The sequence below is a fragment of the Haladaptatus sp. DYF46 genome, from assembly GCF_021083305.1.
Taxonomy (GTDB): domain Archaea; phylum Halobacteriota; class Halobacteria; order Halobacteriales; family Haladaptataceae; genus Haladaptatus.
Genome location: NZ_JAJFAY010000002.1, coordinates 386,159 through 497,835 on the forward strand (window position 1 = coordinate 386,159; position 111,677 = coordinate 497,835).

Here is a 111,677-nt window from a genome sequence, read left to right on the forward strand (position 1 = left end):
TAGTTATCCAGAACAGTTATGTCGAAGAGCAAATACACCCGATAATCGTTCCACGCGTTCCGGGTTCGGGACGGTGATAGCAGTTCTTTTAGTAATCCCCGACACGGATACAACATGGCAATTCCCGAGCGGTACGCCCGCTACTATCTCGAAAACACGCCGAGTCTGGTCTGGCTGATAGTCGTCAACGCCGCGGCCATCCTCGTCGGTCTCGACTTCTACATTCGGACGATGCCGAACTTTCCGACGTTCCTTTGGCCCCTGTATGCGGACTCCCCGGCCGCGCTCGCGATCATGACCGCCTCGCTTTTCACGTTGCTGCCGAACCTCGGCAATCGGCTTTCGGATTCGCCCCAGAACCTCCCGCTCGCGTACCTCAACACGTTCGCCTTCGTCTGGCTGTTCAAGTTCGGTATCTGGACGTTCATCTCGCTCAACCTCGGATTTTCGCTCTACTTCGGCCTGCCGTGGGATCCACGGGCACTCTGGGACTACTGGGGAATCATCATCACCCACCTCGGGTTCGTCGCGGAGGCGTATCTCATCCCGAACTACGGCACGACGACGAGAGGAGCACTGATCGCCGCGCTCGTCGTGTCGCTCGCCAGTGACGTTCTCGACTACGGATTCGGCTACCACCCACCGCTTCGGTACGAAGTCGGCTTTGCCCTCCCATTAATAACTGTTGCACTCTCCTTCGTTTCGGTCTTTGCGGCGTCCCATTCGATGGGTCGATTTGCCGACTGAGCATTGCTTTTAAACGTTCTCCTCGTCTCTCGCTTCTTCGTTTCGATTCGTGAACAGAACGAACGAATTACCCCCTTTTTAAGGAGAGGATTAGTAATGGAGTAGTAGATGAACTCCGCTCGCGCCGTCCTCTTAATCGCGCTACTGCTCTCCGGGTTCGCTCTTGCCGTCCCGACCGCTGCGGCACCGACGCCGGACACGACACCGGATGCCCAGACGGACGTCGGAGCAACGTCGTTCCAGGCCAACCAGCAGACGAACAACACCACCAACAACAGCACGCTCGGTGCCGAAATCTCCTCGTTCATGCAGGTCAGCACCTCGCAGGCGAAGGGAACCGTCGACACCGGGATGTGGGTCGCTCGGTTCAACCAGACGAAGAACAAATCCGCACGACAGGCCCTCGTCAGCAACAACGTCGGCGACATGAAAAACCAGCTGGCTGACCTCCAAGAGAGGAAACAAAAGCTCGTGCAGGCCCGAAACAGCGGACGGATCAGCCGACTCAAATACCAGTCGGAGATGAGCCAGTTGATCGGCGAGATTCGGGCGATTCAGTACTCTATCAGCGCGACCAGACCGCGCGCCGTCACCGTGGGGACGCGAGTGGGCGACGTCGATAACCTCAGCGAGCGGGCCGACACCGCCGGCGGTCCGGAGATGATAGAAGTCGCCCGATCGATACACAGCGTCCACCTCAACGGGGAGGAGAACAACTCCACGATGGGGCCGGGGGGAAACGAGACGACAAATGAGAGCGGTGAAAACCCGGGAACGAGCATCGGTAGCGGGACCGTGGGCGTCGGAAACGACAGCAGCGACGGAACGGCGAGTGGTGGTTCGGGAAACGGAAATGGATCGGTTGATGCGGGCGTCGGTGTAGGCAACGAAACCGTCAGCGTCGGCATCGGGAGCTGAAACCGACGCCGGAAGCGAGAGAACGGCCAGTAGACCCCACATTTTAGGGCGATTTGACCCTTTGACGCCGAGAGACACCCTTTTCCGTTCGGGTTGCCAAGATGTGAGCGCGAATGGACTCTGCCGCGTTGCTCGATATACTCGGAAACGAAAACCGAAGGCGTATCCTGCGACTCCTCTCACACAAACCCTGTTACGTCACCGAAATAAGCGACTATCTCGGTGTCAGTCCGAAGGCGGTCATCGACCATCTTCGGAAACTGGAGGAGGCGGGATTAGTCGAGAGTCGGACCGACGACCAGCGCCGCAAATATTTCAACATCTCCCGGAACCTCCGTCTCGAAGTCGACGTCTCCCCGTACGAGTTCGGAATGAAGAGCGCCTATCCCGCGAGTCCGAACCTCGACGTTAGTTCGTGTCAGTACCTCTCGCTGAACGTCCAGTATCTCGACGAACGCGTCGAATCCGCGGACGACGGGGAGGAGGGCGTAGAGCAGATAAGCGACTCGGAGGCGAGCGAGGTCGCCGACCTCGCGGCCGAACTCAACTGTCTGGAGGATTTAAAGGGCGAGTTGTCGCTCGCACAGCGGTGGGTTCACGGGCGGATGACGAGCGTCCTCGACTCGCTCAGCGAGGCGGTGGACGGGAACGGCGAGAACAGGATTCGAGCCGAGATTTTGGCCGCGCTCGCGGCCGGTGCGGAGACGACGGCGGAGATAAGTCAGGAGGCGAAGGCCCCGGCACGAATCGTCGAAAGCCACCTCGAAAGAATGGCGGAACGGGGAATCGTGGAACTGGACCGCGAAAACGACACGTGGACGCTGGCCGGTTAGATTTCACGGGTCAGGCCGTCGCGCAGGTCGCCGCCGAAGTACGCGCCGAGGCCGGCGACGAGGAGCCCCGAGATGATACCGATTGCGGCGATGGGGAACCCGCCGACGGTGAGGGCGACGATGTGTTTGAGGGCGAACGTCAGACCGCCAGCGATTGCACCGGCGAGCGCGGTTTCGGCGACTTTCGAGTCGCTCGTCAACGCACCGAGAACGAACGACACGGCGAACATGGCGACCAGACCGGCCAGACTGCCGATGAACGGGATGACGCCGCCGAAGAACATCGCCACCGTCAGCACGACCGTCGCGAGGCCGAAGTAGCGAACCGAGAACAGGTTCCCGACGCGCTTCTTCGCGCGACTGCGACGGCTCTCGCTGCCCCCGGTTCGCTGCTCACCGTCACCGTCGATGTCGCTGAGGAGGTCCGAGATGTCGTCGTCGGCTTCGCGCGTCCGAGTGCGCTGAGTCATGTTCCTGAATTGATTCCCGTGGGTAATGTGCCTTTCCCCGAAACGAGTGGATTCAAGTCGAACGCCACGCTACCTCGTGGTATGAATCCAGGGGACCGCGTTCGCGTCGAGCGAGCGGACGAAACCTACGAGGGCGTACTGCTTCCCTCCACGACGCCGGACGACCTCGTCGTTAAACTCGACGGCGGGTACAACGTCGGCATCGACCGCAGGGCGGCGAACGTAGACGTACTCGAATCGGAAGTGTACGATATCGAAGAGGAGACGTCGGACGACTCCTCGGTCGTCGAATTCGACCCCGAGTTGCCGACGATCTCGCTCATCAGCACCGGCGGGACCATCGCCTCGACGGTCGATTACCGAACCGGCGCGGTGACGGCACAGTTCGACGCGAAGGACGTGCTTCGCGCGGTGCCGGACCTCGCGGGACGGGCGAACTACCGCGGTCGCGTCGTCGCGAACATCCTGTCGGAGAACATGACGCCCGACGTCTGGCGGGAGTTGGCACGGGCCGTGTACGACGAAATCGAAAACGGGGCCGACGGCGTCGTCGTCATGCACGGAACGGACACGATGCAGTTCACCGCCTCCGCCCTCTCGTTCATGCTCGACACGCCGGTCCCCATCGTGTTCACGGGAAGCCAGCGCTCCGCCGACCGACCGTCCTCCGACAACGTGATGAACGCGGTCTGTTCGGTCGAGGCCGCGAAGGCCGACTGCGCGGAAGTTCTCGTCTGCATGCACGCGACCGAGAGCGACGACGTCTGTGCGCTCCACCGCGGAACGCGCGTTCGGAAGAACCACACCTCCCGCCGCGACGCCTTCGAGACCATCGGCGCGGAACCGCTCGGCGAAGTGGATTACGATACCGAGGAAGTCACGTTCCGACGTGACTACGACGAGCGAGGGTCACGGGACCTCGCCCTCTACGACAGCCTCGAAAGCGAGGTCGAACTCCTGAAGTTCACGCCCGGAATGGGCGTCGAGGCGCTCGACTACGCCGACGGAAAGGCCGGACTCGTTCTCGAAGGAACTGGACTGGGCCACGTCCACTCCGACTGGGTGGACCGCATCGGCGAACTGGTGGACGACGGGACCACGGTCGTCATGACAAGCCAGTGTCTCGGCGGGCGCGTCTGCGACCGTGTGTACGACACGGGCCGCGACCTGCTCGATGCTGGTGTCGTCGAGGGCGAGGACATGCTCCCCGGAACGGCGAAGGTGAAGTTGATGTGGGCGCTGGCGAACAGCGACGACCCCGAAACGACGATGCAGAAGCCACTCGCGGGCGAGATTACCGAGCGCTCGGTGCCATGGGAGTAACCGAAATCGAACTCAGGGAAGCGACCCACGACGACTACGAGGCCGTCGCCGCGTTCACGGAGAACACGTGGGCCGACCGCGACGGAGGCGATTACATCCCGCGCATCTACCACGACTGGATAGACGGCGAGGACCGCTACACCGTCGTCGCCGACGCCGGGGACGACATCGCAGGAATCGTCCAGTGCGTGTTGCTCTCGGATTGGGAGGCGTGGGGTCAGGGAATGCGCGTTAATCCCGACTTTCGCGGACACGGCGTCGCGACCCGCATGACACACGAGTTGTTCGACTGGGCGCGCGAACGCGGAGCGACGACGCTCCGCAACATGGTCTTCTCGTGGAACGTCGCGGGACTCGGCCAATCGCGGGCGACCGGGTACGATCCGATCACGGAGTTTCGATGGGCGCATCCCGAACCCGATGCCGACGCCGACCCCGCCATGGAAGTCACCGACGACGTGAACGCCGCGTGGAGCTACTGGAGCAGGAGCGACGCGGGCACGTACCTCCGCGGCCTCGCACTCGACTTCGAGGAGACGTGGGCGCTGTCGGAACTGACCCGCGAGGACCTCCAGCGCAGTGCCGAAGACGGCGAACTCCTCGTCGTGCAGGAGGACGGAACACGCGGATTCGCCTGCGTCGCACGCGAGCAAGAACTGCCGGACGAGGACGGAGAGCGGACGGTGTTCATCGAATACGCCATCGGCGCGTGGACGGACGTGGACGCGGCCCGCTCGCTGTTCGCCGCGATTTCCCGCGACGCCGCGAACCGCGACGCGGACGAAACGAGGGTTCTCATCCCCGAAACCCCGCGGATCGTCTCCGACGCGGCCTACTGCCGAGTGGAAATCGCCGACGATCCGGATTTCGTCATGGGGATGGACCTGACCGAGGACTACCGCTGACGAATCAACGGCGATTTTCCGCGGCGCTAACGGCTACCGTCCGCGGAGCGCACCGAGGACGCCCGAAACCGTTTCTTCGTCCCGAACCTCGTGGTCGACGCCGAGCGGCGAGATGCTGATCTCCCCCTCGGCGAGCGCCCTGCGGTCGGTTCCGACGGGGTCGTCCATGGACTCCGGTCGGTCCGTCCGAAGCGGATCGTAAAACCGGTCGATGAGGGCGAGGGTCTCCCCGTCCTCCCCCGTCTCCTCGATTCGAACGTCGAAGTCGCGCGCCGGTCGAGTGAGGCGGACACGCGGCGTTCCGTCTCCGATGGGAGCGTTGACGTTCAGATACGTTCCCGGATCGACGGCGTTCGCGCGCTCGACGAGGGAGCGAGTGACCCGCGCCGCCTGAGCGAAATCCTCGCGCTCGAAGCGAGGGGGAACGCCGTCATCGGGGTCGTAGGCCGAAACCGCGATTCCCGGAACGCCGAGGAAGACGGCTTCCTTCGCGGCACCGACGGTCCCCGAGCGGTCGAGTTTGTGCGCGCCGAAGTTCGGCCCGTCGTTGCATCCCGCGACGACGATGTGGGGTTCCACGTCGAGCGTTCCGAGACCGACCGCGACGCAATCGGAGGGCGTTCCGTGAACGACGAGACCGCGCTCGTACTCGTCAACTTCGACGGTGTGGGAGTTCGAACGGCCGACGCCGCTCTGGTCCTCCGCCGGAGCGACGACGGTCACATCGGCCACCGACGTGAGTTCGTCGTACAGAGCGTCGATACCGGGCGCATCGACGCCGTCGTCGTTCGTCAGGAGAACGCGAAGGCTCACGCGCTATCCACCACTCACGGGGGGAAAGAGCGCCAACTCGTCGCCCGGTTCGAGAGCGGTATTCAACCCGTCTTCGGCGAAGACGTTAGTCCCGTTCCGGAGCACGTTGATGTGGTCGCGGAGGCGGCCATCGTCGTCCAGTACGCGGGATTCGAGTTCCGGCCGAGGAGCGAGGAGGTTGTCCAAAGCATCGCCGACGCTGTCTCCCGGTTCGGCGTCCACGGACACCTCCTTCCCCCCGGCGAGTTCGGCCAAGTCCGCGAAGAGTTTCCACTGCATAGGCAACGAAACGGTCGGCGACGGGAAGTGACTTTCTTTCCACGAGGTGTTCCGACGGTCGGTGCGCCGGAGAGCGAAGCGGCCACGGGAAGGGAGCGAGCGACGGGACGACCAGCGTCGCTACCGTCTCCGTCACCATCGCAACCACTGCTTCGCTCACCATCGGACCGGAATGGCCTCGGTATCCTATATAAGATCAGGGGTTATCCCCTCGACCGTGGCGTCCGCTGCGTGTTCGATTTCACGCAACCGAGTCGGTTGGACCACGGCGTACAGTGCGTCCCCGGGTTCGAGAACGCGACTCCGTGGGGGAAGCACCTCGACGGGGTCGCCGTCGGGGCGAACCGCGACGACGGTCATGTCGAGGCCGCCGACGGGGACGCCGACGAGGCCGCTCCGCGGGGAGACGGTGACGACGGCCATCGTCTCGTCCGCCGACCGAAGTCGCGTTGCAAACACCTGCTCGGGGCGCGATTCGACGGGAAACGTCACCAATCGGTAACGGTGTGTCGCGTCGAGTTTCGTCGCCTCGGCTTCGTCCACCGCGAGCGTCACGACGTCGCCGACGACGCCGCGGATTTCGCCGGTCGTCACCCGGGTCGGAGCACTGTCGTCCGTGTCGTCATCGTCAGCGTCGTGCCGCCATACGGCGACCGAATCGCCGATTCCGGCGCTGAACGCGGGGTCGGCACGAACTGCAACGGCGACGGTTCCCGGTGCGAGCAGCGGTCCGAGCCCCACGACACGCCCGCCGAGCGCGAGGTAGTCGATACGGCCGTCGTCGGTGAGGTCGATATCCACGTGTCCGACGCCGTAGTCGTCTTTCAGTCGGGAGACGATCCGGTCCCGGAGTTCCGTGACGGTGAGGCCGCGGGGAAACACGAACGACGACCCGGCGATTTCGGCTTTCCTCTCGCTCGAAACGGTATCGTGACCGTCCATGTCGTCGATGTGTTCGGGGAGCGTGACCGTGACGACGCGACCGACCGTTTGGACGAGTCGGCTCACGTCGTCGGTTCCAGTTCCACCCGTGAGGGCTACCATGTCCGTCGCCGCCCAGTCGCCAACGCGGACGCTTCCGAGGGCGGTCAGCCCCGCGACGAGAAACGAGACGACCGTAATCAGCGCGTTCGTGAATGTAAGCATGTCCTGACTCCCGTCGAGGATGAACGGCTGGAGCGTCCGCCACGTTCCGAGCCAGATACCCACGGCCCCGACGCCCGCGAGTACCGCGAGGCCGCTCGGTACCCGCTCGCGGGTGTACCACCGATGGAGGAACGCGACCGCACCGGCGGCCGCACCCGAGAGGAGTCCGAGACCGACGATATGGACGAACGCGTCCACGATGCTCGCCGCCAACAGGGGCATCAGGCGACCACCGCCGAAAACCGCCGAATCGACTCGTCGTCGCCGACAACGTACAGGTCGTCACCGGCCTCGAGGGCGGTCGTTCCGGGCGGTGCGACCGTCCAGTCACCGTCCCGTTCGAGCGCGAGTACCGCCACGCCGTACGTCGCCCGAACCGAGGCGGCACCGAGCGTCAGGCCGTCGAACTCGCTTCCCGCGCGAATCGAAACCCGCTCCCAGCGCTTACCCGCGCGTCGGAGGAGGCGGATGAGTTCGAACTCGTAGCGCGTGCCCCGCGACTCGACGCGGAGTTTGGTCGGCGTGTCGTCGAGAAGTCGGCGTGCCTCCCCGTTCGAGACGGCGACCGTGACGCGGCCGTCCCCACCATTGGTGGTCGGCGTGGGAGCGGATGGAGCATCCGTATCTTCGTTCGCGCCACCGCCACCGTTCGTTTTGGCGCTCAGTACGGTGCCGCCTATCTCCTCGTCTCCGAGCGAGAAGACGACGGTATCGCTGCGCGACAGCCCCGTCGGTACGAGGGTGTCCACGGAAACCGCACGTTTTCCGGGCGGGACGCGACGGGAAAGCGATCCTTCCGGCGGTGCCGCGTTCACCGTCGCCGTCGCCCGTGCGTCGATTTCGACGGCCACGTCCGCGAGGTCGTAGTCGGTTCGAAGGCGGTCCGCCAGTCGGGATTCCAGTTCCGGGATGGGCAAATCGCCGGGGAACGTCCATTCGTCCTCGGCGATGGCCGCTCGGAGGTCGTCGGGAAGCGGCGGATACCCCTCGATGTCGCCGACGTCACCCGTCGCTCGCACGCGGACCTGACCGAACCGTCCGACGCGTTCGATGACGTCGCTCGACAGGCGGTTTTCGCGCAACTGTCGAAAGCCGATTCGGCGGGGAAACGTCGACCCCATCGAATCCCCCTTGGCGTGGGCGTACTGGCTCGACAGCATCACGACGACGAGCGCGACGACGATGATAGGAGACTGGCCGATGGCCGGGTCGAGGAGGCCGAGTAGCCCGCCCTGCACGCCCGCGATGGCGACGCAAAGGACGACGACGCCGAATCCGGGAACGGAGACGCCAGTCACGTACCGGAAGACGAACCCGAGCGTCCACGCGACGAGGGCGGGAACGACGCCGGTCAGCGCCCCGAGATAGAGCCCGAAGAGGACCTGCACCGGCAGCGAATAGCTCATACCGTGGCACAAACGGTCGAATACCAAAGACGTACCGACGGGTTTCGTCATCGAAGGAGCAGGTTTCGGTTGCACCGTCGCCGCGTACCGACGATACGTACCTCCGGAAGGGTGACCGTTCGGCCACCCCATTTATCGCGGCGGCCGTCGCACGAACTGTCGTATGGAGGGGGGTCTCCGGCGGCGGTTCACGTCGGCACGCGTAGCGGTGTGGTTAGTCATCGGGGTCGCGCTGCTATCGATAGCGACCGGACTCGTCACGACTGCGGCGGGATCGACCGGCGGCGGACTGTTCGGCGGACTGGTTCCGCTGGCCATCCGTCAAACGACCACGTACACCGGCACCATCGTCGGTTTCCTGCTGCTCATCGCGGCGATGGGATTGGGTCGGGGATTCCGAGCCGCGTGGTACGCATGTGCGCTGTTGGTTCCGGTTACGGTCGTCCACGGGCTCCTCCAATCGACTCCGTACTCGCTCCCGCTCGTCGCCTTCGCGCTCGTGACGGTACCCGTACTGTTCGTCGTTCGGGGGCGGTTCCAGCGATCGATGGAACTCTCCACCGCCCAGATAGCCACGGCGGCCGCCGTTGTCGGCGCGCAGTTGTACGGCACCATCGGGGCCTACGCGCTGCAGGACCAGTTCAGGAACCTCGAAACGTGGTTCGACGCGTTCTACTTCACCCTGCTCACCGCCAGCACGGTCGGCTACGGAAGCGTGCAACCGACCACGACCGTCGCCCGTGCGTTCAGTATGACCGTCATCGTCTTCGGAACCGGCAGTTTCGCGGCGGCGCTGGGCATCCTCTTCGCGCCCATCGTGCAGAACAGCTTCGCCAGCGCGCTCGGCAAATCATCCACCTCGAACATCGACCTCATGGAAGACCACTTGCTCGTCCTCGGCTACGGACACCTGCTCACGGAATCGATACTCGACGAACTCGACGGTTCGACCGAATACGTCGTCGTCGCGGAGGATACGGACCTCGTCGACGAACTGCGCGAACGGAAGAAGACGGTCGTCCACGGCGACCCGAGCGACGAGGACGTCCTCGAACGTGTCGGCATCGACCGGGCGAAATCGGTACTCGTCGCCACGGAGGACGACGCCGCCGACTCGCTCGCCGTGCTGACCGCTCGACAGTTGAACGCGGACGTTCGAATCGTGGCCGCCGCCACCGACCGTGAGAACGTACAAAAGCTGCGTCGGGCGGGTGCGGATATCGTCGTCAGTCCGGCGCTCATCGGTCGCATGCTCGTTCGGGCGGCGCTCGATGGGGACCACGTCGAGGAGCTGGCCGACCAGTTGGCGGGTGAACCGTCGAACAAGACGCTGGACGACTTCTGATAGCGCTCGAAGAGCTCCTTCGGACGACGGGGGTCAGCCCCGATGGACGACGGCCACGTCGCAGTCGACGTCGTGAAGACGCTCGAACGTCGGCGGGGAGATGAACCGCGACGCGGCGCTTCGGTCGGTACTCGCCCCGATGATGACGAGGTCGTAATGGTCGTCGTTCGCGGTGAGGAAGTCGTCGATGTCCCGCCGCGAGATGCGCGTCTCGAACGACCCCGAGAACGCCTCCACGAGGTCCGCCAGGGTGGATTCGGCTCGCCGTCGTTTCGACTCGCTGTCGATGCAGGTACAGACGCTCACCGTCCCGGTCGCTCCGGCGAGCCGTCGGGCGAAGTCGATCATCGCGTGGGCGGTATCACCCGCCCGTCTGATGGGAACGAGAACCCGCTTCCACTGGTAGTCCCGAACGTCTACCGAGTCCGCGCCCGGGGCGGGACGATAGACGATGGCGTCGATGCGTCCGCGAAACAGTTTGCGAACGAACGGCGACAGGCCGCCGTGTTTCTCCTCGTAGGGTGCGACCACGAGGTCACAGTTCGTCTCGCGGGCGGTCCGCAGTATCGTCCGGGACTCGTTCGTCCCGTCCCCGGCGACGACGACTTCACAGGGAACTCCCATCCGGGTTCGAATCCGTTGGGCCCGTCGTTCGAGGTCGGTGGCCACGTCGTCCGCCGCGTGCGTTTCGGCCACCTCATCGGTTTCGAGGTCGGTGGCCTGTCCCCTGACGAGCGTCGGGTCTTCGTCCTGCACTTCGGCGGTTTCCCGCACCTCCTCGATGGCGTCCTCGTCCACGATATCCACCAGCACGACCTTCCCGGCGTCGTGTGCGGACGCCAGTTTCGCGCCGAACATCGCCGCGTCCTCGGCGTACTCCCCCCGCATCGGAACCAGGACGTGGTCGTCGCCCTTCGTGGACTGATACAGGTAGCGCGAGCGTTTCTGGTAGAACTCGGTGTGCCAGACGCTGAAGACGGAGACGACGATGAGACTCGAAAGAATGACGCTCGCCACGTAGCTCGGCTCGTGAACGCCGACGACGACGGCGAGGAGCGACGTCGAGAACGCCGCCGGGAGTTCGAGCGAGAGCGCCCATGTCGCCGCGATGGTCAGAAAGACGGCCAGCCCCGCAGTGATGGGATGAGCCTGCAACGGCTGGATTGTCGGCACGTGAAGGAACGTCTCGGAGAAGTAAACCGAAAACCAACCACAGACCGCGCCCGTCCCGAGGCCGCCGACGAAGTTCCGGGGTGAGGCATAGCGGCCGTCGGGGTCACTGAACAGGGTGTAGGTTCCCGAGGCGAGGGGTGGATAGAGGAGAAACGATAGCTCCGCGACGCGGTCTGAAAGCGCCGTAATTCCCGCTATCAGGACGGGAAGGGCGACCATGGCTGTCAGATGGCGGAGGTTCGCGCTCGTCTCCAACCAGCGGCGAAACTCCTCGGTTTCGCGGCGTCTAACGCGGCGAGCACGCGACACCGACCGTTCGAATACCGACCACAACCAGTTGCGCATCAACGAATGGTTTCCCAGCGTGAACTATATTCGTTCCTGCCGTCTCGCATCGAGTATCAGTCCTGTTTGCCGGCGCTGACGTTGGCGAGTTTCGATTCGGCGACGACCGGAATGTCGACATCGGTCCCGCGAGTCAATTCGGGGATGTTGTCGTAGGCGTCGAGGATGTCGCTCCGGGTGACGATACCGACGAGGTGGTCGTCCTCGCCGACGATGGGGATGCGGCCGACGTCCAACTTTTCCATGATGTCAACGACGGAGAGCAGGTTCGCGGACGGCGGAACCGTCAACACGTCGGTCGTCCCGATCTTCTCCACCGGGACGCGCTCCTCGTCGGGAAGGTCGATTTCCTCGTTACCCTCGATGGTGTGGATGATGGAGTTGGTGAGTTCGGATTCGAGGTCGGTCAGCGTCATGATGCCGGCTAAACCGCCGTCCTCGCCGACGATGGGGAGTCCGTGGTGTTTCGTCCGCTGGAACATGAGGAGGGCGTCCTCGCAACTGTCACCGGCGTTCAGCGTATCCACGTCGGTCGTCATCACGTCCTTCGCCGTCAGATCTTCCAGACTACCGATACGACGTTCCTGTACCGTGATTCCCTTATCGCGGAGTTTCTCGGTGTAAATCGTCCCGCGGTTGAGCAGTCGTTGGGTGACGACGCTCCCGATGACGGTGACGACGAGGAGCGGGAGGATGATGGTGTACTGGCCGGTCAACTCGAAGATGATGAGCGTCGCCGTCAGCGGCGCGCGGGCCGTCGCCGCGAACACGCCGCCCATGCCGACGAGCGCGTAGGCACCCGGTCCCGCGGTGCCGGGGAAGAGCATGCTCGCGATGATACCGAAACCGCCGCCGATCATCGCGCCGATGTAGAGGCCGGGCGAGAAGACCCCGCCGGAACTACCGCTTCCGACGGAGAACGAAAAGGCGAGCAACTTCAGAATCGCCAGCGCGAGGATGATTTTCAGCGTCAGGTCGCCCGCGATGGCCGAGTGGATGGTCGCGTATCCGACGCCGAACAGCCAATCCGCGGTCGTCAGCGCCGACTCGTGGAGCATGACGGTGCTGATGAGAACGGTGGTACCGAGGAGCAGACCGCCGATGGCGGGTTTCACGTACTCGGGCAGGTCGAGGCGTTCGAAGACGTGTTCGGTGCCGTACAGCATCTTGACGACGGCGGCACCGGACAGGCCGATGAGGAAGCCCAATCCGATGTAGAGGGGGAACTCGACGACTGGCGTGACCATGTGGTAATCGACGGGAACGAGGAACGCCCGGACGCCGGGATTCGGCGTGAATTCGAGGATGGTCCGCGCGACGGTCGTGGACATCACGGACGCGAGGACGACGACGATGACGTTTTGGAGGTAGTACTCGGCGAGCAGGATTTCCAACGAGAACATGACCCCCGCCAACGGCGCGTTGAACGTCCCGGCGATACCCGCCGCCGCCCCCGCCGCCACCAACGTCCGGGTGTACTTCTGGTCCATGAAGCGTCCGAAGAAAGACCCCGCCGCGCTCCCGATTTGGATGATCGGTCCTTCACGACCCAGCGACCCGCCGCTGCCGATGGCGAGCGAGGAGGCGACCGTCTTGTACACCGAAATCTTCGGGTCGATTTTCCCCCCGCGAACGAGCATCGATTCCATGACTTTCGGGACGCCGTGGCCCTTCACCTCGGGCGTCGTCAGGATGACGATGACCCCGACGAGAAGCCCGCCGATCGCGGGGAGCAAGAGAAACCGTCCGGGACCGAGAAACGACAGAATTCCGAACACGTTGGGAACGTCGATCAGTTCGAATTCGACGTTTCCCGGGTTGAGTGTTTTTCCGAAAAAGACCTCCTGTGCCGCCCAAATCGTGAAACGAAAAACGACCGCGCCGAGTCCGGCGATGATTCCGATGACGATCGCGATACAGTTCATCTGGATTTCTTCATCGCGGAGCGATAACCCACGTGAGCCATCACCCGCGCTTGATTTCGACCGGGAGAGGATAGGTAACGAACTCAATAACCCCATTTGTGTGTCTATTGCGAGCGAGGGGGGATTTCCCTTTCGATATGCAGACGAACGAAAAAGTACACATTCATAAACCTAATCCCGGGAAAGAGATATCGTTTTCAAACTTCACGCCACGCCCAACGATACCGACAGCGGAACTTCTCACGCCGACCCGCAATCGTCCAATACCGGGTATCGGGCCACCGACGAGGACGTCGATGAGTCGTCGGTGTGGACGGGACCCCTGCTTCACGCCAGTGAGACGACGGCGTCGAGCGTGATGCGAATCGCGCGTTCGACGTTGTTCTTCGCCTTCTCGGGGAGTTCGTCGTCCTCGGTATCGGTCCCCTTCTGCGTTCCCTTCACGAGGTTGCCGTCCACGGTGCAGATGGCTCCCGAACGCATGCCCTTGCGCCGCGCGACGGAGAAGACGGCGGCCGCCTCCATCTCGACGGAGAGGATGTTCGCCTCCTCCCACGACCGAACGTACTCGTCGGTTTCCGCGTAGAAGGCGTCGTCGGACGCGATGGGGCCGACGTGAACGTCCTCGTCGTTGCTTTCAGCGGAATCGACCAGCGCCGAGAGGACGTGATAGTCCGGGACGGCGGGGTAGGTGTCCTTCTCGTAGCGGCGGGTCGTCCCCTCGTCCTTCGCCGCGCCCGTGGCGACGACCATGTCGCCGATTTCGATGTCCTCCTGGAGCGCGCCGGTCGTCCCGACGCGGATGACGGTGTCGACGCCGACGGCGTGCATCTCCTCGATGGCGATGGTCGCGGACGGACAGCCGATTCCGGTCGAGCAGATGGTCAGCGGGGTGCCCTCGTACTCCGCGTTGACGACCTTGTACTCGCGGTTCTCGGAGACGACTTCCGAGGAGTCACACTGCGCCGCGATTCGGTCAACGCGCCCCGGGTCGCCCGGAATCAACGCGATGTCGTTCAGGTCGCCCTCGTCAACGAGCAGATGTGGTTGGGTTGCCATGGACGAGGGTTTTTGGGGTGAGGTAGAAAAGAGTAGCTGTAGCGGGTCAGGATGTCACTTTCTTCGCGGATGAGTTCGCCGATGCCGTGTTTCATCACCGTTTTCCCGAGCGAGGTGGCGACGTAGTATGAATAAGGGCTGTCAGCGCCGCGCTCCTTGCGGTTTTGAATATAGACTAATAGTATAATACATAATATATAATATATACTTACAGATAAGAATTAATAGTGACACGATAGTTTAATTAACAATAATTATATGAATGGGTGCAATATCGCTAGTATGTCCGCCCTATACAAACGGCGAAAAGTCCTCTATGGAGCATGCGCAGTCTTTTTTGCGGGTTGTCTCGGTGAAGATAGTGGAGACAAAAGCATTTGTACCTACTCGACGAAACGTGCGTTCAAGACGGATGCGATTACAGCGCTCAAGTATCAGGGGGATTCTGTCAAACGAGACACTGACGATGGAACGGTAACGGTGTTTCAAATTACAACTACTCTGGAAATCGAACCGAAGTCTGTAGGGAAGATTACGGTCTACTCAGAAAATGGTTCCAAAATCACCACATCAAAGGTGACAGAGAAGCAAACAGACGTTACTTGGGACGTGGGAAATCGACGTCCTACTGGAGAAACGTACGAAATGGTCGCCTACCAGAATGGCAAGAGAATCGATAGTAGTACGATTCGTGCCAAATGTGGCAACTGAGTAATTAGCACTTATCAAAGATATTAACCGCGAAACAATAAAACAGGTGTTGAGATGTTTTTCAGTAGAAGCAGTCGAGGGTAGTGTTCAGTAGCGTTCTCCAGTGCCAGCTTAGCTTACCCGATGAAATCGAAGAGTCACTGGTCGTGAGAAGTGAAAGGCCATTCATAATCTCCGTTCCGTTATCACCTTTGCTGCAACCGGTGAATTCCAGCTGGTATTTTGATCCGGACCCGGTCGCAGTTTGATTGGTCGTGCGAACCGTTCCACCGCCAACCGTCACGGTCGTACCGAGCGACATGCTCCCTGCACCGTATCCGGCACCGATTCCCACGTTGATGTCTTGACCTCCACCAGAGATCGAATCCTGTGGCTGATACGTGAACAAAGACCAGTCGGATGGGAGGTTAATGAAATTCTCCATCTTTTCAACTTTAGTATTCCAACTGGTAATCTCCGGTCCAAAGTCCGCCCTCGACATGTGCCACAAGATGTAGACATTGTCACCGCTTGAGGATTTGTAATCTCCTTTGTATACGGAAACCATATGACGGGTTTCGCCGATGATTTCGTCGTAAGTGTTTCCTTTGATCGTCCGAACGTTGGAGTCCCACGTATCCTCAAGAGTAACGTTGGTGGGGTCGCTAGGCGACGTTGAAAGAGCACTAATGGTCGACTCTTGTGGGGGAACAACCTTCGCTGCGACATCAGGATCCGATTCGAGATATTGTTTTTGAGTGTAGCTTTCCAGTTCTTGATCACTCATTGCGTTAGCAGAATCGAGCGTGATCGTCCCGCTGACTTCACCTAAGTCATCACGGTTGTCTACAGACTCGTCGCTTGCTGCACCGAGTCCCGGGACGATTCCTAGGCTTCCCACAATAGCCGATGTTTTCAGGACATTACGTCGATTGATGTTTTCAGGACATTACGTCGATTGATGTTTTCATTATTTGAATCGATCATCATGCCATTATAATTTTATATTTATAATTACATATTTAATATACGTTAGAATATTGCATTTCCAAATAAATAATATATTGCTAAATAGTATGATTTTTACATGAATTCATATAATTACTGATTGGATTCACATAAGATTGTTTCACTTTTATATACACGGTGAACATAATTCCTATGTTGCACCGAAATTCCAGTTTAGCTCACGCTGTATAAGACAACTGTAACCGAAGCTTCTGACTCGTCCGTCACGACAAGCGAACAAAATGGACGAACCTATGGCAAATACCGAACGCTCACCGTTCCGTCCTCCGACCGCACCTCCACGCGATTCACGCCGAGTCGGGCCGCACGCGAGAGCGTTCCCTCGTCGTCCAGCACGTCGGCCACGGCGTCTTCGGTTTCCTCCGACGGGACCGACAGGACGTGAATCTCGCCGATTCCGGCGCGTTCGGTGCGTTCCAAGTCGCCAACCCCCTGTTCGGCGGCGATGTCCCGCTCGTGGCTCGTCGGCGGTTCGTCGCTCTCGTGAACCGTGAGGGGTCGCCGGTCGTCGATTTCGACGACGGACCACGTCACCTCCATCGGGGGTTCGGGTTCGACCGTCGCCTCGACGGCGTCGTCCGCTTCGACGCCGGGGTTGCTCGACAGGGTGTGTACCTGTCCGTCGTGAACGTCCTTCAACACCGCCGAGTCGTCTTCGGCGTGTGTGACGAGGAACGTGCTCGTCTTTTCGGTCATGGCCGGGAGTATGTCGCGGTGCCTTTTCCGGGTTGCGCTCCGTCCGCTACCGCAAAAACCGATGGAGGGCGAAGATGAGCAACGCCGCGGCGAGGGGTGGGAGGAGACCCGACAACTGCGGGAGCGAGTAGAGGAAACGTCCGAGCGCACCGGCGTTCGCCGACTGGTACTGTGACGGAACGGAGATGACGACGCCGACGTACAGCGAAATCAGAAAGAGGACACCCGAAAGCGCGAGGCTGGAATCGTACTTCGCATCGTCCCCTTCGTCGCGTCGGTGCCGACGAGCCACGAACAGGACGGGCGCGAAGAGCGGGCCGAGGACGAAGAGCGCGATGACGCCGAGAAAGGCGTTCGACGTCGTCTCCAGCGCGGAGTGGCCGAGCGTGAGGTAGAACCAGCGCACCAGCGCGAGGACGAACGTGAACGCGAGGAGTATCCCGAGAACGAAGCTCAAGATGACGTACAACCGGAAAACGAGCGAGTCCGAGACGCGAAAGCTGTAACGGAACGCGCCAAACAACCCGGAGTAGTCCTCCTCTCCGGCGGTAGCGGCGTCGGTCATTGGGCGATACTCGAACTCGCGCGAAGGTAAATGGCGCGACTTCGGGTCGATAGGACACCGTCACGAATTCGGTCGTAACACGAGTTCGCCTCGAACGATTTCCGAAGAACGTTTGAAACGGATGGTTCTCTATTGCGGTATGAGCACTGACAACGCCGCCGACTCGACGGGTGGAACCGCGGAGAGCGCCGAGACTGAAGAGCGCCACAAGAACGCCCGCCAGAACGTCGTCGCCGTGGACGGCGACGACAACGAAGTGGACATCGTGAACCGACTCGACGCCCACATGGGCGACGGTATCCGCCACCGAGCGTTCACCGCCCTCATCTTCGACGAGGACGACAACATCCTCCTCGCACAGCGTTCGCCGACGAAGCGCCTCTGGGACACCTACTGGGACGGCACCGTCGCGTCCCACCCCGAACCCGGTCAGTCACAAGAGGCGGCCACGCGGCAGCGTCTCGAAGATGAACTCGGCGTCTCGCCCGACCAGTACGACGACCTACGTGTGACGGACGCGTTCGAGTACAAGCGATACTATCCGCAGGAAGGCGTCGAACACGAGGTCTGTTCCGTCCTCAAACTCACCCTGACGGACAAATCGCTCGACCCCGTCGAGGAGGAAGTCGGCGGCGTGATGTGGGTCCCCTACGAGCGCCTGTACGAGAACCCGCGCTGGTACCGCCAACTGCGTCTCTGCCCGTGGTTCGAAATCGCCATGCGGCGGGACTTCGAATAAACGTCCGACTCGTCCAGTTATCGGTTTTTCCGTGCCTCCTCTCGTCGTCGGCGACGCCACCGAGGAAGCCGCCGAGCAGCCGTGCTAACGGTCCCCAATGTATCAAAAGAGCATTGTTTCGGCGCGAAAAACCGGTGTGACGAATGGGTCGCGTTCGAAACCTCACGCCCGACGACGCCCGCGAACTGACCGAACTGTACGAGGAGTACGAGTGGTGGGAGGACCGGAGCGTGGAGGGGGTTCGAAACGCGCTCTCGGAAACCGAAGTCGCCGTCGGCGTCGAGTGCGAGACCCCCGAGTCCCGTGACGGCGACCTCGTGGCCGCCGCGCGGGTGTTGACCGACTACACGTACTACGCGAACGTGTTCGACGTCATCGTCACCGCCGACCGCCGCGGCGAAGGATTCGGCAATGAACTCATGGAAGCGGTCGTGGGCCATCCCGACCTCCAGAGCGTCGTCGGTCTCTCCCTGCTCTGCCGTCGCGGACTGGTGCCCTACTACGAATCGGTCGGTTTCGAACTGTTCGACCCCGAGATGGAGGTTCCGGAGGGCGGCGTGGAGACGCTGGTTCGAATGACCTACGCGCAAACCGACTGATACTCGGACAAACCGACCGACGCGGTCGTCATTCGTTCCGAATCGAAATCGGGAAAACGCGGGGAGAATGCAGGGAAAACGCAAGAAAGCGAGGAGAACACAGGGAAACGCGGCGAGAACGTGTCAGTGCGTCGCTCAGTTTCCGCGACCCTGCATCTTCTCTTCGTCGGGCAGGTCCACGTTGGCCTCGCCCTTCATGCCCGAGCCGATGTCCTTGCTGATGTCGGCGAGGCGCTCCGGGTCGTCCCAGTTGTTCGTCGCTTCCACGATGGCGTTGCCCATCAGCACGGGGTCCTCTGCACCGAAGATGCCCGACCCGACGAAGATGCCGTCACAGCCGTGGTGCATCATCAGCGCCGCGTCGGCGGGCGTCGCGATGCCGCCCGCCGCGAAGTTGACGACCGGCAGTCGGCCCGCTTCCGCGGTTTCGTGGACGAGTTCCGCGGGCGCTTCGAGGTCGCGGGCGAGCATCTCGCGCTCCTCGTGGGTCTTTCCCTGAAGCTCACGAATCGCACCCTTGATGGTTCGCTGGTGGTGGACGGCTTGGTTCACGTCGCCCGTCCCGGCCTCGCCCTTGGTTCGGATCATCGCCGCTCCCTCGTTGATGCGGCGGAGCGCCTCGCCGAGGTTGCGCGCGCCGCAGACGAACGGCGAGGTGAATTCGCGCTTGTCGATGTGGTACTTCTCGTCCGCCGGGGTGAGCACCTCGGACTCGTCGATCATGTCCACGCCGATGGATTCGAGGATTTGGGCCTCCGTCGTGTGGCCGATTCGCGCCTTGCCCATCACCGGAATCGACACTTCGTCGATGATCTCCTCGACGTCGGCGGGGTCGGCCATTCGCGCCACGCCGCCGCGTTTTCGGATGTCCGCCGGGACGGCTTCGAGCGCCATGACGGCGACCGCGCCCGCGTCCTCCGCGATGCGGGCCTGTTCGGGGTTGACGACGTCCATGATGACGCCGCCCTTCTGCATGCGGGCGAAGCCGCGCTTGACCAGTTCCGTGCCGCGCTTCAGTTCCTCGATGTCGGTTGGCTCTGCCATGCATGGCCGTAGCGAAGGGGAGGGTTAAGACGTATCGATTGCGGAACGGCAAATCCGGTGAAACACCAACCGAAGCCTCTTTGCCTCGACAATTCCTCGCCGTGGATATGACGACCCTCCCGCCGCGAGAACGCCTTCCGTGGTACGTCGCACCACTCCCGCAATGGCTGGAGGATTTCGGCTTGCGGATGGCGTGGCCAATCGTGATAATCAACCTCGTCGGCACCGCGTTCGGGTTTTGGTACTACGGCTTCCATCCGTACCCGTTCTCGGACCCCCTGATTACGTGGCAGTTCGCCGCCGAACCGACCTCGATGTGGCTTTTCGTCCCCGACAGTCCGATGGCGACGCTGTTCATCGCGCTCTCGCTCGCCCTGTGGAAACTCGGACGGAACAACGAGTGGGTGAACATGCTCGCCTTCTTCGGCTGTATCCAACTCGGTCTGTGGACGCCGTTCGTGCTGGCGACGTTCTTCTCCGGCTTCATCGGCGTCGGCTGGCCGATGTACGCCTTCCTGTTCTGTAGCCATCTCGCCATGGTCGTGGAGGCGTTCCTCATTCACCGCTACAGCGACTTTCCCGTGGGTGCCGTCTTCGTCGCCGTCGTCTGGTACGGCTTCAACGACCTCGTGGACTACTTCGTTCCCATCGTCGGCACGCCACACCACACGACGCTTCCGGCACAGCAGGAGTTGGTGAACGGTTTCACTCATCCCTCGCCCGTCCACGAAATCGCGGCCGCCGGAGCCGTCACAATCACCCTGCTGGCGACGTTTTTAGCGCTTACGACGCGAATCGAAAAGTTGGAGACGAATCCTTAAGCTTCTTCGGTGGGTATGGTGAGATGGGTGAATTCCAATGGGTGAAGTAGAGATGGACGGCCGGGGGCGTATCACGATACCAAAGGAAGTGCGGAAGCGACTGGGAATGCGACCCGGCGATACGTTCGAGTTCACGACCGACGATGGAGATATCCACCTGCATCCGAAGCGTGAGGGTATCGTAACGATTCGTCGCGGCGAAGACTGGGGCGACGAAGCCTTCCACGATGCCGGGGAGGCGACGTTCGGTGACGAATAGGCTTCTCCTCGACGTGAACGCGCTCGCCATCGCAGTGGTCGATGACCATCCCGGTCATCCGTACGTCGAAAAACGCCTTCGGCCGGGATTCGCTGGCGACGAGACGCTGCTCGTTTTCGACTACCTCCCGCTTCGAGTGCAATGGGTGTTGACCAGTCGGTGGGGAATCGAAACCGTTGCCGCGCGAAACGCGGTTTCGTCGCTTCTCGACCAACCGCTCGAAATCGTGTCGGCAAGCCGTGAGACGATGCTCGAAGCGTACGACATAAGCGCCGACAAGAATCACGACGTGTTCGACAGTCTGTACGTAGCACTGGCACGCGAACACGACGCCGATGAAATCGTCACGACCGATACGGACTTCGACCGGCTCTGTCGAAACGAGGAGTTCGACTATTGTAACCCGGTCCCCGACGATGTGCTCGCCGAGTTTCACGCGGTCAACGACTGACGGTTCCGTCGTTTCAGGAATCGGTGTGAAAAGCGTCCCAGAAGTCTCCTTGCGCGTGTCCCGGAAGTCCCCTTACGCGTCGCCGTTCGTGTGCGACCGCACCCACAGTTCCCCGATTCGTGAGAGGCGGGTGCGGTAGGATTTGCCCTCCTCTTCCTGTTCGATGTAGCCCTTTCCGCCCGGTCCGAGCCTATCGACATTGTAGATGACTTTCGACCGGAAGCTGTCGGTGTATTCCTCGTTCAGGTCGCGGGCCAAGGTCTGGGCGAGTTCGCTCACGCTCTCGAACTGGCCGTGTTCGCCGAGCGTGAACAGGATGAGTTCCTCGAACGGCTTGACGTTCGAGAACGAGGCGACGGGGAGTTCCACGATGTGCCCCGTTCCGACGCGTTTCGCGCCGATGGTCGTTCCGCGCTCGTCGAACTCCGAGAGCAGGTCGCGGGCGCGTTCGAGGTGCGTCTCGATTCTCCCCTCGTCCACCTCGCCGTTCAGCACGGATTCGAGGAGGTTCGTCTCCTCGCGCAGTTCCTCGGCGAGTTCCGTCTCCAAATACTTCTCCGGGGCGGTGTAGTAGGTGTGAATCTTCTCGCGGTCCTCCTGCCGTTCCACCATGATGGAGTGGGCCGCGGTAGCGAAGGCGAAACTCACCGTGCGGGGCATGGCGCTGACATTGACCCACACTTCCCCACCGGCGTCGAGTTCGGCGTTGATGCGGTCGTAAGCCTGTTCGAACGCGGTGTCGTAGTCGTACACGTCCTCAATGACGACGCGCTCGGTTTCCGCGCCGAGGAGGTTCTCGAAGTCCTTGCCCAGCTTTCGTGAGAGGTTGCGAGAGTACTCGACGTTTGCCTCGCTGCCGACCGCACCCTCCAACAGGATGACGCGGTCCACGTCGAGTTGGTCGCGCACGAGGGGCGCGATGAGCCGGTCGTAGTCGAAGCCGACCGGGACGATGTGCGTTTGCATGGGCGGGGATTCTCACGAAACGGGTTTAAAGCCGTCGTCAACGGATTTGGAGGGTGCGAAGGGACGACGCGATTACTTCAAAAACCGTAGACCAGTCGCTACAAGGGAGGTTCGGGGTCGACTCTCACTGCAGAGATGAGAAGTCTCGGAAAGCCCCCGCCCGCTCGCTACGAAAGAATACTGACTCTAGTGTGATTGTAATTACCGAGAAGATGTCTTCGAAAGCCCCCGCCCGGTCGCGGCCACTCGACAACATATCGGGGACCTCTCCACAACGCCCGGTCCCCGATAACGGTCGCCGAGATGACCACGTAAACGCGACCGGGCGGCCCCTTTCAGTCCACCCATACCACGCTTCCGCACAGCACAGCATTAGCCACACCCTCCCCAACCGATTGCGCTCCTCACTTCGTTGCGGTGCTCATCCCTCGCACGCTACAGCGAACCGACGCGGCCGAGAGTGGCCGCATCGTCCCGCCAGCACGCGCCATGGTGGAAGTTCAGATATGCGAAACTGGGCCAACCACTCCGGCGCGTGCGCCAGAAGGTCCGCGGCCAGCGGTCGGCCGCGGACCTGATAGCTATCACGCGAGGGATGAGTATCGCAGGCCGAAGGTCGAGAAACACAATCGGCTGGGGAGGACGTGGTTTGCGGTAGCTGTCGCGGTGCGAGGTGGGACTGAAAGGGGCCGTCCGGTCGCGCTTGCGTGGTTGCTGTGCGGGCCACTATTCTGGCCGTGTGTTGCGGAGCGGCCAGAATATCTCGCACCAGCAACCGCGAGCGGGCGGGGGCTTTCGAAGTCTGCTTCTCAATAGCTGCGACTCAGTCGTTTCCAAATAGAACTCGTAACGAGCGGTCGGGGGCTTTCTGGAAGTTCAAAACCCCGCTATCGTTGTCCGTGTGGAAATCAAAACGAGTGAAACGTTCAGAGACAGGTGAAACGAGACTGGCCGATTTACATCGACGAAAACCACCGGATGCTAGTCGGCGTGGAGGTCGAAGTAGAGGTCCCGCTCTTCGGTCGGTGCGGGCGAGGTCACGACGGACCCCGAAACTGTCAACACCAAACCGATGACCATCCCGACGACGGAGGCCAGCCACCCGCCGTAGGTGTCCGGCACGAACGGCAGGAACACGCTGGCGAGGTAGAACGCCTGACTCCCGATGATGCCGACGAACATGCCCGTTCGCGTCACGCGCTTCCAGTAGAGCGCGACGATGACGGGGAGCGCGAGTTGGGCGAACCCGCCGAAGGCCGTCGAACCGATGGTCGTGATGGTACCGGGGGTGTACAGGCTTGCGACGAACGCGGCGATTGCGAAGACGGCGACGCCGATTCGTCCGAGGGTGTCCTCCCAACCGTCGCTCGCATTCGGATCGACGAACGGGCGGTAGAGGTCGCGGGTGAAGTACGACGACCCGGAGAGGAGCATCGAATCGGACGAGGACATCATCGCGGCCATCGCACCGGCGATGACCAGCGCGGCGAACCACGCGGGGGCGTACTCGGAGAGCACGACGGGGAGGACGTTGCCGTTCTCCGGCACGTCGATGGGGAGGCCGCGCGCCCACGCGCCGAGCATGAACGCGGGGACGAACAGCAGGACGACGAGCAGGGGCCACAGCGAGAACGTGCGCTTCAGGACTGTCTTCGAGCGAGCGACGAAGAATCGCTGGTTGACCTGCGGGAACATCGCCACGCCGAAGGCGATGCCGATGGCCTGCGAGAGCATCCACTGCGGGGAGTACGGGACGCCGCCGAGCGAGAGGAATCCGGGGTTCGACTCGGCCATCCCCGCGGTTGCGGCGCTTATGCCGCCGAATTCGGTGAGTGCCCAGAACGTGGCGGCCCAGACCATAACGAGCATGAACGCGCCCTGTAGCGTGTCGGTCCACGCGATGCCACGCATCCCGGAGAGGACGACGTAGGCGATGATGAACACGGTGACGAGACCCGCGCCCACGGCGTAGGAGACGTCGCCGCCGGTCAGGGCTTCCAGCGCGGTTCCGGCCCCGACCTGTTGGAGCATCACGTAGGGGAACAGCCAGAAGAGGCTGATTCCGGCGACGAGGCCGCGGAGGACGGGCGACCCGAACCGGTCGCCCAGCATCTCGCCGAGCGTGACGTAGCCGTGTTCGCGCCCGAGGAGCCACTGCTTGTAGCCGACGACGTACCAGAGGACGGCGAACAGCACCCCGTCCATCAGCCCCATGACGAGAATCCACTCCGGGCCGGACCCGTAGGCGACGTTCGGCCCGCCGAAGAACGTGAACGCGGACAACAGGGTCGCGAACGTCGTGAACAGCAGGACGACGGTTCCGAAGGTCCGACTGGCGAGGTAGTAGTCCTCGGCGCTCCGGTCGGTCAGCCGATACGCGAGAAGGCCGACGAGCAGCGAGAGGACGAGATAACCGCCGATGACGCCCAACTGGAGCGCCGTATCGCTCATGCTCCCTCCTCGATGCCGATGCCCCACGCACGGTTCGCAAACGCCCTGAACACGAGTGACACGACGACCATCCAGCCGATGTGCCACCAGAGCCAAACCGGCAGGCCGTAGACGACCTGTCCGTCGCCCCAGAGGAACCATGGAATCGTGAAAACGATGAGTACCGCGAAAACGACGGTCCAGCCGATTCGTCCGATATCGGGAATCATTATCCGAACGTATGATCGAACGGTGATAAGAGTTACCAAAGTTTTTCGTACCACCATTTCGAAGAGAAATACTCTTCGAAAGGGACTATCGCACCGTTCCCGTCGATGGGTGAACGATGGGTGAGCGACGAGTGAACGATGGGTGAACGGACGGTCGAGGTCGGGTCGGAAAGGGAAAAGGATGAAAGGGGCGAAACGGGATGGCGAACGCGGCGCGGAGATACGGGAGAACAATCACTAAATCAGTTGCCGTTCCACGTAGGAACCATGACGCGAACCGCGATTCAACTGTACACGCTCCGCGAACTGAACGAACCGCTCCCCGACCTGCTCGCACGGGTCGGCGAGGCGGGATTCGACGGCGTGGAGTTCGCGGGACTGGGCGATGCCGACCCCGCGGACGTCAGCGACGCGCTCGACGATGCGGGGTTGGAGGTCGCCGCCGCCCACGTCCCCATCGGCGAATTGGAGGACGAACCCGGACTGGTCGCACGCGAGTACCACCGACTCGGATGCGACTGGGTCGTCGTCCCCTACCTCGACGCCTCCCACTTCGAGAGCACGGAAGCGGCGACCCGGACGGCCCGTCGATTGGACGAACTGGTGGCACGAGTGGAGGGCCACAGCACCTCGCTCGGCTATCACAACCACGACCACGAGTTCGCGTCCGTAAACGGAGAAACCGGCTTCGACGTCTTCTGCTCGGAGTCCGAGGTCGAAATCGAACTCGACGTCGGGTGGGCCGTCGCCGCGGGTCAGGACCCGACCGCTCTCCTGCGGTCGCTCGGGTCCCGCGTTCCGCTCGTCCACATGAAGGACACGCGCCACGGGAAACCGGTCGAACTCGGCGACGGAGACGTCGACCTGACGGCGTGTGCGAACACGGCGAAGGAAGTCGGGGCGGATTGGTTGATTTACGAACACGACGACCCCGAGGATCCGTTGGCGTCGCTCGCACACGGTGGCGAACATCTCCGAGAATTGAATCGGTAGGACGGAGAATTCACCGCGTACCGACGAGGATGGATTTATCGCAAAAATTGTCGTAAAATCGCCGGACTGAACCGCCGTGACGACAGGTATTTGGGCGTTGGAGCGCCAAATTGAGACGTATCCATGGCGACGTTCATGGACGCATCACAATCACGCCCTCTCCGAGGGCAGTTCATCACTCATGGACGATACAGCGAAATACCTCATTCACGCAGACATTACCGCCGACGGGGTGGTAGAACGCAGTGACGTCGTCGGGGCGATCTTCGGCCAAACCGAAGGTCTCCTCGGCGACGACCTCGATTTACGCGACCTCCAACAGTCATCCAAAGTCGGCCGTATCGACGTTCACATCGAAAGCCAACACGGCCAGTCGTTCGGCACCATCACCATCGCCAGCAGTCTCGACAAGGTCGAGACGGCGATTCTGGCGGCCTCGCTCGAAACCATCGAGCGCGTCGGTCCCTGTCGCGCCAGCGTCAGCATCGCCAGCATCGAAGACGTCCGCGCCGCGAAACGCCGCGAAGTCGTGGACCGAGCGAAGGACCTGCTCGCATCCTCGTTCGACGACAGCGTGATGACCAGCCAGGAGATTCTGGACGAAGTCCGCCAGAGCATCCGCGTCGAGGACATCACCGAATACGAAGGTTTCCCGGCGGGACCGAACGTCACCGACAGCGACGCCATCATCGTCGTGGAAGGCCGCTCGGACGTGCTGACACTGCTCCGATACGGCGTCAAAAACGCCATCGCGGTGGAAGGGACGAACGTCCCCGACACCGTCGCGGACCTCACGCAAGCACGGACCACAACCGCGTTTCTCGACGCCGACCGAGGCGGCGACCTGATTCTGAAGGAACTCGACCAGGTGGGCGACATCGACTACGTCGCCGTCGCCCCGCACGGGAAATCCGTCGAGGACCTCTCCCGGGACGAGGTGATGGCCTCGCTGCGGGGGAAACGGCGGTTCGACCGATTCGAAGCGGACGAGACGGTCATGGCCGCGACCGACGGCAGCACGTTCCCCGCACCCGAAACCGACGAGGCCACGGTACGACCGATGGAACCCTCCGTCGAGACGGAGAGCAACGAGGACGGCGGAAGCGAAGCCGCAGTCGAACGGGAAAACGAAACCGAAGACGGACACGAGGCCGGAACAATCGGCGAAGCCGAAACCGCCAACGAGACCGAAACCGATAGCGGGGCAGACGGCGACGAACCCGACGCGTCGGGCGACGAAAACGGCGACATCGACGCCGACCCGAAATCGGCCTCGGAAGCCGAAGCGGGATCGGAGACGGACCCCGAACCGATGACGCTCCGCGGCCACACGAAGGCGGTCATCGATGACGAATCGGACATCGTGCGACTGCTGGACGACGACTTCGGAATACTCGCCGACGCACCGGCCGCCGAGACGTTCGCGACCATCGCGGAAGCGGAACCCGTGCCGCACGCCGTCGTCATCGACGGCGTCCTGAATCAGCGAATCCTCGACGTGTCCGCCCAGCGCGGCGTCGAGCAAATCATCGCCCGCGAGGAGGGCGAGTTCGTCAAAAAGCCGACGACGGTTCGCATCATCACCGCGGACCAACTCCTGCGCCGGTAGTCACAGCCGTTTTTCGAACAGCAGTCCGTCCCCGCCGTCCGCGTAGTACTCCGGTTCTCGACCGCGACGTTCGAATCCCAACGACTCGTACAGCGACCGTGCGGCATCGTTTTCCTCGTGAACCGTCAACGACGCGCTGGAACACCCCTCGTCGCGGGCCGTATCGAGCGCCGCGCCGATGAGCCGTGTCGCCCGGCCCTCCTCCCGGTGGGTCGGTTCCACGACGAGTTCGGCGATGTAGGCGTCGTTCGCGACCATCGTGAGAACGTAGCCGACGGGAACGCCGTCCGCCGTCGAAACGAGGACCGACCCCTCCGAAATCGCCGTTTCGAGCAGCCCCGGCGTGGGCTCGGGGAGCCACGTTCGAATCCGTTGTAGGCGGCCGAGGTCGTCCGCCGTCGCGGGTCGAATCACGACGCCAGACCCACCAGCAACGCGAGCCCGGCACCGAGGAGCGCCCCCGAGAGGGTGGCGAGGAAGTTGACGCTCTGGTTGCCGAGTCCCTCGCCCTCCACCGTCGCGCCGAGGAGGCTATCGACCGTCATGCCGCCGATGCCCGCCAGTGCGATGACGGCACCGCCGAGCGCCCCGATGGAACCGAACAGCGTGACGGCGATGAGCGCGACGATGGTCGACCCGAGCGCACCGGCCACCTCGCCCTGCCACGTCACGCCGCCGTCGGTTCCGGGGGCCACCGGTTGCCACGTCGTGATGAGTCGCGGATTGTCGAAGACGCCGCCGATTTCGCTCGATAATGTATCGCTCATGGCGGCGGCGATGCTCCCCGCGAAGGCGAAGAGGAAGACGCTCTCGGCGACGGGGAGTCGGTCGCTGGCGGCGAAGGCGAGGACCGCGACCAGCGCCACCGCGGCGTTTCCGAGGACGTTCCCGCCGCCGCGTGCACCTTCGTTCGCTTCCGCGACGCCGTTCTTGCGTTTCTGTTCGTATCTGAACTTCGTGGAAAGTCCGCCCAGCGCGAAAAAGGAGATGAGGACGGCGAACCATGGATAGCCGCCGAGAACGATGGTGAGGAGCGCGAGGAGGATGCCGGTAAGCATCCCGGTCACGGACGCCGTGTCGAGCGCCCACGAGACGTAGCCGAACCCGACGGTGATGGTGATGGCGAGGACGATGTCGAGTTCCGTCACGGTCATCGTGAGGTCGGTGAAGAGCCACAACAGGAGGGCGACCGAAAACATGACGAGCGGGTCGTCGCGCTCGAAGAGGACGGACCGGAGGAGTCCCGCCAACAGCGCGCCGCTCGCGGCGAGGAAGACGATTTCGGGAATCACAGGCTCCACGGGGCTCCCTTGGACGCTTCGAACGACGATTTGAGCGAGAACGGCGGCGAAGAACCCGCCGACCGCGAACCCGGCCGTCGCGGTGATGGTCGCGTCGCTCCGGGTTCGGACGACCTGTTCGGTCAGGTTGCCGTAGGCGAGGAGGCAGACGGCGGCGGCGAAGACGCTCGTCGGTAAATCGACGAGCATGACGAGCATGGCGAGGGCTGCCGTCCCAAAGGAGAAGGCGGCGAGGCCGCGGAGTCGTCCTTCACTCCGGTCGCTCGGTCGTGCGAAGAGGTCGAACAGCGGGCCGTCGTCGATGACGAGCGCGACCGCACCCGCCGCGGCGAACAGCGCGGCCACACCCGCCACCAGCACCGAGGCGGCGAGGGACAGCGTCGCGACCGCCGCGAACGCCGCCGCCCGCCGAATGCTCGTAGTCACGAGTTTCGTTTTCGCGGACGGGCACTTAATCTTCCCGAACGTCGCAGGGCGTGACGTTTAAGCGTCGATAGCGGCAACCCCATCGCAGTGGGACTCTACGACCAGTACCTCACGGCCCGCGTCCGACGACACGACGCCGACCCGCCGAGTCACATCGCCGTCGTCATCACGGAACGCGATCTGTTGGAACAGGGAGCGTACGAGACGCTCGAATCGTTCTTCCAGTGGGCGTTCGACTACGGCGCGGAGCGAATCACCGTCTACGTGAGCGTACTGGATTCCGGCGCGGTGCCGACCCTCCAGCGCGAACTGGAGAACGTGCGTGCGCCTCGAACCATCGCCGTTCGCGGCCCCGACGACCTCACGCCCGCCGACGCGCCGATTCAGGTGAGCATCGGTCTCGGCGGCAAACACGAGTTCGCCGAGGCGGTGCGCGCGGTCGCGGAGGACGTCGAGGCGGGGTCCGTCGCCGCGGACGACATCGACGAGGCGGAAATCGAATCCCGACTCGTCTTCCCGACGGATCCGGACCTCGTCATCAAGACCGGCGCGGAACGCCTCTCGGACTTCATGATCTGGCAGTCCGTGTACTCCGAACTGTACTTCACCGACGTGAACTGGCGCGATTTCCGCAAGCGAGACTACCTCCGCGGGATTCTCGATTACAAGAACCGACAGCGCCGGTTCGGTCGGTAGGGTCGACCATCCGCCCAAACCCCTCCGGTTTCGGCGTGGAAAGGCTCGCTTATATTTTCGGCGCTCACTGTTGCATCCGTTATATCCCCCATTCTCAAATAGAAGACGACGCTCACTGTGAGTGGGATGGGGACGCCGAACGACGGGACCACGAGACGTGCGTATCTCCGAGCGGCCGGTGTCGCGCTGACGACGGCGATTGCCGGATGCGGCGGGAAATCCACGCCGAGCAAGGAGTCGGTCGTCGGTCCGTATCGCGACCGGTTCGAGAGAGTCGTCGACGTCAGCGAATTGAACGTGGACGACACGGGAACCGAAACGGTCGATTCGGCAGTGAACCGGTCGATACGCGACGGGACGCTTTGCTACTTCCCGCCGGGGACGTACCGACTCTCGAACCTCGACCTTTCGGGGCGTTCGAACTGCGGGTTCGTCGGCAACGACGCCACGCTGCTCGTTCCACCGGAAGAACAGGGGAACTGGATTTACGGGGAACCGGTGCGGAACCTCCTGTTCGACGGGTTCACGTTCGACTACACGCACCCCACGGCGACCCCCGTCGTGGCCTTCTCCGTCGCGGGGAAGAAAAACGTCCTCCGGGACGTCGAGTTCGAAGGGCACCACGGAACGACCCCGCGGAGTGGGCTAGAACTCGAAGTTCCCGAGCGGTCCGCGTCGCTCCTCGTCGAGCGCGTTCGCATGCGAGGGGGGTCGACAAAGGGGAACGGAATTTTCACCCACAGCGGCGAAGGTTCGCTGCAATTCGTCGATTGTCGGGTCGAACACTGGGCCGAGGGCCTCTATGCGTCCCCGCACTCCGGGCCGCTGCTGGTCCGCGGCGGCACGTACGCGAACAATGGCATCGACCAGATACGAATCGGCGGGGGGACGAGCGGTGCGCGCGTGGAAAACGCGACCGCACGGGTCGATAACCCGCGAAGCCCCGCGGCGAAGCCCAACATGCGGGGAATCTGGTTGGAGGAGGGAACGAACGCAGTGGTCGATAACTGTACCGTCGAGATAACGGATCTGACCGGGACGTACAGTTCCGGGGGTATCGTCGTCGAAAAGCAGTTCGGAACCGCTCGAATCGCGAACACGACGGTCCAGACCAACTGTAGCGTCCCGGCCATCAGCATTCGCGTTCCGACCACCGAATACCGCCCGTCCACGATGCCGAGCATGGACCACCTCCCGTCGAACCACGACGTCACCTGCGAGAACGTCTCGATTTACGGCACCGCCCCGGACGGAACCGCCGTCCTGCTCACGGGGCGGGACGGATGCCGATTTTCGAACATCAGCGTCCAACAGTACTTCGGCAACCGCGACGGTATCACCATCGAGGACGGTCCGCGGACGACGATACACGACGCTACCCTCCGAGTGAGCGGAACCCCGATCGTTACGTCCGGTCCGACGCCGGTGACGAGGAACGTCGAGACCGGCGGGATCGGATCGCTGTCACGACTGAGCGACTCGCTGTTGGATTCGATTTAGAAAACGTCACTTCGTCGTCTGTCGTTCGTCGCCGCCCTCTACCTCTTCCACCGGTGCGCCGTCGGGGACGTACTCCGCGAACTTTCTCAGGATGGAGCGCGCTTCGTCCAACTCCACGCCGCCGACGGCACGGACGAGCGCGAGCGCGCGCTGCACTTTCGCCTGCCGAAACGACTGTTCGCGGGATTCGTAGGTTCGAACGGCGCGCAGGAAGTCGATTTTGGAGAATTCGGGCCAGTACGGCGTACAGAAGAACACGGCGGCCTCGTTGCCGTTCGCGTGCCACGGGAGGAAGTTGCTCGTTCGTTCGTCGCCCCCGGTTCGGATGATGAGGTCCACGTCGCGGAGCGGGCGGGCGTACAACCGCGACTCGATGGTTTCGACGGAGACGTCCTCCGGGTCCAACTCGTCCGATTCGACTTCGCGGGCGACGTCGCGGGCCGCGCGAAGGAGTTCGTTCCGGCCGCCGTAGGCGAGTGCGATGTTGAGGACGAAGTTGTCGTAGTCGTTCGTTCGACTCTCCGCGTACTCGATGGCCTCCCTGATGCGGGAGGGAAGCCGTTGGACGTCGCCGATAGCACGGATGCAGACGCCGCTGTCGTGGACGCGCTCGGCGTCGGCGAACTCGTACAGTTTGTCTTCGAGCAGGTCGAACAGGGATTCGTTCTCGTGTTCGGGGCGCTCGAAGTTCTCCGTGGAGAAGGTGTACAGCGTCAGTTCCTCGACGCCGATTTCGTCGCACCAGTCGAGAACGCGCTCGGTCGTTTTCGCGCCTTCACGGTGGCCGTCGGAGGCCTTTTCGCCCTGTTTGCTGGCGTAGCGGCGGTTCCCGTCCTGAATCACCGCGACGTGGGTGGGCGCACCCGAAACGCTTCGCCGTAACTGCCGTTCGTAGGCCGTCTCCAGTTGCCGCCGAACCCACCTCAACATCGTCTTGTTCGTTTCCACTCACCCGACGGGTATCAGCCTTGTCCTCCGAGTATCGTGGCATTTGGTCACATCCCACATTGGCAGTTGCATAGCTTTTTAAGTATGGGATTACTTTGGTAGAACGCAATGGCGAAAGGTACGGTTGACTTCTTCAACGACACCGGCGGCTACGGATTTATAGAGACTGACGATGCAGACGAAGACGTGTTCTTCCACATGGAAGACGTCGGTGGCCCGGACCTCGAGGAAGGGCAGGAAGTCGAATTCGACATCGAACAGGCTGACAAAGGACCGCGCGCGACGAACGTCCAGCGCCTGTAAACGCATCAGTAGTAACTGATTCTCGCGGGAGTTCACGCTGCCGCGCGAAACTATCAATTTTCGAGCCGCGACGATAACCGTAGGTCGTATAACGGCAGCCACGCCTATCCGTAGGTATGGACAGCGTCATCGACGACGACCTCTACGAGCGCACGAAGCGACTGCTCGAACCGGGAGACATCGAACTCAACGGAGCCATCGTCCACACCGACCTCGGGAGCGACGAGGACATCGAGATGCACCAAGCGTCGGTGGACGTCGGCGACATCATCGCGGAACACGCGGGCCACGACCCGCGCGATACCTACGTCTACTCCGGAAGCGACGACACGAACTTCTCGTCGAATCAACATCAGGGGCTGACGCTCGCGGACGAGGAGTTCGTCTGGGAATGCCAACAGTTGCTTCGCGACGGGACGTTCGACGTCGTGTTCTACTACGAAGCCAGCGCCGACCACGGCGCGATACTGGACGACATCCGCGACCTCGGCTTCGACGTGACGGGCGTCGAGGGGTGACACGCACGAGGGAAGTTAGAAGGCTTTACGTACGCGCCTTCCCAAACACGGCATAAGAACGTCCGGAGTGTTTCGTATGAACTGTGTATCTTCTATTCACCGGAGGCAGGACCTGTGACGCCGAGTACCGGTGTCATCTCGGGGATTCGAATCACCCACGAGCGAGCCAGTCTCGACGACGTGGCGGCCGCCTGCCACACCGACGAACGAGAGACGGTCGCACGACTCGCCGGGGAGCCGGAAGTCTCGGAGTCGTTCGTGTTACAGACGTGTAACCGATTCGAGGCATACGTCGTCACGGACGCGCCGGCGACGGGACGGACGGTACTCGCCGATTTCGTCCCGGACGCGAACGACCCGGCGGTCGTCGAGATGAGCCACGAGGAGAGCCTTCGGCACCTCCTCCGCGTCGCCGCGGGGTTGGAGTCGCTCGTCCTCGGCGAGGACCAGATAATCGGGCAGGTACGCGACGCCTACACGTCGGCTCAAACCGTCGGTGCGGTCGGCCCGATGCTGGAGGAGGCGTTGACGAAGGCGATTCACGTCGGCGAGCGCGCGCGCGCCGAGACGGCCATCAACGAGGGCGTCGTCTCCGTCGGCAGCGCCGCTGTGACGCTCGCGGACGACCACTGGGAGTTGAACGGCGCGACGGCGCTCGTCATCGGTGCCGGGGAGATGGGGACCATCGCAGCCCACGCGTTCTCCGACGCGGGCGTCGAGACGCTCATCGTCGCCAACCGCTCCATCGAACGCGCGGAGACCGTCGCGGACGCCGTGAGCCTGCTCGACAGCCGCGCCGTCGGCTTGGACGCGCTCCCGGCCTGTCTACCGCGTGCGGACGTCGTCATCACCGCGACCGGAAGCGACGGGCACGTCCTCGACGCGACCCTTCTCGACGACTGCGGTGAGCTGTTGGTCGTGGACATCGCCCAACCGCGGGACGTCTCTCCGGCCGTGTCGGCGCTCGATGGAATCGTCGTTCACGACATGGGCGCGCTGGAATCGGTGACGGACGAGACCCGCGCGCGACGGCGCGCCGCCGCCGAATCGGTCGAGGCGATGGTGGACCGCGAGTTCGAGAACCTGCTCGAACAGTACAAGCGAAAGCGGGCCGACGAGGTCATCGCCGGGATGTACGCCGGAGCAGAACAGGTCAAAGAGCGCGAACTCCAAACGGCGCTGTCGCGCCTCGAATCGGAGGACTTCGACGAGGAACAGCGCGCCATCGTGGAGTCGATGGCCGACGCGCTGGTGTCCCAACTGCTGGCTCCGCCGACCGAGAGCCTCCGCGACGCCGCCGCGAACGACGACTGGACGACCATCAACACCGCGCTGCAACTGTTCGACCCCGAGTTCAGCGACGAACCGCCAGCGTTCGTCGCCGAACAACTCGAATCGACGGCGGACGACTGAGGAGTGGAACGCGAATTTTCACGACTACCGGAAACTGAATAGCGACTTCTCTCCGAATCAACAGGCGACACAACCACCAGAACCAGCTAACGACACAACCGCTGGTCGCTAGCATCTCACCGGAAAATCGGAGATTTTCCGGGCCAAGGAATCCCCTCGGGCGCGTCTTCGACGCGCCCGAGCGGGATGACGCCGTGCTTTTGGTCCAGCTTTTACAGGGAGACGGTTCGGCGCGGGTCGAATCGACCCGCGCCGAACGCTCGACCGTCGTAAAAGCTGGGCGAGTGGCTTTATTTACATCCTTCCCGTTCATGGGCGTATGGCGAATTTGCTCTCGGACGAGGAGATAGACAGTCAGAAACCGGACGACTGGGAGCGGGAGGGTGACGAAATCGTTCGCACGTACGAGTTCGACGACTACTTGGACGGCGTCTCGTTCGCCACGGACGTCGGCGAAGTCGCGGAAGAGGAGTTCCATCACCCCGAAATGGTTATCGGGTACAAGGAAGTCGAGGTTCGGTTGACGAGTCACGAGGAGGGCGGCATCACGGACGACGACGTGGAGATGGCGGAGCGGTTCGACGACCTGCGCTGATGGACGCCCGCTACGTCTTCGCTGTTCGGTTCCGCCTCGAACCGGACGTCCCGGGGGTCGGTCTCGACCCGCAGAAGTTCGAGACGCGGCTGTACCGCCGCGCCGACCCGCCGGGGGAGGACGGATGGCAGTTCTTCCGCGACAACCTCTGGCGGGGGAACATCGGCGACGAACGCTACTTTCGGACGTTGACGAGCGAAGCGTTGGGCGTGCCCGTGACGAGCGTCGAGTATCGTGCCTTCGAGACCGACGAGGAGTATTACGACGCGTTGAAGGCCGAAATCGCCGAGGATTTGGCGGCGTTCAAGGCGAATTCGGTGTCGGAAGTGATTTCGAAGTACCTCGGGAGTTCGGTCGAAGTCGAGCGTTAATCGACAGACCCTTTCCCGCGACGGACCGACCACCGACCATGAGCACGATTCGGGTCGTCTGGGGAACCGCGAGCGGACCGACGAGGATGTCGTCGTACGACGCCGCGCTGGCGGAGGCGAACGTTCACAACTACAACCTCGTTTCCGTTTCGTCGGTCATCCCCGCCGACACGCCGGTCGAAACGGTCGGGACCGCACCCGACCTCGGACCGGCCGGAAATCGGCTGACGGTGGTGGAGGCACGCGCGACGCGGGCCGGACCGGGGCACGTCTCGGCCGGATTGGGATGGACGGAGAGCGACGGCGCGGGACTGTTCTACGAGGCCGCCGGCGACACCGACGCGACGGAGATCGAAGACCGCGTCCGGGCGGGGTTGGACGCGGGCCGCGACCTGCGCGACTGGGATTTTTCGGGAGAAGAGACGAAAATCGTCACCACCGATGCCGAATCCGGAACGTACGTCACCGCCCTCGTCCTCGCGGTGTACGGCGAAAGCGAGCCGATTTGTTAGTTTCCGGGGACGACGGGTTTATACGGCACTCCCCCTTATCAAAGGGCAGTAGCCCGAATGAATGGAAATACTCCCTACGCTGGCACCCCCGACGTGACGCCGGCCGGCCAACAAGCGGCCGTCGATGTCGATGAACTTACTCCCGAGCAGCGGCGCCATCTACGGGACAGCGTTACGGATATCGCAACGCTGACTCGCAAGTACCTCCCCGAGGAGTACGTCATCGGTTCGCAGGTGACGAACAGCCTCACCGGTCCGCAGGCGTCCGTGTCGGTGCAACCTCCCGTCGGTCACATCGTCAGCGCCGGGTTCGAACCGGAAACGCACGAACTCGACGACGACGAACTCATCGACGCCGAAGAGCGCGACGAAGTCGCCCGCGGCCTCGCGGCCAGTGCCGCCCTGCAAGTCAAGCAAGCGATCGAGGACAAAATCACGCCGACCGCCCGCTAGGCGGCCGTTTCGACGGCGGTCGATTGAACATCGCGTCGGCGATGAAACTCGCCGAGACGATACTTGCGACGGTTATTCCGAGGTGAAACGGAATCGAGAGCGTCGCCGCCGCAACCAACCCGACGAGCAACACGGACGGCACGGCGAGCAGGACGAGGTCGTAGTACGAAACCGGCCAGCGGGCGATACGACTGTCGAATCGGCTTCTCACACGCACGATTCATCCCTCCGGGGGAAACTATTACCGCGAAAAACTAAAGCGTAACTCCCGCACCGTATCGCCCGCGTGGGTTTTACTTGCCCCAGAAGGGGTCGCGTTTGCGCTGTTTGTCGAGATACATCCGAAGCGCTTCGAGTTCGTCGCCGGGGATGTCGTCAGATAGCTCCTGTTCCAAAATTTTGGCGTGCTTTTCCGGGAGTTCGATCCACAACTCGTCGCCCTCGTCTATCTGCCGGCCGACCGTCGGGCCGTCGATGGCGACGCTGACGCGACTTCCCGCGCGTGCCTCGTCCACGTCCTCTCCCTGCTCCTGAATCCCTTTGATGGTGCCGACGCGCTTCGGTTCGTTCGCCTCGAACTTGGCGACGAAGGAGTTGTTCCGCACCGTGCCCGACATGACTTCGACGCCGACGACCGCCGGGTCGTTCTGTCGGAACACGTGGTCTTCGAGGATACGGAAACGGGCCGGTCGGGTGATGTTGTCGAGGACGGTCCGTTGCTGGGCGCGCTCCATCTCGTCCACGTACTCCTCGTACTCCTCGATGAGTTGGTAGATGACGTCGCTGTCGAACAGTCGAACGTCACGCTGTTCCGCCTCGTCCGCCGCGTCGGCGAGGACGTCCACGTTGAACGCCAGAATCGTCTCGTGCTTCCGTTCGTCCGCCGTGGTCGCAAAGCGGATGTCCCGCGGGGCCACGTCGCCGACCTCCGCACGCATGACCGGGATCTCTTCCTCTTCGAGCGTACTGACGATGGCTTCGAGGCTGCCGAGGGTGTCCGCCTTGACGACGATGCCCTCCTCTTGCGTACTGACCTCGACTTCCGCGAGTTCCGCTTGGACCTCCTCGACGACGTCCTCGATTTCGCGGTCGCGGACGACGCGGACGGGTGCCCCCGCCATGGCTTCGTCCAGATTCGGTGCCGCGATCTTCACCCCGGCCGCCGCCGCGATGGAATCGACCTTTTCGAACCGGTCCTCGGTCCGGATTTCGGCCAGCGGTCGCGGTTTCAACAGGGCGCGGACGTCCGTCACGATGGGTTCGTTCATGCCACCGACGACGATGGTCTCGTCGGTTCGGATGGTGCCGTCGTACAGCACCACGTCGAGGGTCGTCCCGAAGCCCTTCTCCTCCTTGACTTCGAGGACGGTTCCGGCACCCGGTCCGGCCACGTCTATCTCCATGTCCTCGCGCATGTAGCGCTGGGCCAATCCCATCAACACCGTGAGCACGTCGGGGACGCCTTCGCCCGTTTCCGCGCTGACGGGGACGACGCCGATGTTGTTCTGGAAGTTCTGCACACGCCAGTAGAGGTCCGCCGAAAAGCCCGCGTCGCTGAGTTCTCCGATGAGTTCGTACAGGCTGCTGTCGAGCGTCGAGCGCGCGCGGTCGCTTTGTGCGTCGTACGTTTGCTGGACCGGGGCGTCCATCTCGGGGTTCCATCCCGGCGTCGTGTCTATCTTGTTCGCGGCGACGATGAACGGCGTCTGTGACTGTTTGAGGATGTTGATGGCCTCCACCGTCTGCGGCTGAAAGCCGTCGTTTACGTCCACCACGAGGATGGCGATGTCCGCGAGCGCCCCGCCTCGTGAACGAAGGGTCGTAAACGAATGGTGACCCGGGGTATCGATGAAGAGTAGCCCCGGCAGGTCGAAGTCGTCCGGGTTGACCAGTTTCCCGGCGACTTTCGACACCACGTCGAGCGGCACGGCCGTCGCGCCGATGTGTTGTGTAATCGCTCCCGCCTCGCCCTCGATGACCGTCGAGCCGCGGATCTTGTCGAGCAGGCTGGTCTTGCCGTGGTCGACGTGACCGAGGACTGCGACGATGGGAGTCCTGAGGGATCGAGTTTCCGTTTCGTGTGTATCTGTGTCCGACATACCTACCACCCGGGAGAAGTTCTTATCACAGAACAGCCCCGCACGGCATTTAACTCCATCGCCACGCTCGTCCGGCCGTCCACCGATTCGCCGGACATTCCGTCGAAGCGGACGGCTACTCCCCGTGGAGTTTATGTAGTAGCGGTCGGTAATCACCTCGTATGCCGAGCATACTCGCGGAAAACCTCTCGGGAAAGGCCGTCATGGGTTCTGACGGTACGGAACTGGGAATGCTCTACAACATCACGATGAACCTGAAGACGGGGGGGCTATCGAGCCTCGTCGTCGAACCCGACGAACAGCTCGATACAGACACCGTCGACCTCGACACCAACGAAGACGGTCATTTCGAACTACCCGTAAACCGAGTGCAAGCGGTTAAAGACTACATCGTCGTTCAGCGGTAAATGTACGTTTTAGACTCCTCAGCCTTCATCAACGAGTATCACACCACCCAACAGACGGCGTCGATTCCGATGGTTCAGGACGAACTCGAAGGCGAACACGCCTTCCGATTCGACGCCATGGAGGGTTCGGGAATGCACATTCACATCCCCCGCGACGACGCCGTCGAGAAGGTGCAACGCGCGGCGGACCACACGGGCGATTTGGACGTGCTCTCGGATACTGACATCCGACTCGTCGCGTCCGCGTTCGAACTCGATGGAACCCTCGTCACGGACGATTACGCGATGCAGAACGTCGCCGACCGATTGGACGTGACCGTCGAGGTCATCGCGCAGGACGGTATCGAGGAACAGCTCGACTGGTCGTTCCAGTGTTCGGGCTGCGGTCGGGAGTTCGACGAGAACAAGGACCGGTGCCCCATCTGTGGCAGCCCGCTCTCGCGGAAGAACCCCAACTGACTGGACGAGCAGACAACGCGGTCCACGTTCGACAGAACTCAGCCGGCGAACTGGAGATACATCAACGCAAAGAGGATGGCGTCGAACGTCCCGTGAACGAGCGCTGACGCCGTGAGGTTCCCCGTCTTCAGGTACACCGTTCCGAGGACGAGCGAGAGGAAGAAGATGACGAGAAGCGTCCCCACCAGTTCGAGGAGCGTCGAACCCGTCGCGTAGGCGAGGACGTGGGCGAGCGCAAACACGATACTCGCGACGACGACGGCACCGTACTCCGAGAAAGAATCGTACAGCGACTTCTGAATGATGTTCCGATACAGCAGCTCCTCGCACGGCCCGATGACGAGCCACGAGAGCGGGATGAAAAGCAGTAGAATGGCCGGGTTGCCGTTTCGCGCCTGTTGCTCGACGCTGTGACTCGCCGTCCGGACGCCGAGTTGGGTCAGCAGGAACGACAGCAGAAACATCACGAGGAAGATTGCGACGATTCCCGCGGCGGTGTAGCCGAGGTCGCGTCGAGTCGGAATTTTGAAATCGAGGTAGGAGCGACCCAGTCCCCGCCCGGCAAGGAAAATGAGGGCGACGGTCCCCGTCCCGAGACCCAAGGAAACGACACTGAGACCGGATTGAACCATGGTTCCGACCTGATCACCGGCGAGAACGAGGAGGATCGACGCCCACACGGAGATGGCGAGGAGCCCCGAAAAACCGAGCGCGCCGCTTTGGAGCACTGCACGCACCATCTCGCCGAGCGATGTAGGGGCCGAAGACTCGCCGACGCCTGTCGCGGTACCGTCTTCCATGTCGAAACGATGCGCCCACGACGGTAAATGTTCTCCGACCGGTCAGTCGGTTCGACGGAAAAAGCCGAGACCCGACAGTCCGACGAGCGCGAGGAGGACGCCGAATCCCGGTTGCCCCTCGCTCTCGGTGCGTGCATCCGCCGCCTTTTCGAAGTCCGTGCTGGGGGTTCGAGTGGTGGTTTCGGTCGCTTTCGAAGTGCTCGCTTCGGACGTCTCCGACGCCACCGTCGTGGTCGCGGACGCCGTCGAATCGGTCGTCGTAGCTTCGGTCGTCGCGATATCGTTCGCCGACGTGTTCGACCGGGTTCGGAGAATCCCATCGACGGTGGCCAAGGCGTCGAGGTCCGTCGAATTGTTTCGTGGTAACCCGACGATCACGCCGAACTCCGTCCCCGGTTCGAAATCGGAGAAGTTGAACGCCGCGGCGAACTCGCCGTCGGAGGAAACCGCCACCGATTGGGACATGAAGAACTGATTCGTGGCGTGAATCTGCACTTCGAATTTCGTACCCGGGTCGAGCGTCGTGTTCCCGCGGATCGACTGGTCGCCCGCGGTTTCGAGAACGATGGGGGTCTCCTCGTGATAAATCGACACCGAGCTGTTGTTCGCGGTGGTCTCCTCGTGGTTGAGCGGGGTAGTACGCATCGCGCCGGATTCGTGTGATACCCACGCGGATGTCACGCCAGCAACGGCTGAGAGGAGAACGGCTATCACAACGACCATGCGAATCAAATGTCGCCTGTACATACTGAAAATGCGCCGTTCAGCGTCCGACGCAGTGGACATACGAGCGAAGTTCGTCGGTCGGTATATGCTTTGTGAACGGCGGTTATTCTACCGTAAGCGTCGATTTTTCTGCAACTTCGTCCGCTTCCTCGAAGTCGCCGCCACCGAGAAGGCCGCGAGCGGCACGTTTCCCCCACTCGACCGCCGGTTGGTCGAACGTCTCGACGCTGTACAGTTCGCCCGCGAGAACGCACGCGGCTTCGAAACAGTAACAGAGTTCGCCGAGTCCGTACTCGTCCACGCGCTCGATTTCGAGGCGGACGTTGGGCTGTCCCGACGCCGCGAGACTCGCTTCGGTCGCTTCGAACTCGGCCGAGAGGAGTTCCCCGAGACTACCGCCGCCGAGGTATTCGAGGCCGGAGAGGTCGGTTTCGGGAATCGAGCGGTCCTCCCGGTCGGTCGGCCGAACGAACGTCACCATCTTGTCGCTGGGACCGGCGCGGTACAGTTGGAGCTGTGAGTGCTGGTCCGTCGCGCCGAGCGCCCGCACCGGCGTCTGGCCCAGTCCGTCCTTGCCGAGGCTTTCGGCCCACAACTGCGCGAACCACTCCGCGAAGGTTTCGAGCGATTCCGCGTAGGGCATCATGGCGTTGATGCCCGCGCCGCGTTCGTCCAGCGCGTAGGTCACCGCACCGTAGGCGTAGGCGGGCGACTCGAACAGCGACCCCGAAAGTCGGTCGGCCTCGGCTTGCGCACCGTCGAGAACCGCGTCTATGTCGTGACCCTGAATCGCGGCACAGGCGAGGCCGACGGTCGAGAGCATCGAGAACCGACCCGGAACGCCGTCGGGGACGTCGAGCGCGGGCAGGTCGTGACGGTCGGCGAGGTTTCTGAGGTTCCCCTCCTCGCCCGTCGTGACGAACGTTCGGTCCGTCCAATCCACGTTCGCGTCCTCCATCGCGTCGCGGACGACGAGGAAGTTCGCCAGCGTCTCGGCCGTCGTTCCCGATCGCGAGACGACGTTGACCGCCGTGTCGGAGAGCGGGAGTCGGTCGAGGAGCGACGCGACGTGTTCGGGGTCCACGTTGTCGAGGAAGTAGGCGTCCACGTCGGATTCGAGTCCGTTCGCCAGCGTCGCCGCCCCGAGCGCGCTGCCGCCGATGCCGACGGTGAGCACCGCTTCGGCGTCGGCGAACGGTTCGACCGCGGTTCGGATTTCCTCTGCGTCGGTGGTTTGCGGGAGGTTCAGCGACGCGTAGCCGTGTTCGTCGTTCGCGCGGCCGGTTTCGATTCGCTCGTGGGCGTCGGAGACGCGTTCGTCCAATCGGGAGAGCGCGTCGCGTGAAACGCCGGGTGAGGCAACTGTGTCGAGAGCGTTGCCGAGGTCAACTCGCATACGAAACTCCGCATCCTCGGACGTAAAAAAGACACCTCCTTCGACGCGGTGAAAGATAGTTCTTGGATGGCAGGTCGGTTTTCCGTGGAGAGGAAATCTTCGACAAACGTCGTCGTTTCTCGAACTTTCACGACCGCTGGAATCGGCCGACGGCACAACCGCCAGAATCAGCAATCGAGACAACCACCGAAACCCGAATGTTCACAACAGCAAGGGAACAGCAACCGACGCAAACAACGGGAATCAGCAACCGACACAACCGACAAGTGTCAGCGATCGACGCAACCGCGGAGACCGGTATCATCTCCGGAAAATCGAAGATTTTCCGGGCCGACGACTGAACGGAGCATAGCGAAGTGAAGGAGGAGCGCTTTTGGTCCAGATTTTTATCGAGGGTCGCTCCGCGACCCTCGCAATAAAAAGGTGGGTTCTAGTACGCGTACCGCAGATTCGGCACCGTCGACTGGTCGCCCGCCTCCATCGTTTCGAGCGCGCCATCGAAGTCGTCCATGGTCACTTCGGTCCGTCCGTCGCGGATGGCGAACATGCCGGATTCGGTCGTCAGGCTCTCTATCTCCGCACCGCTGAAGTCCTCCGTCGCCCGGGAGAGTCGGTCGAAATCCACGTCGTCGTCGAGGTTCATACCGTCCGTGTGGATTTCGAGGATGCGACGGCGACCCTCCGCGGTCGGGTTCGGGACTTCGATGAGGCGGTCGAAGCGACCGGGGCGCAGGATGGCGCTGTCGAGCATGTCGAAGCGGTTGGTCGCGGCGATGATGCGGATGTTGCCACGGTCCTCGAAGCCGTCCATCTCCGAGAGGAGTTGCATCATCGTCCGCTGGACCTCCGCGTCACCGGAGGTCTTCGAGTCGGTGCGTTTCGACGCCACGGCGTCGATTTCGTCGATGAAGATGACGGCGGGTTCACGCTCCGCCGCGAGGGAGAACAGGTCGCGGACGAGTTTCGCGCCCTCGCCGATGAACTTCTGGACGAGTTCGGACCCGGCCATCTTGATGAACGTCGCGTCGGTTTCGTTGGCGACGGCTTTCGCCAGCATCGTCTTTCCGGTCCCCGGCGGGCCGTAGAGGAGGACGCCACTCGGCGGTTCGATACCGGCCTCCTCGAACTGCTCGGGGTTGACGAGGGGTTCCTCGACCGCTTCCCGAACCTCCCGAATCTGGTCGTCGATGCCGCCGATGTCCCCGTAAGTGACGGCCGGGGACGCATCGACTTCCATCGCCTGCGCTCGGGCGTCCTTTTCGGTGTCCAACAACCGCTGGATGGTGAACGAATCGTTGACCGCGACGCGGTCACCCGCCTCGATGTCTTCCCGGAGTTGGACCGCCATGTCGGTCAGCACCTCCTGGTTGTTCCCGTGCTGTTTGATGATGACGCCGTCCTCGGTCACGTCCTCGACGGTTGCGACGTACAGCGAGGTCGTCTTCAGCATCTCGTTCTCGCGCTGGAGTTTGTCGACCTCCTCCGCGAGGTCCTCCCGCCGGTCGGCCGCCGCATCGACGCGCTCACCGAGTTTGTCGTTGACCTTCGTGATATCCGTGAAATGCTCTTGGAGCGCCGACAGGCGCTCTTCGTCGGACATCTCCGGGTCCAATTCGAGCGTCGGTCTGTCTGGGACGGATGGACTGCGTGACATTTCTTGTTCAAGCGTATGGCGCCACATTAAAAGTGCCTTTGGGTCGCGGGTGGACTCGGAAGGTCGGTATCGGTCGACTATCGACGCTCACTCTCGGGGTTTCACGCGTAATACGGAGCAGAGATGACGCGAAACGTACGGAACCGTCCCTCTCAGAGCAGCGCTTCCATCTCGTCCAACTGCTCCCCATACACGTCGAGTGCGCGCTGAATCGGTTCCGGCGAACTCATATCGACGCCGGCACCGCGAAGGAGTTCGAGGGGATACTCGCGCGACCCGTTGCTGAGGAAGTCGAGGTACCGCTCGGCGGCGGGTTCGCCCTCCTTCAGAATCTTGTCGGCCAGTGCGACGGCGGCGCTGATTCCCGTGCTGTACTGGTAGACGTAGTAGGCGCGGTAGAAGTGGGGAATACGCATCCACTCGCGCTCGATTCGCTCGTCGACGGCGGCGGGTTCGTAGAACTCGCGTTTCAGGTCGCCGTAAATCCCGTCCAACCTGTCGGGGGTGAGCGCCTCGTTGTTCTCCGCGACTTGGTGGGCGCGATACTCGAAGTCCGCGAACAGCGTCTGCCGGTACAGGGTCGAACGGAACCGTTCGAGGTACTCGTTGAGGACGTGGCGGCGGAAATCGGGGTCCTCGACGGTTTCGAGCAGGTGATGGGTCAACAGCGCCTCGTTGACGGTACTCGCCACTTCGGCGACGAATATCTCGTACCCGCTGTAGGCGTAGGGTTGCGTCTCGCTCGTCAACTGCGAGTGCAGCGAGTGGCCGAGTTCGTGGGCCAACGTGTACATCGACGCGATGTCGTCCTGATAGTTCATCAGGATGAACGGCTGGGTGTCGTAGGTCCCGCCGCTGTAGGCACCGCTTCGCTTGTCCTGTGATTCGTACACGTCGATCCATCGGGACTCGATTCCCTCCGCGACGCGCGACTGGTAATCCTCGCCGAGTGCGCCCACCGCGTCCACGACGTACTCGACCGCCAGGTCGTAGTCGAGGTCCGGGCTTTCGGTGTCGGTCATCGGCATGTAGACGTCCCACATCCGGAGTTCGTCCACGTCGAGGCTTCGGCGCTTGAGTTCCGCGTGACGGTGGAGTTTGTCGAGGTTGTCCCGAACGGTGTCGAGGAGGTTGTCGTACACCTCGACGGGGACGTTCGGCCCGTCGAGCGCCGCCTCCCGTGCCGTGTCGTAGTTCCGGGCACGGGCGTACTTCACGTCGGCCTTGACGCTGTTCTTGTACGCCGCGCCGACGGCGTTTCGGACGTCGCTCCACTCGTCGAAGTAGCCCTCGTACACCGTCCGGCGGAACTCGCGGTCGGGGTTCTTGAGGAGGTTGACGAAGTTGCTCTGGGTGATTTCCACCGACTCCCCGTCGGGGTCTTCGACCGTCGGGAACGTCATGTCGGCGTTCGAGAGCATGCTGTAGATGTCGTTCGGCGCGCCCGTGACCTCTCCGAACTCCGCGAGGAGGTTCTCGATTTCCGCGGAACGGGTGTGTTCTTTCATCCGAATCACGTCGTCCAAGGCGTGTTCGTACGTCTCCAACCCGTCCGTCTCGGCTATCATCCGGTCGAGTTCGTCGCGGTCCAACGACTGGATTTCGGGTTCGACGAAACTCGTCGCGCTCCCGGCGCGCGATGCGAGGGACTGGGCGCGCGTGGCGAGCGCCTGATACTCCTGATCGGACGTGTCCTCGTCGCTCCGCATTCGGGCGTAGGAGGCGACCATGGACACCTCGCGTCCGAGTTCGTCCGAGAGTTGAAGCACGGTGAGTAGCGTTTCGCCGTCGTCCGTCACCTGACCCTCGTATTTCTCCAACTCGCCGAGGCGCTCCTCCACGTCCTCGTACGCCTCCTCCCACTCCTCGTCGGTCGCGTATATGCTCTCCAAATCCCACTTGTATTTGGCGTCGATATTGCTCCGTTCGGGAACAGAACTCATACCATACGTAGAACCACCCTGCCCGTAAACGTTGATATTCCGGTAGCAGGAATTCCGCCAAAAAGAGGTTTTTAACGGATGACGACGCATGGCCTGTATGTCCGAGGAGATATGCGGCGCGCTCGGAGAGATGTGGCAGGACGACTATCCGTGGGAATTTCTGACGAAACTGACGGAGCTCGAAAACAGGATGGGCGGCCATCCCGGCGAGCGGCGGGCGGCGGAGTTGGTGGTGGAGGGGTTCGAACGGGCCGGAGCGCGGAACGCCCACCTCGAACCGTTCGACATGGACTGTTGGAGTCGCGGGTCCGCGGAACTCGCCCTGACGGACCCCGTCGAACGGTCGTTCGAGACCATTGCGCTCCCGTATTCGATCGCGGGGGACGTCCGGGGGGAACTGGTGGACGTGGGTCACGGGATGCCGGACGAGATAGACGGAAAGGACGTGGCCGGAAAGATAGCCATCGCCAGCACGACGACCCCGGAGGGCAGCAGGTTCATCCACCGGATGGAGAAGTTCGGCTACGCCGCCGCCGCGGGTGCGGAGGGGTTCATCTTCCACAACCACGTTCCGGGTCAGCTACCGCCGACCGGTTCGCTCACGTTCGGCGACGAGGCCGCGCTTCCCGCCGTCGGCGTCAGCAAGGAGTCCGGCGCGTGGTTGACCGAATACGCGGAGAAGGACGCGACGGCGCGGTTGATAGTGGACGCCCAAACCGAACCGGGAACGAGTCACAACGCCGTCGCGGAAATCGGCCCGGAGACGGACGAGGAAGTGGTCGTCGTCGCGCACTTGGACGCACACGACATCGCGGAGGGTGCCCTCGACAACGGGTGTGGAATCACCGTGGTCGTCGCGATGGCGCACCTGCTTTCGAAGGCGGACCTCGACGCCCGCGTCCGGGTCGTGGGCGTCGGCTGTGAGGAAATCGGCCTGTTGGGTGCCGAAGCGCTGGTCGAGTCGCTCGACACGGACCGGGTCAAAGCGGTCGTGAACGTCGACGGCGCGGGACGGTTCCGCGACATGCGGGCGTACCTCCACGGTTCTGAGACGATGTGTTCGGTCGTCGAAACCGTCTCCGAGGAGTCGAATCAGCCGATTCTGCTTCAGGAGGGCGTCCACCCGTTCAGCGACCACTGGCCGTTCCTAAAGGCGGGCGTCCCGGCGCTGCAACTGCACAGCGAACCGGACAGCAGCGCGCCCGGAGAACGCGGCCGAGGATGGGGTCACACCCACGCCGACACGCGGGACAAGGTGGACGACCGGAACCTCCGCGAACACGCCATGCTGGCGGCGCTTCTCGTCCGCGAGGTGGCCGCCCGCGAAGATATTCCGCGACCGAAACCCGAGGACCTCGTGGAAAACCTTCGCGAACAGGAGTACGAAGAAGGAATGCGAGCGGCGGGTGTCTGGCCGGAGGACTGGAACTAAGCCAAGCGTCTGACTTCGCGCCAAACGATTTCTTCGACGAGTTTTCCGGCCCCGCGAACGACGAGGTAGACGCCGATGACGAGCGAGGCAAGCGCGAACACGGCATACAGAATTATTCCGAGGAAACCGAAAGCGCTCGCGGCGATACCGCCGAGGACCTGTCCGACGGAGATGGCAACGACGCCGAGAACGACGTCTATCGTTACGTCCCACAAAAGTTCATCGTCAACCATGGACGCGAAAAAGTGAGGAACCGGGATAAAATTATTCCACGCCGAGGCGGATGTCGCGTGCCACGCGGCTTCTGCTTCGGCGTTCGACCGCGAGGTCCCCGAACACGTCGCGGAGGGTTTTCACCGCCGCGCCGTCCACCGAGAACTCACAGTCGTACTCGACGTGGGAGAGATAGAGCGGATGTGCGGGTGCACAGGGAACGCCTTCATTTCCGTCGAGGGAGTCCGGCGCGAGGACGGAATCGATTTTCGACATCTCGGCGTCACCGGTCGCGATGGAGTGAATCAGCGAGACGACTCGGCGGACGAGGTTTCTGGCGAACCCACCCGCGGAGAGCGTGAAGACGAGGTAATCGCCGTCCCGAACGACCTGAACGTCGAGGTCCCGGACCGTCCCGTCCGTGTCCGACGTCAGGTTGTGAAAGTCGTGTTCGCCCGACAGTCGCTCGGATGCGTCCTTCGCCAATCCGAGGTTCACACGCGGCGCATAGCAGTGATAGACGTACTCCCGATAGTAGACGTCGTGGGTCGCGTGGAACGCGGGAACGACGTCCGTACTTGCCCACGCGCGAATTTCGCCCGGGAGTTCGCTGTTGAACGCTGACGGCGTGAGCCAATCGGGACATTCGAACGCGACCGTCTGTGCGAGAGCGGACACCCCCGAATCCGTCCGACCGGCGGCGGCATACCCGTCCGGGACGGTGTCGGTGACACCGAGTGCACGAAGCGACTCGAACATCGCATCTTCGACCGTCGGAACGTCCGGCTGTCGTTGAAATCCGTAGAACGGACGACCATCATAGGCGATTCGAAAGGCACGCATCGACATTCGATACAGAAGCCGAGGGTATAGTTCGTCGGTTGTTACCGTGTCCGCACGCGTCCGTTGAGAAACCGTCACGAAAAACAGGGCCGACGTTCGAGGACGGTATCGGTGGGATATGGTCGGATTCGGGAGTTACGGTCGCTCGGTGAATCCAGTAACGTAGGTCTGTTCGTGAGCAGGGAACACCTCGTCCACGGTTTGCGCGCCGTGCTCGCGGGCGAGAAGCGTTCGGAGTTCGGCCTCGTAGTCCGCCTTCCGAATCTCGTCGCTCGGCCCGGACTCCACATCGAGCGTCGCCGCGACGAGGCGGTCGACCGCCCCGCGACCGAACCCGGAAAGCGGAACGATGTAGTCGATGTCGTGTCGGTCTTCGAGGCTCTGGGCCTGTGCGCGCGAGACGCTCGGAACGCGGTCGTCGCGTCGAGTGCCGTCCGCGATGGCGTCGAAGCCCATCGACGCGACGGCTTCCAACGCGTGGAGGTGCACGTGCTGGATGCCGTTTCGTGGGTAGCCGTCCTCGACCATGCGTTCGACCGCCGTCGCCGCGGCGTCGCCGTCGAGTTCGACCGTCTCGAAGTCGAATCCCGTCGTCTCGGCGGTGTCGCGGGCGTTTTTCCAATCGTCCGTCACGCCGAAATGGGCGGTGACGAGGGTGACGTCGTAGAAGTCGTCGAGCAAGAGGGCGGCGAGCGTCGAATCCTTGCCGCCGCTGTAGAGGAGTCCGAGGTCCATCTCAGCGGCGCTTGATGTTGAAGCTCTTCTTGTCGGGTTTCAGTTCGCGGAGCAACTCCTTCATCTTCGCGTCGTCTATTTTACCGTTGATTCGGCCGCTCTGTGCGATGGCGAGTATCTGCTGTTCGACCTGGTCCGCGAACTGCGGTTTGCTCATTCGAACGGAGTTCAGTCGCTTTCGCGCGCCGTCGGTCAGGTACTGGCGAAGGAGCGCTTGTTTCTGCGCGTCCGCCTGTTGCTGGGCCTGCTGTTGGGCTTCCTCCTGCTGTTGTTGGTCCTGTAGCTCCTCCATCTTCTGTTTCCGAAGCTCTTCGAGTCGGTCGTCGTCGGGACTTCCACTCATACCTTATCGGTTGTTTACCGCGCACGACCAAAAACAATTACGGAGGCGGTCGTTCCGCGAGGAACACGGGTGATGTGTCTCGAACAGTCGAATACGGGAGACTATCGGGGAGAGAATAGCCGAAAAGACTGCGGTCGGTTTACGCGTAGCGTTCGAGTTCCGGACGGTCGAGGTCCGAGAGGACTTCGCCGGCCGTGTCGTCCAGGAAGCTGCGACCCTCGGCCGTGATTTCGCGGCCGCGGTGTTCGTTGGACTGGATGAGATCTTCCTCTTCGAGTTGCTGGAGGATGGCGCGGATGACCTTCTTGCTGCCGTCGGAACGATGGGCCGGTGCGACGGCGTAGCGGTTCGAACCGCTCTTGCTGCCACCGTACTCGGTCGAGAGGCGTTCGACACCGATCGGGCCGTTCATGGCGACCTTTCGGAGGAGGCTTCCCGCACGGACGTACCAGAAGTTCTCCTGTTCGGGCGGGAGTTCGCGCTGTGCGCCCGTCTTCGTGAATTCGGCCCAGTCAGGTCGGTCGAATCGATCCTCGAGTTTGTCGGCGAGCGCGTCGATAAGCGCATCCGCCGGAACGTCGTAGAGCGTCGTCATACGACAGATTTCCGTGCGGCGGCGTTTAAAGCCATCGTTACGGAGTTCGACGGGGGCGAGCGTTTCCCGTCAATCGCTGTTGATGCTGCCGGTTTTGGCGTTGTCAGCCTCCAACATCGCGGTCGTGGAGCCGCCGATGAGGACCGGGAGGAAGTACGTCGCACCGCGGTGGATGATGGCCGCCGCGCTGGCCGTCGGTACCGAAACGCCGGCCATCGGAACGAGCAGGAGGACCAGCGCGGCGTCCACGCCACCGAGACCGCCGGGAAGCGGCGCGATACTGGCCATGCTACCGATGGGAACGACGAACAACACCGCGGCGAACGGGACGGTGTAGCCGAGCGCGTAGAACGATAGCCACAGCGACACCGACGAGAGGAGCCATCCGAGCGCGGAGAAGAAGACCGAGAGCAACAGTCCGCGGCGGTCCCCGGCGATGCGTTCGATGGCATCGAAGAATCCGCGGAGTCGATGGATCACCGCTGGCTTCGTCGGCGGGGAGAGCCGCGGGATAAATCGGGCGAGAGCACCGGCTACGCGCACAACGTTGTTCGCGATAGCGAACTCGACCTTGGTCCTGTTTCGCCATCCGAAGACGGCGGCGGCGGGAACCACGACGGCGATCGCGACGATGGCGAGCGCTATCATCACCACCGTGTCGCCGAGCGTGAGCACCGTCGCGTAGTAGGCGACGCCGACGAGCGCGAACGAAATGGAGGGCACGAAGTTGATGGAGTCCACGCTCGCGATGGCCCCGAGGCTGGACTCGTAGTCGGCCTTCGTCGTCCGTGAGATGAGGAGGGCGGCGAACGGTTCGCCGCCCGCCTGTCCGAACGGGGTTACGTTGTTGGCGAACGTCGCACCCGAATAGAGGAAGAACGCTCGGATGACGGAGATTCGAATCCCGAGAACGCGGAGAACGGTACGGAGCGACATCGACCACGCGAAGAGCCATCCGAGGGCGACGACGGCGACGACGGCGACGACGCGACCGTCTGCCATCGACAGCGTCGCCGTCACCTCGTCGATACCGGCGAGCGAAAAGATGAGGACGAGAACGGCAAGCGCGGCTACGAAGCCGACGAGTATCGTCCGCACGTCGCCCAAGTCGAGACGCATCTACTTTCCAATATCGTGGGGGTGGCTTGAAGCCAGCGAAGACCGTTCGTCTTTTTCCCCACCGTGAGAGAAGCACGGGTATGGACGAACGGGCCGCGCTCCGTCTGTTGGCGGGAGAACTCGACCACGCGGGTGACGACGCGGCGGTCATCGACGGACACGTACTGACGACGGACATGCTACACGAGACGACCGACTTCCCCCGAGGAACGACCCGGTACACCGCCGGCTGGCGGTCGGTCGGTGCCTCCCTGTCGGACGTCGCCGCGATGGGAGCGGACGCCGTCGCGGGCGTCGCCGTCTACGCCGCGCCGACGTTCGAACCGGACGACCTCGAATCGTTCGTCGCGGGCGCGCGGGACGTGTGTGAGTCGGTCGGCGCGCGGTACGTCGGCGGCGATTTGGACACGTTCGAAGAGTTCACGGCTTCGACGACGGTTCTCGGAAAAACGGACGACCCGGTGCTGCGTTCGGGTGCGAACCCCGGTGACGTGCTCTGTGTGACCGGAACGCTCGGCCGAAGCGGGGCCGCGCTCCGCCTGTTCGAAACGGGCGAGACGGAACGGGCCAACGAACTGTTCCGGTTCGAACCGCGGGTCGGTGCGGGACTGGCGCTCGCGCCGTTTGCGACGGCGATGATGGATTCGAGCGACGGCCTCGCGCGGTCGGTCCACCAACTCGCGGAGGCGAGCGAGTGCGGGTTCGAACTCGACGGCGAGTCGATTCCCGTCGCGGAGAGCGTCGGTGAAGTCGCGGACGGTGCGGAGGAAGAGCGGGACCTGAGCCTCTTTTTCGGCGAGGACTTCGAACTCGTGTTCACCGTTCCGGAGGACGAGGTAGGGGACGCACGGGACGCATCACCCACGCCGATCTCCGTCGTCGGGGGCGTGACGGAGGAAGGTGACGATTCGGAGGCCACCGTCACCATCGACGGTGAACCGCTCCCCGACCGCGGCTACACGCACGGGAAAGACGGTCAGTAGTCGGTAAACGTGGATAACGGAGAGATAGATAGGCGGCGAACGATCGACGGTTACGGAATTATCTTGATCGGCGTCGGCGTGAAACAGAGGATGCCGAGGGCGAACGTGAGGAGTCCGAGGAGTTTCCGCCGCGTGTCGAGGGCGTTGTCGTCGATGGGCGTCGCCGGACCGACGTAGGCGAAGAACATCGAGAGGAATCCCCAGATGACCCACAACACGGTCGCGTTGCTCACGTCGAGGACGTAGAAGACGTACGCCGCGAGGCCGAACAGGACCGCGGGAACGAGCGCGGCGATGCTCTCCTGTCGTTCGCCGATCATCGCGCGGACGATGTGCCCGCCGTCGAGTTGGCCGACCGGGATGAGGTTGAGGAAGGTGACGAACATGCCGACCCACCCGCCGATGACGACGGGGTTGACCGATTTCGCCGGGTCGTCGTAGGTGAGCGGTTGGCCCATCACGGCGGCGATACCCTTCAGGAGGGGCGGGTAGCCGAACTGCACTTCCATGGTGTTCGCGCTGTGCAGTACCGAATCGGGAACCGTTACCGGGTCGAGCGTCAACCCGATTGCGGTAACGATGACGGTTGCGACCAGCCCAGCGAGCGGTCCGGAGACGCCGATATCGAAGAGCGCTTCGCGGTCCGGCATCTGGCCTTTCATCCGAATGACGGCACCCATCGTCCCGATGAGGGTCGGCATCGGGATGAAGTAGGGAAGCGTCGCGTCCACGCCGTGGTAGCGACTCATGATGTAGTGACCGAACTCGTGGGTTCCGAGTACCCCCAGTACGGCGAACGCGAACGGCCACGCCGCCGCGACTGCCCCGACCGGATTCGAAACGGGGTCGACGTGGTACCACAGCGCCCCAGCCCACAGCGTCGAGAGAACGGTGGCGAGGAACAGGAGGACGTTTTTCCACGGAACACCGTCCGGGCCGAGGCGAATCGGTTCGGCGACGAGAACGTACTCCCCCATTCGCGTCGAAAGCGAGACTTCATACCCCTGTTCCCTGAAGAGCGGCCAAATGGTCTGCATCAGTCGCTCTTGGGTGACGAGCGGTTCCCCGTAATAGACCAACTGCTCGCCATCAGTTCGAACGTCGTACACTCGAAACACCGAGCGCAACCGTTCTAGCGAGGGCCCTGCGTCGGGCGGCTCCGTTGAAGCCATTCGCTCGTACTACGGAACGAACGGCTATAAACCCTTAGACGACGGCACCGGACTGGAGTATGGCGATAAGAAGCGTCAGGACTGGAACGCTCACGAGCGTGCTCACGAAGATGGCGGTACTCACGTACTCCGGGGCGGACAATCCGACGCCCGAACTGCGGTCGTACTCGATACTGAGGATGAGCGGCGTCACGGCGGCGGGCATCGCGCATTCGAGGATGAAGACGCGTGCGACGGTGAGGTCTTCGAACCCGAGGAGGAAGACGACGCCGACAGCGAGAACGGGTGCCACGACGAGTTTCAGTGCGTTCGAGACGCCGACGCGGGTGACGGCCGCCCCGGAATCGGTGTTCGCCAACTGAATCCCGAGCATGAGCAACATGATGGGGATGGCGGCGTTTCCTGTCAGTTCCAACGTACTCATCATCGCGGAATCGGGGGATGGGACCATACCGAGGAATCGGACGAGTCCGGCGGCGAGAACGGCGTAGACGAGCGGCAATTTGAACACTTCCCGGACGGCGGCGAGGTTCGACGTTTCGTCGCCCCGCGAAGCGATGTAGACGCCCAGCGTGTAGGTCAACACCGACTGGGCAGCGATGTAGAGGATGGCGGTACTTCGCCCGACGTCGTCGAAGGCGAACTGCGAGAGCGGAATCCCGTAATTGCCCGCGTTGGGAAACGTACTCGACAGGACGAGCGCGCCGAGGACGGGTTCCGACTCGCCGAGGGCACGCCCGACGAGTTCGGCGACGGCGGCCATCCCGAGGGTGAAGGCGAGAACGCCGGCGGCGAGCGTGACCACGGTTTCCCCGCCGAGCGAGGAGGTGGTCAGACTGTGAAACACTAACGAAGGCGTCAGCACGTAAATCGTGACGGTTCCGAGCACACTGACTTCGATGTCACGGACGGTTCCGAGGAGAAAACCGACGGCGGCGACTGCGAGAACGGGCAGAACGGCGGACGTGAGAGCGGAGACGAGTGACACTGGTCGAACGAACCCATCGAAGGACTACAAAGGCGTCGAAGGAGGAAAATAGGGCGAGGGAGAGGGGTGGAGAGGGGGACTGTGGGGGATTGAGGTGAGGGGACGAGGGGAGTGGAAGGGGCTGTGAGGGGGACCAGTTCGGATGTGAACCGGGCGGCGCGGTCGTTTTCAGGGAAGACGTGGCAGGTTGTATTCGGGTGCTCCGAGGGGTTCGGAGGAGCGGAGGTCGGGTCGTGGTGGGGATGTGACCGTGGTGTGAACGGTGTGGCTGTGGTGCGGGGGTTGTGGGACGTGGTGGAGGTGTGGGAGCGGGGTGGGATTCAGGGCGTGGAGTTCGGGAAGCTGTCGGGGAGTTCGGTTGCACACGGGGACCCGTGAGCCGAAGTTACGCGGGAGCGATGCGCCACGTGGTCGCACTCGTGTACGACCACTTCTCGACTTCGAGTTCGGCACAGTCGGTCAGTTTGACCATCAGCGCGCCGATCTCCTTGGAGGAGAGACCGACTTCGTCGGCGATGAACTTGCTCTTGAAGTAGAGTTCGCCATCGCTCGCTTTCTCGCAGAGGTACTGCTTGAGGCGGGCTTCCTTGGATTCCGGTTCAGGGCTTTCGGCGGCGGCGTGGGTGGTAGCGCTCATATGCTGACTCCGGTTTCACCATGGAACGGGGATATGTTATAAAGGAAGGAAGCTTAGGGTAGTTTCGGGAATCTTCAGCTGAATTGAATGCAAATCGGCGTGAAAGCGGGTAAAAGGGATATTTTACGAACTACTTTGAGAGCCTCTAACCGTTTAAAATGCCTTTTGGTATTTTATTTCATCGAAAATTGGTTGCTAGCCGATATCGACAGAAAATGTCAGTTAAAATAACAAATGTGGGCGTTATCGCTCGTGAACCCAGAACTGTTCGTCGAGCGTCACCTCCTTCTTGAATATCGGCACTTCCGCCTTCAACCGGTCGATGCCGTCCTCGACGGTTCGAAACGCCTCCGCGCGGTGCCCGGCGAGGACGACGACGAAGACGATGTCCTCACCGTAGTCGATTCGACCCGTTCGATGGTGCATGAGGACGGTGAAAACGCCGTCGCGCGCTTCGAGGTCCGCTCGAATGGCGTTCATCTTCTCGTCGGCGACGCCCTCGTACATCTCGAAATCGAGGAATTCGGTCGGCGTGTCGTCGTCCGAATCCCTCGCCCTGACGCGGCCCGTGAACGTGGCGATCGCACCCGAGCGCTCCGCCGCCGGGTCGCGTTTCACCCGTGCGACGAGCGATTCGAGCGTTTCGTGGGGCTCGATCGTTCCGAGTTGGGTGACGACCTCCTCGACGTCGAGGGCGTCGGCACTGTCCACTCGGACGAGGGGCGTCCCGGCGTGGTCCGAATCGCCGACCACGACGCACGGCAGGTCGGCGGAGGGAAATCCGGAGACGACGGCGTATTCGTGCGTCGGCGCGAGCCTATCGAGAACGTCGTTCAGGGGAACGTCGGCCAAGGAGTCGTTCTTTCCGCGTGCGCACCACCCGTCGGGACCGAGTTCGAACGCGGTTTCGGCGGTCGAACCGCTCGGCACCTCGGAGCCACCGGGGCCGCGGGAGTCGTGCGATTCACGTCGGACGGTCCCCACCGTTCCCCGCTCGTCGAACCGGTCGGCGAGTCGGTCGGCAACGGCGTCCGCCCCGTCGCCGACGACACCAACTACCTTCATGAACGTACAGGCGGGAGCGAGTCGCTTTTAGCCTTCGGTCGGAAGTTGAGAACGCTTAAGGCCGCGTCCGGGTTAGACGGCGATAGCATGAAGGTGGTCGTTTCTATCGGCGGTAGCGTGCTCGCGCCGGACTTAGAGTCTCAACGGGTGCGTGGACACGCCGAAGTTATCGAATCGCTCGCAACGGAGGGGTGTACCATCGGCGCGGTCGTCGGCGGCGGCGGCGTCGCGCGGGAGTACATCGGAACCGCGCGAAACCTCGGCGCGAACGAGATTGAACTGGACGATATCGGTATCGACGTGACGCGACTCAACGCGCGATTGCTCATCGCCGCCCTCGGTGAGCAGGCTGCCCCGAGTCCGGCGGAAACGTACGAGAAGGCGGGAACCGCGATGCACCGCGGCGACATCGCCGTCATGGGCGGCGTGATGCCCGGACAGACGACGGACGCCGTGAGCGCCGCGCTGGCGGAGTACACGAACGCGGACCTCCTCGTGTACGCCACGAGCGTGAACGGCGTGTACAGCGACGACCCGAACGAAGTCGCGGACGCGACCAAGTACGACGAACTCTCGGCGAGCGAACTCGTGGACGTCATCGCCGACCTCGAAATGACCGCGGGCAGTTCCGCGCCGGTGGATCTGCTGGCCGCGAAACTCATCGGGCGTTCGGGCGTCAGAACCATCGTTCTCGACGGGACGGAACCGGAGCGAATCGCCGATGCGGTCCTCAACGGGGAACACAGCGGAACGGACATCATCCCCGAGGGGGCGGCCGACGAGATGACCTACTGGGTACAAAAATGAGCGCCGGGACGGCACCGACCGACGAACGCGAGGACGGGAACGAGGGGACCCATCACGTCTTCTGGGCCGACGAGGTGGCCGACCGAATCGAGGCGCGAAACCCCGACGACCCCATCGTCATCAAAGGCGGAATATCGCCGTCCGGCGTTCCCCACCTCGGCAACGTTAACGAAATCATGCGCGGTTACTTCGTCGCCGAGGTGCTTCGCGACAGGGGTCACGACGTTCGACAGGTGTTCACCGCCGACGACCGGGACCCGCTCCGAAAGCTTCCCCGAAAACTCGCGGATTTGGACGGCAACATCGTCGAGTTGGGCGACGTGAACGCCGGAGCGCTCGGGCGCAATCTCGGAAAACCCTACACCGACATCCCGGACCCGTTCGACTGCTGTGACTCCTACGGCGAACACTTCTCGAACCTCATCCAGCAGAGCGCGGACCTGTTGGGCGTCCCCATCGACGTGGTGTCGAACACCGAGATGTACAAATCCGGCGAACTGGAGGACGTGACCCGCGATCTCCTCGAAAATTCGGAGAAAGCACGCGAGGTCCTCGCGGAGTATCAGGACAAGGTGGACGGGGAGTACATCCCCTTCAACCCCATCTGCGAGGAGTGCGGCAAGGTGACGGAGACGGTGACGGAGTTCGACGTTGACGCGGGCACCGTCGAGTACGTCTGCACCGACCTGAAGGCGGGCGACAACGTCATCGACGGCTGTGGACACGAAGGCACGGCGACGCTGCGCGACGGGAAACTCCCGTGGCGCTTCGAGTGGCCCGCCCAGTGGAAGACGCTCGGCGTGGACTTCGAACCGTTCGGCAAGGACCACGCGGAAGGGTCGTGGCCTAGCGGCGAGGACATCGCCCGGAACGTGATGGACTTCGAACCCCCGGTTCCGATGACCTACGAGTGGTTCACGCTCAACGGCAGACCGTTTTCCTCCTCGGAAGGGAACATCGTCCTCGTCGCCGAGGTGTTGGAACTCCTCGAACCCGAGGTGCTGCGCTACTTCTTTACCAAGGATCCGAGCAAGGCACGCGACTTCGACATCGACCGCCTCGACCTGCTCGTGGACGAGTTCGACCGCTTCGAACGGATTTACTTCGGCGAGGAGGACGCCGACGAGCGCGAACGGGCGCTCGCCGAGCGGGTGTATCCGATGGTCGTGGCCGAACCGCGGGAGGAGCGGATACGGATTCCATACACGTTCGCCGCGATTCTCGGAATGACGGACGACCCCGAACTCCGCGAGGAAATCGCCCGACGGGAAGGACACATCCCCGACGACGCACCCGAATGGGCCGTCGAAGCCGCCCTCGCGCGTGTCGAGCGCGCGGAGGCGTGGGCGAAGCGCACGAGCAACGAGTACGACTACGACCTGAAGCGAACCGAACTGCCGGACGTGGAACTCGACGGCGAGACGGATGCAGCGCTGACGGAACTCGCCGATTTCATCGAGGCGGGCCACGACGGCGAGGAGATTCAGGGCGAAATCTACGAGACGGCAAAGCGCCACGACATCGACATCGGCGACTTCTTCGGCGTCGGCTATCAGCTCTTTTTCGACGAGGAACAGGGACCGAAACTCGGTCCGTTCCTCTCGAACCTGGACGAGGAGTTCGTTCTGCGGCGTCTGCGACGCGAGGGCTGACCGCCAATAGAACTAAGTTACTTGGCAGGTAGTTCCTTATTACGTCCATCTAGCAAGGACATAACAAAGTACCTCCCAGTAGTACGGAAGGACGTACAGTCGGATTGGCGATCGATTACGTCAACGACTAAGCCGAAATAATATCATGGCCCTGATAGAACTCAATCTCGAGAAGCCAGCGTTGAAGCGAACCGAACTCGTCAAGGAATCCGAAGTCGAGACGGCGGAGGAACCCGAGGCGGAAACCGAAGCGGCGGACGCGGACGTCGAAGAAACGGAAGCCGAGGAGACGAAGGGACGCGGCAAAGCCCGCACCTTCGCCCGCCGTGCTGCAGTCCTCGGCGGCACCGCCGCCGGTCTCGCCGCGGCCCGAAAGCTCCAGCAGAAACGGAGCGGCAAGGGCGAAGAAGAGCAGGAATTCGAAGAAGACTGGCAGACCGCGGAATAGCGGACCGCGTTTCGCAGTTTTTTCACGTTCGTTCCCAAACGCCTTTGAGCGACGGCCCCCTTCGTTTCACCAATGGATACGCTCCTCTGGGTCCTCCTCGGACTCGCCGCCTACTGGTTCATCCTGCTCGGACTACGGGCGAACGGTATGTTACCCTCCTATATCGGCATGCAGGGACCGGTGTTGACTCTGCACACGCGACGAGGAAAGAAGCTCATCGACCGCCTCGCACGGCCGAAACGGTTCTGGCGGGCGTGGGGGAACTTCGGACTCGGAATCGCGCTCGTCGTGATGGTCGGGACCTTCCTGCTCCTCGTCGTGCAGGCCATCATCGTCGTGCAGAATCCGCCAGCGCCGACGGCGGTCACGCAACCCCGAAACGTACTGGTCATACCGGGCGTCAACGAGTTCCTGCCGTTGTCCGTCGCCCCGGAAATCATGCTCGGCCTCCTCATCGGACTCGTGGTCCACGAAGGGGGTCACGGCATCTTCTGTCGCGTCGAGGACATCGAAATCCAGTCGATGGGACTGGCGCTCCTCGCGTTCCTCCCGGTCGGCGCGTTCGTCGAACCGGACGAGGAGAGCAGAAGGGACGCAGACAGGGGAAGTCAAAGCCGCATGTTCGCGGCGGGCGTGACGAACAACTTCGCGATAACGATCATCGCCTTCCTGCTCCTGTTCGGGCCGGTGATGGCCTCGATTTCCGTCGCGTCCGGCGCGGCGGTCGGCGGGGTGTTTCCGGGGTCCGCGGCGGATAACGCGGGCGTCCAGCGCGGCGACCGAATCGTTGCCGCGAACGGAACCGCCGTGAAGAGCAACGGCGACCTCCACGACAAACTCGCCGACATTCAAGGTCGGTCGGTGTCGGTGACGGTGAACCGCGACGGCGAGGAGCGCGAGACGACGATTCGGCGGTCGCTCCTCATCACAGGCGTCGCACGGGATTCGCCGTTTGCGGCAGGTGTCGAGAAACGGGAGAACATCACGACGGTCAACGGAAAGTCGGTGTACACGGAACGGGCGCTAACCCAACAACTGGCGAAGAAAAACGTCTCCACCCTGACCGTGAACGGGACGAAGGTGAGCGGCCCCGTCGGCGCGCTCTCCACCGTGCAGAAGGACGGCCCCATCGAGAAGCAGACGGACTTGAAGACCGGTGACGCCGTCGTCATCACGTCGATAGATGGCGAGCGCATCCTGAACAGCAGCGAGTTGAGCGCGACGCTCGGCGACTACGAAGCGGGACGGACGGTCACCGTCGAAGCCTACGTCAACCAGAGCGGAACGTACGTGCGCCACAGTTACGACGTGACGCTCGAAGACAACGGCAACGGAAAGGCCATCGTCGGCATCCTCGTCGCGCCGGGCGTGTCCGGGATTTCCGTGAGCAGTTTCGGAACCCAACTCTACCCGGCCGATACGTTCCACGACCTCGTTTCGGGGAGCTTCGTCTCCGTGTTCGGCGGCAACGGCGGCAACGGACCGTTGACCACGTTCCTTCTCGGTATCGCGGGGACGCTGTTGCTCCCGTTCGCAAGCCTCTCGATGCCCGTGGGGTACAACTTCGCGGGCTTCGTCGGATGGAACAGCAACTTCTACGTCGTGCAGGGACCGCTGTCGCCCCTCGGCGGCGGTGCCTTTCTGCTGGCGAACGTGCTGTTCTGGACGGGATGGATAAACCTGAACCTCGGCTTCTTCAACTGCATCCCCGCGTTCCCGCTCGACGGCGGGCACATCCTGCGCATGGGATCCGAGGCCATCGTCTCCCGTCTCCCGACGAGTCAAGGGCGGCAGGTCACAACCATGATAACGACGACTATCGGACTGGTCATGCTCGCCAGTCTCCTGCTCATGGTGTTCGGACCGCGGTTGTTGGCCTGAACGGTCGGCGGGAGGAAAGTCGGTGCGTCGGTTTCGATGTCGAGTTCGTCAGCGGGTCAGTCTTCCAGACCCATCCGTTCGTAGAACTCCTCCGGCGTGTCGGGGATACGCTCGAAATCCCCGAAATCGCGCTCGTGATGGCGGATTATCTGCTCGAGAATCCACGCACTGAAGGTCTCGTCGAACTGCCATTCCCCCTCGGGGCTTTCGACCTCGAACCGGTCGTCGGTCGCAAAGGAGACGTAGACGTGGTAGAAGCCGAGGATGACGTCCGCGAACTCGCGGGCCTTCGTTCCGCTTTCCGTGCGTTTCTCTTCGAGTTCCTCCCGCCCCTCCTCGGTCAGCTTGAAGTATTTTCGGTCCGATTCGTCCTCACGCTCGATTCGTTCGGTCCATCCCTTGTCTTCGAACTTGTAGAGGATGGGGTACACCGACCCATAGGACGGTTCCCAGTGGCCGCCGCTTATCTCGCGTATCTCTTTCAGTATCTCGTACCCGTACCGTGGTTTTTCGTCCAGAAGTTCGAGCACGAGGTACGATATCAGGCCTTTCGGTGGGCCACTTTTCCGCATCGGGTTTGGGTTTCAGTCGAGATTGTGAAAGGCTTTCGGTCGGGGCGACGCATACCGGAGGAGAACGAAGCGAGATCCGAACGGAACTCAAAAGTTCCTTGTTCGGTCGCTCCTAACGCTTACGTATGCCGAAAAAAGCACCACCGACCCGCGAGGGGTGGTATGCGCTTCACGACTTCCGAACCGTCGACTGGGACGCGTGGCGAGACGCCCCGGAGCGGACCCGGGAGGCCGCGCTGGCGGATGGCGTCGAGTTCTTGAGCGCACACGAGGACGTGAGCGATGCGGAGGACGGCTCCTCGGCCGTGTTCAGCGTCATGGGCCACGAAGCGGACCTGCTGATACTCCACTTCCGTCCGACCGTCACGGCCCTCGACACAGCGGAACGCGCCTTCGAAGGGACCGAGTTCGCGGACTTCACGGAGCGGACCGACTCCTACACCTCCGTCACCGAAGTCGGGAGCTACACCTCCGACGAGATGGTGAAGGACCCGGAGGACATCGAGGACACCGGCATGGCCCGCTACGTGGCGAGCAAACTCTACCCCGATATCCCGGACGCGGAGTTCGTCTGTTTCTACCCGATGAGCAAACTCCGCCTCCCCGACGCGAACTGGTACGACACGCCGTACGACGAGCGCGCGGAAATGATGGCGAGCCACGGCGAGATCGGGAAGACCTACGCCGGAAAGGTGACCCAAATCATCACCGGCAGCATCGGCATGGAGGACTACGAGTGGGGCGTCGACCTGTTCAGCAACGACCCGACGCACATCAAGGACATCCTCTACGAGATGCGCTTCGACGAGGCGAGTTCCCGCTTCGCGGAGTTCGGTTCGTTCTCCTTCGGGCGGCGGTTCCCGTCGGAGGACCTCCCGGCGTTCATGGCCGGCGAGGAGATTCCGACGCCGGAGGACGCACATCCGCATGGCGACGGCCACGCACACGGAAGCGGGCACGAACACGGTGACGGACATCACGGAAGCGGGCACGAACACGGCGAAAGCAGCGGCCACGGAGAGGACAAATCGGATAGCCCGCACGGGACGGACGAGGAGGGAGCGGAGGGTATCCGCGGGGAACTCCAAGACCTCGACATCTACGCCGGACAGCCACACGGCGAGGACGTGTACTCCATCGTGCTGTACTCCGAGGCCGACGCGGACGAACTGTTCGAGGAGGTCGATGGCCTCCGGAAGAACTTCGACCACTACGACACCCACGTCAAGACGGCGGTGTACGAGGGCGACGAGCGCGCCGCCGTCGTGAGCATCTGGGACACCCAGAGCGCGGCCGAAACGGCGGGCGGATTCCTCGCCGACCTTCCCGGAATCGTCGCTCGCGCTGGTGAACGTGGCGGTGGCCACGCAGGCGAGGAGAGCGGCTTCGGGACGATGGGGATGTTCTACGCCGTCAAACCCGAACACCGCGACGACTTCGTCGAGAAATTCGGAACGGTCGGCGAAGTCCTCGCGGATATGGAAGGACACTTCGACACCGAACTGCTCTCCAACTACGAGGACGAAAACGACATGTTCATCGCCAGCCAGTGGCGCTCGAAGGACGACGCGATGGCCTTCTTCCGAAGCGACGACTTCAGGAACACGGTTAGCTGGGGCCGAGACGTGCTGGCCGACCGACCGCGACACGTCTTCTTGGCGTAGGCGGACGCAGTGTGATTTCGGATTTCAGTTTTGCTCCGAGTCGGATTCGATACGTATCGTTCGTGACCGCGACCCGTCTCGCCAGTCGAGGTGGTACGTCATCGTCAACTCGTCCTCTGCGACGTAGTCGTCAGTTTCGTACGAGTGGGACCACGTCGTCGATTCGCCCGCTTCGATTTCGAACGAGACGGCAGTGACGGGGGTGTACGCAACGTTCGGGCCGGAACGGTTGAGCGCCCCGACGAACGTTCCGGCGACCTCTCCGGTGTTCTCGACGGTGAGCGTCAGGGTGACGTCGTCGCTCTCTGTGACGGGTTTCGGTGCCGACGCTTCGACCGAGAAGTCCGTCGGCGGTCGTCGTAGCGTTCGGAGCGCCGTTTTTCCAATCCAATACGTGTCGTCTTTCCAGCGGAGCGAGACACCGGTCGCGTCGAGCGGTTTCGGAACCGAGAAGGAGAGATGGTTGTCGGGTACGACCGAGTAGCCGTCTCCTTGCACCCACCGGTCGCGGACGGACGGTTGCACGTAACTCGTCCCGTCCGCTTCCAGCGTGAACTCGTCTCGGTCGGGAAGCGACCCGTCACTCTCGACCGTTACGATGACGAACTGTTCGTCACGTTCGCCGTACGTTCCGGTCGAATCCGGAGAGTTCATGACGAGCAACGCCGGGGTGGTTTCGACGTTCGTCACCGTTGCGTCCGTCGCGGCGGTAGTGGTTCCGTCGGAGGTAGTCGTCGTAGCTTTCGAATCGGTCATGGTGGTTCCGGTGGTGGTCGCAGGGTCGGTTTGGCGGTTCGAGTCGGTCGTACACCCGGCGAGGAGGGTCAACACTCCACCGCCGAGTCGAAGGGCGTCGCGTCGAGAGGGGTTCGAGGGCATTACTGACTGAAATTTTATGATTGTGGCATAAGCTTTCGGTACACGTCGTGCCGAGCGTGGGCCACAAAGAACTCGGTACCGTTCTCCCAATCCCGAACGAAGGCGAAAATCGAAGACCGGGCACTCGCCGCCGCAACCAAAACCCCCTTCCCCTCGGAAGAGTTACTAAGCGATAAGAAAGTAGAGAGTGAAATAAGCCTATGACAAAGCGACACGTCACACTCCCCGAGTCCGCGGAAGCGGGCGTACGCGGGTTTATCGACGAAGTGGACGAACGACTCGCAAGTGACGAGGACACGTGCAGGGTGGTAAAGGAGGTGCTCATCGACCTGCACGGCGACCGGGACGCCTACGAATCGTGGCAGAACGGGGAACCGGTGTCGAACGCGGAACGCGTTCGCCTCCAGAGCTACGACCCCTGTAACTCGACGCTGGAAAGCGAATACTACGCCGAGAAGGACGAGGAAAAGTTCCGAACGTCCAAACACCTTCAGTGGCTCTGGCGGCAGTTCGACGCGACGCCGATGGCCGACAACGTCGAATTCGCCCTCCGCTTCCGCGAGATGCTCGCGAACCACCTCTTCGAGGAGGCGGGCGAGAACCTTCGCATCTTCAAGGGCGTCTCGATGACCTACGGCCACAACATCTCCGTCGGCGACAACACGGTCATCCACGACGACGTTCACCTCGACGACCGGGGCAAGTTGACCATCGGCAACCGCTGTTCCATCAGCGATAACGTGCACATCTACAGCCACGACCACGATATCACCGATCAGACGGACGTGACAAACTTCCACACGATAATCGAGGACGACGCCCGCGTGACCTACGACGCGATGGTGCGTGCAGGAATGAAAATCGGCAAAGACGCCGTCGTCGGCGCGCGCTCCGTCGTTCAGAGCGACATTCCGGCACATCACATCGCCGTCGGAACGCCCGCGAAGAGCATCAAAATCAAGCCCGGATGGGAGGACGAGGCCGCCCCGTTGGACGATATTCCACCGACCGAAAAGGAGTCACGGCGTATCGATTACGAACTGCCCAAGGACTTCGAACAGTTCGACGAGTTCCAGCGCACTCTCGGTTCGTCGGAGTAACCCGTATCGCTTTTCTCCTATCAATCCGTCATGTGGAGTATGCGACGACGCACGTACCTCCAATCGTTGGCACTCGGTATCGCGGGACTTGCCGGGTGTATGAGATCTCCCGGACGCTCTACGGGCGCGACGACGGTGGACGGGGAGCGAGGAGTGCGTATCAAAACGGTGGCCATGAACCTCGAAGTCCCGTGGGGCGCGGACTTCTCCCCCGACGGCGACCTCTATTTTACCGAGCGACCGGGTCGGATCCGACGGATTCGGGACAACGACCACGAGATCATCGCCGACATGACCAACCGAATCGAGGACGCCGGTGAAGGCGGGTTGCTCGGCCTCGCGTTCCACCCGAAAAACGAGAATCTGGCGTACACGTATCAGACGTACGAGAAGGGCGGAAGCTTGCGGAACCGGGTCGTCCGCCATCGCGTCAGCGACGGATTCGAACGCGAGATGGTCGTTCTCGACGGGATCCCGGCATCGTCAATTCACGACGGCGGGAGACTGCTGATTCACGACGACTCGTTGTTCGTCACAACCGGGGACGCATCGGACAGCGAACAGGCACAGGACACGGATTCGTTGGCCGGGAAGGTTCTCAGGGTGACGCTGGACGGGCAACCGCACCCCGACAACCCCTTCGGCAACGAGGTGTTCACCTACGGACACCGAAATCCCCAAGGGCTTGCGTTCCGCGATGGAACCCTGTTCAGCACGGAACACGGACCGGACGTGAACGACGAAATCAATGTCCTCGAAGTGGGGAACAACTACGGATGGCCCGACGTGACCGGGAAGAGTGAGGAGTACACGGACCCGATCGCGACGTACACCCCGACCATCGCACCCGGCGGAGCGACGTTCTACGACGGCCCGATTTCACAGTGGAAGGGCGACTTCCTATTCGGGTCGCTCGTCGGCACGCACCTCCATCGAGTGCGGATCGACGGACGAAAGGTGGTCGAACAAGAGCGCTTGCTGAACGGCGAGTACGGACGTCTCCGAACCACCTTCACCGGACCGAAGGGGGACCTGTACGTGATGACGAGCAACCGGGACGGCCGGGCCGAGAATCCCGCGCCGCAGGACGATCGCATCCTCAAACTCCAACCTGCATAATCCGCAAATCCGTTCAATTCAAAAACACTTCTGAATCCTGTCGTGCGAAGCTACCAAGTAGCATGGTGGCGTATGTCATAATATCCCATGAACGTCTGGGGGTGGATAATCCTGTACGTCGTCCTGTTCGTAGGCCTACAGCTCCTTATCTACCGATATCTACGGAGTGAGGACGATTCGCCGCTGTTCGCGTCTACGCCGTCCGGACCCGACGGAGGGATTCCCGACGATATTCGGCGGGAGAGCATCCTCGAAGAGTTCAGCGACGAGAACGGCGACAGGCATGTCTGTCCGCACTGCGGCACGGAGAACGGGACCGAGTACACGTTCTGCCGCGAGTGTATCGGCCCGCTCGGCGTGTGGTAGCCACGTTTTTCCCGCCCGCCAACCGACCGTGAGACATGCCTCGCGCCGTCGCCATCAACGTCGCCGCCAACACGAACCAACCCGGCGTTCGCGGCCCGATCTTCCCGGACGGGCGGTTCGAGTACCTCCCGATTCCCGAGTCCGAACCGACCGAACGGGAGGTTCCGACCTACGCCGACCTCGAAACGACCGTCGAACTCCCGGACGGAGCGGACGAACTGCCCGTCCACCTCGACCCGGAGTTCGCGGAGTACCCCTGCTGTGAACGCTACACCTACGGCGACCCCTTCGGCGTCAAAGCCCGACCGCTGCTGTCGCTGAGCGCGGGCGATTACGTCCTCTTCTACGCGACGCTCTCGACAGATGGGGAACCGAATCGCGAGTGGATTTCGCCGGAGTGGGGGACGTACATCATCGGCCAGTTCCGACTCGCACGCGACCCCATTTCCGGCGAGGAGTTCGCGGGACTCCCGGCGGAAACGCGGGCGGTGTTCGAGAACAACGCCCACCTGAAGCGCGAGGAGTTCGACGCGAAGGTGTTGGTGGAGGGAAGAACGGACGAGTCGGGACTGTACGAAACCGCGATTCCGCTGAGCAGTCCCGAGGCGGGGGCGACGGCGAACAGAGTGGTTACGGAGTTGTCGAGCGACTCCGGAAAAGGACCGTGGTGGCGGCGGCCGATGAAGTTCGATGAAGACGGAGTGGCAGAGATTTTGGAGATGGGGGACGCTGGTCAGTTTTGATGAGCGCATCCGCTCGTCACCTTCGTTCCTCGCAGGATGCACCGACCGGGAGTTGAACCGAGCGAGACGACCTCGCTTCGCTCGGCTGCGACTCGCTTGCGCAACGCCCGCGAGCGCATCCGCTCGTCACCTTCGTTCCTCGCAGGATGCACCGACCGGGAGTTGAACCCGGGCTATAAGCTTGGGAAGCTTATGTCCTGCCACTAGACCACCGGTGCATACTCTCGCTTCGCGTCGAGTATGCACCGTGATTCGCAAATCCATCGGATTTGCTCACCACCGGTGCTTTGAACTCGATAACGAAAGCGAGCAGTTGCGTCACTCACCGTTTCATTCCGCGCTCACTTCAACGTAGCGTTTCGGACGTTCGTCCAGAAATACGATGACGAGGGGAGGTTTTAGTCACCCGCGTTCCTACGACCATACATGATAGACCTCGAACTGTCCGACGAGGAACTCGACGCACATCGCGACCACATCGTGTCGTTCATCCGTGAGACGGTGGCAGACGCGGGAACTGACTCGGCGGTGCTCGGCCTGTCGGGCGGTATCGACAGCACGCTGACGGCCTACCTCGCGGCGGAAGCGCTGGGAACGGAGAACCTCCACGGACTCGTCATGCCCGGCGCGGTGAGCAGGGAGGACAACATGAGCGACGCCGAATGGGTCGCCACGGAACTCGGCATCGCCTACGACGTGTTCGAAATCAACCCCATCGTGGACACGTTCCTCGACGCCTACTCGGAGGCCGAGGGTGACCAAATGGCGGTCGGCAACGCCCGCGCCCGAACCCGCGCGGTGATGAACTACCTCGTCGCCAACGCCGAAGGGTCGGTCGTCCTCGGAACCGGCAACCGGACCGAGGCGCTGGTCGGGTACTTCACGAAGTACGGCGACGGCGCGGTGGACTGTCACCCCATCGGCAACCTCTACAAACAGCAGGTGCGCCAACTCGCAAAGCACGTCGGCGTGACCGACGAACTCGCCGAAAAGGAAGCGACGGCGGGGCTGTGGGCGGGGCAGACCGACGAGGAGGAGTTGGGCATCGACTACGACACGCTCGATGCGATTCTGGCGCTGCACGTGGATGGTCCGCTGTCGATTTCGGCGACGGCGCGACAGGTCGAAGGTGCGACGGAGGCAGACGTGCGACGAATCGGCGAGATGTACGAGCGAAGCGAACACAAACGCGCCGCCCCGCCAGCGCCGGAGTCGTTGTAGGTTCCCACGTTCCGCTTTTCCGCTTTTCCGCTTTCCCGCTTTTCCGCTTTTCTATCCTTTCCGGCCTTTCATCCTTCTGCCTTTCCAGCCGTTCCATCCTTTCCCGCCTTTCGATCACACCTGGCGGGTTTCTCGGCTACTCGCGGCGGGCGGCGATGTCGTCGGCGTTCGCCGCGACGAGTTTTCCGAACACGTTCGCTTCGCGGGCAAGTTGGTCGGACCGCGGCGAGCGGTCACGGATTCGACCTTTGACGGCACGAAGTGCGTCGGGGTCGTTCGCCGCGAGCTCGTCGGCTACTGCACGCGGTCGGTCGGTGACGCGGGAGACCAATCCCATCCGGTGGGCTTCGGCGGCGTCGATGACGCGCCCCGAAAGCGCGAGGTCGAGCGCGTCGCCCATCCCGACGATTTCCGGAAGGCGGGCCGTCCCGCCCCACGCGCCGAAGATGCCGAGGCTGACGCCCGGTTCGGAGAACGTCGCCTCCGGGGTGGCGACCCGCAGGTCACACGCCAGCGCGAGTTCGACGCCGCCGCCGCGCGCCGGGCCGTCGATTCCGGCGACGACGACGCTTTCTGCGCCTTCGATATCGTCCGCTACCCGCTGGCCGTGGGTGGCGAGCGCGTTCGCCGACTCCTCGTCCGACCCGGCCACCACGTCGAGGTCCGCACCGGCACAGAACGCCGTACCCGCGCCATGGAGATAGACGACGGGTTGTTCGGCCTCCCGAACCGCCTCGGAGAGGGCTTCCAGTCCGTCGAGGGTGAGCGCGTTTCTGCGTTCCGGACGGTCGAAGGTCACGATTCTAGCTTTCGGGTCGTCAGCGATGCGAATCATGGAAACGCGTTGGAGACGCTTTCCAAAGGTCTTTGGCGATTCCGTCGTAAGTTCCGATAATGGAAGAGGCCGCCCGGGCGCGCGGAGCTGCGCGCGAGGCTATCGGAGATATCACGCCAGCGCACCTCCGCGACCACATCGACGGACTGCTGAAGTCATCGACGGTCGTTCCGGGGGTGTTGACGGTATTGAGCGCACAAGCGGTCGAGAGCGGAGCCAGCGCCACGGAAGTCGAGACTCGCGCCGCGGGAGTACAACTCATCTACGAAGGGTTGGGTCTCACCCGAACACTCTCACGCGACGAACCGTGGAACGGCGATCCGCCGCACACCGAGAGCAACGTCGCCATCCTGGCGGCGGACGTGATGGTATCGCGCGGATTTTCGTTGTTGGCTCGAACGGAAGCGGCCGATACGGCCGTTCGGACCGTCAAATCGTTCGGTCGGGACCAGACCGAGCGCCGAACCGACAACGCACTCGAAACCGACGTGTTCGAACTCGCGATCGTCGCGGGGACGACGGCCACCGGCAGCGACGTTCCCACCGGTATCCGACGATACGCCGAACGCCTCGCCGTCACGGTCGCCGACCGCGACTCGACGGAGATGCTCTTCGACGAGGCGGTAGATATGCTGACAAAACTGTCGGGGAGACAGCCGAATTGGGGGGACGAAACCCCGTCGTCAGCCACCGATCCCTGACGCGAATCGAAACGCCTAAACCCGGTTCGGCGTGTAGAAATTATTGCCGCGCCTGGGTAGCTTAGCGGTAAAGCGCGTCCTTGGTAAGGACGAGAGCCCGGGTTCAAATCCCGGCCTAGGCTTTCTTCGATTTTCGCACTCCCTATACCGATATTTGTCAAATCCGACTAACGGCCCCGGATTTCGGGGGAGACCGACGGCGACGGAGTACTGGCGAGTGTTACTATCGTCCACCGTTCCCGCTCCATTTTCGAGTATCGGTGCCGAACCCTGTCTGACATTTGAGGAGAAGGCGGAACTCCTGTCGAGTTAGAAGAAAGATAGGCTCGTGTGCACGCCCGAATCAGCCGAAACAAGAACGGTCGAAACCTCCGGGAAGGCGGCACGATGCGTGACCTCGTTTTGACGAACGGACTCCGGTGGCCCAGTTTGTTTCGAAAGCCGATCCAGAGATGTTGGTTTATCTGATATATAGACTATCGACCTTCTACTTTACTGTAATAATAGGAAAGTTGAATACTCCAACAGTTGTGGATGCATGCCCGCAGACAACAGACGGACGTTCCTGAAGACGGTCGGAGTCACCGCTGGCGCCCTCAGCCTGACCGGAACAGGTGTGGTTCTCGCACAGCAAGACGAAGAGAGCGACGACACCGACAGTGCCGACAGTGACGACAGTAGTAACGACACGCAAATAAAAACGACCGCGTGGTCCACGCACCGCGGCGGCGCCGGGCGCACTGGTTCGACCACCGAAGACGGCCCCGGCCCGGACGTGACCACGGACTGGTCCACGGCGCTGAACGGCAGCATGTGGACGAACGAACCCGTGATCGTTGACGGCGTCCTCTACCTCGCGGTTGCGACGACGAGCGACGAGTCGGAGACGACCGGCTACATCGTCGCGTACGACCTCGAAACCGGCGAGGAGAAGTGGCGACGGGACGACATTCCGGAACCGAAAACGCCGACGGTCGGTGACGGGATGGTCTTCTTTGCGACGGTAACGCGCGACTATCCATCGAACGACGACGGCGGACTGTTCGGACTGGATGCCGAAACGGGGGAAACGGTTTGGCACGACGTCGGCCCATACGAGTGGACGAACCCGGTACTGGTCGATGGGAGGTTGTTCGTCGTCCAACCGCCACAGCAGTACGTCTTGGAACTCGACCCCGAAACGGGCGAGAGAAAGCACACCGAGATCGATCAAAAAATCGCAACCGAACCGAGTTACGAGGACGGGACGCTCTTTTTCCGCCAAGGCGTCGCAATGGATTCCGACGACTGGTCGAAGACGTGGGAGATATCCGACGAGAATTTCGATTTCAGACTCGACGCGGTCAACAATGGGTACGTGTACGGTATCAGGGACGGCCAATACGGCATCGCGGTGCAAGCGCGGTCGGCCGAAGACGCGTCGGTGGAGTGGGCGATGCGCCCCGGCGTGAACGACGACGACTACGGACGACTGGCCGTCACCGACGACTACGTGTTCTTCTCCAGTTCGAATGACGACGACCCCGACCAAATAGACGCATTCGACGCGAAAACCGGCGAGTTGGTGTGGTCGAACGAATACGAGATGGAGATTACCAGCGACCTAACCGTCTCGAACGGCACGCTGTACGTCAGCGGGCGGACGGGAACGGAGTCGAAAACCGGCGACGCAGTCGTGCTCGCACTCGACGCGGCGACGAACGACGAACGGTGGCGCTACACGTTCGGGAGTACGGACTCCGAGGACGTCGGCCCTGCCGCCAGCACGTCCGTCGTCGCGGACGGGAAACTCTACACGTCCACGTTCCCGGCGGGAACGGACACCGACGCCAGATACGTCAAGGACTCCACCTTCTACGCTCTCGGAGCGGACGACGGTTCTGACGACGATTCCGACGATAAATCGCCGGAGGCCTGCATCGAAGCCACGCCGTCACTCGACTCCCGTGACCTCGAAGCGGGTGACACCGTCCACCTCGAAACCTGTTCCACCTGCTACACGGACGAGGGGCCAACGCACGAGTGGGACACCGACGGCGACGGCGACTACGACGAAACCGGCCATTCCGTCGATGTGGCGGTTCCGCGGTGTGGCAGTCTGAAAGTGACGCTTCGCGTCACCGACGCCGACGGGGATTCCGACACCGAGCGTGTCGAAATCTCTGCGAGCTGATTCCGCTTCCCTCCGCCCTTTTTCGGGTGCGCCGTTTTTATTCGATTAATGGAAAGTTAATGGGCAAAAGTACCGGGTTGCTGTCTCTGTTGGATTTTTCGAAACAGACGATTTAGAAACGTGCATCCAACACCGTGTTCAGTTAGCTATTTATTCAATATTACTTAACAGATAGCCTTGGTTTCATCTTTAGTTCCTCCCACATCTTGTATCGATCGCGTATGCAACAGACACGTAGGAAGTTTCTCGTAGGTGTAGCATCGGTGGCAACGATCGGCACCGGGGCGACCCTCGTCACGGGCGAGGATGCGAACGCCTATTCGAGCCTCTATTTCGCAAGCGTTACTCCGGAACGGGAGATGGTGACGTTCGGGAATGAATCGATCCACGACGTTGACGTTTCGGGCTGTGTTGTCGCCTTTGAATATGGAAATAGTGAAACCAACCAGCGACAAACGATCCCCAGCGGGACGAAAATCGGCGGCGGCCAGCGGCTCATCGTGGCAACCGGTGCAGAAGAGGTTCCAGAGGCCGACGTGACATTCGATTACGACAGCGAAGTGATTGATAACGACGGAAACGACGTTATTACACTGCTTTCGCCCGACAAATCGGAGGTGTTGTGCAGTAGTGAGGACGAGCAAACGACGACTAATTCCACGACTTCCGACGATTCCACTACCACTACGACCTCCGACGACACTGACGACACCACCACGACAACGACTACGGGCGACAACTCCGGCGAGTCGGACGATTCCGATTGCTGACGACGGTCGAATCGAGTTTCCTTTTTCGCACTGCGTCCTCTCCGCGCACGACTCACACCAACGTTTTTGTGCTTCCTATGCGATTCACAACCATGAGATTCGTTATCGTGGGATACGGACGCGTGGGAATACGAACCTCTCAAATCCTCTCCGAGGAGGGTCACGAGGTGGTTATCGTGGAAGAAGACCCGGACAAAGCGAACCGAGCGCGCGATGACGGATTCGAGGTCATCGAGGGAGACGGGTCGGACGAGACCGTCCTGACCGAGGCGGGCGTCGACACCGCGGACGCCCTCGGCGGGTTGACGGGCAACCTGAACGTCAACTTCGCGGCCTGCATGGTCGGCAAACACCACGGCTGTCGGACCGTCATGCGCATCGACGAGGACTATCGAGAGGACATCTACCACAAATACGCGGACGACGTGGACGAGGTCATCTATCCCGAACGCCTCGGTGCTGCGGGCGCGAAGACAGCGATGCTGGGCGGGGATTTCGACGTCATCGCGGACCTGACCGAGAGCCTGCAGTTGACGACGATGACGATTTCGGACGATTCGTCGCTCGTCGGAACACGGGTTCACGCGGTGGAGCTACCGACCGACGCGCGAATCTACGCCCACGGTCGGAAGAAAGAACGGATGACGATTCCCCTTCCGGGGACGAAACTAGAAGCGGGTGATCGGGTCGCGCTCATCGCCGCACAGGACGCGCTCCCTTCAGTGCGCGAGCGACTACAGGCAAGCGCCTGAGGAGTACCGTTCGGTGGTCGGTTTCGGGGAGTAACCGGGTTCGTATGTTCGGGAGATGTAACGCGACGAGCGACGGCGACGTATCTCCGGATGTGTAGTCACCGAAGCGAAAAACGATTGGGCAGCGCGGGGTTCTAGGGTCGTCCGGGACGAGAACTTTCGTGGGGGGGTTGGTGACACTGTAACGGGAAGCCAACCCGTCGCCAGAGCCCCCGGCCCCGCCGGGAGACCCACCGCGAGACTGCGACACGCTTCGCGCCCGAGCCGTCGGGCGCAACTGTACGAATGGCTGGATACCCCTTTGTTATGTGCCGTTTGTCGGGTCGATAGGTGCCCTCTGACCCGGTCAGGACGGGTCTACGGCGATGAAAGCGTGCCCTACGAGGGGAAAATATCGTACCGCGCAAAGGGGGAGTGCCGAGCGGAGGGGTGGGAGAGCGAGGGAGTTCAGGGAGTTGTGGGTGGTGTGTGCCGGGCGCGCGGAGTGGGAGGATGGGAGAGAGGGTGGTGTGCGCGCCCGTTTCCGGATGGGTATGGTGAGGACTTAAAACCGCGTCAGACGGCCGTATGCTCCTGCCGCCGAACACTGACCCGAAGCGAGCATTTTCGCCGGGTGTAACGGTATGATAGATGATAATTTTGTCCCTTTGAAGAAATCTATAAAACAAGGAATCTGACACTTTCGCCGAGATTCTCACCGAATCGGGTGGATGATTACAGGTAAAGTTACTTGGTGGTGGGTGCAAATTGACCGGATAATGAACTGTGTGTTGAGATATATATCATCAAAAAGGTATGACGATGACGATTCGTAGCATCATCGGGAAGGTACTCGTCGCAATGGTGACCCTCTGTGTCGTGACTGCGGGAGGGATCGGAATCGCGTTGACGTCCGGGATAGTGACGGTCGGGCAACCGAGCGTCGAAAACATCCAAACGGAGTGGGGAGCGGTCACCCCGAAAACGACGGAGATCCGAACGAACATCGCGGTGAACAACCCCAGTTCGGTCGGAATACCGAGCGTGGCGGACGTCAACTACGAAGTCGGGATGAACGACGTGACGGTCGCCTCGGGGCACGTCAACAACCTCGGCCTCCCGTCCGGGGAGTCCACGATTTCGACGACGACCGAGATGGACAACGGGAAGATACCGGCGTGGTGGGCGACCCACATCAACAACGGCGAGAAGACGACGGTCAGCATCGCACCGTCCATCAGCGTGCCGCTGTTCTCGAAGGACCTCCCCGCGGAGAAGCGAAGCTTCGAAACCGACCTCCTCAGCGCGTTCAACAGCACCGAGACGCGCACGATGACCGCCGGAAACGAGGAGGTTTTGCGGGTGACGAAAACGGACGCCTCGTGGGGGCACGCGACGGCGGCGGAGACACCCCTGCACGTCAGCGCAACCGTCGAAAACCCGACCAGCGGCGAGGTCGTGTTCTCCCAACTCGGCTACAGCATCACGATGAACGACGTGACGGTCGCCGGTGGAACGACGGACGGCGAAGTACACGTGGAATCCGAGGAGACGACGTCGTTCAGCATCGACTCGACGTTCGACAACGGAAAACTCCCCGAGTGGTGGCAAAGCCACGTCGAGAACGGCGAGGAGACGACGATGGACGTGCAGTTTTTCGCGACCATCACCGAAGACGGTGAGACGAAGAAAGTCGAACTGCCGTTCCTGAGCAAACGTATCGTCTTCACGACGGACGTCCTCGGCGGCGGCAAGACGACGACGAAGGAGGTGCCGCGAAACGGGGCACGGTCGTTCGCCCCGCCGACGCTCCAGTCGCTCGAAAGCGAGTGGGTCGTTCCCGAGACGGGGAACACGGGCGTTCGAACCCACGCGACCGTCAACAACCGGAACGAACCGGGGTCGGTGTTCGCCGATCACCTCTCGGTCGACGCCGAGTACCGCGTGCTGATGAACGACGTGTCGCTGGTCGAGAGCGAGACGAGCGAGAAAATCGGACCGGGGACGACCGACTTCGAGATTACCGGCGAAATCGCGGACGGGACGATACAGCGGTGGTGGGTCAGCCACGTCAACAACGACGAGCGGACGACCCGAACCGTCGAACGCGACGTGACCGTCGATGCCGGATTCGCCCGCCTCCCCGTGGGCGAAAAAGCGGACCGCGGAACCGTTCGCACCGACATGCTCGGCGCGGTCGATTCGAACGCGAGTCAGACGTATTCGGTCGCCGGACAGCCGATAGGCCGCATCGAGAACGTGCAGGCGGACTGGGGTCGCGCGACGATGGCGGAGACGCCCATCGAAGCGTCCGCTACCGTGAAGAACGAGCGAAGCGATTCGATTCACATCGTCGAAATCGGCTCGAAGATATCGATGAACGGCGTCGTCCTCTCCGACGAATCGACGCCGAAGAACGTCGAAATCGATCCGCACAGCGAGGCAACGGTGAACGACACGGTGATGCTCGACAACTCGAAACTCGGCACGTGGTGGAAGACCCACCTTCGCCGCGGCGAGGAGAGCACGCTCGACGTCGGATACTACGTCGTCATCGAGTACCACGGGATCACCCAGCGAATCGATCTGGATTCGCTCAACTACCAAACGACGGTGAAGACGAACATTCTCGGCACCACGTCGGCCTGAGACGACCGTTTTCGTCAGTTCGTGCTTCGGGAAGTCACATGATAACAATCGGCATAATTTATTAGTGCTTCACGGTCGAGGTATCCGTATGCCTTCGAGACGTGACGTGTTAGCGACCCTGTCCGCGTGCGTGGCAGGCGGAAGTCTCGCTGGCTGTTCGGCACTCGGTGCTGCGGGCGGCTACATCGAGACGAAAGAAATAACGGGGAAGCGACGACAGAAGGGAGGACTACACGACGAAACGGTCGTCAGCGTCGGCCTGAGCGATTTGGCCGATGACCCTGTCATCACCGTCGCCGAGGAGTGGGCCACGTAGTTCACGGACCCGACCCGATTGCAGGTCTCCTCGGCGCTTCACGACCGTTTGATGGACGAGTACGAGGATGTCGGCTACGTCGTCGGCGTGTGCAGTCCCGATTGGCGAGCGGGTCCGACTCGTTCGGGTGTTACACCGGGGCGACACACCGTGGCGATTTCAACCGAGCGGAGGTCGGCGACCGCGTGCAGGCCAGCTATTCGAACTCGAACATCGAGATTCGAAGCGTCGAAGGGTCGTGGGGCGGCGAAAAAAGCGAATAAGTCGTTCTACGTCGGTCGAATGCCGAATCAGTCGCGCCGCGAGAGCAGCGCCGCACCCGCGAGGGCGACGACCGCAACCCCGACGCCAAAACCGGGCTGTCCCGATTCGTTCGTGGATTTCGACTGCGTGTCGTTCGCGTTCTGAACGCCGAGATACGTCGCCGCTTCCTCGGTGTCCATCGACGGGAACTCCCGGTCCCACTTGCCGGGCATGTGGATGTTCGTGTCGGCATCGGCGACGGCGAGCGCGCGAACGTCCGCTTTCGAGGCGTTCTCGCCGACCAAGCCCGTCACGCGGACGTAGGTCGTCGTGGTGTCGCCGTTCGTTCGACCGACGATGCTGGAAACGTCCGTGTCTCCGTACGATTCGCCGAGCGCGTCGGCGAGGGCGCTCATGTTGTCGAACTTCGCACCACCTTCGACCGTGACGGTTCCCGACCGGACGTCCATATCCACGCGGGCGGACTGGAATTCGCTGTTCTGAAACGCCCGCACCAGTTTCGATCCGCCGGCGTTCGCCTCCGACGACCCGAGCGAGGAGAGCATCGAATCGGTCATCTTCGAGAGCATCGCTCGCTGTTTCATCTCGACCGAACCGCGTGCCGTCACCTCGTCGCCGTCGGATTCGACGTGGAGCGTTACCGACGAGCGACCCAATTCGACGTCACGGTTCCGGAGTTCCCACGTGTACGCTCGCCAGTTGTCCGTTCGGTAGTGGACCTCGGCGGACACCGCCGTCGTTCCGGCAGAGGGGTGGGACGCCTCGGCGGACCATTCGACCGTCTGTTCGAGGTTCGCGGCCTGCTGTGCTTCGAACATCTGCTTCGTTTGGTCGAGGGTCTGTCCGCTCATCCCCGACGCGTTCGTGTTCTCCGCGATTTCGAGCGCGGCGGACACCGCAGCGTCGTAGTTCTCTATTTTGACGTCCCAACTGAACGTCGTCGTGCCGTTCTGCTGGCTCATTCCGAACGTCACGTGGTCGATTTTCATCCGTTCGATGTCCGCGGAGAGATCGTCTATCTCCTCGTCCGAGAGCGAGACTTGCGGTGAGGACTTCAGACTCCGTGCGATGGTTTTGGAAATGGAGTCTTCGAGGCCGGTGAACTCGACGTGATAGTCGACGTCGAGCGTCGGTTCGTCGCCCGATGCGTCGTAGGCGTAGCTGTCGATAGTCACCGTCGCGGAGCCATCGTTCCGCGTGGCGATGGAACCGTACTGGGCTTCGAGGTGCGCTTTCGCCTTCTCGCGGGTTCTCCACGAGTCGGACATGAACGGCGAAATCGCGCCGCGTTGGGAGCCTTTCAGAACGAATCCGTCCGCCGTCTCGCGGAGGTCATACTGGAGGCTCTTGTCGGTTCCCGACGCCGAGACTCCGGACACCGTGCCCGACCCTTTCGTACTGAACGAGTCGCCCGTGACCGTCACGCGGCCCTCGGTGTTCATCGAATCGACGCTCGACGCGAGCGATTCGCCGTCGAGCGTCGCGTCGAGCGTCAGGTCGCCGGTCGCCGTTTGCTCGTCCTGCTTGCTGTCCACGTCGAGCGTGAGGTCCGAAATCGAGTCAGGACTATCGGCGGTGAGCGACCCGTTGCCGCTGTAGCCGTCGGGCGTCATCACGAGCGACGCCGCGGCGTCCATGTCCGATTCGGTTTCGTCCGTCGCGAGGATGTGAACGAGCCCTTCGGTCACGTTCGCGCCGAACTCCGCGGTGCTGTTGCCCGCGTTGGTCTCGTTGTAGGCGAGAACCGCATCGCCGTTCTCCATAACGTAGATGGAGTCGGCGGAGTCGACTGGGTTGGAGAGCTGTTGCTGGGAGGAGTGCGGCCCGGAAACCGGTCCGGTCGCCGCAACGGGGGCCATGAGTAACACCAAGACCTGCGCGAGCGCGAGGATGGTGTAGGTCGATACGTTCCGTACCATAGAAATAACACCATGCTGATGTGTTAAAACACTTCTGCTATCCGGTGTCGTTGCTGTACGGTACCGACGTCCCCCTCATCGGCCCAATGACAGATATCGAGATCCGAACTTTCCAAATCAGTTTTCCCGCTCGGGGCCTCACATCGGACCATGACGTGGCGCGAACTGTTCGACCGGACGGACGGGACCGAAACCGACCTCGAAACGATTCGACGTACCGTCGCGGAGCGACGCGATGAGTGAACCGAATCCGGCCCGCCTCGTCGCTGACGCCGACGTGTTGGCCGCGGACATGCTGGTCGGCGGCGACGCTCGCGACGCGATGGACATCGTGCGAGGCCACTCGTGGGTCGAACTCGTCGCCAGCGACGAACTCATCGACGACGCCGAGGCCGTCATCCGCGACCTCGGGAACGACGAACTCGCTCTCGACTGGCGGGGGAAAATCGAGGACCTGCGAACCGAAGTCGAACAGACGCCGGGCGACCATCCCGCGCTCGCCAGTGCCAACGCTGGAAACGCGGCGCACATCCTCTCCTACGACGATTCGCTGCGAAACGCGGAAACCGGAATCGCGCTTCAGGGTCGGATTTCCGTCAGCGTGAAGCGACCCGACGGGTTCGTGAACCTGTTCGACCCCGAGAGCCTGTACGACGTCGTGGTCGGCGGGGAGTATCCCGGCCCGGACAGGGACGTTCGGAACTAACTGCGACCGATGTGGAGCGAGTCGTTGTTACCGCTCCGCCAACCAGTCCGCGAACTTCGCCAGCGCCCGCCCGCGGTGGGAGATGGCGTTTTTCTCCTCGGTGCTCATCTCCGCGAGCGTCTTCCCTTCGTGTTCGAAGATGGGGTCGTAGCCGAACCCGCCGTCGCCGCGCGGAGCGACGAGCGTTCCCGGCACCGACCCCGAGAAGGTTTCGGCGTTCTCGCCGTCGTAGTAAGCGACGACGCAGCGGAAGTGTGCGCGGCGGTTCTCCTCCCGCTCGGCGAGTTGCCAGACGCGCTCGACGCCGAGCGTGTCCTCGACGTAGGCGGAGTACGGGCCGGGAAAGCCACCGACCGCGTCGATGAACAGACCCGCGTCGTCCACGACGATTGGCTCGTCGTTACCGGTCTCCTCGAACGCCTCGCGCGCGCCGTGGAGCGCGATTTCGGCGAGGTCGTCGCTCTGGACCTCCGTGTAGTCGTAGTCGATTTGACGAACCTCGTCGTCGAGATACTCGCGCGCTTCGCGTACTTTACCGTCGTTGCCGGTGACGAACCGAATCATACGCGAGGGAGGGTCGCGCGGGGAAAAAGAACCGTCGAATCAGTCGTCGTCGACGATGACTTCGACGGGTTCGTTTTCGGACTCCGTCTCGCCTTCCTTGTTGCTCTCCATCCAGAACAGGACGCCAGCGACGGCGAGGATGACCCACGAACGCCAGTTGGCGAGGTTGAGCGTGTAGCCGACGCCGAACGGCTTTTCGACCAGCATTCCCTCGCCCGGCTTCCAGTACGAAGAGAGCATGCGCCCCATGCTGGGTCGTTCGAAGTTGTACGGGACTCCAAAGAGCGTTCCCGAAGTTTCCTTGTCGGACATGCGATACACATGGGTCGCACCTATTATAGCGTTTGGGGCATTCGATCGGAAGGGAAGTCTGTAGCTGACAGCGGTGAAACGACAGTCGTGCGGCGATCACGTCCCCCCGGATTCCCGATACGCCCGTATCCGCTCCATCGATTCCTCCGTGAAGTTCCGTTCCATCAGCGGAATTTTGTCCTCGTACAACCAGTACGTCACGAGCGACGCGTGAACGCCGGCCTGCATACCGATCCACCACAGTGTTCGCTCCCGTTCCCAAAACTGCTCGCGGAGCCATTCACCGCTGGGGCGACGGTCGACGATAGAACGATACGCGCCTTCGGCATCGTCATCGCGGGGCGTGATGAGGCCCCGTTTTTCCAGCAGATACGCGGTGATGAAGACCTCCCCCAGACCGGGGACGGTTCGTTCCTCGCTTACGGTCTCGCTCAGTTCGTCGTGAATCGATTTGACCGCTACGTACGGGTCTTCCCCATGAACCTCCTCTCGCATCGTCTCGACGTACTCGTCGACCTCCGGGGCAGGCGGTCCGGTGGCCGCTTCGACGACGTCCCACGAAACGGGGTCGAAGTTTCCCATAGTAATCGTACCGAGAGAAAGACAATAAAGCACCCCGCCGATTCACCACACGAAAGCTGAAAATCGCCGTCACTGATACCGGCCGCGGCCTTCGATTTCGCGCAGTTGGTCGAGGACCGCGGCGGTTCCCGTCTCCTCGTAGGCCGCTTCGAAAGCCCGCTGGAGTTCCGCGGCGTCGTCCGCGGTGCCCGCGAGGCTTTGACTGAAGACGTGGAGGTCCATCGCGTAGTCCTCCACGTCGTCCGAATAGTAGCCCAAACCGAAGTCGATGACGTAGGTTCGGTCGGCGGCACACCGCAGGTTCCGCGTGGTCGGGTCGCCGTGGACGATGCCGTTTCGGTGGAGCGTTCCGAGATGTCGGCCCACGTCGCGCACCCGGTCGGCGGTGAGTTCGTCCCGCAGGTCGCCGTGGCCGACGCGTTCGAACTCGATTGCCGATTCGGCGAGGTCGATGTCGGAGACGACCGGCGTCGGAACGCCCGCACGTCGCGCGTCGCTGGTGAGGCGCGCTTCGAGCGTCGTGCGTTCCTTTCGGAGGTGTGCATCGAGCGACGGGTGACGGTAGGACTTGGGTGTCCGGCGTTTCATCACGCGCTCTTCGCCGATGGAGACCGTCGCTTCCGCGCCGCGAACCTCGTCCGCCTCGGCCGGGAGAAAGGCATCGTCCGCTTCCGTTCCGCGCCACGTGACGGCCACTTGGTCGGGACGGAAGTTCGAGTCCACCGACGAGTCGGACACCGGAATCGTGTCGCCTGCTGCCAGCATCTCCGCGCCGAGGACGGCGATCATTCCGGCGTTATCCCGCAAGAATCGTGGTTCCGGCGCGTAAAAGTTCGCCCCGCGCTGGTCGCACATCTCGGTGAGCATCTCACGGAGTCGTGCGTTTTGCCCGACGCCGCCGCCGAGGACGAGTTCGTCCCGGTCGGTCAGCGAAAGGGCGCGTTCGGCAACCTCCGTCAGCATGGCGAAGACGTTCTCCTGCAGCGAGAAACAGACGTCCTCGACGTCGTGACCGTCGTCCACGGCCTGCTTCGCCGCGCTCATGATGCCGGAAAACGAGAAGTCCATTCCCTTCACGACGTAGGGCATGTCGATGTACTCGCCCTCCGTCGCGGCCTCCTCGACTTTCGGCCCGCCCGGATGGGACCACCCGATGTGACGGGTGAACTTGTCGATGGCGTTGCCGACGCCCGTGTCCATCGTCTCGCCGAGGACCCGGTATCGACCGTTTCGATATCCCAGTACGTGGGCGTTGGCACCGCTCGCATTGAGACAGACCGGGGAGTCGAAGCCGGAACGCTGCCGACCGATTTCGAGGTGGGCGACCATGTGGTTCACGCCGATGAGGGGCACGTCCAGCGTTTGCGACAGCGCGCGCGCCGCCGTCCCGACGATGCGTAGACACGGACCGAGTCCCGGGCCTCGGGAGAAGGCGACGGCTGCTATGTCGCCGTCCGCTTCAGCGAGCGCCGTCTCTATGACGCGGGGAATCGCGTCGCTCATGTGTTCTGCGGCTTCCCGCGGATGAATACCGCCGCTCTCCGGTTGGTAGGCGTCGGTTTCGATAAAAACGGAATCGGTGTTCGAATCGTAGACAGACGCGCTGGCCGCCCACGCGGTACCCTCGACGCCGAGGATTCGCATTTACTTCCACTCGGTGTAGCTGCACTTGCCGCAGTGAAGCCGGTCACCGTGGTCCGCGAGGAACGAGTCGCCACAGCGGGGGCACTGCTCTCGCTCGGTCGTGCCGTCGTCGTTGTAGAGTTCGTGTCGCGGCATTATTCGGCCTCCTCGGCTTCGGGTTCGGACTCGCCTTCGGAGTCGGCCGTGATCTTGTTGCGTTCGAGCATGTAGTCCTGTTCGACGTCGCGGGCGTGCTCCGAACTGTCGTAGACCTTCGCGTAGCCGACGGTCTTTCGCATGCCGAACTTGGTGTTCATCTCGTGAACGACGACCTCGTCGGCGTTCTTGTCGAGTTTCGCCGCGAGGCTGTCGCGGACGGAGAGACGCGACGGCGTTGCCTCGTCGTGAACGATCTGGAACCGCACTTCGGTCCGGTGGAGCATTGGATTCTGCTCCTGTGAGAGGATTTCGACTTCCATGTGTAACACTCAGTTATACTGTTCTTCTCCCCGAAGCCTGTAAAAGGATTTCGAAGTGAGCGATTCCACCGGCGACCGGTCAGAACGGAAGCCACGGCGAGCGAAGGTCACGATGCGGAAAGTGCCACCGCTCTTCTCCACTATCGACGCGATACATCGTGGGAGAACAGTTCGAGCCATCGCGGAACCCGTTTCGTCTCCCCGCCGACGGTCGCGTCACGCGTCGTGGCCGAGGAGCGAGAACAGACGATCCGTCTCGCCGTCCATTCGAGCCAACAGGTCCCCGACCTCGGCCTGCAACTCGGGGGTGACTCGTGCGAGAACCATTCCTCGATCGGGTTGTCCGTAGACGACGCTCCCCCCAGTCGGCACCGCGAGGACCGCGGGAAGCGCCGCGAGGTCCTCTTCACCGTCGACCACGAGGACGGTCGGAACCGGCGACTCGACCGCCTCCACGAGCGCCCGGAGGAGGTCGTCCGTGAGGACGCCCGCCGGGTTCTCGACCCGAATGCGGCGAGCGTCGTCGCTGACCGCGTTTCGTATCTCGGGGTCGACGCGTTCGCGTTTCGTGATTCCGTCGACCAGCGCGACGTCGGGCGTGACGCCGACCGATTCGAGGTGGTACGTGACGACGTCGCCGACCGCGACGAGCGGTCCGTCCGCGGATTCGAGCAGTCGCTCGGCGTCGGTGAAAATCGGTCCGAGTGGCTCCTTTAGCTCACCGCGCAGCGCACGCGGCAGCGAGACGACGGTTTCCGACACGTCCCTACCTGACTTTCAGCGCGTAGCTTCCCGGCTTTTTGACTTCCATCTCCCGTCCGATTTCGCTCTCCTCGGGGTGCGCGATGGAGACGTAACCGCTCCAGTCCTCGGTGAGGCTGGTGGAGTTGCAGATCGGACAGATCTCCTCGTCCGCTTCGATGACGGCGTGGCAGTCGCGACAGGCGACTCGATTGCTCGCCACGGTTATTCACTCTCCGTCGTCGCGTGGCGTTTCTGTCGGTCCTCTTTCAGCCACCCGTGTTTGCCGAGACCGACCTGCTTCGCCGTGAGGCCGATTTTGCTCTCGCGCGGGTTGCGCTCGTCGATGCTCTTCGTGACGATGCGCGTTCGAACGGAGTCGCCGACGCCGAGGGCGCGGTTGGACTCACGCGAGGCGAGCGCTTGGCCCTCCTCGTCGAACGCGAGGTACTCGTCGGAAATCTGGGAGACGTGGAGCAGTCCGTCCACCGGTCCGATACCGACGAACGCCCCGAAATTGACGACTTCGACGACTTCGCCGTCCACGACTTCCTGCATCTGCGGGTCGAACGTCAGCGCGTCGAACTCCGCTTCGTAGTAGACGCCGGGTCGGTTGGGAAGCACCGCGCCCTCGCCGATGTCGTGTACTTCGGTGACGCTGACGACGCTGCCGACGTCCTCGTCCATCCGTCCTTCGAGTTTATCCTGTAGTAGCCGCTTCACCAGTCCCGGCGTAACGTCCGCGAGGAACTGGGGAGGCACTTCGACCGTGTCCTTCAATCTGGCCCGTTTGTACATGCTATGGTTGAGTGATTGCGAGTTTGTTCTTCCCCCTTATATGAATTACCGGTACGCCAGCGTCGAGCAGGCGTGTCCGAAGGGGTGCGTCGTTCGTGACGACGAAGTCGAACTCGGGTCCGAGTTCGACCAACGCGTCGTCCGCGTACGATTCCTCGTGGTCGACGGTTCGACACCGCGTCGCCAAGTCGGCACCCACACTCGCAGCGGTTGCCTCCTTCCCGTTGCCCTGTGATAGGCCGTCGAGTTCGTTCACGACGGCGCGAGGGGTGACGCATTCGAACCGGCCCAACAGGCGGTCGAGTTCGTCGAACACCCTGACGCCGGATTCGACGGGCATCATGAGGGCACTGGTATCCATGACGACGGTGTGAACCATCAGTTCTCGGTCGTGAGCGTTCCGATACCGATGAGTCGCCAACGCGCGCCGATGCGGCGGTTGATGGCGATTTTCGCCCCTTCGGGTGCGCAGACGGGACGTTTGAGCGAGACCTCACACTCGTCGTCGCGCGCGCTGGTGACGGCACCGACCGTCGTCGCCGTCCCGACCGTCAGCATGAGCGGTTCGCCCGTGCTGATTTCGTCCACGTTCTGCTCGTCCATGCCGACGAGACGGTCGAGCAGGTCGATCTTCATGGTGAACTGCTCCCACGTCGGCGGGAGGCTACCGGGCGTTCCGGCCACCTGTCCGGCGAGCGCGTCACCTTTGGTGAGGCTCGGGTCCAGGCCGGTTCCGACGCCGAGGAGTCCACCGGGCGTCACCTCGTCCACGATCTCGCCGCCCGCTTGGAGGGAGCGAACGTCGGTCTGGATGGGTTCCCACTGCGTCTGGCCGCCTTCGTCCACCTCTCGACCGGGACGAAGTTCGAGTTCGTCGCCCTCGGCGAGTTTTCCCTGCACGAGACTGCCGCCGAGGACGCCGCCCGTGAGGTCGTCCCACGTCGTTCCGGGACGGTTGATGTCGAAACTGCGGGCGACGTACATCTGCGGTTCGTCGCTCGGGTTTCGTTCCGGCGTCGGAATCTCCTCCTCGATGGCCTGAATCAGCAGGTCGACGTTGACCTCCTGTTGAGCGCTTATCGGGACGACGGGCGCGTCCTCCGCGACCGTCCCTTCGACGAACTCCCGAATCTGTTCGTAGTTTCGTCGCGCGCGGTCGGGACTGACGAGGTCGATCTTGTTCTGTGCGATGACGATGTTCTCGATGCCGATGATGTCGAGCGCCATCAGGTGCTCTTCCGTCTGGGCCTGCGGGACGTTCTCCGTGGCCGAGACGACGAGCACCGCGCCGTCCATCAGCGATGCTCCCGAGAGCATGGTCGCCATGAGCGTTTCGTGGCCGGGCGCGTCCACGAACGATACTGTACGAATCGGGTCGCTTTCCGAACCGTCGGCGCACGTCTCGTCTACCGTGTAGCACTCCGGCGCATCGACGTCCGGGCACCGCCTGAACGTCGCGTCCGCGTAACCGAGTCTGATGGAAATCCCCCGCTTCATCTCCTCGGAGTGCTGGTCGGTCCATTCGCCGGAAAGAGCCTGCACGAGCGTTGTCTTTCCGTGGTCTACGTGGCCGACGAGTCCGATATTCACCTCCGGTTGGTTGTGTGTTCCTGTCAACGTTGACCTCCTGAAGTAATTTGTCGTAGATTCGGCCCGAACGACTGATAAACCTACTGTTCTCGTATCGCGCGCGCTCCTGACAGAAACGTTACAAAAATGTAATTCAGGTAACGTTTTATCTGCCTTCCGGTACTGCTAGAACCATGAGCAGCGATACCGGATTACAGGAGTGTGAGGACTGTCTCGCCCCGGCGGAGGCGTTCTCGGTCATCGCCAACGAGACGCGCCTCTCGATCTTGGAGGCGCTCTGGCAGGCCCCGGAGCGGCCGGTCGGCTTCTCGGAACTGCGTAAACAGGTCGGGATGCGCGACAGCGCACAGTTCAACTACCACCTGAAGCAGTTGACCGACCACTTCGTCGTTCGAACCGACGCGGGCTACGACTTCCGACAGGCCGGGAAGAAGGTCGTGAGCGCGATTCTCGCCGGGTCGTTCAACGAACACCCGCACCTCGACCCAATCGAACTCGACGAGACGTGCGTGGACTGCGACGCCCACCTCCGGGCCGCCTACGAGGAAGAAACCCTGACCGTCGCCTGCCCCGACTGCGGCAAGGCCCACGGCAACTACCCGTTTCCGCCCGGCGGCCTGAACGACCGAACGGACGCCGAGGTCATGGACGCGTTCAACCAGCGCGTGCGCCACCTCCACTGCCTCGCCGCCGACGGCGTCTGCCCGGAGTGCAACGGTCGGATGGAGACGACGGTAAGCCGCGACACCGAGGAGGTCCTCGGCACGAAGGTTCGAGTGGACCACGAGTGTGCACAGTGCCACCACCGACTCCACTCGACGGCGGGACTGTCGCTCCTCGACCAGTCGCAGGTCGTCACGTTCTACAGCGACCACGGCATCGACCTCTGTACGAAACCGTTCTGGGCGCTCCCGTGGTGCGTGGACGACGGAAACACGACGGTTCGATCGGAGGACCCGTGGCGAATCCACGTCTCGATTTCGCTGGACGACGAGGCGCTCGACGTGACCCTCGACGGCGACATGGCCGTGATCGAAATCGACCGCACCCACACCGCTTCCGCCGACGCCAAGGGCACCGTCTGACAACCCTTTTACAGGAGTGCGTTTCAGTAACGCGTCCTACAGAAATGTTCTTCAGCTAACAGTTTTGTCGGTGTCTCCCCTCTCTCCACCTGAGGAGAGCCCCCATGAAGTACGAAGCAATCCCCGGTCTCGCCGAACCGACTCTCGGATACGACATCGTTCGCCGAGCGCTCGCCACCCTGTTGATCCTCGCGATCGGTATCGCGAGCGCCCTCGCGGTGGGCACCGCGTTCGTCTACGGGGTCGAGGCCATCGGAGCGAACGTCCCGGTGATGCTCCTCGGTTGGGCCGCCAGCATCGGCATCGCGTTCGCCCTCCCGTTCCTCGTCGTCCGCGTCGTGACCGCGGCCCTCACCGCGTTTCGACTCTGAGACAGATCGCGACCATCTTCCCGCTGACGCCCTTCTTTCCCGTTCGTTTCGATGAGAGCGGTTTGTGACCGCTCCAACACGCTGGCTTCGAAGATAACCCGTAGCCAACGCTCCCAACGACAGCAATAAGAAGCCCTCGAAAGCCCCCGCCACGCTCCGAGATGACTTTGGTTCCCGGTTCGACGTGAATGCTGAATCAGTCCCCGAAAGCCCCCGCCCGCTCGCGGTCGCTCGCCAACATCTCGACTTGGCACAAACCGCGTGCCTCGCCGAGAGGGGTCGGCGAAACGACCACGACAAGCGCGAGCGGGCGGCCCCTTTCAGTCCTCCTACGACGCCACAACCCCCACAGCACCGCGACAGCCACACCCTCCCCACCCGATTCCGTTCCTCACTCCGTTGCGGTACTCATCCCTCGCACGCTACAGCGAGAGGACGCGGCCGAGAGTGGCCGCGTCCTCTCGCCAGCACGCGCCACGGTGGTACTTCACCATCCGAGAAATCGAACGAACTGAACCCCTCGATTCCACCCTTCCCGCGGCTTTTTTGCCGACCGAATCCCTCTGGGGAGTCGTGCGAGAGTTTCCGTTCGAGTTGGCGTTGTGTGCCCATCTGGAAGCGACGACCGGGAACGTCATCGCCCGACAGGTCGGCGCTGGCGTCCACGCGCCCTCGAACCGAATCATCGACGTGCTGTGCGTCGAACCCGGCCCGGACTTCGACGCCCGGACGAAACTCACGGCGGAGCGGATTCCCGACGCGGCTATCGAGAGCGACGTCGGCGTCGGGGAGGCGCGCTACTGGCGCGACGCCTTCGACACGTCGCCCGAGTACGCCCGAGAAGTGGTAGACCGGGCGGTCGATATCGGGTTCTTCGAGCGCGAACGGCGTGGCGGGCGGGAGTACGTCCGACAGGTCGCCCGCTATCCCGTCTGGTTCGGGCGATTGGTGGGCATCGAGAACAAACCCGACCTCTCGGACCCCGGCGACCTCGAAACGCAACTCCGCAAGGACGTCAGCCTCGGCCTCGTTGACGAGGTGATTCTGGCGACCGAGAGCTACGTCACGGGGGCACACCTGAACCGCATCCCCGAAGAGGTCGGCGTCTGGCGATTCCACGTCGAAGAAGCGGGACGTGGAGCGGTAGGGAACGGGGGAGAAATCGAAGTGGTTCGCGAACCGACACCGCTCGACACGGACGGGGCGGGGACGGAACTCATCGAGGAACGCTCGGCCGAACGGACGTTCGCGTGGCGAGCGCGGAGCAAAAAGCCGGACGGCGGCGGCGGATGGCGGAACGAGCATACGGGAAGGGCTGGCGGACGTACGATTTTCCCGCCTGCGGCGAAATCGAAGCCCGTTCCGGCGCGCTCCCGTACTGTCGCTGGAAGGGGCGGGTCGTCAACCCCGCACGGTGTGGAAACGACTGTCCGGGACACGACCCCGCCGACGCGCCTGCGGTCGATACCGATACGGAGCGGGACGCCCGGACGCCGTGGGTTGGCGAGCCGACAGGACGGACGCGCCGACAGGTCGGACTCGGCAGATTCGGCCGAGACATGTAAAATACAATCCGTTTCCGTCGAGGCGTGAAGTGTAAACATACAAGAACCGGGATCAAGAATGGGGGTGTATGCAAACGCCCTCCCGACGGCAGTCGCTGGCCGTCGGCGCGATACTCCTGTGTTGTCTCTCCTTGTTCGCACCGACGCTCGCCGCGCAGTCGAACGGACAGGAAAACGTCGCTGATAATGGAAGTATTGCCGATAACCCGTGCGTCGGAACCATCACCGGCCCCGCAAACGGAACGACCGTCGTCGCCGTACAGGGCTACTCGTGGATAGACGACGGACAGAAGCGCGAAGCGAAACTCGTCGCCATCGGCCCGAACGGCACGGTAAAGTGGGTCCATCACACCGGCGAGCACGGCATGGTCTGGGGCTACGACGTGGACCCGATGCCGAACGGCAACCTGTTCGTCACCGGAACGGCGAACGGGGAAACCGTCGTCTACGAGTTCAACCCCCGAACGCAGGAACACGTCTGGAAGGAGACGCTCCCCATCGAGGACACCCACGACGTGGACCTCATCAACAACGGGACGCAACTCCTCGTCGCCAACCTGCGCAACTACAACGAGAAGGAGGAACGCAACGACGACAGCATCTTCGTCTACGACCTCCAGAAGGACGAAGTGGTCTGGCGCTGGTTCTTCCGCGACCACTACGATTCGAGCGTCGGCGGGAACTACACGAAAGACTGGTCGCACGTCAATGACGTGGACAAAATCGGTCCCGGCGAGTACCTCGCCTCGCCGCGCAACTTCGATCAGGCCATCGTCATCAACCGCTCGACGGGGAACGTCGACATGCAACTCGGGTCCTACGGCGAGAAGGACGTCCTCGACAAGCAACACAACCCCGACTACTTGGAGAGCGAGGACGGCACCCCGACGCTCCTCGTCGCCGACTCCGAGAACAACCGTATCGTGGAGTACGAAAAGGAGGGCGACGGGTGGAACCGAACGTGGTCGATGGGCAAAGGCGACGACCTCTCGTGGCCGCGCGACGCGGACCGCCTCGCGAACGGTAACACCCTCATCGGCGACTCGAAACACGAGCGGGTGCTGGAAGTCACCCCGAAAGGGAAAGTCGTCTGGGAGTTCTACACGCCGTGGCTCGTCTACGACGTGGCGCGCATCCCGGACGAACGGGTCGAAAGCCCGACCATCGCCGACCAAAACGCCACCGGAAGCTACGCGTTCAAAGGGGCGACCCAGAAGTACGACGCGGAGTCGATGAAGCAGTGTAACGCCTACCTCAACTCCATCGACGGGTGGGCCGACGGGCAGAAACCCGACAACACGACCACCTCGGACGGAGCGGGCGTGCAGGACAACGACGAGCGCAACGACGGAAGCCTCGGTGGTTCGGACGGTGACTCCGGCGACTCCAGCACGTCGCTTCCCGGGTTCAACGTCGTCGTGGCACTCGTCAGCCTCCTCGCCGCAGCGGCGCTGTTGGTTTCCGACCGGCGGGACTAAATCCGGTATCGCTCGCCGTCCACCGCGAGCGGTTCCTCGAACGCCTCTTCTTCGGAGTAGAAGTGCGACACGTGTACCAGTCGCGTCACCTCCGCATCCAGTTCGTCGGCCAACGAGAGCGCCCCTTCGCGCGTCATGTGTTTGTACCCGAAAGTGCGCGGAACGCCGTCGTCGGTGTGATGACGGCCGCCCGCGGGATGGTACTCACAGAGCGACGCGGGGACGATGGCGTCCGCCAGAAAGAGGTCGGCACCCGACAGGGCGTCCCGAGACGCGTCCGGAATCGAATAGCCCGTGTCGCCCGTGAGCGCGAGTTTCGAACCGTCGTTCTCCACGACGACGCCGTAACAGACGAGCGGGGGGTGTTCGACGGGGACGAACGTCACGTCGAACCCGCAGGCCGAAAACGACACGAGCGGTTCTCGATCGTGGACCGTGATTTGGTCGAGGTAGTCGAACTTGTCCCGAATCGTGTCGGCGACGCTCTCGTCCGTCTTCGGGTCGGTTTCGCCCGTCGCGTGGACGGGCAGCGAATCGAACAGTCGATAGGCGTTCCCCAACCCGTCGAGGTGGTCGAAGTGGATGTGCGTGATGAGAACCTCGTCGGGCAGCGAGACGTCGTTGTCGAGAAACTGCGAGCGAAAGTCCGGGCTGGCGTCGATGAGGAGACACTCGTCCGTCTCCTCGTTGCGGACGTGAACCGAGAACCGCGAGCGCTCCACGCCGCGGTCCCGGGCCTCGCGGCAGGTGTCGCAGTCGCATCCGACCGTCGGAGTGCCAGTCGTGTCGCCGGTTCCGAGGAGGGTGACTTCCATCGGTACAAGATGCACGGCGACGGATGCTAAATGTCGCGGTCCGCGATGGTATCGCGGGAAAAGTCGTCGGGCCGTCAGTGGTCGTGGGAGTGACCGCTGATGTCGCCGCCCGCGACCAGCGCGTCGTGGTCGCCGTCGATCATGTCCATGTCCTTCAGGTGGTCGCGCTCCTCGAAGTCCTGAATCGCGTAGTGGAGGTCCTCCTGTGTGAGTTCCGTCCGTTCCTCCGTGAGCGCTTCGAGGACCGCTTCGCGGAGGACCAACCGCAAGTCGCTCCCGGTGAGCCCCTCGGTCATCTCCGCGATTTCGTCGGGGTCGAAGTCGGCGATGCGCATCCGCCGGGTGATGACCCGAAGGATATCCGAACGCATCTGTTCGTCCGGTTTCGGGAAATTCAGGATGTCGTCGAAGCGCCGCCACGCCGCCGCGTCGAGTTGGTCGGGGTGGTTGGTCGCGCCGATGAGCAACACGTCGTCCTCGATGAGCGAGATGTTGTCGATGCTCTTGAGGAGGGTGTTGACGGCGCGTTTGATGGCCGCGTGCTCGTCGCTCCGGCGGGTTTTCGCCACGAAGTCGAACTCGTCCATGAAGAGGATACACGGCGAGAGTCGCTTTGCAACCTCGAACACCTTCTCGACGTTCTTCGCCGTTTCGCCGAGATACTGGCTGGTTATCATCGACAGTTTCACTTCCACGAACGGGAGATCCAAGTCGTAACCCAGCGCCCGCGCCGTCGAGGTTTTCGCCGTTCCCGGCGGCCCGACGAAGAGGAGTTTCCCGATTTCGCGCAGGCCGATTTGGGCCAGATACTCGCGGTGTTCGATGGCCTTCACTATTTTGTGGATTTCGGCCTCCTGGTCCTCCGTGAGGACCAGGTCGTCGAGCGTCAGTTCCACCTCCTCGGGTGCGTGGATGTCCACGAGGTCGAGCATGCTCTCCCCGTCCTCGTCTTCGTCCTCGTCGAAGTGCTCTTCGAGCAGGCTGTCTATCCACGCCCGGTCGGACTGTACCGGCCGGTTCGTTTCGAGAACCTCCTCGTAGGTCACGTCCACGTCGTCGTAGTCGGAGAGCGCGTAGGCGAGCGTCGGATTCGCGGCGATTCGCTCATCGTCGCGGTCCACGAACCACTCCTCCGCCATCTCCTGTTGTGTTATCTCGATGCTTCCCGAGAACGTGTCCCGGTCGGTGAACATCAGTTCGGAAACCGCTTCCCACGGTTGGTCGAGTTCGGTCGCCTCGCGCGCCGTCTCGATGGTCGTTCGAAGCGGTCGCTCTATCGTTCCGTCGTGCCAGAACACCTGCCGAATCTTCGGTGGCAGGTCGTTTTCGTCCAGATCTCGGTTCTCGCTGTAGACCCGTGCAGTGAGCAAGAACTCGATTACGTCCAGCGCCCCGCTGTTCATTCTCCCGTGGGTAATCACGGGAGAATCTTAAGCGCGTCGGACTAGTCTACGAGGAAATACCGCACCTCACAGGGTTTCAATCAGTTCCGTTCGCCGTTCAATTCATCCGGAATATCGTTTACGACGCGTGTGAAGCTGTTCAGACAGACCCTACCGAGCCTGTATTATTGATAGATTGCTCGTAACAAAGTAATGGTGTATCCGAGTAAGAACCGAAGCCATGCAATTATCAGGATTCAATTTATCGGATTACGAACGAATACTGGACATCGGGCTGGACGCAGGGTACCGGTTTTACACGCTTGCCGACTATCTCGAATCGGACACGGTGGACGAACCCCACGTCGTCCTCCGGCACGACGTGGACCGCCGAGTCGGGAACGCTCTCGCGTTGGCGTCCGCCGAAGCCGACCGGGACGTCACTTCGACGTACTACTTCAGGACGAACACCTTCTCCCCCGACGTCGCTCGTCGGATAGAATCGATGGGACACGAGGTCGGCTACCACTACGAGGACCTCGCGAAAACACGAGGAGACGTGGAGGAGGCTCATCGGCGATTCGGAACGAACCTCGACTCGTTCCGCGAACACGTGGACGTCCGAACGGCGTGTGCGCACGGAAGTCCGCTCTCCCCGCACCTCAACACGGACATGTGGAAGGACGCGCGAACGGCGGCGGACTACGGACTGCTCGGTGAGGCATACAGTGCATTGGAGTTCGATTCCCGCGGTGAGTCCGACCTCCTGTACCTCTCGGACACCGGGCGGGACTGGGACGCGACGATGTCGAATTTCGGGGCGATTCGGTCGACGGACGACGTCGTGGGAGCGCTCGAATCCCGTGCGTGTTCGTCGCTGTACGTCCTCGCACACCCAAGTCGATGGGCGGTTTCCGGGTTGCAAACGGTCGAACGGCCCTGTTGGGACATCGCCGCCGAAGCCGGAAAAGTCGCGGCGAGCGGCGCGCACTCGGCCCAACGAGCGAGCGGCCGACTCGCGGAAGGTACCCGCGCGGCACGGGCGATTCGATCGGTCGTGACTCGGGTTTCACGGGAGTGACGTACGATGGCAGACTCAACCATCACGACGACGCGCCGAGGGGCGCTCCGTACGGCCGGACTCGCCATCGGCGGCACGGCACTCGTCGGCCACGCCGCTGCGGCTCCAGCGGCGTCGAACGGGAAACTGGTGTTCACCTACGACGACGGTCCCACCGACGACTACACGCAGGCGTACCGCAAAGCACATCGGAAGGAAGGCGTTCCGGGGTGTTCCGCCGTTCCGTCGGCGAGCGTAGGAACCAAAGGAAGCCTCGACGCGGCCCGACTCCGAAAGTTGGAGGACGCCGGGTGGGAGATCATGTCCCACAGCGTTCACCACCGCGCGCTGACGAACGTCGCGGTGACGAGCGACGTCTCTCCCGGGGACGAAACCCTCCGCGTCGAGACGAACCTGCACGGAAAACTGCCGGGCGACGAACTGCTCGTCAGCGACGGGTCGACGTCCGCCACGGTCACGGTCGCCGGAAAGGGTTCCGACGACGAGGGGAAGTACCTCGAACTCGAATCGAACGTCGGAACGTCGTTTTCGGCGAGCGACGGCGTCACCGAACGCTACACCGACGAGATTCTCCGTTCCGCCCTCGGGAAGTCGAAGAGACAACTGGAAGGTTACGGCGTGACCGTCACGAACATCGTGATGCCGTACGGCGGCTACGGCCCTCGAACGCAGGAACTCGTCGACGAGTACTACACCGCCGTCGCGAACGGCGGACTCGCCATCGACGGCCGCGGGCAGATACAGAAACCGGACGAACTGACCCTCCCGCACCTTTCGCGGGCGATGTTTCGGCAGGGGAAGATGACCGAGACGGAACTCGGGACGTTCCTCGATTCGGTGGCCGACGAGGACGCGTTGGGAATTCTCGGAGGTCACAGTTGGTGGCGGGAGCGCCTTCCCGCGAGTCGGATTCGAACGGCCATTCGGATGGCGAAGGACCGAGACATCGACATCGTCACGCTTCGAGACGCGCTCTCGGAAACGAACGCGGCGAAGACGACGACCACGGGAACGACGGCTACGAAGGGGACGGCTACGAAGACGACAACCGGAGGAACGAACGGTGCGCGCGCGGCCGGTACGAACACGACGGACGGAGTCGCGGCCGGAGCGGAGAAGACTCGAACGGCGGGAGAAACGACGAACGGGACCGGACAACCCGGTTTCGGCGTAGTTTCGGCGTTGGTCGGTGTCGGAAGCGCCGCCGCGTGGAAGCTTCGGAAGAAGTAGCGGTGAGTATTCGGCAGGAGGAGGCCGCGATTACGCGGTCGAATTGTCGAGGGAGTCCTGCTGCACGTAGATCACGACGGTGCTGACGGTACACCCGCTGTCGAAGCCGAAGCGCTGGAACTCGTACCGCTTGTACCCCGACATGTAGCCCTCGATATCTTCCGCCGTGCCGTCCTGACTGGAACATGTGGAGACGTTGGCGGGGGCGATGACTATCGGCGGTTTGTCGCCGCTGAGCGCGGCGGGGCTCGTCGTGCTGTCGATGTCCGCGTCGGCGGTTTCGAGGTACCACGCGAGTGGGAGGCGGGCGAACCATCCGTCGCCGCCCTCCCCTCCTTCGACCGGATACACGTCGTCGGCGGCCTCGTTCGACGAGTAGAACTCGCTTCCGTAGAACATCACGTCCGTTCCCTCGTTCTCGCGCGAGATGCGCTGGAGGTCGTGGAGAAGCGGCTTCGCATCGGTCGAGGAGGACTGGGCGTACTGGACGAACTGGTTGTCCGGGTCCTGTGGGTTCTGATATGACGTGCTGTAAGCCGTCGTCCCGACGGACCCAACGATGAGCAAGAGGAGAATCGCGGCGGCGGCGAGGCTCACGTCGTCGTGATCCTCGTACGCTTCCCATCCCCAGCGGAAGATCAGCGCGAGGCCGACGGCCGCCGGGAACGCGAGCGGGACGATGGCGTGAACCGTCGCCCATCCCGCTTTGATGTCCATCACGAGGGGGTAGCCGAGGATGCTGACGAAGCCCCAGTAGAAGCCGAGCGAAACGACGTCACGCGGGCGGTCGCCGGAGTAGCGGTCGACGATGAATCCCACCACGGCGAGGATGCAGAGCGCGAGCGCGCCGACTTTCAGCGACATTAGGAAGTGGTCGAGGAAGGGAAGGTATGCATGGTCCGTATGTCCCTGCCACCCCATGAACTCGTTCCCCGCCTTGATGGTCGCGGCGGTGAAAACCTCCGGAATCATCGACGGTTGTGAGAACGATTTCCAGAGGCCCGAACCGGGTTGGCTCTGGGAGCGCGGTGCATAGAAATAGACGATGATGGCGAGCGCCTCCACGGCAGCGAGGAGCGCGATACCGAGTCCTTTGAGAATCGATACGACGACGGCGGTGTCCCGCTCGAACAGGCGAACCGCACCGGTTCGGATTCGTCGGGGAATCGCCGCACCGATGCCCTCGTTGCCGACGCGCCGAAGCATGAGGCGGTGGTCGTAGAGCAGGACCGCTCCGCCCGCCCAGCAAGCCGCATACAGGAGGGCGTTCTCCTTCATCGTGAACCCAAGCGTGAAACACGCGACGGCGGCAAAGACGTAGCGGAGGCGGCGGGTGTCGAAGTAGCGGACGACAAATCCGAGCGCGAACACCATCACGGCCGCGAGCATCACGTCGTTGCGCATGAACCGCGAGTAGTAGAGAAGAACGGGGTTCATGGCGAAGAGGAAGGCGAGTGCGACCGTTTCCGACGCTCTGAGTCGCTTCCGGAACAGGAGCGCCGCGAGCGGGAGGAGGCCGCCGATGAGGGCGACGATGAGTCGCATGGTAAAGTCGTTCGCGCCGAACAGCGCGAACGCGATGGAATCCATCTGTAACAGGAACGGGCCGTGAATGATGCGGCGATAGTACCAGACGCCGTTCTCCATGAACGCGTAACTCCAGTAGGCGACGCGGGATTCGTCCTGATGGGCGACGCGTGCGCCGAGGTTTACGAGGCGAAGTGCGATGCCGAACACGGTGATGAGAACGACCAATGGGACCGGTTCGAGAAATCGCTGGAGGAGGCTCGATTCGTCGCTCGACGTGAACGGGCGGGCGCGTCTCTGGGCGGTGTCGGAACCTTGCATCGTCGGATAGTATAGACGATATGGAATGGGTTCGACCAAATAGTTTCTGAAGGCCCCTCTATAGTCAATAAACTTACAAACTGTTTCTCATTTACTCCGAGTTCTACGGCCACTTAAGGTCCACGAGCGAGAATCATGAACTATGGAGAACGATACCACACCGGTCATCGCGAAGGCGATTCGGACCCCGCAGGGCAAGGAGGGTGGCGCGTACGCGGACGTTCGAAGCGAGGATCTCTCGATTCCGCTCGTGAACACGATTCTGTCCGAGACGGGATTGACGAGCGACCACGTGGACGACCTCATGTGGGGGGTCGCCCAACAGCGCGGCGAACAGGACAACAACGTCGCGCGCGTCATCTCGCTCCTCTCGGACCTCGGCGAAGGCGTGCCCGCCACGAGCATCAACCGCTGGTGTGCGTCCTCGATGCAGGCGCTCATCAGCGCGAGCGACGCGATTCGGGCGGGCCAGCGCACGGCCATCATCGCGGGCGGCGTCGAGAACATGTCCCGCGTCCCGATGAGCGGCGGATACGAAGGCCGAGGAATCCACCCGCGGATGTCCGAGGAGTACAACCTCCCCCAACTCCAGATGGGGATGACCGGCGAGAAGGTCGCGGAGGAGTTCGAAATCTCCCGCGAAGACCAAGACGAGTACGCGCTTCGAAGTCACCAACGCGCCAACGACGCGACGGAGTCCGGGCGCTTCGACGACCAACTCGTTCCCATCGAAACCGAGGAGGGACTGGTCGAGGCAGACGAAGGTATCCGCCCCGATACGAGTCTGGAAGCCCTGCAGGGCCTCCCGAGCGTGTTCAAGGCCGACGGCACCGTGACGCCGGGCAACGCCTCCCAGATTTCCGACGGCGCGGCAGCGCTCCTCGTCACGAGCGAGGCGTTCGCCGAGGACCACGGCCTCGACGTGCTGGCGACCGTCGGCGACAACAACGTCGCGGGCGTGGACCCGACGATAATGGGCGTCGGCCCCGTCCCGGCCACGAAGGGGCTGCTGGAGCGCACGGGCGAGAGCATCGACGAATTCGACCTCGTGGAACTGAACGAGGCGTTCGCCAGCCAGACGCTCTACAGCCAGCGCGAACTCGGCGTCCCGGACGAGAAGTTCAACGTCAACGGCGGCGCTATCGCCATCGGCCACCCGCTCGGTGCCTCCGGCGCGCGTCTCCCCGTGACGCTCGTCCACGAGATGCAAAAGCGCGACGCAGAAAAGGGCCTCGCCACGCTCTGTGTCGGCTTCGGCCAAGGCGCGGCGATTACGCTGAAGCGCGAGTAGTCACCGCGAATCCCCGATTCGCGGGGCGACGAGTGACTGACCCGTTTTCTGACGTTCCATCCGCCGACGTCGGGCCATAGAATAATTACGTCGTGCGTCGAGTTCTCGGACGTGCCCCGAAGTCGTCCCTCCTCCGCAACGCTCGCGTGGATGGTTCCCGCGCTCCTCGCCAGCCTCGTCGTTTTTGTCGCGTATCTGCTGACCCACCCCTATCCCGCCACCGGCGGCGGCCTGTACCTCGCGATGGCCGACGCGATACGCGACAACGGCTACCGCCTTCCGGCGCGGGTTCCGCACTACACCACGAACGGAATCCCGTTCGGCTACCCGCCGCTCGCGTTCTACGTCGCCGCGTTTCTCCGCGATTTCCTCGGCGTCGGTCCGCTGACCCTGACGCGCTTTTTCCCCGGCGTCGTCACCGTCCTGACCGTGATTCCGGCGTTCTTTCTCGGACGCGAGGTGTTCGCCGAGGACCCCGACAGAAACCGACGTGCGGGACTCGCGGCGCTCGTCGTCGCCGTCAGTCCCGCCGTGTTCAAGTGGCATCTCTCGGCGGGCGGCATCGTCCGCGCCCCCGCGTACCTGTTCACCGTGACGGGGTTGTACGTCGGCCTGCGACTGTTTCGGACGCCGGAGAAACCGGTTCGGTGGGCGGTTGCGGGGGCGGCCCTGTTCGGCCTGACGATTCTCACCCATCCGTCGTATCCCGTCTTCTTCGGGACGAGCTATTTGGTCTTCTTCGCCGTCTTCGACCGCTCGCCCGCCGGACTGAAACGCGGCGCAGTCGTCGCGGTGGGCGGCCTGCTCCTCGCAGTTCCGTGGTGGGGCCACATCGCCGCCGTCCACGGCCTCGACCTCATCACCCGAACCGCCGGGTCGCGCCTCGGAATCGGGCGGGGAATCTTCTGGTTCCCCTCCAAGTTCCTCTACGCCCGCCGGACGCGGTTTCTGCCCGTCTGGCACGTCCTCACGCTCGTGGGCGTGGCCGCGCTCGCGGTGCGGAAACGCTACTTCCTCCCGCTCTGGTTCGCCGCGACCGTCGTGATGTTTCCCAAGCCGCGGTTTCTCATGCTCGTCGGCGCGTTTGTCGTCGCCGCCGTGGTGTTCGATTGGCTGCCGAGCGTCGCCGACGCGGCGTCGGAACGGGACGGAATCTCGACGGACGGCGGACGGTTGCCGCGCGTTTCGCTCGTCTTACTCCTCCTGCTCTCGACCTACGGCGTGGCGACCGGCGGCCTCTACGCCGCGAACTACGGACCCGTTCCCGAACGCCCGCTCCACCGACTCCAGCAGGACCCGCTTCCATCGTACATCGACGGCGACGACATGGCCGCGATGCGATGGATACGAAACCGAACCCCGCAGGACGCGACGGTCCTCGTCGCTGGCGACGCCGCGGAGTGGTTCCCGGTGTTCGCCCATCGAACCGTCGTCGCCTCCCCGTGGGGGGCCGAATGGCTGCCGCCCGACGAGCGCGAACGCCAAATCTCGCTGTACCGGAACAGTTCGACCTGCGCGTCGGCCAGTTGCATCCGCGAGATACTCGCTCGGGACGACGTTTCGCCCGATTACGTCTACCTCACCCGCGAAGGCACCCGGAGTTGGATCGCCCGCGAAACGCTGAGTCGGGCACAGTGGACGGGGATGCTGGACCGCTTCGACGCGTCGAGGGGAACCTCGGTCGTCTTCCGAAATCGGGACGTGGCGGTCGTGAAGGTCGATGGCTGAAGACGGATCCGTCGAAGTCGAGGAGTGAGCACGGGGTCGGTCGGAGCCGATGGGCCTTGTTTCTACGGGAGAGAGTTGTAAATTGACGAATATCTTTTTGCGCTCGGCAGTCCAATAAGCGGTAGTGTATCGCACAGCGGGGACGTCCCACAGTTGTCGAGAATGACCACCGAACCACCGACGGGAACGGAGGCGATTTCACGCGATACGGCGTTCGAAATCCTCACCAACCCACGGCGTCGGTACTCCCTCTCTTACCTGCGGTCGAAACCGGGGACGGTCTCCATCGGCGAACTCGCCGAGGCGGTCGCCGCGTGGGAACAGGACACCAGCGTCGAACTCGTCTCCTCGAAGGAGCGAAAATCCGTGTACACCTCGCTGTACCAGACCCACCTCCCGAAGATGGCCGACGCGGGCGTCATCGTCTACGACCGACAACGCGGACAGGTACGACTCAGCGACACGGCGACCGAACTCGACAAGTTCGTCAATCCGTCGTCGAAGGGGGGAAACTGGAGTCGATACTACCTCGCGCTGGCGGTCGTCGGCGGAGTGGTAATCCTCTGTAACCAGATGGGAATGTATCCGTTCACCCTCCTCGACGTTCTCGCGTACGCAGCGTTGCTCCTCGTCGCGTTCGCTCTTCTCTCGGCGGTCAACCTCGAACTCGCGCGACGAAGGTGAGAGCGAGACGGGGCGTCGTCTATCGGGGATGACACAGCGAGATGGCGTCCCTGACGGCCGACTTGCGCCCGAGGAACGTCACATGGTCGCCGTTCTGGAGCGTGAAATCCCTGCTCGGAACCTGCGAGTTCCCGTCCCGCCCGACGAGCGCGATGAGGACGCCGTTCGGCAGTTCGGCGTCCAGTTCGTCGATGGTTTTCCCGACGAGGCTCGGTTCGGTTATCTCTATCTCCTGTACGTCCCCGCTCCGCCCGAGTTCCGTCATCCAGTTCGAGAGGGCGGGGCGTTCGATGACGTTGTCGATGGCCCACGCGGTGGCGAGCGACGAGGAGATGGTCCGAACGCCGAGGTCCTCGAAGGCGTCCACGTTGTCCGGGTTGTTGGCCCGAGCGATGATTGTCTCCACGTCGAACTTCGACTCGGCGAGTTGCGCGACGAGGAGGTTCACGTCGTCGTCGCCGGTCGCGGCGACGACGATTTTCGCGTTGTCCGCCCCGGCGGCCCTGAGGACTTCGGTATCGGTCCCGTCGCCTTCGTGGACGGTGTAGCCATCCTCGCGAGCGGTCTGCACTATCGTTTCGTCCTGCTCTATCAGCACGACGTTCTCTCCGCGGTCTTCGAGGCGTGCGGCGAGCGACCGGCCCACCTTTCCGCCTCCGATGATGAGTACGCGCATTGGAATCACGTTTAAACGTTCTGCGATGTGTCGAGCGAATCCGCCCTCGAAAACGACGGTCACGACGATGACGAGGAAGACGGTGCCGATGAGGACCGTCGCCGCCTCGTTCGCGTTCGGAATCACGTCGGCCTCGTTTCGGATACGGATCGCGAACAGCGTGGCGACCGACGCCGGGATGATGCCCCGTGGACCCACGAGGCTCATGAACGTCTTTTCGCCGCGCGTGAATCGGCCGCCGGAGGTCGAAACGAAGACGACCAGCGGGCGGATAACGAACATCACGGCGAGGACGACCACGATACCGCCGATGCCGAGGTCGAACAGGTTGTGGGGTTTCAACTGGGCCGCCAGCGTGATGAACACGAACGAGAGGACGACGAGCGTGATGTCGCCCTTGAACTCCTCTATCTTCTCCTCGTACGGGAGGTTCGCGTTGCCGAGGAGAATTCCCGCCGTCGCGACGGCCGCGATACCCGCTTCCTTGGCGACGATGTCGGCGGCGGCGTAGGCGGTCAGTGCGCCGACGAGTATCAGCAGTCTGGAGTTCTGTGGCGCGTTCCCCCGCGAGAGGTTGAGGTTGCGGAGGATGTACCAGAGGAGTCCGGCGACGATGAGACCGACGAGGACGCCGGTTCCCAGTCGGCGCACGAACGACGCGAGAAACTCGCCGACGTTGAACGAGTTCGACCCGGTGAGGACGAGGACTTCGAACATCACCACGGCGAGGATGGCGGCGGTCACGTCGTTCGCGATGCCTTCCGTTTCGAGGGCGGCCCCGACGCGGTCACGCACCGGCACGACCGAGAGAATCGGGGTGATGACCGTCGGGCCGGTCGCAACGAGGAGCGACCCGATGAGTAGGGCGAGGTCCCACGGTTGTCCGAGCGCGTACCGCACGACCACGGCCGTCCCGAGCAACGAGACGAGCGCCCCAATCGTGACGAGGCGTATCTGGGCCGACGGTGCCTCCCGGAGTTTGTTCACCTTGAGGTGGAACGCCCCCTCGAAGACGATGATGGCGACGCTCAGTCCGACGATGGACGAGAGCGCGTCGCCGAACGCCGAGGGGTCGAGCAGGCCGAGTCCGACCGGCCCGAAGATGACCCCCGCGAAGATGAGAAACAGCACGCTCGGCACCTGAAATCGGTCGGCGAGCACCTGCGAGACGACGCCGAGTCCGATGATGGCGGTGACGACGTACAGCAACTGCGCACTCACTGCTGGCCCTCCATGTATCGGGAAGGAGAGTGTGGACGGGTATTAAATTGCGTGGTATGAATGTGGCACTGGACGGGGGAAGGAGCGCAATAGAATGGACAATCGTTTCGCCTCATAGATAGAACGTGGTCGTTCGTCATATTTTGTCCCGAAAGGGTGAACCCGACACGAGGGTGCTAGCTCGCGGCACGCGGATTGTTGGCACAGCGAGGTGGTTCGGCCGTCAGTCGGCGTAGATGGCTTCGATGTCGTCGGCGAATCGGTCGAGGATGTTGCGCCGTTTCTTCTTCATCGTCGGCGTGAGGAGGTCGTTGTCCTCCGTGAACTCGATGGGGACGAGCCTGAACTGTTTTATCCGCTCGTAGGATTCGAACCGCTCGTTGATGCGCTCGACTTCCGTTTCGACCCACTCGTACACCGTGTCGTTCCGGCACAGGTCGCGGTCGTCGTCCGGGAGCGAGATTCCCTCGCGGGCGGCCCGTTCGCGGACCTCCTCGACGTTGGGGACGATGAGCGCGCTGACGAACTTCCGGCCGTCGCCCATGACCATACACTGTTCCACGACGTCGCTGGCGGCGAAGGCGTCCTCGATGGGACCGGGCGCGACGTTCTTGCCGGTCGAGAGGACGAGGAGTTCCTTGGCGCGTTCCCGGAACGCGATGTAGCCGTCGGGGCGAATTTCGACGATGTCGCCGGTTCGGAACCACCCGTCGTCCGTGAAGGCCCGTTCCGTCTCCTCGGGTTCGTTCCAGTAGCCCTCGGTGACGTTCGGCCCCTTGACGAGAAGTTCGCCCACCTCGCCCGCCGCGTCCGAGAACGCCTCGCCGACGGCCGACCCGTCGACTTTCACCTCTTCGTCCACGACGGGGTAGCCGATAGTTCCGATTTCGGGCGCTTCGGGCGGATTGACCGAGATGACGGGGGCGGTCTCCGTGAGTCCGTACCCTTCGAGGATGGGCAGCCCCATCCCGTGGTAGAGCGCGCACAAATCGGCCGAGAGACTGCCGCCGCCGCTGATGAGGAACTCGATGTTGCCGCCGAGTCCGTCCTTGACCTTGTCGAAGACGAGTTTGTCGGCGAGCAGTTTTCGCGCCCGGAGGCCGATGCTCGGCGAGTCCGCCTCGTGATATGTGACGCCCACGTCGGTCGCCCAGTCGAAGATCCGGCGCTTCGTATCGCTCTCGTCTGCCTGCGACCGGATGGCGTCGTAAATCCGCTCGTAGACGCGCGGGACGCTGGTTCCGGTGGTCGGTTCGACCGCCTGGAAGTCCTCTTGCAGCGTGTCGGGACTCTCCGCGTAGGCGACCGTCGCCCCGGCGGCGAACATCATGAAGTGACCCGCGGTTCGCTCGAAAACGTGTGCGAGCGGGAGGAACGAGACGGCTCTCGAATGTCGGTCGATGACGGGAACGTCCTTGTCCGGTCGGGGACCGAACCGTCGGTAACACTGGTTGACGTTCGACCGGAAGTTCCAGTGGGAGAGTTTCACGCCCTTCGGTTGGCCCGTCGTCCCGCTGGTGTAGATGAGCGTGGCGAGGTCGTCCACCTCGCGGGCTTCGAGCCACGATTCGTACTCGTCCGCGTCGAAGGTTTCCGCACCTCGGTCGTGGACCTCGGCGAGCGTGAGGAGGTCGTCGCGGTCGTATTCGCGCGAAAGCGAGTCCATCACGACGATGAATTCGAGGTCGAGGTCGTCTTCGACTTCCAAGACACGTTCCAACAAATCCTCGTTTTCGACGACGACGCCCGTGGCTTCGGGGTCGCCGAGGAGGTACCGAACCTGCGAGACGGAGGAACTCCGATACACGGTCGTCACGACGGCACCCGCCGCGAGCAGGGCGAAGTCCGTCTGTGCCCACTCCATGCGCGTATCGGCGAAGATGCCGATCCTGTCGTCGGACCCGACGCCGAGGTCGCGGAACCCGGCGGCGAGATTGCGAACGATGTCCCGCATTTCCGCATACGAAAGCGCCCGAAACTCGCCGTTCGGTGCCGCCGGAAGCACGGTTTCGGTGAGCGAACGGCGATACACGCCGCCCTTGTACTGCTGTGCGGGGCGGTTTTCGTGTCTCTCGGCGCTGTCCTCGAACATCCGGGACAACGTCGTCCGCTCGATAACCGGGTCGGTGAACTCCGTCTCTCCGTCACGCCACTCCATACTTCTCAGTAGCGAGTTATCACCCATTAATGTAGTGTAGAACGATATGAAAGTTTATTTCGGTTGTTTCGGTTTCGCGGGTTTCACATACCGTCGTCGGTATCGAGGTAGTGAAGAACGCCGCGGGTGTTTAACACCGCTTCGGCGCGCGCCTTCCGCTCGCCCCACACGTCGTCCATGTCCTGTTCCTCGACGAAGTGTTCGATTATCTCCTCGTCGTCGTCCTTCGCGGCGCGCTGGGCGTCCACCGCCGCGACCCACTTCGAGAGGACCTCGCCGTACTCGTCCATCGCCGCGTCGGAGTACTCCCGCGGGCCGAAGTGCGTGTAGAGGAGCGTCCCCGGCGCGAGTTCTCGGATGGTCTCCACGTCGTCAAGACACTGGTCCAGATCGAAATCCGTCGGCGGCGACGTCTCGTGGATTTCCGCGACGCTCGGCACCCAGATTCCGGCGGCGTCGGCGGTGAACACCGCGTCGTTCGCCCCGTCGTAGAATATCGTCTGGTGCGGCGCGTGCCCCGGCGCGTGGATGACGTCCAGTTCGTGACTCCCGCAGTCGATGGTGTCCCCGTCGGTCACCTCCACGATGCGCTCCTCGGGGACGGGTTTCGGTTCGACGTAGAACTCCCACTGGTCGCCGACGGCCTGCTTCGTTCCCTTCACCAAATACTCGGGATTCACGAGGTGGCGCGCGCCGATTTCGTGGACGTACACGTCCGCGTTCGGGCACGCTTCGGCGAGGAATCCCGCGCCGCCCGCGTGGTCGAGGTGGACGTGCGTCGGCGCGATGACCGCCACGTCCTCCCGCGCGATGTCCAACTCGTCCAGCGCGTCGAGGATTCTCTCGTAGTTGGTTCCGATGCCGGTCTCCACGATTGCCGGACGGTCGGTGTCGAGGATGTACACCGCGCCGTAGGCCTCCGTGTCGTACATTCCGGTGTCGAGATAGTACAGGTCCGAGCAGTCCCCGGTCCTGACTTCCCGTAGGTCGCCGATTGCCATACTATACCTCGCGTGGGGAGACGGGAAAAACGATTCGCGTGTGCGACGACTTCCGGAGTCACATCAGCCTTGCAGTTCCCGACCCGCCTCGACCGCCCGTCGATACAGACTCGCGCTCATCCGGAACCCGTTGTCGGTGAGGTCGTCCAGCAGGGAGACGTACTCCTCGAAACCGATGGTCCCCGAGTCGAGCGATTCGAGAAGGACGAAAATCGTCCCCCCGACCTCCGCCCCGAGCGATTCGGCCGTCGTTCGCGCCGCGTGGTCATCCGTGAGACACCGCGCGTTTTCCGCGAGTGCGAGCGCGATCGCTTCCGACTCCCCACGGCCCAACTGGGCGGACGCCCGAATCCGCTCCGCCCGTTGTTTCGTGTCGTCTTCGAGCGACCGAACCGCGAGAAACGACTCCGACGCCTGTTCGACCGACAGCGCGTCCGAGTATCGCTCCTCGTGTCCACGGGTGACGACCTCCTCGTACACCGCCGCCGGGACCAGAATCCTGTCGAAGCGAGAATCGAGACGGTCGAGTTCGCCGAGTTTTCCGAGATATATGAGTACCGTCGCGTCGGTGACGACGGCGGGACTCATTCGTCTCGCACCGCGGCGATGTCCGCTTCGAGGTCAGACTCGTCGTAGTTCATCTCGACGCCGCGCGATTCGAGCAGGTCGAGAAGCCGCCAGTGAGAAACCTCGGCGATGTCGGCCGCCTTCCCGAGTGAGACCTCGCCATCCCGGTACTGCTGGACGGCAGAATCGAGTTGCCATTCCTCGACACCGCGTTCGATGAGTCGCTTTACCGCCGTCGAGCGGTCGGTTCGCTCCGTCTCCTGTATCCTCTCTATCGCCTCGTAGAGGTCGTCCGGAACCCGGGTAGTGACGTGGTGTTGGCTCATGTGTACACGTACGGATTTTCCGTGTATGAAGATTTCGCCGAAACGGGAAAACGGATTCGATAGTCCGCGAAATACACACAACAACCGTTTCATCGTTTTCATCTCAGCTCGGTTACGTCGTGTCGGTTCCGTCTTCTGAGGGACTGCTGGCGGCACCCATACCCGCATTCGCACCGCCGGTGTCCCCACACCTCCCCGCCAGCGCGGCAGTACGCTCGCCGTTCGCGGCGCTCACGCCTCGCGGACACGCGCTGGCGCACCCTGCCGGAATCGTAATCGAGCGAAGCAATGAGGAATCGAGCAAAGCAATGAGGACATCCGACGTGCGCGATACCGACCGAACGACATCGGCGCGTGCGCCAGCAACCCCGAGGACGCTTCGTCCGAGGGGTTGGTTGGCTATCACGCGAGGGATGAGCGAAGCGAATCGGTTGGGGAGGGTGTGGTTGATGCGGTGCGGTTGGGTGGGTGGAATGAAAGGGGCCGCCTGCTCGCGCCTGCGTGGTTGCTTCAGCGGCCCCTCTCGATGAGGTGTGCGGGTTGCACCGAATCGAGATGCTGCTGAACAACCGCGAGCGGGCGGGGGCTTTCAACGACTGCTCCCCTGTAACTGCAATCGCACAAGAATCAAAATCAAACGCAGATCGTAGCGAGCGTGATTGGGGATTTCGAGGGCTGCTTCCCGGTAGTGACACTCGAAGTGCGACAAGAGCCACCACGACGCGAATATCCTGACACATCGTCTCGATATAGCGACACGGTTTTTTGCAGGGGTGTTGAAACCCGAGTCAGGAATGCTCGACAGGAAGTTTATCCGGGACCACCCGGACGAAGTTCGAGAGGGGCTCGAAAACCGCGGCGACGACGTGGATTTGGACGGCTTTCTCGATTTGGACGCCGAGTGGCGCGAACTGAAGGCACGGGGTGACGACCTGCGCCACGAACGAAACGAGGTCAGCCGAAGCATCGGCGAGTTGAAACAGGAAGGAAAGGAAGAGGAAGCACAGGAAGCCATCGAACGTTCGAGCGCGCTGAAGGCGGAACTGGAGGAGGTCGAAGCGAGGACGAACGAACTTGAGGAGGAACTGGAGGAGCGAATCCTCGAAATCCCGAACGTGCCGCACGAGAGCGTCCCAATCGGTGAAGACGAGGACGACAACGTCGAACAGCGGCGTGAAGGGTTCGACGACCTGCGCGACCTGCCCGCGAACGTGGTTCCGCACTACGACCTCGGCGAGGAGTTGGACATCATCGACGAGGAACGGGCGGCGAAAACCACCGGGAGCGGCTTTTACTTCCTGAAGGGCGACGGGGCGCGACTGGAACACGCCATCATGCAGTTCATGCTGGACGTCCACCGCGAGCAGGAGTACGTGGACATCTTCCCACCGATTCCGATCAACAGCGACTCGATGACGGGGACGGGGCAACTGCCGAAGTTCGCCGACGACGCCTACAAACTCGAGGGCGAGGACCTCTGGCTCTGCCCGACCGCGGAAGTGCCGGTGACGAACATGTACGCCGAGGACATCCTCCTGCGCGACGACCTGCCGCTGAAACATCAGGCCTACACGCCGAACTTCCGGCGCGAGGCGGGCGAGCACGGCACCGAAACGCGCGGTATCGTGCGCGTCCACCAGTTCAACAAGGTCGAGATGGTGAACTTCGTGGAACCCGAAGGGAGCTACGACCGACTCGACATCCTGTTGGACGAGGCCGAGGAGGTTCTTCGCCGCCTCGAACTGCCGTACCGCGTTCTCGAACTCTGCACCGGCGACCTCGGGTTCAAGGCGACCAAACAGATAGACCTCGAAGTGTGGGCACCGGGCGACGATTTGGAGGACGGCCCGGAGGAAGGAGGCCGCTGGCTCGAAGTCTCGACCGCCTCGAACTTCGAGGACTTCCAAGCCCGGCGGGCGGGCCTGCGCTACCGCCCCGAGCGCCACGAATCGACGGAGTACCTCCACACGCTGAACGCCTCGGGACTCGCGCTGCCCCGCGTCATGGTCGCCATTCTGGAGTACTACCAGAACGACGACGGCACGGTGACGGTTCCCGAAGCGCTCCGACCGTACATGGGCGGTACGGAAGTCATCGAAGGCCACGACCCCGTCGGCGAGAGCGCCCTCGGGTCGGGCGAACGGGAGTGAGGGCCGCGCGCTTCGCACGCGGGACAGTATAATGACACTAATGACACATAATACGACACACGACACGCGGTTCGTTTTTCGATTCGTGGAGGTTCCGATCGAATGGGGCAAGGGGAACCGACGACTCGTCACGAACCTGACCGAACGGATTTACGATTCAAAAGGGAAGTACCGGTATTTATTTCCATAATGAACGATGAGATGGGATATGATTTCGGTAACAATGGACATGGTGCAGTACGACTGTCCATACATCGACGTGACGGACGAGGCGGACGTCTCGTTTCACACCATGCACTGGGATTTCAACGCCGCCCAGCAGAAGTTGGAGACGAGGATTCTCGTACAGGGCGACGACCGCGGCGCGCTGACGAACGGCCTCTCGGCGTTGCAGGACCACGACCGGATGCTGGAGTTCGAACTCCTCTCGCGACGGGGCGATACCGCGGTCATCAAGTCGTTCATCGGCCAGACCAACGCGATGCGGACGATTCGAAAACACGACGGCTACATCACCGGCCCGTTTCGAATCAGCGACGGAAGCGAACTCTGGAGCGTCGGATTCGATTCCGCCGACAACACCGACAACGCCCTCGCCGAATTGGAGACGGGAAACGACTTCAGCGTCGAGAGCCGAAACGCCACGTCGTTCGAGGAGTACCTCGACGTCATCCAACACCTCGGCGCGGCGAAAAACGTCCTCGACGGCTGTCGCGAACTGTCGAGGACGGAGCGTGAAACCCTCCAAACGGCCGTCGACGGGGGGTACTTCGAGACGCCGCGGGACGCGACCCTCGGCACGCTGGCCGAGGAGTTCGACGTTTCGAAGACGGCGGCCTCGAACAACCTGCGACGGGCGGAGGCGAAGGTACTCGAACGCGTCGTGGCGTCGTTCCCCGAAATCGAGTCCGAGGAGTTGCTGACCCCCAAGTAGCTAGCTGGAAATCCAAATTTCCCAAAATCGACGAAACGTCGAAACCAAAACCGAATCCGAAATCAGAACAACCCGTCCGCCGTCTCGACGGCGACGTCGACGTGCGAGAGTCGGGGATCGTTTTCGAGCGCCGCCACGTCTTCGACCTGCGAGTCCGCCGTTTTCGTCGCCGAGAGTTCGAACTCGTCGGCGTCGCCGTCGGTCCACGAAACCGTCAGTTTCGCGCGCCGGAACAGGGTTCCCTCCCGAAGGCGAATCGACCGGACCGAATCGAGCGGAACCGCGAAGTTTCGCTCGCTGAACGACAGGGCGCGGTCCGGCGTGGCGTCCGTAATCTCCTTCCGGCCGCGTTCGCCCATGTCCGCCCGCAACAGCATGGATTTGAACGACTCGCCGACGAAACACCAGACGAGTCGCTCGTCCGTGACGAGGAGTTCCCAGTACTCCATCGACGTGGGTCGCTGGCGGAACCACCCCGAGAGGTGGGCGATTTGCGTTTCGTCCTCGCCGTCTCGTGTGTCGGTCATGCTCATCCTATCCCTCCAGAAGGAGGGCGATGTCCTCCGGAACCGTCCCCCGTTCCTGTGTTACTATCGAGACGCCGATGAAGAGCGCGATTGCGACGAGGAGCGCCACGGTTCCGACCGGGAACGAACCGGGGAAGGGGTACAGGTTCGGAACGGTCGTCGCAATCCACTCCGCGCCGGAGACCACAAATGCCGGAAGCGATTCGCCCATCCCGGCAACGACTTCCGCGATACTCGGCACCGCACTGTAGAGCAGGTTGACGCCCAATCCGCCGAGGAGCGCGGCGATAGCACCCTCCTTCGTCGCCCCCTTCCAGTTCAGGCCGAGGGCCGCGATGGCGAAGAACGCCGCCGCGAAGAATCCCCAACCGATGGTTCCGAGGATGCCGACCAGCGTCTGCGAGTAGAAGACGATGAGCGTCGAAGCGATGGTCAGGCCCGCCAGCGCGGCCTGCGTCACGCGAAGTTCGGTCCTGTCGTCCTCGATGGGTCGGCCGAGCGCGCGGGGGATGTCGCGGGACACCGCCGCCGCGCCGATGTTGAGGAACGAGTCGCTCGTGCTCATGATGGCCGCGAGCAGGGCCGCGAGGATGAGTCCGGCCACGACGCCGGGCGTGTGTTCGAGGACGAAGACCGGTCCCACGACCGACGCGCTCTTCGGGGCCGCGGTCTGGCCCGCCTCGACCATGGCGCGCATCGACAGACCCGTCGAGAAGGCGAGGAGGCTCGAAATCGCGTACGTCGCCGCCGCGATGGGCGCACCCCAGCGCAGGATTTTGAGGTTGCGGCTCATGTAGAACTTGGTGACGAGGTGTGGCTGTCCCGCCGCGCCGACGGAGAACAGGATCCACCACCCGAGCGCCGTGAAGATGGTCGCCGCGGGTGCGCCCATCGCGCCGAA

Annotated in this window: 117 protein-coding genes, 2 tRNA genes and 1 pseudogene (1 of these 120 cut by a window edge); 58 read left to right on the forward strand and 62 right to left on the reverse strand. The window is 62.7% G+C overall.

All coding sequences use genetic code 11. The features are described 5' to 3' along the window. The first annotated feature begins 114 nt into the window (after positions 1–114). The 3 genes from LJF34_RS13140 (at position 115) to LJF34_RS13150 (ending at position 2,498) form a co-directional block, all read left to right on the forward strand. A complete protein-coding gene (locus tag LJF34_RS13140; protein ID WP_231185466.1) occupies positions 115–747 on the forward strand; it encodes a DUF1405 domain-containing protein in 633 nt (210 codons plus the stop codon). A gap of 108 nt (positions 748–855) precedes the next feature. Further along, positions 856–1,665: a hypothetical protein gene (locus LJF34_RS13145; RefSeq protein WP_231185467.1), complete on the forward strand. Its 810-nt coding sequence runs from the start codon at positions 856–858 to the stop codon at positions 1,663–1,665. Positions 1,666–1,778: 113 nt separating this feature from the next. Further along, complete coding sequence (locus LJF34_RS13150) at positions 1,779–2,498, forward strand: metalloregulator ArsR/SmtB family transcription factor (RefSeq protein WP_231185468.1); 720 nt, start codon at positions 1,779–1,781, stop codon at positions 2,496–2,498. Here the strand turns inward: LJF34_RS13150 and LJF34_RS13155 are convergent. Continuing rightward, positions 2,495–2,968 (reverse strand): hypothetical protein, encoded by a 474-nt coding sequence (locus LJF34_RS13155; RefSeq protein ID WP_231185469.1) that lies wholly within the window; start codon positions 2,966–2,968, stop codon positions 2,495–2,497. The two genes, LJF34_RS13150 and LJF34_RS13155, sit on opposite strands and share 4 nt — an antisense overlap. An 81-nt stretch (positions 2,969–3,049) precedes the next feature. Here LJF34_RS13155 and gatD point away from each other — a divergent pair, with 81 nt between their 5' ends. Both gatD and LJF34_RS13165 read left to right on the forward strand, forming a co-directional pair. After that, complete coding sequence (gene gatD, locus LJF34_RS13160; RefSeq protein WP_231185470.1) at positions 3,050–4,291, forward strand: Glu-tRNA(Gln) amidotransferase subunit GatD; 1,242 nt, start codon at positions 3,050–3,052, stop codon at positions 4,289–4,291. Next, the gene (locus LJF34_RS13165; protein ID WP_231185471.1) at positions 4,282–5,196 is read left to right on the forward strand and encodes a GNAT family N-acetyltransferase; all 915 of its coding nucleotides are present in this window, start codon (positions 4,282–4,284) and stop codon (positions 5,194–5,196) included. Before gatD ends, LJF34_RS13165 begins: the two co-directional genes overlap by 10 nt. A gap of 33 nt (positions 5,197–5,229) precedes the next feature. Here the strand turns inward: LJF34_RS13165 and surE are convergent, their stop codons facing one another. The 4 genes from surE to LJF34_RS13185 form a co-directional block, all read right to left on the reverse strand. Then, on the reverse strand, positions 5,230–6,009 hold the full coding sequence (gene surE, locus LJF34_RS13170) for a 5'/3'-nucleotidase SurE (RefSeq protein WP_231185472.1): 780 nt from the start codon (positions 6,007–6,009) through the stop codon (positions 5,230–5,232). A gap of 3 nt (positions 6,010–6,012) precedes the next feature. Then, positions 6,013–6,288, reverse strand: a complete 276-nt coding sequence (locus tag LJF34_RS13175) for a ubiquitin-like small modifier protein 1 (protein ID WP_231185473.1) — start codon at positions 6,286–6,288, stop codon at positions 6,013–6,015. 186 nt (positions 6,289–6,474) lie between these two features. Next, entirely contained in the window at positions 6,475–7,656 is a 1,182-nt protein-coding gene (locus LJF34_RS13180; protein WP_231185474.1) for a TrkA C-terminal domain-containing protein, read from the reverse strand. Further along, positions 7,656–8,840 carry a TrkA C-terminal domain-containing protein gene (locus LJF34_RS13185; protein WP_231185475.1) on the reverse strand — a complete coding sequence of 395 codons (1,185 nt, stop codon included), beginning with the start codon at positions 8,838–8,840 and terminating at the stop codon, positions 7,656–7,658. The genes LJF34_RS13180 and LJF34_RS13185 overlap by 1 nt, the downstream gene beginning before the upstream one ends. 163 nt (positions 8,841–9,003) lie before the next feature. Between LJF34_RS13185 and LJF34_RS13190 the strand changes: the two genes are divergently transcribed. Continuing rightward, positions 9,004–10,185 (forward strand): NAD-binding protein, encoded by a 1,182-nt coding sequence (locus tag LJF34_RS13190; RefSeq protein ID WP_231185476.1) that lies wholly within the window; start codon positions 9,004–9,006, stop codon positions 10,183–10,185. Positions 10,186–10,218: 33 nt separating this feature from the next. Here the strand turns inward: LJF34_RS13190 and LJF34_RS13195 are convergent, their stop codons facing one another. The 3 genes from LJF34_RS13195 to LJF34_RS13205 all read right to left on the reverse strand — a co-directional run bounded on the left by LJF34_RS13195 (position 10,219) and on the right by LJF34_RS13205 (position 14,687). After that, complete coding sequence (locus LJF34_RS13195; RefSeq protein WP_231185477.1) at positions 10,219–11,703, reverse strand: HPP family protein; 1,485 nt, start codon at positions 11,701–11,703, stop codon at positions 10,219–10,221. Positions 11,704–11,759: 56 nt separating this feature from the next. After that, positions 11,760–13,628, reverse strand: coding sequence for a chloride channel protein (locus LJF34_RS13200; protein ID WP_231185478.1), 1,869 nt, complete (start codon positions 13,626–13,628; stop codon positions 11,760–11,762). 327 nt (positions 13,629–13,955) lie between these two features. Beyond that, positions 13,956–14,687: a nucleoside phosphorylase gene (locus LJF34_RS13205; protein WP_231185479.1), complete on the reverse strand. Its 732-nt coding sequence runs from the start codon at positions 14,685–14,687 to the stop codon at positions 13,956–13,958. A gap of 282 nt (positions 14,688–14,969) precedes the next feature. Between LJF34_RS13205 and LJF34_RS13210 the strand changes: the two genes are divergently transcribed. Then, positions 14,970–15,398, forward strand: a complete 429-nt coding sequence (locus LJF34_RS13210; RefSeq protein WP_231185480.1) for a hypothetical protein — start codon at positions 14,970–14,972, stop codon at positions 15,396–15,398. Between the two features lie 61 nt (positions 15,399–15,459). On the opposite strand, the gene LJF34_RS13215 is transcribed toward LJF34_RS13210, so the two are convergent. The 3 genes from LJF34_RS13215 to LJF34_RS13225 all read right to left on the reverse strand — a co-directional run bounded on the left by LJF34_RS13215 (position 15,460) and on the right by LJF34_RS13225 (position 17,667). Beyond that, positions 15,460–16,278 (reverse strand): hypothetical protein, encoded by an 819-nt coding sequence (locus tag LJF34_RS13215; protein ID WP_231185481.1) that lies wholly within the window; start codon positions 16,276–16,278, stop codon positions 15,460–15,462. Between the two features lie 359 nt (positions 16,279–16,637). Beyond that, on the reverse strand, positions 16,638–17,102 hold the full coding sequence (locus tag LJF34_RS13220) for a DUF5812 family protein (protein WP_231185482.1): 465 nt from the start codon (positions 17,100–17,102) through the stop codon (positions 16,638–16,640). Between the two features lie 46 nt (positions 17,103–17,148). Then, positions 17,149–17,667 carry a hypothetical protein gene (locus LJF34_RS13225; protein WP_231185483.1) on the reverse strand — a complete coding sequence of 173 codons (519 nt, stop codon included), beginning with the start codon at positions 17,665–17,667 and terminating at the stop codon, positions 17,149–17,151. Between the two features lie 139 nt (positions 17,668–17,806). On the opposite strand from LJF34_RS13225, the gene LJF34_RS13230 reads away from it, so the two are divergent. Together LJF34_RS13230 and LJF34_RS13235 are read left to right on the forward strand one after the other, a co-directional pair. Further along, a complete protein-coding gene (locus LJF34_RS13230) occupies positions 17,807–18,406 on the forward strand; it encodes an NUDIX domain-containing protein (RefSeq protein ID WP_231185484.1) in 600 nt (199 codons plus the stop codon). A gap of 143 nt (positions 18,407–18,549) precedes the next feature. Continuing rightward, positions 18,550–19,005, forward strand: coding sequence for a GNAT family N-acetyltransferase (locus tag LJF34_RS13235; RefSeq protein WP_231185485.1), 456 nt, complete (start codon positions 18,550–18,552; stop codon positions 19,003–19,005). Positions 19,006–19,140: 135 nt separating this feature from the next. Here LJF34_RS13235 and pdxS read toward each other — a convergent pair whose 3' ends face one another. After that, positions 19,141–20,049 carry a pyridoxal 5'-phosphate synthase lyase subunit PdxS gene (gene pdxS, locus LJF34_RS13240; RefSeq protein ID WP_231185486.1) on the reverse strand — a complete coding sequence of 303 codons (909 nt, stop codon included), beginning with the start codon at positions 20,047–20,049 and terminating at the stop codon, positions 19,141–19,143. Between the two features lie 107 nt (positions 20,050–20,156). Here pdxS and LJF34_RS13245 point away from each other — a divergent pair, with 107 nt between their 5' ends. Genes LJF34_RS13245 through LJF34_RS13255 form a run of 3 tightly spaced genes read left to right on the forward strand, consistent with a single transcriptional unit; the run spans position 20,157 to position 21,580 of the window. Then, a complete protein-coding gene (locus tag LJF34_RS13245) occupies positions 20,157–20,870 on the forward strand; it encodes a DUF1405 domain-containing protein (RefSeq protein ID WP_231185487.1) in 714 nt (237 codons plus the stop codon). A 37-nt stretch (positions 20,871–20,907) separates the two neighbouring features. After that, positions 20,908–21,129, forward strand: a complete 222-nt coding sequence (locus tag LJF34_RS13250; protein ID WP_231185488.1) for an AbrB/MazE/SpoVT family DNA-binding domain-containing protein — start codon at positions 20,908–20,910, stop codon at positions 21,127–21,129. Beyond that, entirely contained in the window at positions 21,119–21,580 is a 462-nt protein-coding gene (locus LJF34_RS13255) for a type II toxin-antitoxin system VapC family toxin (protein WP_231185489.1), read from the forward strand. Before LJF34_RS13250 ends, LJF34_RS13255 begins: the two co-directional genes overlap by 11 nt. A gap of 72 nt (positions 21,581–21,652) precedes the next feature. On the opposite strand, the gene LJF34_RS13260 is transcribed toward LJF34_RS13255, so the two are convergent. The 3 genes from LJF34_RS13260 to LJF34_RS13270 form a co-directional block, all read right to left on the reverse strand. After that, the gene (locus LJF34_RS13260; protein ID WP_231185490.1) at positions 21,653–22,546 is read right to left on the reverse strand and encodes a DUF6293 family protein; all 894 of its coding nucleotides are present in this window, start codon (positions 22,544–22,546) and stop codon (positions 21,653–21,655) included. A 981-nt stretch (positions 22,547–23,527) separates the two neighbouring features. Next, on the reverse strand, positions 23,528–24,997 hold the full coding sequence (locus LJF34_RS13265) for a sodium:solute symporter family protein (RefSeq protein ID WP_231185491.1): 1,470 nt from the start codon (positions 24,995–24,997) through the stop codon (positions 23,528–23,530). Further along, positions 24,994–25,206, reverse strand: a complete 213-nt coding sequence (locus LJF34_RS13270) for a DUF3311 domain-containing protein (protein ID WP_231185492.1) — start codon at positions 25,204–25,206, stop codon at positions 24,994–24,996. Before LJF34_RS13270 ends, LJF34_RS13265 begins: the two co-directional genes overlap by 4 nt. Positions 25,207–25,473: 267 nt before the next feature. On the opposite strand from LJF34_RS13270, the gene LJF34_RS13275 reads away from it, so the two are divergent. Both LJF34_RS13275 and dnaG read left to right on the forward strand, forming a co-directional pair. Beyond that, positions 25,474–26,199 carry a sugar phosphate isomerase/epimerase gene (locus tag LJF34_RS13275; protein ID WP_231185493.1) on the forward strand — a complete coding sequence of 242 codons (726 nt, stop codon included), beginning with the start codon at positions 25,474–25,476 and terminating at the stop codon, positions 26,197–26,199. A gap of 181 nt (positions 26,200–26,380) precedes the next feature. Continuing rightward, the gene (gene dnaG, locus LJF34_RS13280) at positions 26,381–27,808 is read left to right on the forward strand and encodes a DNA primase DnaG (protein WP_231185494.1); all 1,428 of its coding nucleotides are present in this window, start codon (positions 26,381–26,383) and stop codon (positions 27,806–27,808) included. Here the strand turns inward: dnaG and LJF34_RS13285 are convergent, their stop codons facing one another. Both LJF34_RS13285 and LJF34_RS13290 read right to left on the reverse strand, forming a co-directional pair. Further along, positions 27,809–28,222 carry an N-acetyltransferase gene (locus tag LJF34_RS13285; protein WP_231185495.1) on the reverse strand — a complete coding sequence of 138 codons (414 nt, stop codon included), beginning with the start codon at positions 28,220–28,222 and terminating at the stop codon, positions 27,809–27,811. Further along, positions 28,219–29,535: a DUF92 domain-containing protein gene (locus tag LJF34_RS13290; RefSeq protein WP_231185496.1), complete on the reverse strand. Its 1,317-nt coding sequence runs from the start codon at positions 29,533–29,535 to the stop codon at positions 28,219–28,221. The genes LJF34_RS13285 and LJF34_RS13290 overlap by 4 nt, the downstream gene beginning before the upstream one ends. Before the next feature lie 87 nt (positions 29,536–29,622). Here LJF34_RS13290 and LJF34_RS13295 point away from each other — a divergent pair, with 87 nt between their 5' ends. Beyond that, positions 29,623–30,231, forward strand: coding sequence for an undecaprenyl diphosphate synthase family protein (locus tag LJF34_RS13295; RefSeq protein WP_231185497.1), 609 nt, complete (start codon positions 29,623–29,625; stop codon positions 30,229–30,231). A 126-nt stretch (positions 30,232–30,357) separates the two neighbouring features. After that, positions 30,358–31,731: a hypothetical protein gene (locus tag LJF34_RS13300; protein ID WP_231186322.1), complete on the forward strand. Its 1,374-nt coding sequence runs from the start codon at positions 30,358–30,360 to the stop codon at positions 31,729–31,731. Between the two features lie 6 nt (positions 31,732–31,737). On the opposite strand, the gene uppS is transcribed toward LJF34_RS13300, so the two are convergent. Then, a complete protein-coding gene (gene uppS, locus LJF34_RS13305) occupies positions 31,738–32,661 on the reverse strand; it encodes a polyprenyl diphosphate synthase (RefSeq protein ID WP_231185498.1) in 924 nt (307 codons plus the stop codon). A 126-nt stretch (positions 32,662–32,787) separates the two neighbouring features. Here uppS and LJF34_RS13310 point away from each other — a divergent pair, with 126 nt between their 5' ends. The 7 genes from LJF34_RS13310 to LJF34_RS13340 all read left to right on the forward strand — a co-directional run bounded on the left by LJF34_RS13310 (position 32,788) and on the right by LJF34_RS13340 (position 36,844). Beyond that, positions 32,788–32,982: a cold-shock protein gene (locus LJF34_RS13310; RefSeq protein WP_231185499.1), complete on the forward strand. Its 195-nt coding sequence runs from the start codon at positions 32,788–32,790 to the stop codon at positions 32,980–32,982. Between the two features lie 116 nt (positions 32,983–33,098). After that, positions 33,099–33,500, forward strand: coding sequence for a DUF5778 family protein (locus LJF34_RS13315; protein WP_231185500.1), 402 nt, complete (start codon positions 33,099–33,101; stop codon positions 33,498–33,500). 114 nt (positions 33,501–33,614) lie between these two features. Beyond that, positions 33,615–34,913: a glutamyl-tRNA reductase gene (gene hemA, locus LJF34_RS13320; protein ID WP_231185501.1), complete on the forward strand. Its 1,299-nt coding sequence runs from the start codon at positions 33,615–33,617 to the stop codon at positions 34,911–34,913. Positions 34,914–35,232: 319 nt separating this feature from the next. After that, entirely contained in the window at positions 35,233–35,508 is a 276-nt protein-coding gene (locus tag LJF34_RS13325; RefSeq protein ID WP_231185502.1) for a 4a-hydroxytetrahydrobiopterin dehydratase, read from the forward strand. Next, entirely contained in the window at positions 35,508–35,879 is a 372-nt protein-coding gene (lwrS, locus tag LJF34_RS13330; protein ID WP_231185503.1) for an LWR-salt protein, read from the forward strand. The genes LJF34_RS13325 and lwrS overlap by 1 nt, the downstream gene beginning before the upstream one ends. Before the next feature lie 38 nt (positions 35,880–35,917). Then, positions 35,918–36,391 (forward strand): pyruvoyl-dependent arginine decarboxylase, encoded by a 474-nt coding sequence (locus LJF34_RS13335; protein WP_231185504.1) that lies wholly within the window; start codon positions 35,918–35,920, stop codon positions 36,389–36,391. Positions 36,392–36,448: 57 nt separating this feature from the next. Continuing rightward, positions 36,449–36,844 (forward strand): DUF5811 family protein, encoded by a 396-nt coding sequence (locus tag LJF34_RS13340; RefSeq protein WP_231185505.1) that lies wholly within the window; start codon positions 36,449–36,451, stop codon positions 36,842–36,844. Here the strand turns inward: LJF34_RS13340 and LJF34_RS13345 are convergent. Both LJF34_RS13345 and infB read right to left on the reverse strand, forming a co-directional pair. Further along, entirely contained in the window at positions 36,825–37,055 is a 231-nt protein-coding gene (locus tag LJF34_RS13345; RefSeq protein WP_231185506.1) for a hypothetical protein, read from the reverse strand. The genes LJF34_RS13340 and LJF34_RS13345 overlap by 20 nt on opposite strands. 82 nt (positions 37,056–37,137) lie before the next feature. Next, positions 37,138–38,943: a translation initiation factor IF-2 gene (infB, locus tag LJF34_RS13350; protein WP_231185507.1), complete on the reverse strand. Its 1,806-nt coding sequence runs from the start codon at positions 38,941–38,943 to the stop codon at positions 37,138–37,140. Between the two features lie 161 nt (positions 38,944–39,104). Here infB and LJF34_RS13355 point away from each other — a divergent pair, with 161 nt between their 5' ends. Next, the gene (locus LJF34_RS13355) at positions 39,105–39,350 is read left to right on the forward strand and encodes a PRC-barrel domain-containing protein (protein ID WP_231185508.1); all 246 of its coding nucleotides are present in this window, start codon (positions 39,105–39,107) and stop codon (positions 39,348–39,350) included. Beyond that, positions 39,351–39,809, forward strand: a complete 459-nt coding sequence (locus LJF34_RS13360; protein WP_231185509.1) for an NOB1 family endonuclease — start codon at positions 39,351–39,353, stop codon at positions 39,807–39,809. It abuts the gene before it with no gap. A 38-nt stretch (positions 39,810–39,847) separates the two neighbouring features. Here LJF34_RS13360 and LJF34_RS13365 read toward each other — a convergent pair whose 3' ends face one another. The 5 genes from LJF34_RS13365 to pepF form a co-directional block, all read right to left on the reverse strand. Beyond that, positions 39,848–40,609: a type II CAAX endopeptidase family protein gene (locus tag LJF34_RS13365; protein WP_231185510.1), complete on the reverse strand. Its 762-nt coding sequence runs from the start codon at positions 40,607–40,609 to the stop codon at positions 39,848–39,850. Positions 40,610–40,651: 42 nt separating this feature from the next. Next, positions 40,652–41,332, reverse strand: a complete 681-nt coding sequence (locus LJF34_RS13370) for a BGTF surface domain-containing protein (protein WP_231185511.1) — start codon at positions 41,330–41,332, stop codon at positions 40,652–40,654. Positions 41,333–41,438: 106 nt separating this feature from the next. Further along, positions 41,439–42,731 (reverse strand): glucose-6-phosphate isomerase, encoded by a 1,293-nt coding sequence (locus LJF34_RS13375; RefSeq protein WP_231185512.1) that lies wholly within the window; start codon positions 42,729–42,731, stop codon positions 41,439–41,441. A gap of 430 nt (positions 42,732–43,161) precedes the next feature. After that, positions 43,162–44,385, reverse strand: a complete 1,224-nt coding sequence (locus LJF34_RS13380; protein WP_231185513.1) for a proteasome-activating nucleotidase — start codon at positions 44,383–44,385, stop codon at positions 43,162–43,164. A 152-nt stretch (positions 44,386–44,537) separates the two neighbouring features. Further along, positions 44,538–46,328 (reverse strand): oligoendopeptidase F, encoded by a 1,791-nt coding sequence (pepF, locus tag LJF34_RS13385; RefSeq protein ID WP_231185514.1) that lies wholly within the window; start codon positions 46,326–46,328, stop codon positions 44,538–44,540. Between the two features lie 97 nt (positions 46,329–46,425). Between pepF and LJF34_RS13390 the strand changes: the two genes are divergently transcribed. Beyond that, positions 46,426–47,760, forward strand: coding sequence for a M28 family metallopeptidase (locus LJF34_RS13390; protein ID WP_231185515.1), 1,335 nt, complete (start codon positions 46,426–46,428; stop codon positions 47,758–47,760). On the opposite strand, the gene LJF34_RS13395 is transcribed toward LJF34_RS13390, so the two are convergent. The 6 genes from LJF34_RS13395 to LJF34_RS13420 form a co-directional block, all read right to left on the reverse strand. Next, positions 47,757–47,993: a hypothetical protein gene (locus LJF34_RS13395; protein ID WP_231185516.1), complete on the reverse strand. Its 237-nt coding sequence runs from the start codon at positions 47,991–47,993 to the stop codon at positions 47,757–47,759. The genes LJF34_RS13390 and LJF34_RS13395 overlap by 4 nt on opposite strands. A 31-nt stretch (positions 47,994–48,024) precedes the next feature. Next, entirely contained in the window at positions 48,025–48,816 is a 792-nt protein-coding gene (gene truA, locus LJF34_RS13400; protein ID WP_231185517.1) for a tRNA pseudouridine(38-40) synthase TruA, read from the reverse strand. A gap of 135 nt (positions 48,817–48,951) precedes the next feature. Continuing rightward, positions 48,952–49,551 (reverse strand): asparagine synthase-related protein, encoded by a 600-nt coding sequence (locus tag LJF34_RS13405; RefSeq protein ID WP_231185518.1) that lies wholly within the window; start codon positions 49,549–49,551, stop codon positions 48,952–48,954. Between the two features lies 1 nt (position 49,552). Further along, entirely contained in the window at positions 49,553–49,894 is a 342-nt protein-coding gene (locus LJF34_RS13410; protein ID WP_231185519.1) for a DNA-binding protein, read from the reverse strand. 139 nt (positions 49,895–50,033) lie between these two features. Next, positions 50,034–50,489, reverse strand: coding sequence for a 30S ribosomal protein S19e (locus tag LJF34_RS13415; RefSeq protein ID WP_231185520.1), 456 nt, complete (start codon positions 50,487–50,489; stop codon positions 50,034–50,036). A 69-nt stretch (positions 50,490–50,558) separates the two neighbouring features. Next, a complete protein-coding gene (locus LJF34_RS13420) occupies positions 50,559–51,608 on the reverse strand; it encodes a lysylphosphatidylglycerol synthase transmembrane domain-containing protein (RefSeq protein WP_231185521.1) in 1,050 nt (349 codons plus the stop codon). An 80-nt stretch (positions 51,609–51,688) separates the two neighbouring features. On the opposite strand from LJF34_RS13420, the gene thiL reads away from it, so the two are divergent. After that, positions 51,689–52,591, forward strand: coding sequence for a thiamine-phosphate kinase (thiL, locus tag LJF34_RS13425; RefSeq protein ID WP_231185522.1), 903 nt, complete (start codon positions 51,689–51,691; stop codon positions 52,589–52,591). Between the two features lie 50 nt (positions 52,592–52,641). Here thiL and LJF34_RS13430 read toward each other — a convergent pair whose 3' ends face one another. The 4 genes from LJF34_RS13430 to LJF34_RS13445 all read right to left on the reverse strand — a co-directional run bounded on the left by LJF34_RS13430 (position 52,642) and on the right by LJF34_RS13445 (position 56,453). Further along, positions 52,642–53,763, reverse strand: coding sequence for a site-2 protease family protein (locus LJF34_RS13430; protein ID WP_231185523.1), 1,122 nt, complete (start codon positions 53,761–53,763; stop codon positions 52,642–52,644). Positions 53,764–53,797: 34 nt separating this feature from the next. Further along, on the reverse strand, positions 53,798–54,751 hold the full coding sequence (locus tag LJF34_RS13435) for an AEC family transporter (protein ID WP_231185524.1): 954 nt from the start codon (positions 54,749–54,751) through the stop codon (positions 53,798–53,800). Between the two features lie 385 nt (positions 54,752–55,136). Next, positions 55,137–55,388 (reverse strand): hypothetical protein, encoded by a 252-nt coding sequence (locus LJF34_RS13440; RefSeq protein ID WP_231185525.1) that lies wholly within the window; start codon positions 55,386–55,388, stop codon positions 55,137–55,139. Positions 55,389–55,631: 243 nt separating this feature from the next. Beyond that, complete coding sequence (locus tag LJF34_RS13445) at positions 55,632–56,453, reverse strand: molybdopterin synthase (protein WP_231185526.1); 822 nt, start codon at positions 56,451–56,453, stop codon at positions 55,632–55,634. A gap of 87 nt (positions 56,454–56,540) precedes the next feature. On the opposite strand from LJF34_RS13445, the gene pyrH reads away from it, so the two are divergent. From pyrH to LJF34_RS13465, 4 genes are all read left to right on the forward strand, one after another. Continuing rightward, complete coding sequence (pyrH, locus tag LJF34_RS13450; protein ID WP_231185527.1) at positions 56,541–57,260, forward strand: UMP kinase; 720 nt, start codon at positions 56,541–56,543, stop codon at positions 57,258–57,260. Further along, entirely contained in the window at positions 57,257–58,912 is a 1,656-nt protein-coding gene (lysS, locus tag LJF34_RS13455) for a lysine--tRNA ligase (protein ID WP_231185528.1), read from the forward strand. Before pyrH ends, lysS begins: the two co-directional genes overlap by 4 nt. Before the next feature lie 145 nt (positions 58,913–59,057). Beyond that, entirely contained in the window at positions 59,058–59,360 is a 303-nt protein-coding gene (locus LJF34_RS13460) for a hypothetical protein (protein WP_231185529.1), read from the forward strand. 72 nt (positions 59,361–59,432) lie between these two features. Then, the gene (locus LJF34_RS13465) at positions 59,433–61,241 is read left to right on the forward strand and encodes a site-2 protease family protein (RefSeq protein WP_231185530.1); all 1,809 of its coding nucleotides are present in this window, start codon (positions 59,433–59,435) and stop codon (positions 61,239–61,241) included. A gap of 56 nt (positions 61,242–61,297) precedes the next feature. Here the strand turns inward: LJF34_RS13465 and LJF34_RS13470 are convergent, their stop codons facing one another. Further along, positions 61,298–61,813, reverse strand: a complete 516-nt coding sequence (locus LJF34_RS13470) for a PadR family transcriptional regulator (RefSeq protein ID WP_231185531.1) — start codon at positions 61,811–61,813, stop codon at positions 61,298–61,300. Between the two features lie 125 nt (positions 61,814–61,938). Between LJF34_RS13470 and LJF34_RS13475 the strand changes: the two genes are divergently transcribed. Next, entirely contained in the window at positions 61,939–63,477 is a 1,539-nt protein-coding gene (locus LJF34_RS13475; protein WP_231185532.1) for a heme-binding protein, read from the forward strand. A gap of 24 nt (positions 63,478–63,501) precedes the next feature. Here LJF34_RS13475 and LJF34_RS13480 read toward each other — a convergent pair whose 3' ends face one another. Continuing rightward, positions 63,502–64,356, reverse strand: coding sequence for a hypothetical protein (locus tag LJF34_RS13480; RefSeq protein WP_231185533.1), 855 nt, complete (start codon positions 64,354–64,356; stop codon positions 63,502–63,504). A 200-nt stretch (positions 64,357–64,556) separates the two neighbouring features. Here LJF34_RS13480 and LJF34_RS13485 point away from each other — a divergent pair, with 200 nt between their 5' ends. The 4 genes from LJF34_RS13485 to LJF34_RS13500 all read left to right on the forward strand — a co-directional run bounded on the left by LJF34_RS13485 (position 64,557) and on the right by LJF34_RS13500 (position 67,684). Further along, positions 64,557–65,456: an acyltransferase gene (locus LJF34_RS13485; RefSeq protein ID WP_231185534.1), complete on the forward strand. Its 900-nt coding sequence runs from the start codon at positions 64,557–64,559 to the stop codon at positions 65,454–65,456. A 39-nt stretch (positions 65,457–65,495) separates the two neighbouring features. Continuing rightward, entirely contained in the window at positions 65,496–66,575 is a 1,080-nt protein-coding gene (locus LJF34_RS13490; RefSeq protein WP_231185535.1) for a PQQ-dependent sugar dehydrogenase, read from the forward strand. Between the two features lie 87 nt (positions 66,576–66,662). Continuing rightward, positions 66,663–66,941 carry a zinc ribbon domain-containing protein gene (locus LJF34_RS13495; protein WP_231185536.1) on the forward strand — a complete coding sequence of 93 codons (279 nt, stop codon included), beginning with the start codon at positions 66,663–66,665 and terminating at the stop codon, positions 66,939–66,941. A 35-nt stretch (positions 66,942–66,976) separates the two neighbouring features. Then, positions 66,977–67,684, forward strand: a complete 708-nt coding sequence (locus LJF34_RS13500; RefSeq protein WP_231185537.1) for a hypothetical protein — start codon at positions 66,977–66,979, stop codon at positions 67,682–67,684. 147 nt (positions 67,685–67,831) lie between these two features. Here LJF34_RS13500 and LJF34_RS13505 read toward each other — a convergent pair. Next, positions 67,832–67,902 (reverse strand) — tRNA-Gly (locus LJF34_RS13505). Positions 67,903–68,110: 208 nt separating this feature from the next. On the opposite strand from LJF34_RS13505, the gene LJF34_RS13510 reads away from it, so the two are divergent. Continuing rightward, positions 68,111–68,905, forward strand: coding sequence for an NAD+ synthase (locus tag LJF34_RS13510; RefSeq protein WP_231185538.1), 795 nt, complete (start codon positions 68,111–68,113; stop codon positions 68,903–68,905). 136 nt (positions 68,906–69,041) lie between these two features. Here the strand turns inward: LJF34_RS13510 and LJF34_RS13515 are convergent, their stop codons facing one another. Further along, positions 69,042–69,740 carry an enoyl-CoA hydratase/isomerase family protein gene (locus LJF34_RS13515; protein ID WP_231185539.1) on the reverse strand — a complete coding sequence of 233 codons (699 nt, stop codon included), beginning with the start codon at positions 69,738–69,740 and terminating at the stop codon, positions 69,042–69,044. A 59-nt stretch (positions 69,741–69,799) separates the two neighbouring features. Between LJF34_RS13515 and LJF34_RS13520 the strand changes: the two genes are divergently transcribed. The 8 genes from LJF34_RS13520 (at position 69,800) to LJF34_RS13555 (ending at position 77,343) form a co-directional block, all read left to right on the forward strand. Next, positions 69,800–70,441 carry a hypothetical protein gene (locus LJF34_RS13520; protein ID WP_231185540.1) on the forward strand — a complete coding sequence of 214 codons (642 nt, stop codon included), beginning with the start codon at positions 69,800–69,802 and terminating at the stop codon, positions 70,439–70,441. Positions 70,442–70,491: 50 nt separating this feature from the next. After that, positions 70,492–70,563, forward strand: a tRNA-Thr gene (locus LJF34_RS13525). A gap of 416 nt (positions 70,564–70,979) precedes the next feature. Further along, the gene (locus tag LJF34_RS13530; protein ID WP_231185541.1) at positions 70,980–72,614 is read left to right on the forward strand and encodes a PQQ-binding-like beta-propeller repeat protein; all 1,635 of its coding nucleotides are present in this window, start codon (positions 70,980–70,982) and stop codon (positions 72,612–72,614) included. 263 nt (positions 72,615–72,877) lie between these two features. Continuing rightward, positions 72,878–73,384 (forward strand): hypothetical protein, encoded by a 507-nt coding sequence (locus LJF34_RS13535; RefSeq protein ID WP_231185542.1) that lies wholly within the window; start codon positions 72,878–72,880, stop codon positions 73,382–73,384. 92 nt (positions 73,385–73,476) lie between these two features. Next, positions 73,477–74,136, forward strand: a complete 660-nt coding sequence (locus tag LJF34_RS13540) for a TrkA family potassium uptake protein (protein ID WP_231185543.1) — start codon at positions 73,477–73,479, stop codon at positions 74,134–74,136. Positions 74,137–74,937: 801 nt separating this feature from the next. Continuing rightward, entirely contained in the window at positions 74,938–76,764 is a 1,827-nt protein-coding gene (locus tag LJF34_RS13545; protein ID WP_231185544.1) for an LEA type 2 family protein, read from the forward strand. 88 nt (positions 76,765–76,852) lie between these two features. After that, the gene (locus tag LJF34_RS13550; RefSeq protein ID WP_231185545.1) at positions 76,853–77,080 is read left to right on the forward strand and encodes a hypothetical protein; all 228 of its coding nucleotides are present in this window, start codon (positions 76,853–76,855) and stop codon (positions 77,078–77,080) included. A gap of 89 nt (positions 77,081–77,169) precedes the next feature. Further along, a complete protein-coding gene (locus LJF34_RS13555) occupies positions 77,170–77,343 on the forward strand; it encodes a hypothetical protein (protein WP_231185546.1) in 174 nt (57 codons plus the stop codon). Positions 77,344–77,370: 27 nt separating this feature from the next. On the opposite strand, the gene LJF34_RS13560 is transcribed toward LJF34_RS13555, so the two are convergent. Further along, complete coding sequence (locus LJF34_RS13560; RefSeq protein WP_231185547.1) at positions 77,371–79,263, reverse strand: PGF-CTERM sorting domain-containing protein; 1,893 nt, start codon at positions 79,261–79,263, stop codon at positions 77,371–77,373. Positions 79,264–79,498: 235 nt separating this feature from the next. On the opposite strand from LJF34_RS13560, the gene LJF34_RS13565 reads away from it, so the two are divergent. Further along, positions 79,499–79,969, forward strand: coding sequence for a hypothetical protein (locus LJF34_RS13565; protein WP_231185548.1), 471 nt, complete (start codon positions 79,499–79,501; stop codon positions 79,967–79,969). Between the two features lie 27 nt (positions 79,970–79,996). Here the strand turns inward: LJF34_RS13565 and LJF34_RS13570 are convergent, their stop codons facing one another. The 11 genes from LJF34_RS13570 to LJF34_RS13620 all read right to left on the reverse strand — a co-directional run bounded on the left by LJF34_RS13570 (position 79,997) and on the right by LJF34_RS13620 (position 86,685). Next, positions 79,997–80,533, reverse strand: a complete 537-nt coding sequence (locus LJF34_RS13570; RefSeq protein ID WP_231185549.1) for an XTP/dITP diphosphatase — start codon at positions 80,531–80,533, stop codon at positions 79,997–79,999. A gap of 39 nt (positions 80,534–80,572) precedes the next feature. Further along, entirely contained in the window at positions 80,573–80,845 is a 273-nt protein-coding gene (locus tag LJF34_RS13575) for a DUF5808 domain-containing protein (protein WP_231185550.1), read from the reverse strand. 96 nt (positions 80,846–80,941) lie between these two features. Then, on the reverse strand, positions 80,942–81,427 hold the full coding sequence (locus LJF34_RS13580; RefSeq protein WP_231185551.1) for a hypothetical protein: 486 nt from the start codon (positions 81,425–81,427) through the stop codon (positions 80,942–80,944). 69 nt (positions 81,428–81,496) lie between these two features. Continuing rightward, the gene (locus LJF34_RS13585) at positions 81,497–83,071 is read right to left on the reverse strand and encodes a bifunctional N(6)-L-threonylcarbamoyladenine synthase/serine/threonine protein kinase (RefSeq protein WP_231185552.1); all 1,575 of its coding nucleotides are present in this window, start codon (positions 83,069–83,071) and stop codon (positions 81,497–81,499) included. After that, on the reverse strand, positions 83,072–83,206 hold the full coding sequence (locus tag LJF34_RS13590; protein ID WP_007976639.1) for a 30S ribosomal protein S27ae: 135 nt from the start codon (positions 83,204–83,206) through the stop codon (positions 83,072–83,074). Continuing rightward, positions 83,206–83,529 carry a 30S ribosomal protein S24e gene (locus LJF34_RS13595; RefSeq protein WP_231185553.1) on the reverse strand — a complete coding sequence of 108 codons (324 nt, stop codon included), beginning with the start codon at positions 83,527–83,529 and terminating at the stop codon, positions 83,206–83,208. The genes LJF34_RS13590 and LJF34_RS13595 overlap by 1 nt, the downstream gene beginning before the upstream one ends. A 216-nt stretch (positions 83,530–83,745) precedes the next feature. Next, a complete protein-coding gene (locus LJF34_RS13600; RefSeq protein WP_231185554.1) occupies positions 83,746–84,291 on the reverse strand; it encodes a GTP-dependent dephospho-CoA kinase family protein in 546 nt (181 codons plus the stop codon). 4 nt (positions 84,292–84,295) lie between these two features. Further along, positions 84,296–84,493: a transcription elongation factor subunit Spt4 gene (gene spt4, locus LJF34_RS13605; protein WP_231185555.1), complete on the reverse strand. Its 198-nt coding sequence runs from the start codon at positions 84,491–84,493 to the stop codon at positions 84,296–84,298. Positions 84,494–84,495: 2 nt separating this feature from the next. Beyond that, entirely contained in the window at positions 84,496–85,068 is a 573-nt protein-coding gene (locus tag LJF34_RS13610; protein ID WP_231185556.1) for a DNA-directed RNA polymerase, read from the reverse strand. A gap of 1 nt (position 85,069) precedes the next feature. Beyond that, positions 85,070–85,447, reverse strand: a complete 378-nt coding sequence (locus LJF34_RS13615) for a DUF188 domain-containing protein (RefSeq protein WP_231185557.1) — start codon at positions 85,445–85,447, stop codon at positions 85,070–85,072. Then, positions 85,447–86,685: a translation initiation factor IF-2 subunit gamma gene (locus tag LJF34_RS13620; RefSeq protein ID WP_231185558.1), complete on the reverse strand. Its 1,239-nt coding sequence runs from the start codon at positions 86,683–86,685 to the stop codon at positions 85,447–85,449. The genes LJF34_RS13615 and LJF34_RS13620 overlap by 1 nt, the downstream gene beginning before the upstream one ends. Positions 86,686–86,831: 146 nt before the next feature. Between LJF34_RS13620 and LJF34_RS13625 the strand changes: the two genes are divergently transcribed. From LJF34_RS13625 to LJF34_RS13645, 5 genes and pseudogenes are all read left to right on the forward strand, one after another. Further along, positions 86,832–87,743 carry a winged helix-turn-helix domain-containing protein gene (locus tag LJF34_RS13625; protein WP_231185559.1) on the forward strand — a complete coding sequence of 304 codons (912 nt, stop codon included), beginning with the start codon at positions 86,832–86,834 and terminating at the stop codon, positions 87,741–87,743. A 104-nt stretch (positions 87,744–87,847) separates the two neighbouring features. Beyond that, positions 87,848–88,114, forward strand: coding sequence for a hypothetical protein (locus LJF34_RS13630; RefSeq protein ID WP_231185560.1), 267 nt, complete (start codon positions 87,848–87,850; stop codon positions 88,112–88,114). 188 nt (positions 88,115–88,302) lie between these two features. Further along, positions 88,303–88,629, forward strand: a complete 327-nt coding sequence (locus LJF34_RS13635; RefSeq protein ID WP_231185561.1) for a hypothetical protein — start codon at positions 88,303–88,305, stop codon at positions 88,627–88,629. 58 nt (positions 88,630–88,687) lie between these two features. Further along, positions 88,688–89,679 (forward strand): annotated as a pseudogene (locus tag LJF34_RS13640) (DUF5787 family protein). A 68-nt stretch (positions 89,680–89,747) separates the two neighbouring features. Continuing rightward, positions 89,748–91,157, forward strand: a complete 1,410-nt coding sequence (locus LJF34_RS13645; protein WP_231185562.1) for an arylsulfotransferase family protein — start codon at positions 89,748–89,750, stop codon at positions 91,155–91,157. Here the strand turns inward: LJF34_RS13645 and LJF34_RS13650 are convergent. Then, a complete protein-coding gene (locus LJF34_RS13650) occupies positions 91,154–91,972 on the reverse strand; it encodes an MBL fold metallo-hydrolase (RefSeq protein WP_231185563.1) in 819 nt (272 codons plus the stop codon). The genes LJF34_RS13645 and LJF34_RS13650 overlap by 4 nt on opposite strands. A gap of 74 nt (positions 91,973–92,046) precedes the next feature. Further along, positions 92,047–93,375 carry an ATP-binding protein gene (locus LJF34_RS13655; RefSeq protein WP_231185564.1) on the reverse strand — a complete coding sequence of 443 codons (1,329 nt, stop codon included), beginning with the start codon at positions 93,373–93,375 and terminating at the stop codon, positions 92,047–92,049. Positions 93,376–93,595: 220 nt separating this feature from the next. Here LJF34_RS13655 and LJF34_RS13660 point away from each other — a divergent pair, with 220 nt between their 5' ends. Both LJF34_RS13660 and LJF34_RS13665 read left to right on the forward strand, forming a co-directional pair. Continuing rightward, positions 93,596–94,435: a hypothetical protein gene (locus tag LJF34_RS13660; protein ID WP_231185565.1), complete on the forward strand. Its 840-nt coding sequence runs from the start codon at positions 93,596–93,598 to the stop codon at positions 94,433–94,435. Between the two features lie 6 nt (positions 94,436–94,441). After that, positions 94,442–95,665, forward strand: coding sequence for a polysaccharide deacetylase family protein (locus tag LJF34_RS13665; protein ID WP_231185566.1), 1,224 nt, complete (start codon positions 94,442–94,444; stop codon positions 95,663–95,665). Positions 95,666–95,695: 30 nt separating this feature from the next. On the opposite strand, the gene LJF34_RS13670 is transcribed toward LJF34_RS13665, so the two are convergent. Next, entirely contained in the window at positions 95,696–97,513 is a 1,818-nt protein-coding gene (locus tag LJF34_RS13670) for a flippase activity-associated protein Agl23 (RefSeq protein ID WP_231185567.1), read from the reverse strand. A gap of 142 nt (positions 97,514–97,655) precedes the next feature. Here LJF34_RS13670 and LJF34_RS13675 point away from each other — a divergent pair, with 142 nt between their 5' ends. The 3 genes from LJF34_RS13675 (at position 97,656) to LJF34_RS13685 (ending at position 101,216) form a co-directional block, all read left to right on the forward strand. Continuing rightward, positions 97,656–98,804, forward strand: coding sequence for a thiolase family protein (locus tag LJF34_RS13675; RefSeq protein ID WP_231185568.1), 1,149 nt, complete (start codon positions 97,656–97,658; stop codon positions 98,802–98,804). A gap of 111 nt (positions 98,805–98,915) precedes the next feature. Beyond that, positions 98,916–100,532 (forward strand): hypothetical protein, encoded by a 1,617-nt coding sequence (locus LJF34_RS13680; RefSeq protein WP_231185569.1) that lies wholly within the window; start codon positions 98,916–98,918, stop codon positions 100,530–100,532. A gap of 162 nt (positions 100,533–100,694) precedes the next feature. Beyond that, positions 100,695–101,216: a hypothetical protein gene (locus LJF34_RS13685; RefSeq protein WP_231185570.1), complete on the forward strand. Its 522-nt coding sequence runs from the start codon at positions 100,695–100,697 to the stop codon at positions 101,214–101,216. Between the two features lie 19 nt (positions 101,217–101,235). Here the strand turns inward: LJF34_RS13685 and LJF34_RS13690 are convergent, their stop codons facing one another. The 6 genes from LJF34_RS13690 to LJF34_RS13715 all read right to left on the reverse strand — a co-directional run bounded on the left by LJF34_RS13690 (position 101,236) and on the right by LJF34_RS13715 (position 107,571). Continuing rightward, positions 101,236–103,113, reverse strand: a complete 1,878-nt coding sequence (locus LJF34_RS13690; protein ID WP_231185571.1) for a cation:proton antiporter — start codon at positions 103,111–103,113, stop codon at positions 101,236–101,238. A 223-nt stretch (positions 103,114–103,336) separates the two neighbouring features. Beyond that, positions 103,337–105,271 carry a long-chain fatty acid--CoA ligase gene (locus LJF34_RS13695; RefSeq protein ID WP_231185572.1) on the reverse strand — a complete coding sequence of 645 codons (1,935 nt, stop codon included), beginning with the start codon at positions 105,269–105,271 and terminating at the stop codon, positions 103,337–103,339. A gap of 83 nt (positions 105,272–105,354) precedes the next feature. Next, positions 105,355–106,272 (reverse strand): MBL fold metallo-hydrolase, encoded by a 918-nt coding sequence (locus tag LJF34_RS13700; RefSeq protein ID WP_231185573.1) that lies wholly within the window; start codon positions 106,270–106,272, stop codon positions 105,355–105,357. A gap of 63 nt (positions 106,273–106,335) precedes the next feature. Next, positions 106,336–106,860 carry a hypothetical protein gene (locus LJF34_RS13705; protein WP_231185574.1) on the reverse strand — a complete coding sequence of 175 codons (525 nt, stop codon included), beginning with the start codon at positions 106,858–106,860 and terminating at the stop codon, positions 106,336–106,338. Beyond that, entirely contained in the window at positions 106,857–107,165 is a 309-nt protein-coding gene (locus LJF34_RS13710) for a UPF0175 family protein (RefSeq protein ID WP_231185575.1), read from the reverse strand. The genes LJF34_RS13705 and LJF34_RS13710 overlap by 4 nt, the downstream gene beginning before the upstream one ends. 112 nt (positions 107,166–107,277) lie before the next feature. Beyond that, on the reverse strand, positions 107,278–107,571 hold the full coding sequence (locus tag LJF34_RS13715; RefSeq protein ID WP_231185576.1) for a hypothetical protein: 294 nt from the start codon (positions 107,569–107,571) through the stop codon (positions 107,278–107,280). Positions 107,572–107,959: 388 nt separating this feature from the next. Between LJF34_RS13715 and serS the strand changes: the two genes are divergently transcribed. Both serS and LJF34_RS13725 read left to right on the forward strand, forming a co-directional pair. After that, positions 107,960–109,315 carry a serine--tRNA ligase gene (gene serS / locus LJF34_RS13720; protein WP_231185577.1) on the forward strand — a complete coding sequence of 452 codons (1,356 nt, stop codon included), beginning with the start codon at positions 107,960–107,962 and terminating at the stop codon, positions 109,313–109,315. Between the two features lie 208 nt (positions 109,316–109,523). After that, complete coding sequence (locus LJF34_RS13725; RefSeq protein WP_231185578.1) at positions 109,524–110,249, forward strand: helix-turn-helix domain-containing protein; 726 nt, start codon at positions 109,524–109,526, stop codon at positions 110,247–110,249. Positions 110,250–110,311: 62 nt separating this feature from the next. Here the strand turns inward: LJF34_RS13725 and LJF34_RS13730 are convergent, their stop codons facing one another. Together LJF34_RS13730 and LJF34_RS13735 are read right to left on the reverse strand one after the other, a co-directional pair. Beyond that, the gene (locus tag LJF34_RS13730) at positions 110,312–110,776 is read right to left on the reverse strand and encodes a hypothetical protein (protein WP_231185579.1); all 465 of its coding nucleotides are present in this window, start codon (positions 110,774–110,776) and stop codon (positions 110,312–110,314) included. A gap of 7 nt (positions 110,777–110,783) precedes the next feature. After that, on the reverse strand, positions 110,784–111,677 hold the 3' portion of the coding sequence (locus LJF34_RS13735; RefSeq protein ID WP_231185580.1) for a sodium/proline symporter. 717 nt of this gene lie beyond the right edge of the window; the window shows 894 of its 1,611 coding nt (coding positions 718–1,611); the start codon falls outside the window, past its right edge — the gene reads right to left on this strand; its stop codon occupies positions 110,784–110,786.

Coding starts and splice junctions, on each gene's coding strand:
- LJF34_RS13140 (WP_231185466.1), top strand. CDS start 115: ATGGCAATTCCCGAGCGGTACGCCCGCTACTATCTCGAAAACACGCCG.
- LJF34_RS13145 (WP_231185467.1), top strand. CDS start 856: ATGAACTCCGCTCGCGCCGTCCTCTTAATCGCGCTACTGCTCTCCGGG.
- LJF34_RS13150 (WP_231185468.1), top strand. CDS start 1,779: ATGGACTCTGCCGCGTTGCTCGATATACTCGGAAACGAAAACCGAAGG.
- LJF34_RS13155 (WP_231185469.1), bottom strand. CDS start 2,968: ATGACTCAGCGCACTCGGACGCGCGAAGCCGACGACGACATCTCGGAC.
- gatD (WP_231185470.1), top strand. CDS start 3,050: ATGAATCCAGGGGACCGCGTTCGCGTCGAGCGAGCGGACGAAACCTAC.
- LJF34_RS13165 (WP_231185471.1), top strand. CDS start 4,282: ATGGGAGTAACCGAAATCGAACTCAGGGAAGCGACCCACGACGACTAC.
- LJF34_RS13175 (WP_231185473.1), bottom strand. CDS start 6,288: ATGCAGTGGAAACTCTTCGCGGACTTGGCCGAACTCGCCGGGGGGAAG.
- LJF34_RS13180 (WP_231185474.1), bottom strand. CDS start 7,656: ATGCCCCTGTTGGCGGCGAGCATCGTGGACGCGTTCGTCCATATCGTC.
- LJF34_RS13185 (WP_231185475.1), bottom strand. CDS start 8,840: ATGAGCTATTCGCTGCCGGTGCAGGTCCTCTTCGGGCTCTATCTCGGG.
- LJF34_RS13190 (WP_231185476.1), top strand. CDS start 9,004: ATGGAGGGGGGTCTCCGGCGGCGGTTCACGTCGGCACGCGTAGCGGTG.
- LJF34_RS13195 (WP_231185477.1), bottom strand. CDS start 11,703: ATGCGCAACTGGTTGTGGTCGGTATTCGAACGGTCGGTGTCGCGTGCT.
- LJF34_RS13200 (WP_231185478.1), bottom strand. CDS start 13,628: ATGAACTGTATCGCGATCGTCATCGGAATCATCGCCGGACTCGGCGCG.
- LJF34_RS13205 (WP_231185479.1), bottom strand. CDS start 14,687: ATGGCAACCCAACCACATCTGCTCGTTGACGAGGGCGACCTGAACGAC.
- LJF34_RS13210 (WP_231185480.1), top strand. CDS start 14,970: ATGTCCGCCCTATACAAACGGCGAAAAGTCCTCTATGGAGCATGCGCA.
- LJF34_RS13220 (WP_231185482.1), bottom strand. CDS start 17,102: ATGACCGAAAAGACGAGCACGTTCCTCGTCACACACGCCGAAGACGAC.
- LJF34_RS13225 (WP_231185483.1), bottom strand. CDS start 17,667: ATGACCGACGCCGCTACCGCCGGAGAGGAGGACTACTCCGGGTTGTTT.
- LJF34_RS13230 (WP_231185484.1), top strand. CDS start 17,807: ATGAGCACTGACAACGCCGCCGACTCGACGGGTGGAACCGCGGAGAGC.
- LJF34_RS13235 (WP_231185485.1), top strand. CDS start 18,550: ATGGGTCGCGTTCGAAACCTCACGCCCGACGACGCCCGCGAACTGACC.
- pdxS (WP_231185486.1), bottom strand. CDS start 20,049: ATGGCAGAGCCAACCGACATCGAGGAACTGAAGCGCGGCACGGAACTG.
- LJF34_RS13245 (WP_231185487.1), top strand. CDS start 20,157: ATGACGACCCTCCCGCCGCGAGAACGCCTTCCGTGGTACGTCGCACCA.
- LJF34_RS13250 (WP_231185488.1), top strand. CDS start 20,908: ATGGGTGAAGTAGAGATGGACGGCCGGGGGCGTATCACGATACCAAAG.
- LJF34_RS13260 (WP_231185490.1), bottom strand. CDS start 22,546: ATGCAAACGCACATCGTCCCGGTCGGCTTCGACTACGACCGGCTCATC.
- LJF34_RS13265 (WP_231185491.1), bottom strand. CDS start 24,997: ATGAGCGATACGGCGCTCCAGTTGGGCGTCATCGGCGGTTATCTCGTC.
- LJF34_RS13270 (WP_231185492.1), bottom strand. CDS start 25,206: ATGATTCCCGATATCGGACGAATCGGCTGGACCGTCGTTTTCGCGGTA.
- LJF34_RS13275 (WP_231185493.1), top strand. CDS start 25,474: ATGACGCGAACCGCGATTCAACTGTACACGCTCCGCGAACTGAACGAA.
- dnaG (WP_231185494.1), top strand. CDS start 26,381: ATGGACGATACAGCGAAATACCTCATTCACGCAGACATTACCGCCGAC.
- LJF34_RS13300 (WP_231186322.1), top strand. CDS start 30,358: ATGGGGACGCCGAACGACGGGACCACGAGACGTGCGTATCTCCGAGCG.
- uppS (WP_231185498.1), bottom strand. CDS start 32,661: ATGTTGAGGTGGGTTCGGCGGCAACTGGAGACGGCCTACGAACGGCAG.
- LJF34_RS13310 (WP_231185499.1), top strand. CDS start 32,788: ATGGCGAAAGGTACGGTTGACTTCTTCAACGACACCGGCGGCTACGGA.
- LJF34_RS13315 (WP_231185500.1), top strand. CDS start 33,099: ATGGACAGCGTCATCGACGACGACCTCTACGAGCGCACGAAGCGACTG.
- LJF34_RS13325 (WP_231185502.1), top strand. CDS start 35,233: ATGGCGAATTTGCTCTCGGACGAGGAGATAGACAGTCAGAAACCGGAC.
- lwrS (WP_231185503.1), top strand. CDS start 35,508: ATGGACGCCCGCTACGTCTTCGCTGTTCGGTTCCGCCTCGAACCGGAC.
- LJF34_RS13335 (WP_231185504.1), top strand. CDS start 35,918: ATGAGCACGATTCGGGTCGTCTGGGGAACCGCGAGCGGACCGACGAGG.
- LJF34_RS13340 (WP_231185505.1), top strand. CDS start 36,449: ATGAATGGAAATACTCCCTACGCTGGCACCCCCGACGTGACGCCGGCC.
- infB (WP_231185507.1), bottom strand. CDS start 38,943: ATGTCGGACACAGATACACACGAAACGGAAACTCGATCCCTCAGGACT.
- LJF34_RS13355 (WP_231185508.1), top strand. CDS start 39,105: ATGCCGAGCATACTCGCGGAAAACCTCTCGGGAAAGGCCGTCATGGGT.
- LJF34_RS13360 (WP_231185509.1), top strand. CDS start 39,351: ATGTACGTTTTAGACTCCTCAGCCTTCATCAACGAGTATCACACCACC.
- LJF34_RS13365 (WP_231185510.1), bottom strand. CDS start 40,609: ATGGAAGACGGTACCGCGACAGGCGTCGGCGAGTCTTCGGCCCCTACA.
- LJF34_RS13370 (WP_231185511.1), bottom strand. CDS start 41,332: ATGGTCGTTGTGATAGCCGTTCTCCTCTCAGCCGTTGCTGGCGTGACA.
- LJF34_RS13375 (WP_231185512.1), bottom strand. CDS start 42,731: ATGCGAGTTGACCTCGGCAACGCTCTCGACACAGTTGCCTCACCCGGC.
- LJF34_RS13380 (WP_231185513.1), bottom strand. CDS start 44,385: ATGTCACGCAGTCCATCCGTCCCAGACAGACCGACGCTCGAATTGGAC.
- pepF (WP_231185514.1), bottom strand. CDS start 46,328: ATGAGTTCTGTTCCCGAACGGAGCAATATCGACGCCAAATACAAGTGG.
- LJF34_RS13390 (WP_231185515.1), top strand. CDS start 46,426: ATGTCCGAGGAGATATGCGGCGCGCTCGGAGAGATGTGGCAGGACGAC.
- LJF34_RS13395 (WP_231185516.1), bottom strand. CDS start 47,993: ATGGTTGACGATGAACTTTTGTGGGACGTAACGATAGACGTCGTTCTC.
- truA (WP_231185517.1), bottom strand. CDS start 48,816: ATGCGTGCCTTTCGAATCGCCTATGATGGTCGTCCGTTCTACGGATTT.
- LJF34_RS13405 (WP_231185518.1), bottom strand. CDS start 49,551: ATGGACCTCGGACTCCTCTACAGCGGCGGCAAGGATTCGACGCTCGCC.
- LJF34_RS13410 (WP_231185519.1), bottom strand. CDS start 49,894: ATGAGTGGAAGTCCCGACGACGACCGACTCGAAGAGCTTCGGAAACAG.
- LJF34_RS13415 (WP_231185520.1), bottom strand. CDS start 50,489: ATGACGACGCTCTACGACGTTCCGGCGGATGCGCTTATCGACGCGCTC.
- LJF34_RS13420 (WP_231185521.1), bottom strand. CDS start 51,608: ATGCGTCTCGACTTGGGCGACGTGCGGACGATACTCGTCGGCTTCGTA.
- thiL (WP_231185522.1), top strand. CDS start 51,689: ATGGACGAACGGGCCGCGCTCCGTCTGTTGGCGGGAGAACTCGACCAC.
- LJF34_RS13430 (WP_231185523.1), bottom strand. CDS start 53,763: ATGGCTTCAACGGAGCCGCCCGACGCAGGGCCCTCGCTAGAACGGTTG.
- LJF34_RS13440 (WP_231185525.1), bottom strand. CDS start 55,388: ATGAGCGCTACCACCCACGCCGCCGCCGAAAGCCCTGAACCGGAATCC.
- LJF34_RS13445 (WP_231185526.1), bottom strand. CDS start 56,453: ATGAAGGTAGTTGGTGTCGTCGGCGACGGGGCGGACGCCGTTGCCGAC.
- pyrH (WP_231185527.1), top strand. CDS start 56,541: ATGAAGGTGGTCGTTTCTATCGGCGGTAGCGTGCTCGCGCCGGACTTA.
- lysS (WP_231185528.1), top strand. CDS start 57,257: ATGAGCGCCGGGACGGCACCGACCGACGAACGCGAGGACGGGAACGAG.
- LJF34_RS13460 (WP_231185529.1), top strand. CDS start 59,058: ATGGCCCTGATAGAACTCAATCTCGAGAAGCCAGCGTTGAAGCGAACC.
- LJF34_RS13465 (WP_231185530.1), top strand. CDS start 59,433: ATGGATACGCTCCTCTGGGTCCTCCTCGGACTCGCCGCCTACTGGTTC.
- LJF34_RS13470 (WP_231185531.1), bottom strand. CDS start 61,813: ATGCGGAAAAGTGGCCCACCGAAAGGCCTGATATCGTACCTCGTGCTC.
- LJF34_RS13475 (WP_231185532.1), top strand. CDS start 61,939: ATGCCGAAAAAAGCACCACCGACCCGCGAGGGGTGGTATGCGCTTCAC.
- LJF34_RS13480 (WP_231185533.1), bottom strand. CDS start 64,356: ATGCCCTCGAACCCCTCTCGACGCGACGCCCTTCGACTCGGCGGTGGA.
- LJF34_RS13485 (WP_231185534.1), top strand. CDS start 64,557: ATGACAAAGCGACACGTCACACTCCCCGAGTCCGCGGAAGCGGGCGTA.
- LJF34_RS13490 (WP_231185535.1), top strand. CDS start 65,496: ATGCGACGACGCACGTACCTCCAATCGTTGGCACTCGGTATCGCGGGA.
- LJF34_RS13495 (WP_231185536.1), top strand. CDS start 66,663: ATGAACGTCTGGGGGTGGATAATCCTGTACGTCGTCCTGTTCGTAGGC.
- LJF34_RS13500 (WP_231185537.1), top strand. CDS start 66,977: ATGCCTCGCGCCGTCGCCATCAACGTCGCCGCCAACACGAACCAACCC.
- LJF34_RS13510 (WP_231185538.1), top strand. CDS start 68,111: ATGATAGACCTCGAACTGTCCGACGAGGAACTCGACGCACATCGCGAC.
- LJF34_RS13515 (WP_231185539.1), bottom strand. CDS start 69,740: ATGATTCGCATCGCTGACGACCCGAAAGCTAGAATCGTGACCTTCGAC.
- LJF34_RS13520 (WP_231185540.1), top strand. CDS start 69,800: ATGGAAGAGGCCGCCCGGGCGCGCGGAGCTGCGCGCGAGGCTATCGGA.
- LJF34_RS13530 (WP_231185541.1), top strand. CDS start 70,980: ATGCCCGCAGACAACAGACGGACGTTCCTGAAGACGGTCGGAGTCACC.
- LJF34_RS13540 (WP_231185543.1), top strand. CDS start 73,477: ATGAGATTCGTTATCGTGGGATACGGACGCGTGGGAATACGAACCTCT.
- LJF34_RS13545 (WP_231185544.1), top strand. CDS start 74,938: ATGACGATTCGTAGCATCATCGGGAAGGTACTCGTCGCAATGGTGACC.
- LJF34_RS13550 (WP_231185545.1), top strand. CDS start 76,853: ATGCCTTCGAGACGTGACGTGTTAGCGACCCTGTCCGCGTGCGTGGCA.
- LJF34_RS13560 (WP_231185547.1), bottom strand. CDS start 79,263: ATGGTACGGAACGTATCGACCTACACCATCCTCGCGCTCGCGCAGGTC.
- LJF34_RS13565 (WP_231185548.1), top strand. CDS start 79,499: ATGAGTGAACCGAATCCGGCCCGCCTCGTCGCTGACGCCGACGTGTTG.
- LJF34_RS13570 (WP_231185549.1), bottom strand. CDS start 80,533: ATGATTCGGTTCGTCACCGGCAACGACGGTAAAGTACGCGAAGCGCGC.
- LJF34_RS13575 (WP_231185550.1), bottom strand. CDS start 80,845: ATGTCCGACAAGGAAACTTCGGGAACGCTCTTTGGAGTCCCGTACAAC.
- LJF34_RS13580 (WP_231185551.1), bottom strand. CDS start 81,427: ATGGGAAACTTCGACCCCGTTTCGTGGGACGTCGTCGAAGCGGCCACC.
- LJF34_RS13585 (WP_231185552.1), bottom strand. CDS start 83,071: ATGCGAATCCTCGGCGTCGAGGGTACCGCGTGGGCGGCCAGCGCGTCT.
- LJF34_RS13590 (WP_007976639.1), bottom strand. CDS start 83,206: ATGCCGCGACACGAACTCTACAACGACGACGGCACGACCGAGCGAGAG.
- LJF34_RS13595 (WP_231185553.1), bottom strand. CDS start 83,529: ATGGAAGTCGAAATCCTCTCACAGGAGCAGAATCCAATGCTCCACCGG.
- LJF34_RS13610 (WP_231185556.1), bottom strand. CDS start 85,068: ATGTACAAACGGGCCAGATTGAAGGACACGGTCGAAGTGCCTCCCCAG.
- LJF34_RS13615 (WP_231185557.1), bottom strand. CDS start 85,447: ATGGTTCACACCGTCGTCATGGATACCAGTGCCCTCATGATGCCCGTC.
- LJF34_RS13625 (WP_231185559.1), top strand. CDS start 86,832: ATGAGCAGCGATACCGGATTACAGGAGTGTGAGGACTGTCTCGCCCCG.
- LJF34_RS13630 (WP_231185560.1), top strand. CDS start 87,848: ATGAAGTACGAAGCAATCCCCGGTCTCGCCGAACCGACTCTCGGATAC.
- LJF34_RS13635 (WP_231185561.1), top strand. CDS start 88,303: ATGCTGAATCAGTCCCCGAAAGCCCCCGCCCGCTCGCGGTCGCTCGCC.
- LJF34_RS13645 (WP_231185562.1), top strand. CDS start 89,748: ATGCAAACGCCCTCCCGACGGCAGTCGCTGGCCGTCGGCGCGATACTC.
- LJF34_RS13650 (WP_231185563.1), bottom strand. CDS start 91,972: ATGGAAGTCACCCTCCTCGGAACCGGCGACACGACTGGCACTCCGACG.
- LJF34_RS13655 (WP_231185564.1), bottom strand. CDS start 93,375: ATGAACAGCGGGGCGCTGGACGTAATCGAGTTCTTGCTCACTGCACGG.
- LJF34_RS13660 (WP_231185565.1), top strand. CDS start 93,596: ATGCAATTATCAGGATTCAATTTATCGGATTACGAACGAATACTGGAC.
- LJF34_RS13665 (WP_231185566.1), top strand. CDS start 94,442: ATGGCAGACTCAACCATCACGACGACGCGCCGAGGGGCGCTCCGTACG.
- LJF34_RS13670 (WP_231185567.1), bottom strand. CDS start 97,513: ATGCAAGGTTCCGACACCGCCCAGAGACGCGCCCGCCCGTTCACGTCG.
- LJF34_RS13675 (WP_231185568.1), top strand. CDS start 97,656: ATGGAGAACGATACCACACCGGTCATCGCGAAGGCGATTCGGACCCCG.
- LJF34_RS13685 (WP_231185570.1), top strand. CDS start 100,695: ATGACCACCGAACCACCGACGGGAACGGAGGCGATTTCACGCGATACG.
- LJF34_RS13695 (WP_231185572.1), bottom strand. CDS start 105,271: ATGGAGTGGCGTGACGGAGAGACGGAGTTCACCGACCCGGTTATCGAG.
- LJF34_RS13700 (WP_231185573.1), bottom strand. CDS start 106,272: ATGGCAATCGGCGACCTACGGGAAGTCAGGACCGGGGACTGCTCGGAC.
- LJF34_RS13705 (WP_231185574.1), bottom strand. CDS start 106,860: ATGAGTCCCGCCGTCGTCACCGACGCGACGGTACTCATATATCTCGGA.
- LJF34_RS13710 (WP_231185575.1), bottom strand. CDS start 107,165: ATGAGCCAACACCACGTCACTACCCGGGTTCCGGACGACCTCTACGAG.
- serS (WP_231185577.1), top strand. CDS start 107,960: ATGCTCGACAGGAAGTTTATCCGGGACCACCCGGACGAAGTTCGAGAG.
- LJF34_RS13725 (WP_231185578.1), top strand. CDS start 109,524: ATGATTTCGGTAACAATGGACATGGTGCAGTACGACTGTCCATACATC.
- LJF34_RS13730 (WP_231185579.1), bottom strand. CDS start 110,776: ATGACCGACACACGAGACGGCGAGGACGAAACGCAAATCGCCCACCTC.